This window comes from Kiritimatiellia bacterium, from assembly GCA_025054615.1.
GTDB lineage: Bacteria > Verrucomicrobiota > Kiritimatiellia > CAIVKH01 > CAIVKH01 > JANWZO01.
On sequence record JANWZO010000008.1, the window covers coordinates 1 to 102,744 of the forward strand.

The following is a 102,744-nucleotide window of genomic DNA, read 5'->3' on the forward strand; positions in this document are numbered from 1 at the left end:
ATTCAATTTCGATGCGCCGAATCGCTGCTGCCAACAATGTCGGGCCCGGCATTTCGCTGTCCGTATCGGCGCCCCTGATTGAGAATGCGGTCTTGTATGGCAACTACGGCGGCGCCCTTGTCGCGAATCAGGCTTCACCATCGATGTTCAATTCAATCGTGGACGGGTCGGTGTCGACCGCAGCGCTGTTTACGATCGGGATGTCTTCGATCAATACGGATTTCAATGTGTACACTTTGGCGACCAACGGCGTATTCGCAAGAGATACGCAATTTGGTTTTGTCCTGCCACGTTTGAGCGACTGGCAGAGATACAGCGGGAAGGACATCCATTCGGTGCGAATCGCCTCCGGAATGGCCAATCCCGCCGACGGCGATTTCACCTTGTTAAGCCAGGCAGGGCGGACCACGACAAATGGCGTGCTTGTTTTCGACACGAATACATCGTGGGCGATTGATGCCGGTCGCTACAGCGATCCGTTCGCGAATGAGCCCGTTCCGAATGGCGGCCGGATCAATGCGGGCGTATTTGGCAATACGCATCTGGCCAGCCGCAGTCCCACCTCAACCGCGCAGCGGGCCGTCCTGGCGGCCACTCTGCGCGAAGGTGGCACCACGTCGGGCAATGTGCCGCTGTACTGGTTAACGCGCGGGTTTGCGCCAACCAGCGGAGTCCGGGTTATGGTTTCGATGGACGGGGGCGCCACATGGCAGGTATTGGCGACGAATCTGCTCCACGTTTCCGCGCCGCTGACGTGGAATAGCGCTCTGTCAGGCTCCTCGCCGCTGGCATACTGGAGGATATGCAGCGAGGACAACACCAATCTGTGCGACACGGCGGGGCCCTTCACTGTTCGGAACGGACCTATTGCCTATTACGTAAACGATACAAACACGCTGGGCGACGTGTTCTGCACGGCGCCAGGCAGTCCCACCAACACGGCGCTGTCGCCGGCTACGCCGCACACGAGTTTGCGCCACGTTTTGGAGCGATTTGATCTCGACGGTGGCGATACAGTGTATGTGGACACGGGGGTCCACACGTTGGACGAATTCATATTGGTCTCAGCGCTGGACAGCGGATCTCCAACTGCTTTGGTTCGCGTCGTAGGAAGCGGCGCTGAAATTTTCGGAGGGTCGCAATTTAGACCGTCGCCGGGAATGACGAACGCCGCGTTTCGTTTTTCCGGTGCCCAATATGTCGCTTTGGACAATTTGGTTTTGCACGGATTCGAGCTCGGACTGTCCTTCGAACAGCAGAGCGCCAACAATTCGGCAAGCAACCTTCTGATCCGGAACGGAATGCGAGGGGTGAATTTCCAATTGAGCTCTGGAAATCGCGTCAGTCGGTCGATTGTGACTCGGATGAGCGCGTCTGCCGTCGGCAGTAGCCTATCCTCGCTGAACACGCTTGAAGGATGTATCCTTTGGGAGTCAGGTTCGAATACCGTCGAGTTGGCAAATGGCTCGATGCTGATTTCTAACACCGTCTTGCACGCGAAATCGGATGGTGTGGTCTACAGGTTGGGAACGAATGGAATTCCGATTGGCGATTATAATGCGTATGTCATTCCGCATGACGCTTTCCTGATGATCGGTAATGGTCTGGCTTATGACCGCATCCCGGAATGGTCGAAGGCGTCGATGCAAGACTTCTACAGCCTTCATGTCGATGACCCCGGCTTCTTCAATCCGTCCAATGATCTTTTCTACCTCCGAAGTGCTAGTGGCCGATTTGATCCTTGGACGGGCCTGTTCGTCACCACGGACACGAACTTCTCGCCGCTGATTGACGCGGGGCCAGTTACGTGGGATTTCGGCAACGAACCGACTCCAAATGGCGTGCGAATTAATATAGGCCCGCATGGCAATACGGCCCGCGCGAGCAAAAGCCGAACGAACGGCTGGTTATATGCCATCACAGCGTCTGGTGGCGGCCGACTCGAAGGTTTGGCCCTTATAACCTGGAATTACGGGAACATCCCTCCGACCGATCTCGTGCGCTTGGATTACTCATACAACAATGGGCTGACGTGGACGAATATTGGCACGGCGACAGTGGGTCAGATGTCGTTCCTTTGGCAGACCGACGAGAAATACCCGGGTGGCGTCGAGAAATTCCCATCCAGTCCGATTGGCCGGTGGCGACTCACGTTGCTTTCGAATACAAACATATGGGATATGACGGACCACTATTTCTCGCTCCGGAACAAAGAATTCATCTTCTACGTGAATGACACCAGTACGGTCGGCGATGTCTACACCTGCGGGCCGGGGAGCGATGCCTATCTCGGCATCTTCCCGTGCGAGCCGAAGGCAACGTTGTCCTCGTTGCTCGCCGACCTCGATGTTGAGGGCGATGACATTATCCTGATCGACACGGGTGGCTATTTGTTCGGATCCAACGAGGTGTGGTCGCTGTCGATTGGTGATGAAGGTCGGCCCGGCCGGCCGGTCCTGATTCGAGGGAGCACTAATGGGGCTGCGGGGGGAACCGTGTTTGACCGGCCGCTTGCCGGCGCCGCGAATTTGCTGCAAATCGAGGGTCGCCATGTCGAGCTGGAACACATTCGATTCAACCGAGGGAATCTCGTTCTTAGCAGTGATACAATCGCCCGCCACCTCATATTCACGAACGGTTCGCTGATCATTGCGGGCGATAATGTGTTGGCTGAAAAAATCAATGTCGCAAACGGTATCGTTTCGATCGCAGGACGCAATGGTACGGTACGCGAAAGTGTCGTGCAGCACGGGTCCATCCACACGCTCGGAACTAACATCTTCATTCTGAACAACATCGTATACGGGACAAACGTATCGCCAGGCTTGCTGATCGACGGCAATCTCGTATTTGTCCGGCACAACACGGTGGCAACTAAGGGAACTGCTGTGCGAAAGATTGGATTCGGCAGCGCCTCACTCCTCAATAACATCTTGAAGGCCGATGGGCCGGATCGGTTCTGCATCGATGCCCAGACGGGTGCACTTGATTCGGACTATAACAATCTATGGGCCGTGAACGGGGCCTGGATCGGCGGGTACCGAAACGGTAACTGGGAGCGGCTTCTCTACTGGCAGCGGGAAGCCCTTCTTGACCTCAACAGCATTTCGGCGGATCCGTATTTCGCAAATGAGGCTGGCGGTGACTTCCGTCTGCGCTCAGTGGCCGGACGGTGGAACGGAACGTCCTGGGTAACGGATACAAATCATTCACCGAGCATTGATGCGGGTTCACCCCTCAGCGTTTACACCAATGAACCCTTGCCCAACGGCGAACTTGCCAATCAAGGCTTCGATGGCAATACCCCGTTCGCCAGCAAGAGCCGAACTCTGCCCTGGTTATTGGCGATAACGGCAAACGACGGCGGCGTTCTTCGCGGGACGAACACGTTGCGCTGGCGTTACGGCAACCTCAGCACGTCTGAACAGGTGGTGGTCCAGTTCTCTGCCGATAACGGCCTTTCATGGACGAACCTTTCCGGGCCTGTTGCAGTAGGGAACGGCGCCTTCGTTTGGAACAGCACACCTTTTGGCAACGCGTTGCAGGCGCGGTGGCGTGTCGTGCTGGTTTCGAACACCAACGTCTTCGATGCGACTGATACACCGTTCCAACTGCGCAATTTCGGCACTGTCTTTTATGTCAACGACACCAATACCGTTGGCGATGTCTACTGCACAGCCGCCGGCAATGATGCCAACAGTGGTTTGTCGCCGTCCGCGCCGAAACAGAGTCTCCAGGCGATTCTCGATGCCTATGATACAGAGGGCGATGACGTTATCTACGTGGATACCGGTATTTACCCGATTTCCGGTTTGAGCCGTATCATTTGGTCTAGGGGCGGCGACCCGACGACCGGCCGCCTCTTGATCCGGGGCAGTACCAATCTGGCCGCAGGGGGTACAATCTTTACTCGCGACCATCCATCGCAGCATACTCTTGAGATTTCAGCATCGTTCGTGGAAGTTCGCGACATTACGGTCCAGAATGGCTTCTACGGGATTTATTCCTCCTCTAACCGCCATGTCGTTCTGCGTGGAATTTTCGGCCGCTCGAATGAAATCGCCATCGCCTTCAATCGCACGTTCAATGCTACGGTTCAAAATGCCCGGATTTGGGCGAATCGGCTCGGTGGTATCGACAATCTGAATGGGCGAACGACGCTCGTCGAAAATGTAACATTCGTCGGCAATTCGAACTTTGCGTATCGCATGGTTGGCACCGTGGCCGATGTCGTGCAAAACAACATCTTCTATCTCTCGGAGACGAATTCAACCGCTCTTGCTGGGGTCTTGACGTCAATCGACAACGCGTTCATCGATTACAATGTTTACTTCTTTGGGGCGCCCACCACTGCCATCTTCGGATCCTATACCGACCTCTTGCAGTGGCAGTTGGACAAGCAGAAGGATTATCGCAGCGCCATCACGAATCCGTTGTTGAACAATGTCGCGGCAGGCGATTTCACGCTCCGGAGCCAGTATGGACGCTGGCAAAACGGCGTGTTTGTGAATGACGCTGAGACGTCGTGGGCCATCGATCGCGGCAATCCGAATTCGGTCTTCACGAATGAGACGTTCTTCAACGGCGGGCGCGTTGACATCGGGGCTTTTGGCAATACGCCTTACGCCAGCCGCAGCCCAACCAACCGAATTCTCGAACTTCGCACGCTGAACGGAAATATTTCGATCGACGACAATTCGCCAACGAACGTCTTCCCGCTCATCTGGGGAGCGATTAACCTCCCGACGAATTTGATCGTGAATGTTCAGTTCTCCGGCGACGGAGGTCTGAGCTGGTTCAATCTAGCGACCAATGTCAGCGCCTTCCGAGAATACATTGTCTGGCAGGCCACGCCATTCTTCAATACGCATCGAGGGCGCTGGCGAGTGGTCGGCGTCAATGACACGAACTATGTTGCGGTAAGCACGGGGAATATGGATATCTTCTTCGGCCAGTTCCGCATCACCTCGATTACGGCGGAGGGCACGACAAATCGCATCGTGTGGCGTGGCGCGTGGAATGAACACTATCAGGTGCAGTGGGCGACCAATCGGATCGGGAATGAATTCTTCTGGCGCAACGCGGCCAGCGGATCGGGACCCCATGAACAGGCGGCATTCCTATCGACCAACGGCGGCGATTTTGTGTTCCGCGATATCCAGAGTCCGACCAATCAACATCGGCTCTATCGTGTCCTTCGGCTCGATATGGAACCCTGACTTGGTGCTGCAAATGAGACGGATCGCCCAAAGAAAGGCGTGCCGCCAGGCTCAGGGGACCTCGATTCCGTGTTGGCAGTTCAGACGGAGCAGTAATAATCGAAATCGTTGAGATGCCACTATGGCGAATATCTGCAAACGTTTAACCGCCTTCCTGGGCCTAACTGCTCTTTTCCTGGTGGTCTCGTCTTCTCAAGCCAATTTGATAATTAACGAAGTATTTTACAACATCAGCCCACAGGGGGGAAACCAGTTTATCGAACTGTATAACTCCGGAACGAATGTCCAGTATTTGGACGGCAAAATTCTCACAGATGAAGCGGGGGATGGATCGGAGGGTGTTTTCAAGTTTCCGGGTGCCCCTGGTGGGACGTCTTTGCCTGTCAGCCCTGGACAGTATGTCGTTGTTGCCGTGGATGCAACCAATGCCACAGCCACAGCCGGGTGGGAATGTTTTGCCGGTCTTACGGATTCGGATAATCCTGCGGTGCCGAACCTGACCCTCGTGGCCGGGTACGCCGATTTGGGCCTGTTCTCGGGTGGGGACAACATTATTCTCGCGGACGGAACCGACACTGTGCCCCCAATTGATCCCGCCACGGTCATCGATGGGCTGAATTTCGCAGGCGGGGGTGGAGAACTCGCGCCTCTTGGCCCTCTCCTGCCCGATCCGAATCCGAATGCGTCTTCACCCTACGGCTATTCCTTGGGCAGATGCCCTGATGGAACGGATAACAACATCTCCTCCTTGGCGGATCTGTACCCCATGAATCCAACACCGGGCACTCCTAACACCTGTACGGTCGCCTCGTTGAGCATTCAATCCATTTCCCTTCCGGAAGGAAATTCGGGGGTGACAACGGCACAGGTGCCGGTTTTGTTGTCGCTGCCCCAGCCGTCCACCGTCACCGTCCAGTTTTTTACCTCGAATGACACCGCTCTGGCGGGATCGGATTATTTCGCGACCAACGGCACTCTGGCCTTCGCGCCAGGCGTCCAAACGCAGGCCATTCAGGTTCTGATTGTTGCGGACACAGTGAACGAGCCCGATGAGTCTTTCACTGTCCGCCTACAAAATCCCACAAATGCATCTCTCGCTGTGGCAATCGGGACGGTCATGATTTTGAATGATGACACTCCGCTGACGATCGTCACCAGCGCGTTCGTCTCCATCTTCGCTTCGGCGACGTCGGTTTCTACACGATGGGAATCCGTCTCGGGCGGCGTTTATCGCCTTCAGGCTTCTCCTTCGCTGACCGCGCCGGCCTGGGTCGACGTGGGTCCGCCAGTCACTGCGACCGCATCTTTCGCTTCGATGCTGGATACAAACACAACCGCAACCTCGCGCGTCTATCGCGTCATCCAAATTTTGCCCTAGGGGAGTTCCCTCTAAAGAGCGGGGCGATCGACAACCGGCTGACTTCGAAAAGCTTTAGGAAATTTCAGACCTTGCAGCCAGCAGCGAGGATACAACGCGACGCTGTTCCTCGGCGGTGAGATACGGCGACATCGGCAGACTGAGGCAGGTAGATGCGATTCGCTCGGCAACCGGAAAATCGCCCGGCCTGTAACCTAGATTTGAAAACGCGCCCTGCAGGTGTAATGGCGTTTTGTAATACGATACGGTTGGGATTCCCTGGCTCTGGAGCCGCGTGGAAATCAAATCGGGATTGTCCAGCCGGATTGTGTATTGCGCATACACGGATGTGTTTTCCGGTCGGATGATCGGCGTGACGATACCCGAAGCATCTTTGAGCATTTCATCGTAACGCCGCGCAACTTCGCGCCGAAGAACGCACTCCTTATCGAACACCGAAAGTTTTTCGAGAACGATCGCTGCCTGCAGCGTATCCATCCGACCATTCAGGCCGACCACGGGATGCTGATGCTTGACCTTTTGTCCATGGACGCGAATCTGGCGCATTTTTTCGGCGAGGCCGTCATCATTCGTGAAAATGGCGCCGCCATCTCCGTAGCAGCCCAGGGGCTTGCTGGGGAAAAAAGACGTGCATCCGATCAGACTCAGGCCGCACGACCTTCTGCCGTGATGCGTCGCTCCAAAGCATTGGGCGGCATCTTCAATGACCGGGATGCCCCATTCGGACGCAATCGACGTAATTCGGGTCATATCGGCGCATTGGCCATAGATCCCCACCGGAATGATCGCGCGCGTGCGCGAAGTGATGGCTGCCCGCATCCGTTCCGCGTCCATGTTCATGGTGTCCCATTCGACGTCGACAAAAACGGGCCGTGCCCTCAGGAGAGCGATGACCTCGGCCGTCGATATCCAGGTGTAGGGGACTGTGATGACCTCATCGCCCGGGCCGATCTCCAGCGCCATCAGCGCGATGAGAAGGGCGTCGGTTCCGCTTGCGACGGTGATGGCATGCTTTACGCCGACATAATCGGCCAGTCGCGCCTCCAGGGTTTCAATTTCCGGGCCTAGTATGTATTGCCCGTGGTGCAGTACGCGGTGGATCGACCGCTCCAGTCCGGCGCGGATCGCCTTCTGTTGCCGTTCAAGATCAATAAACGGCATGGGAGCGGAAGCCGCTTTCATGGCCAGATAAGATTCCGGAGTGAGGTCGGCAGGATCTACCGATGGGGCAAAAGTGATGCGCTTTGGTTTGCCTGGCAGACGGCTCAGGGCAATACGGGCTTGCGCAATGTCCGGCTCCGAACTCCAAAGGGCATCCAGCTCATCCGCCAACGAGGGAAGGATGCCGCATTTCCGAACTGCGTCCGACATGCGGCGCCGGAGTTCATCGTTTGTTGCCGCCGGTTGCGAAAAATTCGATCGTTCCGACAGTTGTTTTTTGGCCTCCTCAAGCGCGTTTCGGATCGAGGCCATGTGAAGCCAAAGTGTGTCGCCGCGGCCGCTTGCCGCGTCGCAGACTCGGCGAAAGGCCGATTCCTCCTCGTTTAAGGCCAGAAGATGCTGAACCAGAACATCACGTGAGATCAGCAAGTGCATGGGGGCTGTCCTGACTTCAATTCGTCGTATCGCCGACGGCCCACGGCCAGTTCGGCTGGCAATGGAGCGTCCTCGTCCAGATCCAGGCACTTCAGGGAGCCATTGACCAGTTGATATCGAAAGCCGGATTCCGGACACCGCCACAGTCCATCCTCCGAGGGCCGGGTCATAGGATGGCCGTGGCGGCTGATCCAGCCCTTGGGGCGCGCAGGGTTGCCGGCCACGAGCGTGTAATCGGGGACATCGCGTGTGACCACCGCGCCGGCTGCGACGAATGCGTAGCGTCCGATGGTGACGCCGCAGACAATCGTGGCGTTCGCGCCAATCGTGCAACCGCGCCGCAGGATCGTGGTTTCATAGAGGTCATGACGGTTGATTTGCGCGCGAGGGTTTTTCACGTTCGTCAGAACGCAGGAAGGCCCCAGAAAGACATCATCTTCGATTACGGTCCCCGTGTAGACGGAAACGTTGTTCTGAATTTTTACGCGGTTCCCGATTCGTGTACCTCCCGCGATGTTCACATTTTGGCCGATGACGCAGCCTTCCCCAATCACCGCTCCAGACATAATGTGGCTGAAATGCCAGATTTTTGTCCCCGCGCCGATCTCGGCGCCCTCATCCACAACCGCCGACGGGTGAACAAAATAGGGCTTTGATGCCGTCTGCGACGACTCAAAGGCCCGAGTCTGCGCCAACGTCTTGAGCGACTGCTGGCACGCCTCGAGGACGCGCAGAACCCGTAAACCTTCACGGCCGTCCGTGGGCGGGGGAACGCGGGTCGCGACACTATCGAGAAACTGCCTGCATTCGATCAGCAAAGGTTCCTCATCCGAGGTCGGAACAACTTCCGCCGCTGCGCGGATGGCGGTCGGGACGCGGTTGATCCATTCCACCCGGTGCGGGTAAAGGGCGAGTTTATTTTCCGACGTGTCGTCAAATACCGCCATTTTCTCGGAGCCGACCACCACAAGGCGGTGCTCTTTGAACGGGTGCAGCCAGCTTACGAAAATATGGGCTTGGACTCCGCTGGGAAATTGCAGGAGCGTCATTGTGACATCGTGCACATCCGGATTGAGCCACGCGCCGCCGGACGAAAACACGTGCCGCGGTTCCTCGCCCAGCAGATTGAGAAGCAGCGAAATGTCGTGAGGTGCAAAACTCCAGAGAATGTTTTCCTCGGTGCGAATTTTTCCGATGTTCAGACGATTCGAGTAGACGTATCGCACCTGCCCAAGGTCGCCGCGATTGATCAGCGTTCGCAAGGCCGCGATGGCCGGATGGTAGTTCATGACATGCCCAACCATCAGAATCCGACCGGCTTTCTCCGCCCGCTCGACCAGATCTTTTCCTTCGTTGGCAGTTAGGGCCATGGGTTTTTCCACGAAAACATCTTTGCCCGCTGCCAGCGCGTCACGAACCAGATGGTAATGAGTGGCCGCCGGGGTGGAGATCACAACCGCACGGATGCGAGGGTCATCCAAAAGCATTTTGGGATCGGAGGTGGCTGTGACGCCGGCATACCGGGGAGCTGCCTCTTGCAAGCGTTCTGGATTCGTGTCGGAGATGGCCACTAATGCGCCCAAGCGGTGGAAGACCCTCGCCAAGTTCTGGCCCCAGGTCCCGATGCCGATCACGGCGACCGAAGCGATGTCGAGTTGGTGTTTGTTGGCTGATGAATCCGACATGCGGTTTGGACAGCAAAGGAACAATCTGATGGTTTGAATCCCGGTCGTCAATCCCCACTCGGTTACCGAAAAAAAAGAGCGGGCTTCTGAGAGCCCGCTCTTTTTACATCTCCGGATACTTCGACGTTACTTGTATTTTACGCTGCACCCGTAAGGTTGGGTTTGCGGTGTGCCCACCGGCCGTCCGGCCGCGAGGTCAGCGAGAGCTTCTCGGACGTAATTTTTTGCCTTTGGCACGTCGTCCGGGTCAGTCGACCGAATGCTGTCAATCGCCCCTTGGTAAACTAAAACGCCCTCGGCGTTGACGATATACATGTGCGGCGTCGTCTTCGCGCCGTAAAGACGGCCCACCGTGCCCTCCTCATCAAGAAGGATGGCCGTTGCGGCACCCTGCTTCTCCTCGTTAATTTTCTGCCATTCCTCCAGCGAGTAATGACCCTGTTTGCCGGGCGCGGAGGAACAAATGGATAGCCAAATGACTCCATTTGCCGTGGCTTCCCGTTGCAGCGCCTGCATATGCCCTTTGTCGTAGTGTTTTTGAACAAAGGGGCAGCCATGGTTGATCCACTCCAATACGACCGTTTTGCCCCGATAGTCGGACAATGCGTGCTCATTGCCGAAGATGTCCCTCAATCGGAAGTCGGGCGCCGGATCACCATTCCTAACCTGCGCGCCTGCGATCGTTATCGATAGAGCCAGAACGAGCGCGGACACGATCATCGATTTCATTTGCGATCAACCTCCGTGGATAGTAATTGTATCATTTGACCAAGAACATATCGCATCGTTCAACGATTTCCAGCTATCGCATCCAGAACGACTCGAGGCGTGAGAATTTCTGGAAGAATGATGGGTTTCGAGTCGGCGCCCAGCGGGTAATAGACATACAAGGGCACCCCGCTTCGGCCAAACTCTTCAAGGGCCCTAGTAATCACATCGTTTCGATCCGTCCAGTCGGCCACCAGCAGGGCAACGTCCATTTCGCGGAAGCGCGCAAGCACCTCGGGCCGCCTCAATGCTACCTGTTTGTTCACTTGGCAGGTGAGGCACCATGCCGCTGTGAAATCAATAAAGACTGGGCGTCCCTCGCGCCTCAACTGCGCGAGTCGTTCGGGGGAGAACGGTTCCCACTCGGACGCTCTGTGTGCCGGTTTCTCAGGAGCGACCTCATATCCTATAGATTGGAATGCATGAATAAGTGCGCTTGCGGCCAGAAGCATCGCAACAGCCCGCGCCCCAAGTCGAGTCCATCGTTGTCGATGGAGCGCGCCCCATCGACCCGCGATCCACATTGAGAGGGCTAGTATCAGAAAGAGGCTCGCCGCCCGTATAACCGCCGCTGCGCCGGCCTGAAGGCTCAGGACCCACACGAGCCACACGACGGTGGCCATCATCAGGAACCCCATTGCCTGTTTGAGCGACTCCATCCACGGCCCGGGCTTCGGAATTCGGCGGACGATGCCCGGCGAGGCGGATAGCGCAACATAAGGTGCGGCCATACCAAGTCCCAGCGCCGTAAAAATGGCAAGAGCGGATGCGGGAGGCTGAGTCAGCGCGTAGCCGAGCGCAGCCCCCATGAAGGGGGCCGTGCAGGGTGTCGCGACAATCGTGGCGAGCAGCCCGCTGAAAAACGACCCTGCATATCCGCTCTTGGACTGCAGTTCCTGGCCCACGGTGGTCAATGAGAGACCGAATTCGAACACGCCAAACAAACTGAGCCCGAGACAAAAGAAAAGCGCAGCAAGCCCCAGCACGATTCTCGGCGACTGCAACTGGAATCCCCAGCCGATCTCCTCACCGCCCGCTCGAAGTGCGATCAGCAGCCCGGCAAGAATCCAAAAGCAGACGAGCACTCCCGCTGCGAAAACCAATCCGTGCAAGACCATCCGTCGACGTGACCACCCTGACTGCGAGACGAAGCCGAGCAGTTTGAGCGAGATCACCGGAAATACGCAGGGCATAAGATTTAGGATCAGTCCGCCGACGAATGCCGCCATCATCGATGCACCAAGCGTGGATGGGAACTTCAGCCCGTCCGCGCTTGGAGGTATTTGCCCGATTCTCGCCTCCCGCTTGAGGTCGGTCTTAACCGGGATGGCGCGATGAGTGGGATCTGCCGTCCATGCGCTTTCCGCGACCAAAATGCCTTCCAGCTCAGCGGGAGGGCGTTCTGACTGAGTTTGAATCGGAATTCGCAGGATGTGTTTTGTCCCATCCCGGATAAAGATCTGGTCGGCGGCATGCACGATCAGATCGTCTCGGAAAGGAAAGAATTGGGCGCCGGAAACAGTCCGAGTCGGGTGTTCAAAGACAAGTTCGATCGAGTCATTGAGCAGTCGGGCCTCGACGCGCCAATCGGGTGCTTCGCGGGGAAGCGCCTCTCGGGCGGCCCTGAACAGCCGCTCGTGGCGGGGGTTGGGCGACGGATCTTCGCCCACTTCGACGGTCAGCGAAAGGTCAGCCCTGCCGGGAAGGCAGATTTCCTTGCACATCAACCATTCCGCGCGAGCCCGAAAGATATAGGAGGTGGATTCCAAGTTCGGGGGCGTTCGAATTTCCACGAGGAGGAGGACCTCTCGCTCATATCCATAACTGGCGAGGGGAGGCGTAAGGATTCGCGATGGAAGCGGCCACTGGATTTCGCCGGCAGCAAAACCTGGCGGCAGACTCCATTTGATCTTGGTGGCTAGCCCCGAATCACCTGGGTTTCGCCAGTACGAATGCCATCCTTCATCGTGTCGGAGGAGCAGGCCGACCCAAAAGGGCTTTCCAGGTTGGATAGAGACCGGTTCGGCAATCAATTCGGCTTCTACGTGCCTGTCTCGGATGGGCTCGCTCCATCCTAGGACTGCAAAGCTCATCCATATCGCGAAAAGCTTTAGTGGGATCGATTGCATGTGCGAACATTTAGACGAAGGCCGACTCGAAGGCGCTCAAATATCCTCATCTTCAAGATTTGCGCGACACTGCGAAGTCTGCGAGCGCCTCTAGGGAGTAGACCGGTCCGGGCAATTCGGATAATTGCGCCTTCGCCTCCTCGACATAGTGCAGGGCCATCGAGCGTGCTTTTTCAATCCCGTAAACCGACACATAGGTCAGTTTGCCCCGTGCGGCGTCAGTGCCCGTCTTTTTGCCCAACGCCGACTCATCGGATGTCGCGTTCAGGATGTCGTCGGTAATTTGAAAGGCCAGACCCAGCCGCTCTCCAAACAGGCCGAGCGAATCGACCCATTCTGTCGATGCTCCGGCGGTGATCGCGCCGATTCGGCATGACGCCTTAATGAGGTCGGCCGTTTTGTGCATGTGGATAAATTCCAACTTCAGTGGATCGGGTGGCGAGCCTTCTGCCTCGATATCCTCCACTTGGCCGCCGATCACGCCCTGGCTGCCCGCAGCGCGAGCCAGTTCTCGAACTAGGGCGAGTGGATCGTGAGGCGCGGGCGCGGGACAGTCTGCAAGCCATTCAAAGGCCATCGTCAAAAGGGCATCGCCAGCGAGAATAGCCACCGCTTCGCCGAATTGGATATGGCAAGTAGGACGCCCCCGACGGAGGTCGTCGTCGTCCATTGCCGGCAGGTCGTCGTGGATCAGCGTATACGTGTGTAGCAGCTCGATCGCCGCCGCGGGCCGAAGCGCTGCCTCAGCATCGCCGCCGCAGGCTTCCGCCGCCGCCATGCACAGAATCGGGCGCAGTCGTTTCGCTCCGCCGAATACGCTGTATCGCATCGCTTCATGGATGCGCGTAGGACGCGTTTGCGGGGGAGGGAGAGCCCGGTCCAGATAGTCGTCAACGCGGGCCTTGAGGTTTGACAGATAAGTCGTCAGGTCAAACATGGATGTACGCTAGCTTTCAGAGTGGCTCCGCTCAACCATCTTCTCCCCGAATAAATAGAGAGCCATTGCAAGTGGTGAATTCGGCGGCCCCTTGGATCAATTTACGGGTTCAGCGGTTACGACTGGGGGATTTGCGTACGGCTGCGAGCCGAGCACACATCGCTTCGAACACGCGTAAGTCTTGCGAGCCGGATCCATGGTGCTGGCGGTGGCGGGCGAAGGCGGTCGAAACGCCCTATGTCTAGCCAGGCTTGGGATCGCGGTGACGATCGTCGAACTTATTGAGGCGGACTCGGCGCACCGGATCTTGGAGGATCGGTTCGCTGTCTTAAACCTGGGCATCCATGCAGATTCACAGAAATGGGAAGTAGGCGATCGTTTTCACGGGGCCGCCGCCCGTTGAAGTTTAGGAGACCCACCGAGTCGTACCCTGCCTACTTCATGACCTGTCGGTGGCGGGAAAGTCAGCGTTTCGGAAAGATCAATTCGAGTTCATACAGGACTGACCAGCGTTTTCCCGTGACAAACAGGCGGCGGGTTGCCTCGTTGTATGCAATTCCATTCAGAACATTTTCGCGTGATAAACGCGATTCTTCAGGCAGCAACGGAGAAAAATCTAGCCAGCCCAGAACCTGCCCTGTCGCGGGGTCGATCCTCGCGACACGAGATTCTCCCCAGACATTAGCGAAGATCTCAGGTCCGACGGCTTCTAATTCGTTCAATCTTCGCAAGGGCGAATCGCCATCACGGACGATGACGGACCCGAGAGACTTCATCGTCTGGGGGTCGTAGAACCTCAGCACTTCAGAGCCGTCGCTAGCCACCAGGCGGTTGCTCCAGACCGTCAGGCCCCATCCCTCACCGTCCCATGGATACGAGCCCAAAGTTTCGAAGGTCTCTGCATTGTAGACAAACATCATCTTTTCGCGCCACGTCAGTTGGAAAATGCGGTTGGACCAGAGCGCGATGCCCTCGCCAAAAAATACCGATGGGAGGTTGCGCCGACGAATGACGGCGCCGGTGTCCAAATCGACTTCTCTGAGGGAAGATTCCCCATACAGTCCAGTGCTTTCGATCAAACGTCCGTTCCAGAACAACAATCCTTGGGTAAAGGCCGTCGGGTCATGGGGCAGTGTCCGCAGAATTCGAAACTCGAGCGCAGCGGTTTTCTCACGCTGCTCGGCGAATGCGCCGGACAGAGCCAAACTGGCAACTGCGATTACCGTCAGCCTTAGAAGACACCAAGGGAGGCTGCGACGCCGATAATGGACTCTAGATTGGTGCATGTGAAGTTCAGGGCGTGACCGCAACGCTGACGGGAAATTCGATTTGGCGTTCGGGCAGGCATTCCGTCGAATTGCAGGGCCGGAAGTACAGCCGGATAACGCCATGAACCTCGAGACCCGCTGGATCCTGTGGCATTCGCAATCGAACCGTGGACGAATCCATGCTCACCAAATCGAAGGGAGGCCCGGTCTCCACTCGGAACGGGGCGCCGCCTTCATACGGTTGCAAGGTCCAACCGGCTGGCACGTCCGCCTCGACCGCCAGCGCCACCACGCCTCCGGGCGCCGCCGACCGCGCCAGCGGTCGCACCTTCCAGCTCACGGCTTCGTTCGCTGCGTTGCGATAGAGAAACAGCGCCGCGTGGAGGACCGAGGCGCTCGCGGACGGGGCTCGGGCTGCGAGCGGATGCGCGGCAGCGAGCGCACGTTCTGCCGCGCGCCGAAACTCAGCGCCGCCTCCGCGCTCTGCGAGAATGGCCCAGACGCGAATGGCCAATCCCACGGGAGAGGGCTGAGATTGATCCATGACGTCTGGAATTTTGACAGGCAGGGTTTCATGCCGCGGTCCCACCGACCACGGCATTCCGGTCAACGGGTCTGCGAAATGGTCGATCATATGCCGTCCAAGCCGCTCGGCGGCCTCAAGCCATGAAGCGTCTCGCGTCGCCTCATTCAGGCAGAGAAGCGACCATGTTAGGGCCGCATAGTCCTCAAGAAATGCCGGGACATGGCTGCGGTTACCCTGACGGATTCTCATGAGTTCGCCGTCAACGACGCTGCGCTGAAGAAGGGATCGTGCGGCAGCCTCTGCAGCCGCGAGATAGCGCCGGTCTGCGAAAACCTGCGCCGCGGAAGCTAACGCGGCAATCGCGAGCCCGTTCCAAGAGGTGATGATTTTATCGTCGCATGCGGGGCGCACTCGCGCCTTTCGCGCCTCTTTCAAAACCGCACGGCACCTGGTCATTCGGCTGCGTTCAGGTTCATCGACGAAGGAGGTTAGATGCAGAATATTTAGTCCGGTCGGGTGTCCCGTGGCCTCCTCGAAGTAATTTCCACCGATCCGAACATTATAGAGCCGGCAAAAGTCGGCCGCATCCGTCCCTAAAAGGCGGACGATTTCCTCATGGGACCAGACGTAATACTTGCCTTCTTCGCCATCGCTGTCCGCGTCCAACGATGAGTAAAAGCCGCCCTCGCGATCCGTCATTTCCTCGAGCAGCCAGTCCAGCGTCTCGCGGGCTGCGGCTTCGTACTCCGCCCGGCGCCTGGGATCGGATGAGCGGGCCGCCGCGAGCGAATACGCGCGAGCGAGTTGCGCGTTGTCGTACAGCATTTTTTCGAAATGCGGCAAAAGCCAGCGCTCATCGGTCGAATAGCGGTGAAAACCGCCGCCGATGTGGTCGCGGATCCCGCCGAGCGCCATCGCATCCAGAGTGCGAAAGGCATAGGCGTCCAGATCGGATTCGGACCGCGCAGTAGGACTGTCGAGAATCAGCCCTAGCGCCGTGTGGGGCGGGAATTTCGGCGCGCCCGCGGGGCCGCCGTGCTCGCGGTCTTCATGGTCGAGCCAATCCTGGCGAGCGCGGCGGAACAAGCTGTCCCACATGTGTGGCGCGTACACCTCCGGTGCAGGGCGCGATGCGGCAGCCTTCATAGCCGAAATGATCTGCCGCGCCTGCTCCTCGATATCCGCGCGGCGGGTTCGCCAGATTTCGGCGAGCCGCAACAGGAGCGTTTTGAAACCGATCCGGCCCCATCGGTCCTCCGGCGGGAAATAGGTGCCGGCATACCAGGGTCGACCGTCCGGCAGCAGCCAGACTGAGTTGGGCCAACCTCCACGGCCCGTCATGATTTGAGTCACCAGCATATAAAATTCATCGAGGTCCGGCCGCTCCTCGCGATCGACTTTCACCGAAACAAAATGCCGGTTGAGGATTTCCGCAATTTCGGGATTCTCGAAGGACTCACGCTCCATGACGTGACACCAATGGCACGCCGAGTAGCCGATGGACAGAAAGATGGGTTTATCCTCAAGCTTCGCGCGATTTAGGGCTTCCTCGCCCCAGGGGTACCAATCCACCGGATTTGTCGCATGCTGCCGAAGGTAAGGGCTCGTTTCGTGAATCAAGCGGTTGGAATGAGGGCGGTGCTCGTCGGCCATCGTGTGGGTCTCCCGCGCTTTACTTATCGGTTCAGCATAAACGAAGGACAGCAGTCCTGCAAACCGCCCGCTTGACGATACTTGTTGGTTCGCGAGACCCTTGCTAGCCTTGCGTGCCCATGAAAACCGTCTCCGTCGTTGTCCCATTTCTGAATGAGGAGGAGAATCTTCCCGTTCTCTACGAGCGCGTGAAATCCGCGCTATCGAACGTGCCGGAGAAATGGGAGCTCGTCTTGGTCGACGACGGCAGCACCGACGGCTCCGCGGCGTGGGCTACGCAGAAGGCGGCCGAGGACCCGCGGGTGAAGCTGGTCCAGCTTTCGAGGAATTTCGGCCACCAAATCGCGATCACGGCGGGGATGGATTATGCGACCGGCGACGCGGTTGTGATCATCGATGCGGATCTCCAAGATCCGCCTGAAGTGATTCCGGAGCTTCTGGCGCGGTGGCGGGAGGGGTTCGAAGTAGTCTATGCGGTGCGCAAGAGCCGCGAGGGCGAGACGTGGCTGAAGAAATTTCTGGCCGCTGCATTTTACCGGATTTTCTACCGAATGTCCCGGGTCAAGGTACCCATGGATGCCGGCGATTTTCGTCTTGTTGACCGGAAGGTGGTGGACGCCCTGAGAAATGTTCGCGAGCTACATCGCTTCATGCGCGGGCTGACCTGCTGGGTTGGTTTCCGACAATGTGCGGTGTACTACGAGCGAGCAGCCCGTCACGCGGGAGTGACGAAATACCCTATATGGAAATCGTTGAATCTTGCGTGGGACGGCTTCACGTCGTTCTCCGGCGCCCCTTTGCGCTGGATGACGGGGATCGGCCTGTTTTTTAGCCTGGCCGGTTTGCTGTTCGCGTTGCGGGTGGTGCTTGGAAAAATCTTCGGTTGGATCGATACCGTTCGTGGCTGGACATCTCTGATGGCCGTGGTTCTAGTGCTCGGCGGCATTCAGTTGATGTGCATGGGCCTCCTTGGCCAGTATGTCAGCCGAATTTTCGAGGAAACGAAGAAGAGGCCCCTGTATTTCGTCCGGTCCACCGTGGGTTTTGGAGACAGCGGAAACGCCCGGTAGTGTATGTCGGACGATTTGATTCTCGTCACGGGTGGGGCAGGGTTCATCGGTTCTCATTTGGCAGAGGCTCTCGTGGGCGCCGGTTATCGCGTACGAGTGGCCGACGACCTGTCCAGCGGCCGGCTCGAGAATCTTGCCGCAGTGATGAACCGCATCGAGTTTCTTCGCACCGACATCTCGAGCTTTGCCAACGCGGCCGCGGCTTGCCTGGGTTGCCGGGTCGTTTTCCATCTGGCGTCTCTCGTCTCCGTCGCTCAATCGGTGAGCAATCCTTTGGAGAGCCATCGGCGCACCGCCGAAACCACTCTCAACGTGTTAGAGGCCGCACGGCATCGCGGGGTACAGCGCGTCATTGTGGCGAGCACGGCCGCGGTCTACGGCAACACGCCGGACCTCCCCAAGCGAGAGGACATGAAACCAAACCCTGCGTCACCCTATGCGGCGGCCAAACTTACGGCCGAAGCCTACGCGCAGGTCTACGCGCACCTATATGGGCTTCAAACGCTTTCCCTGCGGTTCTTCAACGTTTATGGCCCGAGGCAGGATCCGAACTCGCCATACAGCGGCGTCATCTCACGGTTTGTCCGCGCGTACCGACAGGGCGCATCCCTCACCGTTTTCGGCGATGGGCGTCAGACGCGCGATTTTGTTAGCGTCCGGGATGTGGTGGCGGGCCTGGTGGCCGCCATGCAAACCCCGGTGGCGGATGGCTCGGTGATTAATCTCGCCACAGGCCAAGAAACCGACTTGTTGACGCTAATCGACCTTCTGGCCAGAATCGCTGGGAAACGGATGCCGACCGAGTTTCAGCCGGCTCGCCCGGGCGATGTTCGGCGATCGGTTGCGGATGTTTCCCGGGCCAAAGAAATATTGGGATTTGAAGCAAAAGTGAACTTGGAGGTCGGTCTCCGCCAGCTTTGGGAGTCGGATGAATGAAACCTGCGCTTGTTGTCATGGCTGCCGGAATGGGGAGCCGCTATGGCGGGCTAAAACAAATCGATCCCGTGGGTCCCCATGGTGAAATCGTCATTGAATACAGCGTGTATGATGCGCTGCGGGCCGGATTCGGCCGTGTGGTCTTCATCATCCGTCGGGATATAGAGGCCCCTTTTCGGGCGGTGATTGACCGCGCAATCTCCCGCAACGCCCGCGTCGATTATGCTTTCCAGGAACTGGGCGATTTACCGGCCGGTTTCAGGCCGCCGCCGGAACGGACGAAACCCTGGGGCACCGGACACGCCATTTTATCAGTCAGACAGATTGTCCATGAGCCGTTCGCCGTCATCAACGCGGACGACTTCTATGGGCGCGAGGCCTTCCACGCGATGGCGCAGCCCCTCACGCAAGCTTCAGCCGATTCCACGGAGTTTTACCTCGCGGGATATCGCTTGTCGGAGACGCTGTCGGAGCACGGTGCGGTTTCTCGCGGCATTTGCGAGGTCGATGACCACGGATTCCTTCGGCGAGTGGTCGAGCGGACGCATATTGAAAAGCGGAATGGCAAGATCGTCGCGCAAACGGAAAAGGGACTGGAACCCATTTCGCCCGATACAACCGTATCGATGAACTTTTGGGGATTTACCCCGGCTCTGTTTCCTCACCTTGAGCGGGTTTTCGTGGATTTTTTGCGCGCGAATAGCCAAAGCCCGAAGGCAGAGCTGGCGATTCCGACGATCATCGACGGCCTCGTCGCTGAGGGCGTCGTCCGCGTGCGGGTTGTTCCTACGACGGCGCGCTGGCTCGGAATGACCTATCCGGAAGACAAACCGGTGGTCCGGGACGGGATTGCTGCGAGGATCCGATCCGGCGAGTATCCCTCGCCGCTATGGGGTGGATGATATCGGTTCGCCCTTGAGGGCTCGGACCAATGCGGCGGCAAATACGGGCAGGTCGACCGGCGTTCGCGAGCTGATCAGGTTTTCATCGACCACTAGCGGAGCGTCGATCCAGATGGCGCCCGCGTTCTGCATGTCGTCGCGGATGCCGACCGTGCTGGTGGCGCGCCGGCCCCGCAAGATATCCGCGGAAATCAGGATCCACCCCGCGTGGCAGATAAACGCGATGGGCCGCTTCGCCCGGTGCAAGACGCGCACCACATTCAGCACTGTGGGATCGCGCCGCAACTTGTCCGGGGCAAAGCCGCCCGGGACCAGCAGGGCGTCATAAATCAAGGGTTCCTCCACGTCTCCGATATCGATATCCGCCCGGCACGGATACCCGTGCTTTCCCTTATACACGGTGCCGGCCTTGGGTCCCGCCACGATGACTTTCCAACCCTCTTCCTCGAGCCGAAGTTTGGGATACCAGAGCTCGAGGTCTTCGTACAAATCGTCAACAAAAGAGAGAATCGTTTTCATCGACAGATCTTGGTTCAGCAAAAATTACCCTCACAAACGCTTCTTGGCGAATAGATTTCTCGCCTCAGGTCCCACTGAATCGAGGGTGATCGAAAAACTTCGCTCGTTCCGAAGACGGTATGATAGGAAACCGCCAGCTCACCCTGAAACGCGTGATACTCCCATGTTGATGAAATTTTTGTTTGCCGGCCTTGCCTCGGCCCTTACGGCCCGGGCAGCCTACCCGGCGTGGACGCGAATGCGCGCTGCGCAGCGCGAACGCGCCACGGCCTGGCGTCCCGACGGTGTGCGTGTCGGTGCGGCGCCATTTGAGCTGGGTGAGGGGCGGGTCGCGATCCTTTGCATCCACGGTTTCGCCTCGAGTCCCTCCGTTTTCTCCCACATGGCCACAGAACTCGCACAGCGGGGCTATGCCGTTCGCGCCATGCGGCTGCCTGGATTTGGCGAACGGCTGGAGCGGATGCTTCGAGTCGATGAATCGGATTGGCAGCGTACACTTGCCGACGAAGTCCGAGACCTTCGCCGGACGCATGACACGGTCTGGCTGATGGGACACTCGATGGGCGCCACCCTGGCCTTGGACCTAGCACAAACGGACCGGCAAGCGGTGGACGGGCTGGCGCTTATCGCGCCGTTGATTCAAGTCTCGACGCGCCGAAGCCTCGGACTTCCGCCCGAGACCCTGTTTGCCGTCGCCGAAAAGATTCTGACACCGGATACGATACTCGGAACTGCATTCCCTGTGGATCTTCATGCGAAAAAAGAAGGCGTGGCGGAAGACCGCGACCGTTTCCTGCCGATGTCTATGTATTCGGCCATGTTCCGGTTGACGCGGCGTGTCCGGTCGCGTCCGACCGAATTGAATATACCGACATTAATTGTCGTCCCCGGATCTGACAAGGTCGTCAGTCGTCGTGCTTGCCTGAAATTTTATGAAGATCTGCGAGCGCCTCGCAAGAAACTGGTGCATGCACCGAACGCGGGGCACGTTATACCCTTGGACTACGGATGGCAGGAGATTGTGCGCTCCGTGGTAGAATTTGTGGAAGCAGCGGAAGCCCCAACCACAGGAGGACCGCCCAAATGATCCGTCGGTTTGGCAAATCGTTCGCCTGGCTGAATGCGACCCAGTTTCTCGGCGCGATGAACGACAACATATTCAAATTGCTGTCGTTCTTTTACGTAATTCGACTGCTCGGGGAAGAACGGGCCAGCGAATGGGTCGCGCTTGGAGGAGCCATTTTCGTCATTCCCTTCCTGCTGTTCACGCCCGCCGCCGGTGCCCTCGCCGATCGATTCAGCAAACGATCGATCACCGTATTCGTCAAAGTGTTGGAAATTGCCGTGATGGCGCTTGCGGTTGCGGCCTTCCATGCGAAATGGGCACCTGGCGCCTACATCGTGCTGTTCTTGATGTCGACCCAGAGCGCGCTGTTCGGGCCGAGCAAATACGGCATCATTCCCGAACTGGTTCCCCGCGATCAGCTCTCCGCCGCGAACGGCACGATCATCATGTTCACATATGTCGCGATCATTTGCGGCACTGCCTTGGGCCCTTGGCTGGGCGAGATCTTCCGCGACCGCCTCGTGTACGCGGCCCTCGTCTGTGTAGGGATCGCTATAGCCGGCACGATCGCCTCCCTTGGGATCGAAAAAACACCACCCGCGGGCAGGAAATCCGCGCCCTCCTTGTTTGTTGTGGACGATGTCTGGCGCACGATGGCCTCCATACGGCGCGACACCGAACTCGTGATGGCGATTCTTGCCTCGGCCTACTTTTCGCTGATTGGTTCATACACGCAACTGAACCTGATCCCGTTCGGCATGACTCACTTGAAGCTCACGGAAGCGCAGTCGGGGTATCTCTTCTTCTTCGCGGCTGTCGGGATCGGAGCGGGAGCCTGGCTGGCCGGAAGATTGTCGGGTCGCCGTGTGGAATTTGGTATTGTTCCGGCGGGGGCACTGCTCTTGGCGGGCACGACCCTTGTGATTGGCCTGGATACTCTTCCGCTCGACGGCATCCGGGCCATGATTTTCCTCGCCGGCGTCGGCGCCGGCTTGTTTCTGATTCCGCTTGAAGCGTTTGTGCAATTCCGTGCCCCGCGGGCACAACTCGGTTCCATACTGGCGGCGAACAGCTTCTTGAGCTGGATCGGCGTGCTCCTCGGTTCCGCACTCGTCTACATCTTCAACGTGGCGCTCGGCCTGCCGCCGGCTCGGGGGTTTGCGATTATGGGTGCTGCCACGATCGTTCTCGGCCTGTTGTCGGTCGCCATCCTGCCGGAATTTGGCGTGCGTTTTGCGACACTGCTGTTCACGCGGCTTCGTTACCGCGTACGCGCGGTTGGCGCAGATTCCATTCCGCCGCATGGGGGGGCGATCCTCATCTCAAACCATGCGTCCCGCCTAGATCCGTTCCTGATTCTTACCTCGCAGTCCCGCCGTATCCTCTTCGTTCTCCCCCGGTCCGCGTACGAGGCCAGTCCGTTCCGGTCCTGGTTGCGTGCTCTGCGAGCGGTTCCGCTCGGGTCGGGCGACCCTCCCGAAACTTTTGCGGCCGTGGAGAAAAAGGCGCTCCGCACACTCGAGTCTGGCGGCTTGGTCTGTCTGTTCGCGGACGACTCCACTCTCGGGAAAGGCCCATCCTGGAACGGCCGCCCATTCGTAGAACAACTAGCGGTCCGCTCGCGCGTTCCAATCATCCCGGTTTACATCAGCGGGATGTGGAATACTCCGCACAGTTACTTTCGCGATTCCCGCCTGCTCGAATGGCCGGATCGCGGCTGGCGGCGTCATGTCGCGGTGGCCTTCGGTCGAGCGATGACTCCTCCCTGCACGGCGCCGCAAATCCGGAATGCCCTGATGGAGACATCCTGCGAGGCGGCGGCAACCCGGAAGCCGCTGCATCGCTCCCTTGCCGAGCTGTTCATCCGCATGGCGCGGCGAAACCGATCCAAACGCGCGCTCGACGATACTGCGGGACGCTCGATCACGCTAGGGGAGGCGCTGATCGGCGCCATCGCTCTCGCTCGTGTGCTGCGCCGGCCCCTCGCTTCCCAGCAAAATGTCGGGGTTCTGCTGCCGCCCAGCGTCGGCGGCTTTCTCGTGAATGTTGCGCTGGCGCTGTTGCGGAAAACCTCTGTCAACCTCAACTTCACGGCCTCTGCGGAGGCGTTCAATTCGGCAATCGAACAGGCGGGGCTTCGAACCATCATCACGGCGCGGGCCTTCGTGGAGAAATTTCCGCAATTTGCGAATTTGCCCGGCCTCGTCTTCGCCGAGGATTTGCGCGCACAAATCGGAACCGCTCAGAAAATCCGAGCCGCCCTTGTCGCGCTTGCCGCGCCGGTCTGCGCGATCACCCCCCTGCGCCGCGCCTCGCCGGACGATGTAGCGACCATCATTTTCTCCTCCGGCACAACCGGCGCGCCAAAAGGGATCATGCTGACCCATCATAACATAGCCGCGAATATCGAGTCCTTTTCCCTCGTGCTGCGACCGACTTGCGAAGACCGCCTCTGCGCGTCGCTCCCGCTGTTCCATTCCTTCGGCTTTACCTGCGGACTCTGGTTCCCCGCCGTATCCGGAATCTCGACCAGCTATCACGTGAGCCCATTGGACGCCGCGAAAATCGTCGAGGTCGTCCGCGAGCGGAAATGCACCGCCCTCTTTGCCACACCGACATTCCTCGCCTCCTACATGAAAAAAGCCAACCCGGAGGACTTCCGGACCCTCCGAGTCGTTATCACCGGTGCGGAAAAACTTAAGGCCCGGCTCGCCGATGAATTCGAGGCGAAATTCGGACTCCGGCCCATCGAAGGCTACGGTACAACGGAACTTGCGCCCGTCGCCACGTTGAGCCTGCCAGATGTCGACATTGACGGGGTCTACCGGGGCACCCGAAAGGACGGCTCCGTCGGGCAGCCGGTTCCGGGCGTAGTCGCCCGCGTTGTGGACCCCGACACGGGGCATCCGCTCGGGTTCGGCGAGCCCGGCCTTCTCCTCATCAAGGGTCCGAACGTGATGAAGGGCTACCTCGATCGGCCTGAACTAACGGCCCAGGCTATCGTCGAGGGTTGGTACAAAACCGGCGATATGGCGCGCATCGACGAAGAGGGCTACGTGTTCATCACTGATCGCCTCGCGCGCTTCAGCAAGATCGGCGGCGAAATGGTGCCGCATCTCGCGATTGAAGAGGTCTATCTGCGCGCGCTCAACGCCACCGACGCCGTTCTCGCTGTCGCGTCGATCCCGTGCGAACGAAAGGGCGAACGGCTTGTGGTGCTCTATTTGGACGCGGCGGGGGATGCGGAAACGCTGCACCGGATCATGATGTCCAGCAACCTACCGAACCTGTGGCGCCCTTCGCGCGATTCGTATTTCCGCATCGACGCGCTTCCAATGACGGGCAGCGGGAAGCTCGACGTAAAAGAGCTACGCCGCATGGCGGCACGGCTGGCCGCAGGGTCTTGACCGCAAGCCGCGCCGGCGAAGGGTCTGCCCGCGCGGCGGAGCGGCAACGAGGAGAGCCGCTGCAGATTTTCCATTCCATGGAAAAATTAGAGGCCCGGCCTTCCATGCGATGGAATTTACATAGCATGGAAATTTGGGGTCCAATGATTCAGTTGTGCAGAGCAGCGCGGCAAAGGGGAGCCGATACAGAGGCGAAATGGAAATGAGGGTTCGCGTTGATGCAGTCAGCCGCTCGACGTTTCGGCGGCCGGTGAGGCGGGTGAGGCAGGGGCTTGCGGCAGAGGGATTTCTCTAAAGCGGCGCCGTTCGTAGATGCGTGAGGTGGTGAAGCCGGCCGTCCGCGCGAGGGAGACGGCGGCAAGAAAGCCTTCGCCCACTCGGATAGGCAGGTGGGCGTCGGATCCGAACGTAAGCCCGATGCCTCGCTCCCGCGCCCAGGAGAGCAGGGCGAGCGAAGGGTACATCTCGCCGGCGAGATGGCGGGCACCAGAGGTATTGATTTCGATGGCCATGCCGGCGGCGGCGATCCGGTCAAGGGCGGGCAGGGCAAATTGTTTCAGCTTTTCGATGGGCAGTGTTGGCAGGAACCGTTTCGGAAGGTCCAGGTGCGCGACGACGTCATACAATCGCGTGTCGGCCAGCTCACCAATCCTTTGAAAATATAGGCGCCAGGTCTCCAAAGGGTCGAAGCCATCGGCAAGCCCGCGCGGTTCTGTCGGGTGCCCCCAATAATTGAGGAAATGGACTGAGCCGAGAACGATGTCGAACGGGTGTCGCTCGAGGAAGGGGGCAAGGAATCGAACGCACCCGCGGTAGTAGTCCGCTTCGATGCCGAGCAGGACCGGCACCGGCGAATCGCGCTTGGCCCGACCGACCATGTCCAGGTAGTCGCCGAACTGGGCGAGCTCCATCCGGTGGTCGATGCCGAAACCGTCGTCGGTCGGCCCGTGGTCGGTGATGGCGATTTGCGGCACGCCCGCGGCAGCGGCGGCGCGGGCGTACTCAAGGGGATCCCCCTCGGCGTGTTTGCAGAGAGGGGTATGCATGTGATAGTCGGGCGGCAGCGTACGGAGCGCGTCAATGGACATGACCCGACGATGATAAGGGACGAGGGATGGCCGCGCAATCGATCAGGCGGAGGGTGCCGGCGCTTGTGCTCGAAGGAATCGCGAGCGGTGCCGCACAATGTCGCCCTCGATCATGTAGATCACGTCCTTTGAAATGTTGGTTGCGTGGTCGGCGATGCGTTCGAGGGTTCGCGAGATCGACGTCAGGGCGAGAAGACTGCGGAGCTCGTTTGGGCGGGCGGCCAGATCCTCCTCGACCTCGTCGAGCAGCTTGCGGTTGAGATTGTCGACGGTGTCGTCGGAAAGCCAGATTTCCCGGGCGAGCTGGGCATCCTGGTTGATCAGGGCGTCGAGGCTGCGGCTGACCATGTGGAGGGCGGCATCGGCGAGCGTTTTCAAGTCGTAGTCCCGGGTAAGCGGGGGCCGCTGGGCGAGCACGATGGCCCGCTCGGCGATATTGACGGCGAGGTCGCCGATTCGCTCGAGGTCATGGTTGATTTTGATCATAGCCACGACGAAGCGGAGGTCGTTGGCGACCGGCTGATAAAGCGCGAGAATCTTGAGGCATTCCTCCTCGACGGCGACCTCCTGGCGATCAATCTCGTGGTCAGCCTCGATAACCTTCCGGGCGAGAGGTTCGTTGCGCTCCCGGGCCGATTTGACCGCCAGACGCAGGTTCTCCTCCACCATGGCGGCCATGGTCAGGCTCAGCTTCTTGAGGTTTTGCAACTCGCGCATCAAATGAATAGCCATGGTATTTCTCCCGAGGCGGCGGACGGCTTTTGAGCGAGTCGCGCTCTCATCCGAACCTGCCGGTGATGTAATCCTGGGTCTGCGGATTGGCGGGTTTTCGGAAAAGCTGGTCCGTCGGCCCGTACTCCACCAACTTTCCCTCATAAAAGAACGCCGTCCAGTCGGAAACGCGCGCCGCCTGCTGCATGTTGTGGGTGACGATGATGATCGTATAGTCTTGGCGGAGCTCGGCAATCAGGTCCTCGATTCGGGACGTTGACCGAGGGTCAAGCGCCGAACACGGCTCGTCCATTAGGATGACGTCGGGATTGACCGCAATGCAGCGCGCAATGCAGAGCCGCTGCATCTGGCCGCCAGAAAGCTGGAGCGCCGAGGTGTGGAGGCGATCCTTGACCTCGTCCCACAGCGCGGCCTTGCGAAGACACCGCTCGACGACCTCGTCCAGGATGGAGCGGCTGTTAACGCCGGCGATGCGGAGCCCGTAGACGACATTTTCGTAAATCGATTTGGGGAAGGGATTCGATTTTTGGAACACCATGCCGACACGGCGGCGCAGGGCGATGACATCGAGGTGGGGCGAATTGATCTCCATGCCGTCCAGGCGGATCGAGCCCTCCATCCGGATGCCGTCGATTAGGTCGTTCATGCGATTGAAGCAGCGCAGCAGGGTGGATTTGCCGCAGCCGGAGGGTCCAATGAATGCGGTGCACTGCCGCCGCGGGATCGGGAGGTTGATTTGGAAGAGGGCCTGATGGCTTCCGTAGAAAAAATTGAGGTCCCGCACGTCGAGCACAATGTCGGAAGGAGGCGGTTGTTCCATGGCTCAAAAGGCTCCCGTGGCGTATTTCCGGCGCAGTCGCTCACGAATGATGATAGCGCCTAGGTTCAGGATAATCACAAGGGCGATCAGGAAAAGGGTTGTGCCGAACACCATCGGGCGTGCGGCATCCGAATCCGGGGATTGGAAGCCGAGGTCATAGATATGGAAGCCAAGGTGCATGAATTTGCGGTCGAGGTGAATGAACGGGAAGATGCCGTCGATCGGTAGGGTGGGGGCTAACTTGACCACGCCGACGAGCATCAGCGGCGCGACCTCCCCTGCGCCGCGCGCCATCGCCAGCACGAGGCCGGTCATGATACCCGGCGCGGCGGCGGGCAGGACGACGCGATAGATGGTCTGCCATTTGGACGCGCCCAGCGCTAGCGAGCCTTCCCGCGTTCCGCGGGGTACAGCGGCTAGCGCCTCCTCCGTGGCGACAATGACCACCGGAACGGTCATCAGCGCAAGCGTGAGAGATGCCCACAAAATGCCCCCGGTTCCGAACGTAGGGGTCGGCAGTGCGGAAGAATAAAACAGCCGGTCGATCGTTCCACCCGCCAGATACACGAAAAATCCAAGGCCGAAGACGCCAAAGACAATGGACGGCACGCCGGCGAGGTTGTTCACAGAGATGCGCACAGCGCGGGTGAGCAGGGTTTGCCGGGCATATTCCCGCAGGTAGATCGCAGCGAGGACGCCAAACGGCATGACTGCGATGCTCATCAGCACGGTCATCACAAACGTGCCGAAAATGGCCGGGAAGATACCCCCCTCGGTATTCGCCTCACGCGGCTCATCCGTCAGGAAATCGAAGAGATTCTGCGCGAATAACCAGGTCTTTTGCGCGAAGCTCATCCGGTTGGGGAAATGGACCTTGACGAGCTGACCGAGCGAAATGGACCGCTCCTCGCCGGTGAAGAGGCGATAGACCAACTCGCCGCGATCCAACTGGGCGCGAAGCTCGAGGGCACGGGCGGCCAGTTCCCGATGTCGTTCGCGAAGATCGGCTTCGCGGCGGCGGAGCTCTTCGTCGGAGAGGTCCGAATCCCGCGCCAGCCGCTTGAGCTCGTGGTTGATTCGGCCGATCTGGATTTTTTCGACGGTTCGCAATGTTTTGCGAAGAGCCTTCACGCGTTCCAGTTCGAGGCTGAGCGTATCGTCGAAAGCCGGATCTTCGGCTCCGATGCGCTGCCCACCAGGCCGTACGATCGCGAGAGGTATTCCGATGGCATTTCCGTATTCCATCCGTTCGATCACCATCGCCTCGAGCGGAAAGCGCTTGGCGAGGATGTCGCGAATGGGCACGTATCGGAATCCCATGCCATACACGTCCTTGTTGCCGATCTGGAGGTGCCATTCGCGTTCGGCTTCTCGGCCGTCTGGCTGAGGGATCATGCGATCCCTCGTGCGAACAACGATGCCGCCAAGCTGGGTCTGGCCGCGGACTGCCGCCGGACTCGATGGGGAAATCTCGATTTCGACAACCGGTTTCGGCCAGAAACTTCGGATCCCGTTATACGAGATGAGCAGCAGCAGGCCGAGGACCATCATCAATCCGAGCGCGAGCCCCATAGAGGTCAGCCAGACGCCGGTTTCGCCGGCGACGCGGAATTGTCTGTTGGCGGGATGGGGCTTCACGGGGCTAGATCGCCTTAAACTTTTCCCGAAGGTGATGCCGCAACAATTCGGCCAGTGTGTTGAGCAGGAAGGTCATCAGAAAGAGGAGCATCGCGCCGAGAAAGAGCGCCCGATACAGCGTGCTGTTGTGCGGTGCTTCCGGCAGTTCGACCGCGATGTTGGCGGACAGGGTGCGCATGCCGGAAAAGATGTTGAAATCCATGATCGGCGTGTTGCCTGTTGCCATCAGCACGATCATGGTTTCGCCAACCGCACGGCCGAAGCCGATCATCAGGGCCGAAAAGATTCCCGCGGAGGCCGTGGGCAGCACGACTTTCACCGCCGTTTGCCAACGGCTGGCGCCCAAGGCGAGGGAGGCGGAGCGGAAGGCCGGAGGTACATTGGAGAGGGAATCTTCGGCGATCGTAAAAATTATCGGGATCACCGCGAATCCCATCATGAATCCGACGACCAGTGAGTTTCGCTGTTCAAAGGGCAATCCGACGGTCTGGATCCACCAGAGGCGGAAATCGGCAATCGACACACCCGTGGAGGGGTCGCGCGCCACAAAGAGGATCGATTCGAGAAACGGCCCCGCCTGCCATGCCACATACCCGACGGCGGCGAGAAGGGGTGCGATGTAGAGGAATTCATAACCAGTGCGGACAAAACGCCGCGCGCGGGCTGGGAGACGGTTCCACAGCGCGCCAACCGCGCAGGCCGTGAGGGGTAGGGCGATGAGCATCAACAGGACTGATGGCACCCGCTGTTCGAGCAGCGGCGCCAGCCAAAGGGCAGCGAGAAAGCCGAGAATGACCGATGGCAGCGAGGCCATGATCTCCATCGTCGGTTTGATGAGGCGTCGAATGTCGGGGTGAGCGAACTGGGACGTGTAAAGGGCCGCGAGCAACGCGAGGGGAGTCGAAAACAGCATCGCATAGACGGTGCCCTTGATGGTGCCCAGAAGCAGAGGCACCATCGACAATTTAGGCTCGAAATCGTCAGTAGCTCCTGTGCTCTGCCAGGCAAAGGCCGGCTCCGGAGCGCCCTCATACCAAATTTTGCCAAAAAAAGCCCGCAATCCCGCCTCGGGGTGGGGGTCATCGAGGGTGAACCGGTGCAGCCGAGCAGAAGCGTCTAGCAGCCATATGGAATCATATTTGGAGCCGAGAAAGGCGAGTCTCACCTCAAAGGGGAGATCGGCCTCCCATCGGATTCGCTCCGTGGTTGCAAAACGTAGCGATGCCCGGTTTTCCCCTGACAGCAGGAAGGCCTTGTTGCGCAGGCTCTTTGCATAGGCCGAAGGTTGAGCGCCGAGCGAGGGGAATTGTTTGGTCAGGCCGAACCGGCGCCCTGCAGAGCCTTGTTCGTACAGGCTGTAAATTTTGTTTTCACCGTGCGTATCGGCCACGACCACCGAATCGTCGCCAAACAAGAATTCGACCACAGCGATGGATCCCGTTCCGCTGTCGCCGGCAAATGGCGTAAACGTCTGGCGGAGCGCAAGGTCATGTACCTCTCGGGCGAAATATTTGATGGTGCCGTCAGATAGCGCGAGGATAAGGCCGTCTGCGCGTTCGTTGACCATTAACCGCAGAGGTTCACTGGAGAGCTCCCGGGTCAGATCCCAAGTGCGAGTGAGAGTCCAGTTTCCGGCGCCGACGAGCGTTCGACGCTGCGTCAACAGTGCGGCGGTCAGCCGGTATTCTCCATCAATCCGTTGCAGGGCAGCAGCCAGACGATGGCCGCCCAAACCGTCAAGATCGCCAAGTAGGATGGGGTGGCTAGGGACGCCGAGGGGTACGGAGAGGGTGATCCGCGGCTCGGCGAGCACGGTACGTCTGTCGCCCTCGAAACGAGTGGAATAACCAATCTCGATCACATGAAGGGTCCCGCGATCCGTTCCGAGGACCAATTCCTGCCGTTTCGGATGGTAAAAGACAGACGAGATTTTTTCACCGGCCGGCAAGGGCAGAGGTCGCTCCTCGATCGCGCCGTTCTCTACTGTTCGAATGAATAGCAAGCGGCCGTCGCGGGTGAGCGCAAAAGGATACTCCGACCATTCGTCCGCGCCCATGGCGATGTAGTCGCCGGGCGGCAGCGCCCATGAGGCGTCCGGAACTACTTTGGCGGGTTGAAAGAGAGGCCAGATCTGCCAAAAGATGAACAGGAAGATTGCCAGAACAGCAGTGATGATGCTCAAGCCGCCGATTTTGATCACATAATACATGACCCGATCCGTCCAGAGTACGGAAGGGGCGATTTCATAGCCTCGGGCCGGCTTGTCGGGCATCGTTAGAGCGTCCGGGACGCCTCGATCGCTCCGTGGGTTATCGCGATTATTCAAGCTTGCGGAGCTCTTCTTGAACGATTTCGGCCGGCAGCGGATAGTATCCGTCCTTGACAACCACTTCCTGGCCAGCCCGCGAAAGGACATATCGTAGAAATTCACCGGTCAACTTATCAATCGGCTGGCCCGGCTTCTTGTTCACGTAAATGACCAAGAACCGCGCGAGGGGATAATCGCCGCTCAAACAATTTTCGGGGGTTGCTTCAAACAGAGCATCCTCCGAAAGACCGATAGGCAGCGCTCGAACGCCGGCGCTTGCATAGCCGATACCTGAGTAGCCGAGCGCGTAAAGATCGCCAGCGACGCCGAGGATCACGGAAGATGAACCGGGCTGCTCCTTCACCGTGGGCCGGAAATCGCCTTTCGCCAGCGCATGCTCCTTGAAAAATCCGTACGTGCCGGAGGCGCTGTTTCGGCCGTACAATGAGATGGGACGGTTGGCCCAGTCGCCGGATAGCCCGAGCTGACCCCAGGTTGTGATGTCGGGACCGCCCAATTTTCGCGTGGTGGAAAAGATGCTGTCGATCTGCTGCATCGTGAGGCCCTTGATGGGGTTGTCCTTGTGCGCGAAGACGGCCAGCGCGTCGATCGCAACGCGTATTTCGGTTGGTTTATAACCATAACGGGCCTCGAACGCATCGATCTCAGAGGACTTCATCGGGCGGCTCATCGGGCCCAGTTGCGCCGTTCCTTCAATCAGGGCGGGCGGGGCAGTGGAAGATCCCTTGCCCTCGATTTGAATCACCACGTTCGGATACTGGGCGCGAAACCCTTCCGCCCACAGAGTCATTAGATTGTTGAGCGTGTCCGAACCGATGCTGTTGAGGTTCCCAGCCACGCCTTCCACGCGCTCATATAGCGGCAGGCGTTCATCGACTGTGGGCGGGACTGCCGCGTAGGAGGCGGCGAGAAGAGAGGCGATCCCCAGAATTCGACAAACGAGGATTTGGACTCTTTTCACGATTGGTTTCTCCTTCCGGTCCATGACAGCGGCGTCGGCACCGTCGGGTTACTCGCGAAACCGATAGCCGACGCCGCGAACGGTCTCGATGTATTCTCCGGCGGGACCGAGTTTTCGTCGGAGGCCGACGATCTGCACGTCAACCGAGCGGTCCGTTACGGCGTAATCCTCGCCGCGAACCGCATCGACGATCTGCTGCCGTGTATACACCCAGCCGGGCCTGCGGGCGAGAAATTGAAGCACCCGAAATTCAGTGAAGGTCAGGTCAATTCGCTTGCCCTTGAGCAGCACTTCATGCCGCCCAGGGTGAATGACGAGATCGTGCACGTGGATCGGAGATTGATCGTCGGGGACATCTCGGGATTTTCGCCGAAGAACATTCCGGATCCGAGCCACGAGCACCCGGGGGCTGAAAGGTTTCGTGATGTAATCGTCCGCGCCGACCTCGAGGCCTGTGACGATGTCCGTTTCCTCGCCCTTGGCCGTCAGCATGACGATCGGAATGTGGCGCGTCTTTGGCTCCCCGCGCAGGTTTCGACAGACCTGCAGCCCGTCGATGCCGGGCAACATCAGATCGAGAAGAATCAGGTCGGGGGTTGACTTCCGGGCCGCCTCCAGCGCCGCCTCACCCGAAGCGATCACTTGAACGGTGTATCCCTCCTTCCCCAAATGGAAGGATACGAGTTCCTGGATGTCCTCGTCGTCCTCGATCAACAGGATGCGCTTTTTGGCCATGCACAGGACTCCCGATTGCCATCTAAGGTCGAAAAGATGTGTTAGCAAATTGTGAGAAGCCGGTGAGCGTTTTACTGAGCGCGTCGAATGGCGTCAAATGCGGCCAGCGCGACGTCGCGGGCGCTGGCATGGTCGACGAGGGGCCGGGGATAATCGCGGCCGAGCTCAATACCAAATTGACGCAGTGTGGCGTCGGGTAGCTCGGGCACTCGGTGGATCATAGGGGAGGGTAGCGATGCCAATTCTGGAACCCACCGACGGACGTACTCGCCGTCAGGATCGAATTTCTCCCCCTGCAGGATGGGGTTGAAAATCCGAAAGTAGGGCGCAGCATCCGCGCCGCAGCCCGCCGTCCATTGCCATCCCAATGTGTTGTTCGCCAAATCCGCATCGACCAAAGTGTCCCAGAACCATTCCGCTCCGCGCTGCCAGGGAACAAGAAGGTCTTTGACGAGGAAAGAGGCGACAATCATGCGCACCCGATTGTGCATCCAGCCGGTGTGCCAGAGTTCTCTCATTCCTGCGTCGACGATTGGGTAGCCCGTTCGCCCCTTTTGCCACGCCTTCAGAGCGGCGGGATTTTCGCGCCAGGGAAAGGACCTGAATTCAGGCCGGAGCGGCTCTGTGGCAGTGTATGGGAAATGGAAAAGCAGATGATGAGCAAATTCCCGCCAGATCAGTTGCCTCAAATAGGATTCGGCAGAGCCGCCGGGATGGGCTTTGCGGATGGCCCACCACATCATGCGCGGGCTAATCTCACCGAAGTGAAGGTGGGGCGACAAACGCGACGTGCTTTCAAGGTCGGGGCGGTCGCGGTCGACCTTGTAAGCCGGCGCCTTGGGTGAAAATGACTCGAGCCGTCGAAGGGCGCCGGTCTCGCCCGGCTGCCAAGACTGGGCCATGCCGTGATACCAAGGAATTCGAGGCAAAAGACCGAGATCCGCGATGGTCAGAGAATCGACGGGCGGACAGGAAGGGAGTTCGCGGGGTGCCGGCAACGGGGTGGAGGGGTCGCCGATTTCCTGGCAGGCCCGATAAAAGGGCGTAAACACCTGATAGGGTTTGCCGGAGGACGTTTGGATGGTCCACGGTTCGTGCAAAAGGGAAGCATTGAAGGATCGGGCGTCGATGCCACGGGCGCGAAGATGGCTTTTGATCTGCTTGTCCCGCTCAATCACAGCGGGCTCATAGAGACGACTCCAATAAATCGCTGACGCGCCCGTCTCACGGATCAACTTGTCCAGAGCCTCGAGGGAAGGACCTCGGCGAATGACCAGTCGGCTGCCGAGCTCGCGCAAGGAAGCGTCGAAGGCAGTAAGGCTCTCGTGGAGCCACCATTTGGAGGCGCTGCCGGGCGGCCAGGGAGATTCCTCGTCCGGCGCCCAGATGAAGACCGGTACAATAGAACCGCCGCGCTTCAGCGCGGCACTAAGGGCCTCATGATCATGGAGCCGCAGATCGCGTCGAAACCAAACAATGGTTGCGGCAGTGGCCATTGTGGCTCAACGGCCGCGTAGCGAGGCCAGCCCTCCGTCCACACCGAGGACCTGACCGGTAACCCAGCTCTGATTCGGATCCATGAGCCAGGCAATCGCGGAGGCCACATCCCGCGGCGTGCCGATGCGGCCCAGCGGGTGCATGGCGAGGGAAGCCTTCAAAGCCATTTCATTGCCGGTGATTCGGGCGGCGAGTGGCGTGTCCACGAGACCTGGCGCCACCACATTAAATCGAATTTTTCGCGTGGCATAGGTTGCGGCCGCCGACCGCGCGAGACCTTCAACGCCGGCTTTCGCAGCAGCGATTGCCTCATGGTTCGGAAGTCCGACCCTCGCCGCGCATGTGGACACCAACACAACTGAGCCACCCGACGCGCTCATCGCCTTGGCGGACGCGCGCGTAACATAGAACGCACTGCTCAGATTTACCGCCAGGGTCGACTGCCACTCCTCATCGGTTGTCAGGTGGGCCGGTTTCAGGAGGATGCTGCCGACGCATAAGGCAACGGCATCCAATCCACCCATCGACTGATTGGCTGTATCCACGACGCGGTCCACATCGCGCGGATTCGTCACATCGCCGGCCATGACGTTGCATCCCAGCGAGGCGGCCAGTGATTGGAGACGGTCCTCATTCCGCGCCGAACCAAAAATGCGATGGCCTTGGGCAACCAAGAGACGGGCCAACTCATGTCCGATGCCGCCGGTGATTCCAAAGATCAGCGCATTCATCGCAATTTACAAAACAGAGATCACAGCAATACTTCACGGCATGCCTGAATTCCTTACACCGGCAGTGGGCATTTTTCTGCTGACTTACCTGGGCGTTGCGCTGGGCGAGATCCCCGGCCTGGCGATCGACCGGACGGGAATCGCCCTGCTAGGTGGCGTTGCCATGATCGCATTTGGCGTGTTGAACACGGAGGAGGCGGTGGGGGCAGTGGATATGCCGACGATTTTGCTGTTGTTCGGCCTGATGGTCTTGTCCTCCCAGTTCCGCCTTGGTGGTTTCTACACGCATGTCGCGCTGCAATTGACTCGTTTCATGGATCGTCCAGCCCTCTTTTTATGGGGACTGATGGTGGTTTCCGCTTTGCTTTCCGCCGTTCTCGCGAACGACATCGTTTGTCTCGCCTTTACGCCGGTACTTTGTTGGTCTCTTTCCCGGCGCGGTTTGAATCCCCTGCCGTACCTTCTGGGGCTTGCCATCTCGAGCAACATTGGCTCCGCGGCGACGATTATCGGGAATCCGCAAAATATGTTGATCGGCCAGGTGGCAAATCTCTCCTTCCTCCATTTTACGCTGTGGTGCTCGATTCCGAGTGTCTTCGCCCTTGCTGCCGCCTTCGCCATTCTGGTCGGGCTTTTCCGCGGAGCCTGGATGGCTAAAGGGCCCGCGATTCCGAAGGGTGACTGGCCGGATTACGATCGCCGCCAGAGCGCGAAGGGTCTGGTGGTGACCGCCCTGTTGATCGCCTCGTTTTTCACGTCTGTTCCTCGCGAATTATCGGCCTTGGTCGCCGCAGGTGTTCTTCTCTGCAGCCGCCGGATGGCGACCCGTTCCATCATGGGGCTTGTCGACTGGCATCTGATTACATTGTTCATCGGCCTGTTCGTTGTCGTGCGAGGTTTTGAGAACACGGGCTGGCCGGCCTATATCGTCGAGACCCTCCGTGCGCACGGGATCCACCTCGATGCGCCGATGGTGCTGGCGGGACTCTCCGCCGTCCTCAGCAATCTGGTCAGTAATGTTCCGGCGGTGATGCTGTTGACCAAATTCATTCCGACATCTCCGCCGGAGCCCTGGTATGTTCTCGCGCTGGCCAGCACGTTCGCTGGGAATCTGATCACGATTGGCAGCATCGCAAACCTGATTGTGATTGAGCAGGCCAAGCAGTCGGGAATCGAAATTTCTTTCGCCGATCATGCGCGGGCTGGGATCCCCGTCACATTGGCCTCGTTTGCGATCCTCTACGCATGGATCGCACTGGCGGCATAGGCCGCATTTTCAGCGATAGGCGAGTCGAAGCGAAGGATTGCAGGCGCGAGTGAGCACAATCTGCAGGTCATCGAGGGCGCGGGTCGCAAATGCTGCTTCGCAGTAGCCGAGATAATACCGCCACTTGCGTAGGAACGCGTCGTCAAATCCAAGCGCCTGGATTTCATCCCGATGGGCCTCGAAATTTTCAGCCCAGCGGCGGAGGGTGGGTGCGTAGTGCGGGCCGATGTTTTCGACCGATTCAATGTGAAGGGAGGAATGCCTCGCCATGGCGTTCAGCAGGGCGCTCAATGCGGGAAGATGGCCTCCCGGAAAAATTCGTTGCTGAATCCAGTCCGTGCTGCGGCAGTAATCGCGATATCGCTGGTCCGGAATCGTGATGACCTGTAAAGCAATGACGCCATTCGGTTGAAGGGCCCGATCCAGGGTTTCGAAGAAGGCGCCGAAATATTCACGACCGACTGCCTCGAGCATTTCAATCGAAACGATGCGGTCGAATCGGCCTTCGATCCTCCGGTAATCGCATAATCGAAATTCGATGCGGTCGTCGAGACCCGCCGCTCGTGCGCGGTTGCGGGCCTCCTCGAGCTGGCGTTCTGAGATGGTTATGGATGTGACCCTGCAGCCAGTCAACCTGACAGCTTCAATGGCGAATCCCCCCCATCCCGATCCAATTTCGAGCACATGGTGATTCGGTCCGATCCTCGCGGCCTGGATCAATTTTCGAATTTTGGCCCGCTGCGCTTCCTCCAGCGATTGATCCGGCCGTTCGAAATACGCGGCCGAATACATCATCGTGGGGTCCAGCCAGAGCTTGAAAAAATCGTTGCTCAGGTCGTAATGCGCGGAAATGTTTTTGCGGCTGCCGATGAGCGAGTTTTTCCGGAGTACATGGCGCAGTCGGTTAAGCCAGGTTGCAAGACGCGCCGTGCGAAGATTTCCGTGTTGAAGTTGTTCGCGATTTTCGATGAATAAACCGATGACAGAAGCAATATCCTCCGTATTCCACTCCCCAAGCACGTAGGAGTCGCCAAGCCCGATTTCCCCCTCGAGCACGACCCGCGAAAAAAAGGAGGGCTGGTTGATCAGCATGTCGGCGTTGAACCCCGGTCGGGCGCCGCCAAAGACTCGCAAGGAACCATCCGGGAAACGGACGGACAATTTGCCCGCCTCGAGTCGTTCGAATAGACCTGTAACGATCCGCGCGCAGGCCCGTTCAAATGCTGTCGCCGGCGCGGTGCGAATGGTGAGCGGGCTGGAGGGCGCCGGTTTGGTGAAGACCGGGAGTCGCTTCCGCACATAAAGATGAGCGGCTTGCGTCATAATTCGAGGCATTGTCATGGCAGCGACAATCGGGTGCCGCGCCAAGGTACCGATCAAATGATTCGTATCTAGCGGGAAAGCCTTACCAGCAATTTGCGATCGAAACACGACACGCCCGTCTCGAACAAGATCCACGCGGATATCGATGATCGGTTCGGGCGGCGAAAATTGAAATTCGTATTCCCCGCGCATGTCGTGGAAAGGCGACACGTGGAAACACTTTTTCGCGCGGAACCGAGTGCCTCCATTTCGATACTCTGGCTTATCGAGCAGATAAAGATGGCGCTCTTGGAACGTGTTGTTGACCTCCGCGATGGCGCAGCGCAGAAGGCCGTCGGGACCCAAGCAATAGTAAAAGCTGACCGGATTGAAGACGTAGCCGAAGTAGCGCGCGCACGTGACGAGAAACACCCGGGCGATGTCCCTGCTGCCGGGCACCATCGCCAGGAATTTTTCGAGCTTCTCGCGAATCGTGCCCGCTGCGTGGTCCAGATAGTCTTTGTCGTGAATGGAGACAAGGGCACGGCTGTTATACCCGAAGCCGCGCACTGTGTCCGAAAGCGTGGGAAGCTCGCTCAGATCGAAACCATAAAAGTAGACGGGATAGCTGAAGGAGTGGGGGACCGGCTCGAGCCGCGCATGCAGAACGCGCCCTCTGTAAATGCGGGAATTCACAGATCGATGCCGAATTGGCGCGCCACCGCTACTGCAGAGCGGACGGCGTCCTCGTGGAATCCGTATCCGAAATAACTTCCGCAGAAAAACGTGCGATTCGGACCGTTCAGGGAAGGAAGCTCGGCCTGGCTCCTCAGGGCGTCGAACGAATACAGCGGATGGGTGTATGTCATCTCGCGAATGACAGATTCATCGCGGGGTGGGCGAGGGACATTCAGGGAGACGAAATATTGTCGGCGTGTGGAAAGACCCTGAAGACGGTTCATGTGATAGGTGACCGCCACAGGACGGTCTTCTCCGCTGCCACGGTGGCGACGATAATTCCAGGAGGCCCATGCTCGGCGATTCGGCGGCATTAGAGACTCATCCGTATGAAGTACGGCGCGATTCTCCTGGTAACGCCAGGCCCCGAGAAGCCGGCGTTCTTCGGGGGAAGGATCCGCCAGCATATGAAGGGCTTCATCGGCATGGGTCGCGATGACAGCTACATCGAATTCACGTGACATACCGCCCGGCAGGCACACTCTCACGCCCCGGCCGGGCAGCCGTTCAATTCGCTCGACTCGAGCGCGAATGCTGCAGTCGATTCGGGAACTTCCGAGCAGCTTCTTTACGTAGGTTCGGCTTCCGCCCACCACGGTCTGCCAGCGCGGGCGGTCTTCCAGAGATAGTAACCCGTGATTTTCCCAAAACCGTATCATCATTTCGGCTGGGAATCGCGAAATATCCCGCAGCGAAGACGACCAGATCGCCGAGGCCATCGGGTAGATGTAGGCGTCGCGGGCGAGATCGCTAATGCGCAAATCACGCAAGTAGTCGCTGACAGTCATATTGGCAAGCTTGCCTGCGGCGAGGTCGGCGCGCGCCCGTCGGCAGAAGCGGGCAATTTCCATCAGAAAGCGCCAATGAGCCGGGCGCAGGAGATCCCTTCGATTGGCAAACAGCCCGGAAAGTCCAGTGCCCGCATACTGGAGTCCGCTTCCCTCATCGTAATATCCGAAGGACATATCGCTGTAACGCACGGCGCAATCCAACTGCGAGAGCAGCTTCGTGAACAGGGGATAGGTTTTGTCGTTTAGGACGATGAATCCCGTGTCCACGGGGGTGCCAGCGTCCGGCCCCGAGGGGATTTCAATCGTGTTCGTGTGGCCCCCGACATAATCATTTCGCTCAAAGAGAGAGACGCGGTGGCGTCTCTGCAGCAGATAGGCGGCGACAAGTCCGGCAACGCCGCCGCCGATCACGGCGATGTTTAGTTGAGAGCTCTGGTCGTATTTCATCCGAATTTCCCGCTGCGGCGCAGCCAGTCCCGGAGCATCGGAAATTCGTAGGCGAATTGAAGAGTAGCCAAGCCCGAAACCAAAAGCTCCTCAATTTCCTGCATCGTCCAAAAACGCCCATCCTCCAACTCCGAGGCCTGCAGCCTGAATGGACCCGGATGAACCATCACAAATGTCCGCACCAGTTCCGTTTCTTGCGGAGACTGCCAGAGATAGCTGTAGGCCGGATCGCCAAGCACGGCCCGGACGCCCAATTCCTCCTCCAATTCGCGTTGGGCCCCCTCTCGGGGCGACTCGCCCGGGCGTAGGTGGCCGCCTACGGAAGAATCCCATTTCCCCGGTTCAATATCTTTCGAAGAGGCCCTTTTTTGCAGAAATAGTCGACCCTCTTGGTCGAACACCTGAACATGGACCGCTTGGTGAATCAGCGCAGGATTCCCATGGCACTCGGATCGGAGGGCGCGCCCTACGATGCGGCCCTCGCGATCGACGATATCAAAATACTCATCCACGTTATTTTCTCGATTACGAACAGGCCAGCTTACATCGGATGCAAAGGGCGGGAAAGATGTCACCGTGTGCCATCGTGTAGATCTTCAAAAATCGAGGCGCTTGGCCAAGCTCCAGCTTGGCGGGTTCGCGCGGTTAGGCCCGCTTCACCGAGCGCGCAAGAAATACGCCAGGTGAGGCGTGTAAAGGTTGGGCTCCAGCAGGAAGGAATCGTGCCCCTTATCCGAGTGGACCGTGATATGCTCGTGAGGCACGCGCGCCTTTCGAAGAACGGCGCACTGCTGAGCCTGTTGGGCAGGCTCGAAGCAGGCATCGCCCTCAATGGTAAACACCAGGTGCCGCTGGTTCCGGCAAACGGAGAAAACTTCCTCAAATGATGATTTCCCGGTGTCCTTTAGCAGGTCAAACCGCTGCCAGGCATCGATGATTCGCAGGTAGGTGTTCGCGTCAAATCGCTTTACGAACTTGAGTCCCTGGTTGCGGAGATAGGATTCGACCGGGTGGCTCATCCAATACCATTTATCGCGGTCTTCTTCGGGGCGGACCACTTCGGTCCTCGCCCGATCCGCCATCATTTCGAGCGAAACAAATGTCTTGTGGCTGATCATACGGGCGAGCGCGAGGCCGCGATCCGGCCGTTTTCGCCCGTAGTAATGACCGCCATTAAAGTACTTGTCCTCCTCGATGGCGCAAATCTGCTCGTAATTATAAATCCGCTGCAGAATGGACACCTCGATTCCCGAGCCGATGGTGATCACGATCCGAACCCGGTCCGGGTACCGCACCGCGAAATTGTTTGCACACAAACCGCCCAACGAGGCGCCGACGACCGCATGAAGCTGGGCGATCCCGAGGTGGTCGAGCAGGCGAACCTGGGAATCGACGATGTCGCCGATCATGACCGTTGGGAACGCGCGTCCGTACGGCTTACCCGTGGCCGGATTGCGGCTAGGCGGTCCGGAAGATCCATAACAACCGCCGATGTAATTCGCGCAGACGATGAAATATCGTTCCGTGTCCAGCGCCTTGCCTGGCCCGATGAAATCGTCCCACCAGCCGACATGCATTTCATCCGTCCACAGGCGACCCACCCCCTTGACGCGACGGTTGATGCCCGCGGCATGCTGGCTGCCGCTCAGCGCATGGAACAGCAGAATGGCGTTGCTTTTGGTGGAATTGAGCGACCCGTAGGTTTCGTACGCAAGGGTGACGGGGGCGAGGGTTTCGCCCGTGCGGAATACAAAGGGGTTTTTCCGGTCGGCGAATGTGAAGAAACGGGTGTTCACTTCGCCGAGGTCGGATTTCCGCTTTCCGGGCCGGACCAAATCGGAATCTCCCCGACGGGCCGCGTTCTCGGTGCGCTTGTCGTCCGCTCCGATGAATGCGTCCGTGCGGATTCCGAGCTGCGGATCCTGTGTCATTTTTGAGACGCGGCGAGCGCCTGGTCGAGGTCGGCGAGAATGTCGTCGATGTGCTCGATCCCGATAGAGAGGCGCACGAGCTCCGGCGTAATTCCTGCTCCCCGCTGCTGTTCCTCGTTGAGTTGGGAATGCGTCGTGGTTGCTGGATGGATGGCCAGACTCTTGGCATCGCCCACATTTGCGAGGTGGGAGAACAGCTTCAGGCTGTCGATAAATTTGGCGCCGGCGGCGGCACCGCCCTTGATGCCGAAAACAACCATCGACCCGCCTTTGCCCTTCAGATACTTGAGGTTTTTGGCGTATTCGGGGTCGTCCTTGAGACCGGGGAAACGGACCCACTCCACCAGTTTGTGACCTTTGAGAAATTCGGCAACAGCAAAGGCATTCTGGCAGTGCCGCTCCATCCGCAGCGGCAGCGTTTCGATCCCCTGAAGGAACATCCACGAGTTATCGGGGGAAATGCACGCTCCAAGATTGCGGAGTGGCACGGTTCTCATACGCAGGATAAACGCGAGGGGCGCCAGGGGCGGCGGCAAATCATGTCCCCAGCGCAGGCCGTGGTAAGAGGTGTCCGGCACGTCGTACAATGGGTGCTTGCCGGCGCCCCATGGGAATTTACCCGAATCAACCACGATGCCGCCGATCCCGGTTCCGTGACCGCCGAACCACTTCGTCAGGGAGTGGACTACGATGTCGGCCCCGAACTCGATCGGTCGGGTCAGGTAGGGGGTCGAGAAGGTGGAGTCGACGATCAACGGAATACCGGCGGCATGTGCGATGTTGGCGATCGCCTCAATGTCGGTCACCTCCAAGGCCGGGTTGGAGACGCTTTCGACGAAAACCGCTCGCGTCTTCTCGTCGATGGCCCGCGCGACATTTTCCGGATTTTGCGTGTCGACGAATTTGACCCGGATGCCGAGGGTCGGGAGGATGTCATTGAACTGGGTGTACGTGCCCCCGTACAGGTTGCGCGCGGAGACTATGTTGTCCCCGACCTGCGCCAAATTGATGATTGAGTAGAAAACGGCTGAGGTTCCAGAGGCAATCCCCAGCCCGCCCAGTTCGGGCGCGCCTTCGAGCAGGGCAACCCGTTTTTCGAGAACATCCGTCGTCGGGTTCATCAACCGTGTATAGATGTTCCCCAGCTCCTTGAGCGCGAAAAGATTCGCCGCGTGCTCCGTATTGCGGAACACATATGAGGATGTCCTGTACACGGGCACTGCCCGTGCCAACGTGGTCGGATCAGGCTGCGTCCCGCCGTGCAAGCAAAGTGTCTCAAGCTTCATCCTAAAACTCCCTTTCAAACGCAGAAGTTATAAACATCCGTGGGAAGGGAACCGGGGACGGCCGACCAGCGAGAAGCCAATACACACCAACGCAATGCGCGTCCGCATCGAACAGCCCATCGTCCCCGCTGGTGTGGGGCTGGCTTTGGCACCTTATCCCGCTAGAGGGGTCGGGACAGGTTGCTGGGCGGTCATCGGGCCAGATCCCTCGCGCCACTCTCGATGCGCCGCCCGATCGACGGGACGGCAACGAGTTGATGGGACAGTACTACAGCGGGCGCACACGTCAATCGCAAAAAGGGTCGTTCGGAGACCACAACGTCTCGCAGAAATCTCTAAAGCAATTGGCGAATCGTAACTGGCCGCGTATCGTTGAGTGGCATGTCCTACACCGTGTGGAGACTCCGCTTTGGCTTGCCCCGGGCAACATTTGCCGTGTTGGTTGCCCTCATCGGGGTCTATGTGCTGCAAATAATGTCGTCAGCGTTACTGGGTATTGCGATAGAGCAGGCGCTCGGTTTGAGCGTGGCCGGAATACTGGAAGGGCATATCTGGACCTTTCTTACCTACCAGTTCCTCCATGGAGGCCCTTTTCATCTTCTCCTCAACATTCTCATGTTTGTATTTCTAGGGGCTGAAACGGAAAGGGCGATCGGAACCCGGCACTTTCTCGTCCTTTACTTTCTATCCGGCATACTTGGCGGGGTGGGATGGCTGTATCTCACCTACCCGTATGAAGGGGTATGTGTGGGAGCCTCTGCCGCCATTTTCGGACTGTTGTCCGCCTTCGCAGTCCTCTTCCCGCATCGCGAGGTGAGCCTTCTGATTTTCTTTATCTTCCCGGTTACGCTCAAAGCCTGGGTGCTCGCGATCGCCCTGGGGACTGTTCAGTTGCTGTTTTCGATCTCGCCGAATGTTGGCGGCGTCGCCTATTCCGCTCATCTCGCCGGTGCGGTGGCCGGATTCATTTATACCGCGGTCGTCTTCCGCCCCGATTGGCTGGATGCCCTGAAGGCCGCCTGGCGGACGCGGCGGCGCGAGGCCGAACGACGTGCGGCGGAGCGGGAAGATCGACGCGTCGACGCGCTGCTCGACAAAATCTCGCGGGAGGGAATCCAATCGTTGACGCCGGAGGAGCGGAGATTTCTTGAGGAGGTCAGCCGGCGCAGAACGTCGCGTTGAGACACTCGAGGTTGCGAATCGCTACCGTCAGGTCTTCGCTCCGTCGAAAGGCCAGGCCGCTGCGTCACACCATACCTCGACGCCGCGATGCCCCCTCAACGCCAAGCCGGCCGTCGTGGCATCAGGATCGCGCAGGAGGCGGTCGACCACGGCCCGTTTTTCGGCGCCGCTTACAACAATGACAATCCGCTGAATACGCTGAAAAACAGTCGGCGTTGCGCTGATGCCGTCCAAACCGTCGGGACGGCGGACCGCAACGGCCCATCGGCCTCGGCTCCGCTCCACGTCATCGGGAGTGAACAGAGAAGCCGTGTGGCCATCGGTGCCCAACCCGAGAATGCCCAGGGAAGCGCCAGGCCACGCCGCGAACAATGATTCTAGAGCTTTTGAGTACGACTGTTCGGCTTCCGGCAACGGCCTCTCTCCGGCGACGCGGATCATTTGATGATCGGACAGACCGGCCGCCGCGAAATGTGGCCACGAATTGCCGAAATTACTGCGGGGATCGCCAAGCGGCACGTGCCGGTCGTCAGAAAAAAACACGATCGAATTCGGATGAATCGGAGGGCGCAATTCGGCCAGTAGCCGGTAGGCGGCGAGTGGGGTGGTGCCGCCAGCGATCATCACCGGGCCGGGGCGGGACAGGGCTTCGGCGAGGGCCTTGCAAAGGGCGCCGGCGAGTGATGCAGCTTCGCCATGATTTAGGACGCGTATCATCGCGCCGCAGCGGGGTGGCTGGCGAAATTCCATGAATCTCAAGCGCTTTTGAATTCTGCGGCGATGGCAGCAACACTCGCCTTCGCGTCGCCGAACAGCATGCGGGCGTTATCTCGAAAGAAGAGTGGGTTGTCGATGCCCGCAAATCCGGAGGCGAGGCTCCGTTTAAGGATGATGACCGTCTTGGCGCGGTCGACCTCGATGATCGGCATACCGTAGATAGGGCTGGCCCTGTCTTCGCGAGCCGCTGGATTGACCACGTCGTTTGCACCGATCACCATCGCGACATCGACGGTTTCCATAATCGGGTTGACATCCTGAGGCTCGACGAGCTGTTCGTAGGGTACATTCGCCTCCGCAAGCAGCACATTCATGTGGCCGGGCATCCGGCCCGCGACAGGGTGGATCGCGTATTTCACATCGCATCCATTTGCCGCCAGCAGCTCGCCGAGTTCACGGACGGCGTGTTGCGCCTGCGCGACGGCCATTCCATACCCGGGAACGATCACGACCGACCGCGCCGCCTCAAGCAGCAGATAGGCATCCTCTGGAGTGATTGGTTTGGCTTCGCCTTTGTAGCCCTCGGTACGGCGGCCTGCCGCCGAGCCAAACCCGCTGAAGAGGACGTTGGCAAGGGACCGGTTCATGGCCTTGCACATGATGTTGGTTAGGATGATTCCGCTCGCTCCCACCAGACACCCGGCGACGATCAATACATTATTGAGAATCACGAAACCCGCAGCGCACGCCGCCAGCCCCGAATAACTATTGAGCAGCGAGATGACCACCGGCATGTCGGCCCCGCCAATCGGGATTACAGCGAGGATCCCCAAAATCAGTGACAGCGCAACCATTGCGACAAAAACGCTGTAGACCCGCTGAGGGTCCTCCACACACACGAGAACGGCGCATGCCGCAGCCGCCAGCAGCAACAGCGCGTTTGCGATCTGCTGGCCCTTGAACAGAATCGGTTTGCCGCTGATTTTTTCGGCCAGCTTGGCATAGGCCACCATGCTGCCTGAGAACGTCACCCCGCCGATTAGGACCGCGAGCGACGTGGCAATCAGGGTGAAAAGGCCGCTTTCCGGATGGCGATGGTATTCGGACCAGCCGACAAGCAGGCTGGCCAGACCGCCAAAGCCATTGAAAAGGGCGACCATCTCCGGCATCGCCGTCATTTTCACGCGCTGCGCCGCTATTGCGCCGATCGCGGATCCCAACACGCCGCCGATCAGAATCCAGTGGTAGGTTTGAATCTGGCGGTCCAGCAGCGTCACCAAAACGGCAATCAGCATCCCCAGGGCGGAAATCCAATTTCCCCGGCGCGCCGTCTCCGGCCGACTCAGCATTTTCAGGCCGAAGATGAACAGGATGCAGGCGAAGATGTAGCCGAGGTTCTGAATCAGATCGTTCATTGCGGCGACCCCGGGCCCTCCTTTTTCTTAAACATAGCGAGCATCCGATTGGTCACCAGATATCCGCCTACCACGTTGATAGCCGCCAGCGCCATAGCAAGAGTTCCGAGCGCCGTCGTTTCCCAGTGCCCGTCATCGACCCCCGCCGCGATGATCGCCGCAACAATCGTGATGCCGGAAATCGCGTTGGAGCCGGACATCAGCGGCGTGTGAAGTTGGGAAGGGACTTTCGAAATCAGTTCAAAGCCGAGAAAGATCGAAAGGACGAACACAAACAGTAATAGAATCATTTCCGTCATGCCTTCTTCTCCACAATCGGTTGGATGGCCGGGTGCACGACCGCCCCATTGTGCGTGACGAGGCAGCCCTTGATGATGTCATCCTCCGAATTCAGCACAAAGGACTTCGTTTCCCGATTCCAGAAGTGTTCAATGAAATTCGCGAGGTTGCTCGAGAACATCTGGCTGGCATGCGCCGGAACCCGACCCGGCATGTTGCCGTATCCCAGAACCCGCACACCGTGGATGATCACTTCCTCGTCGAGCCGAGAGCCCTCCACATTTCCGCCCGTTTCCACGGCGAGGTCCACAATCACGCTGCCGGGCTTCATGCCGCGGATCATTTCATCCGTGATAATCAGCGGCGCGCGCTTGCCGAAAACCTGCGCCGTAGTGATGACGACATCGGCGTTCGCGCAGCTCCTCGCCATCGCCTCGCGCTGCTTACGCAACTGTTCCTCCGTCAGCGCCTTCGCGTATCCGTCCTTCGTCTGCCCTGTTTCGCCGAGGTCGATTTTGAGAAATTTCGCGCCGAGCGATTTGACCTGTTCTTCCACGACCGGCCGCGTGTCAAACGCCTCCACGACCGCGCCGAGCCTTTTGGCCGTCGCGATGGCCTGCAGACCCGCCACGCCCGCGCCCACGACGAAAACGCGCGCCGGCGCGATGGTTCCGGCTGGCGTCGACATCATTGGAAAGATTTTGTCCAGCCGATTCGCCGCCATCAGTACGGCGACGTATCCGGCGAGATTGGCCTGTGAGCTCAACACGTCCATTTTCTGCGCAATGGTTGTTCGCGGAATCAGTTCCAAGCTGAATGCCGTCACCCCTGCATCGGCCAGCGCGCGGATGAGCTCCGGCGTCTGAAACGGATCGAGAAGACTGACGTGCAGGCATCCGGCCCGCAGTAGCCGGATATCCTCGAGCGGCGGCTTCCGCAACCGAAGGACCAGGTCCGCCGATTTCAGAGCGGTCATGCGGTCGGATTCGACCGTGGCCCCCGCTCGTTCGTAAGCCTCATCCGGGATACCGATGGATTCTCCGATTCCGCATTCGACAGAAACGGAGGCGCCCAACCTGACAAGTTTTTCCGCCGAAGGGGGGATCAGCGGGACCCGCCGTTCGCCTTGCGCGCGTTCGCGCAACACAACAATCTTCATAACAGGCGAAGAGAAAAGCAGTCCCTTGCACCCGCATCAAGCTTTTGATCAGAGCTGCGCATTATGATACAAACTTTGCCATGAACATATTAAGCCTCGCGTGCGTCGGAGCAGGGCTGCTGTTCATCCTTGCCGCCCAGTCGCCGGCCGCTGACATCGATGATCCGCTAGCGGCGGCAAACGCGATCTATGCGGAACTCCTCGCTAACCACGTGAAGGACGGCCGGGTCGACTACCGCGGCCTGCGGGCCCGGCGCGACCAAATTCAGGAATGCCTGAAAATGTACGGTTCCATCCGATTGAGTCGGTTCGATCGATGGACGATCCCGGAGCGGCTCGCCTTTCTTTCGAACCTTTACAACCTGTATGTTTTGAAAATCATCCTTGACGATTATCCACTATCCAGCATCCGGAAAGCCGGCGGGTGGTTCAGCGGCGACCCGTTTGAGTGGAAAGTCGTCTCTATCTTCGGTCACCGGACATCACTTTTGATCATTCACAAGAACTATCTTCGTCGCGACTACGCCGAGCCGGGGATCCATTTCGCCGTCTGCCAGGGCGCCCGATCCAGCCCCCCGCTTCGCCATGAACCGTACAACGGGGAACATTATTATGACCAGATTGCCGACCAGGCCCGGGTCTTTCTTTCGAGGGCTCCCGACAATCAGATTGATGTCAAGCGCCGACGAATGGTGCTCTCGCCGATCTTCAAATGGTATGAAGAGGACTTCGCGCGATACGCCGGCGGAGTCGAGGGCTACATTCGGATCATCGCCCCGCCAGAGTGGGGCGTCCGCGATGCGCCGGGTCGTTTTTCCGTATCTTATTCCCGCTTCGACTGGAAGCTGAACGACGCCAACCCCGGGCGCAAGTGAACATGCACGCGATCGGCGCGCCGTTCGTCACCTCGGCCAATTTGTCCGTCCGGGTAACCGATCCGGCCACGATCGTCATCTTTGGCGCATCCGGTGACCTTGCACGCCGGAAGTTGCTGCCCGCCCTCTATGCGATGCACGTCCAGCGCCTGCTGCCCGATAATTTCGCCATCTTCGCCGTCGCCCGCCGCGAATACACCGACGAGTCCTATCGCGGATTCGTCGCCGAGTCGCTGCACGAGTTTTCGCGTATCCGCCCCGATCCCGAATCGCTGCAGGACTTTTGCCGACGCGTTTTCTACCACCCGGCCGACATCAGCCTTTACCAAGCCTATCGAACCTTGCGCACCCGCCTGTTTGACCGGCGCATCTTCCCGCCCAACCACGTGTTCTACCTGTCCGTCAAGCCGGAGCTGTTCCACATTGCGCTCGAAAACCTTCGCGCGGCGGGCCTCGTGCAGCCGCCGGACGGTGACCACTGGAGTCGTGCCGTCATTGAAAAGCCCTTTGGTCGCGATCTGGATAGCGCACGATTGCTCAACCGGGTCGTGCTGCAGCACCTCGACGAATCTCAGGTCTACCGGATCGACCATTATCTCGGCAAGGAGACGGTCCAGAACATCCTCTCCTTCCGTTTCGCCAACGCCATCTTCGAACCGCTCTTCAACAGTCACCTGGTCGACCACATCCAGATTACCGTGGCCGAAACCGTCGGCATGGAGAGCGGGCGGGGCGCCTACTACGATGCGAGCGGCGCGCTCCGCGACATGCTGCAAAACCACATGTTGCAACTGCTTTGCCTCGTTGCGATGGAGCCGCCCTCAGGACTCACCGCTCATGCGCTTCGAAATGAAAAGGTCAAGGTCCTCCAATCGATCCGCCCCTTTTCACGCGAAGAGCTCACGCGATCGGTCGTTCGCGCGCAATACACCGCAGGGGCCGATCCCTCTGTCCCGGGATATCTCGCGGAAGAGCGAATTCCTTCCAATTCAACGACGGAAACCTACGTCGCTCTTCGCCTTCATATCGACAACTGGCGCTGGGCGGGCACGCCGATCTTTCTGCGGACGGGCAAGCGGATGGCAAGGCGGCTCACCGAAATCGCGATTCAATTCAAAAAGCCACCCCTCCAGTGGTTTCAGCTCGTCGAATGCGTCGGCGACGTGTGTGACCTCTCCCGTGCGAGCCCCAACCTGCTTGTCTTCCGAATCCAGCCGGACGAGGGCATTTCCCTTCGGTTTGCCGCCAAGCGGCCGGTACCGCAAATCCTCGTGGAAAATGTGACGATGGAATTTTCTTATTCCTCCACCTGGCAGCGGCAACTGCCGGAAGCCTATGAGCGCCTGCTCCTCGACGTGCTGCGCGGCGACTCCACCCTCTTCATGCGGTCGGACGAGGTCGAGTCCGCGTGGGCGGTGGTCGATCCGATCCTCCGCGCCTGGCAAGAGGACCCCTCCTTCCCGCTGGCCACCTATCCGGCCGGTTCGTGGGGCCCGCCCGAGGCCGATGCCCTATTTCTGCATCCGGACCAGTCGTGGCGCAACCCCGCCGGGACCTGACGGGTACTTTCCGAGGATTTCACTCATGGGACGCGCCGCTGTTGCCAGACCGGCAGTAGGTTTGCGGCCGATGCCGTAAAATTTCCATGGTGTGGAATTTCCATGCGATGGAAATTTCAAAAAAATTTTTTCCATAGCATGGAAATCGCAGCGGAAAACGCAGCGGGGCGGTTTGGCTGTCACCGGTCACGAGACCGGAGCCAATTCCGTTTAGAGCGGCTCAAAGGCCTTTTTGAGAGCAAGGCACATGGGGCAGACCCAGCTCTCTGGAAGGGCTTCGAAGGGCGTCCCCGGTGCGATGCCATGCTCGGGATCGCCGACCACCGGATCATAGATGTAACCGCAGCAGGTACAGACCCACCGCTCCGCGACTGGGTGGTTGGCAGTTGTCATCGCGAAAAATTAGTACTAGATAAGGTTGACGGGTCAAGCGAGCCGTCGATGAGCGCGGGCGCTGGCGGCCGGCCCCCGCCGGTCTGTCCGGGCTCGAGTGCGCGAGGTCGCGCGTGTGAACCGGCTGGCGAACAAAGATCCGAAGAACCATGAAGAAAAACGCGCAAATCATCACGGGATTGGGTGAAGGGGATGTTGCCCAGTACGCCTTTTTGCCCGGCGATCCCGGGCGGGTCCCGAAAATCACCGAGGGGTGGGAGGATCTCCGCGAAGTCTGCCGCGTGCGCGAGTATGTGGTGCAGACGGGAATCGTCCAGGGCGTTCGAATGACGGCGGCCTCAACCGGCATCGGAGGTCCCTCTCTAGCCATCCTCGTGGAAGAGCTCGCAAAGCTCGGCACGCATACCTTTATTCGTGTGGGGAACAGCGGCGCGATCGCTGACGAGGTCCAACTGGGTGATTACGTCATTTCAACGGGTGCCATCCGCGATGACGGGACCTCGCGCACGTATGTGGGGATCGAGTATCCCGCGGTCGCCGACTTCCGCGTGGTCTCCGCGCTCGTGGAGGCGGCCCGGCGCAGCGGTGCGCGCTTCCACACGGGAATCACGGTCTCCACCGATGGATTTTACTCGCGGAACAAGGTTCTCGACGCGGAAGGGCGAATGCGGCCGATGTCTTTCCGGGGCTATGAACAGAGCTGGATGAATGATGTATGCGCCGATTGGAAGCGCGCCCGAGCGCTGAACGTCGAGATGGAATCAGCGACGTTGTTCACGATCTGCAACCTGTTTGGCCTTCGGGCCGGGACCATCTGCACCGTGTCCGACCGCACGCCTTGGAGCGCCCCGGGGCAGGACGCCCTTTCGCTGGATATGAACATCCGCGGCGCGATTCGGATCGCCATCGAGGCAGTTCTGGATCTGAGCCGCGCCGACCAACGGCCGTGAGACAATACCACGAATTGCTGCGCAAGGTCCGTTTCGAGGGCGTTCGGAAAAGTGACCGAACAGGGACCGGCACGCTCAGCATCTTTGGCCACCAGATGCGCTTTGACCTGTCGGAAGGATTTCCGCTGGTCACGACCAAAAAACTGCACGTCCGATCGATCATTCATGAGTTGTTGTGGTTCCTCCGTGGCGACACGAATATTCGATATTTGCATGAGCACGGCGTAACCATCTGGGACGAATGGGCGGATGAAAACGGCGATCTCGGGCCGATTTACGGCGCCCAGTGGCGTTCGTGGCGGAGCGCCGACGGGCGAGTGATTGACCAGATCGCATGGGTCGTCGAAGAAATCCGACGAAATCCCGACTCCCGACGGTTGGTGGTCACGGCGTGGAATCCTGGCGAGCTGGATCAGATGGCCTTGGCGCCGTGTCACTGTCTCTTCCAGTTTTACGTCGCGGAGGGTCGCCTCTCGTGCCAGCTTTACCAGCGAAGCGGAGATGTCTTTCTCGGCGTCCCCTTCAACATTGCATCGTACGCCCTGTTGACGCTGATGATGGCGCAGGTCACGGGATATCAGCCCGGTGAGTTCATCCATACGCTCGGCGACGCGCACCTCTATCTCAATCACCTGGAACAGGCGGACCTGCAGTTGAGTCGGACGCCTTTCCCCCTCCCGACGATGCGGCTGAATCCGGAAGTTCGATCCATTTTTGAGTTCCGCTACGAGGATTTTACGCTCGAGAATTACCAGTGCCATCCGGCGATTCCGGCGCCGGTCGCCGTCTGATGCCGCGCGTGTCTATCGTTGCCGCCGTCGCCGAAAACGGCGTCATCGGGCGCGAGGGCCGGCTTCCCTGGCGGTTGCCTGCCGAGCTGCGGCGCTTCCGAGCGCTGACGATGGGCCACCCGGTCATCATGGGGCGCCGGACGTGGGAATCCCTGGGCCGGCCCCTCGCCGGTCGCCGGAATATCGTCATCAGCCGCACACCCGGCTTCCAAGTTTCTGGCGCGGAGATTGTACCTTCGCTGGAGGCGGCACTAAACCTCGCCCGGGATGCGGACGAGGTGTTCGTGATCGGCGGGGCGCGGCTGTTTGCGGAGGCGTTGCCACGGGCGGACCGGCTGTATCTGACGGTCGTGCACACCCGGCCGGATGGGGATGTGTTCTTCCCATCGTGGGACCCCGCGGAATGGATCGAGATTTCGCGGGAAACGTACCCGGCCGATCGCGAAAATCCCATCGGATTTACGGCATGTGTTTATGAGCCTCGCGCGGCGCATGCGGGCAAGGGCCGCAGCGATAATTCTCGGGCATAGTTTGTATCACCGACCGCGCTGAGCATTCGGTGAGCAGCGATTGAGGCACCAAATCTGCTCTGTTGCGGTATCAGAATGCAAATCCGCGCCCGTCGTGGACGATGCTATCTATGGAGAACGGAAGCTACACCGCCAATCATGTCGAATAATGGGCAAGGTTTCGGATGGGCGGCTCTTGTGCATCACCGCTGCGGCGAAGGTGCAAACTACGCTTTTTGCTAGAGAACATCTTGCGTATCGGCGGGCGCAACAAACGTATGATCCGGTGAACGGAATGGACGCTTGGCATCCCCTAAAGGCGAGCTAGGATGATTTGCGCATACGTTTTCGATTATCGGAAGGAGAGAATCCATGCAAGCAACGTCGATTGCAGTGAGCGATGCGCCGGCCGGCAGCCGGTCCCGTTCCATGGGAATTGGAGTTGCGGCCTATGGCTGGCTGATTGCATCGGCCGCGCTGCTTGCTCTGGTCTTCGGCTTGGCCATCCGAATTGAATGGCTTACTCCTGCACTGGACGCGATGCAGGCGCGCACCTTCGGCGCCGCTCTCACTCTCCACGGGGCGCTCTCCTTTTATTTCGTTCTTTTGCCACTCGGTTTCACTGTTCCCGCTCTGGTAACGCTTCGGTATTTATCGTCGGCCGGTGCCTTACCTTTTCCACGGCTCACCGCGTGGGGCTATGGTTTTTATGCCGCGGGGTTGGGGACTCTGGTCGTCTACGCTCTTGCCGGCGGCAGTGAGGCAGGCTGGAGCGGGGCAAATGTTTTTGGCGGAATTTTTGAGGGCGCCCGGCCCATCGGTCTGGCGGGTTTGTGTGCCGCGCTGTCTCTTGTGGCGCATGGAATTCAGGCGGCGTCTTCCGGCGGCATCCGAACTCTGCAACTTGCCGGAATGCTTTCGATATTCCTGCCTGCGGCCGGCGTGATGGCGCTTTTGACGGGCGCAGCACTGGCGCTTTGCATGACCGCGGTCTTATTGGACGGCCTGGGAGGCGTTCATTTGTTTGACCCGGTTGCGGGCGGCGATCCTAGAATGTATTTCTATGCCTTTTCCATGTTTCGATCCTCCGCGCTGTCGCTTGTAGTGCTCGCACCGCTCCTGCTGAGCGCGGGTTGGCTGGAACCACGAGCAGAAATTCGCGTGAGGCCGAGAAGCGTTTGGACCGTCGCAGCCTTGGCCGTGTTTTCCGCTTTGCCGTTGGGAGGAACGGGCCTTGCGCTGAAATTCGCGGCGTGTTCCGCGGCCTGCCTTGCCATCGGCTTGCTGGCTGCTCGCATGGCCCAGCGCGCCCCGATGTCCGCCTCAGAGCGGCTCCTGCCGGCCGCCTTGTTCATTGGCGGCTTGCAGGCGTTGTTGGGCCAGTTCCTCCTAGCCACGCCGGTAGGCGCCCAGATCTCCGGCCAAACGACTTTGGAATCGGCGTGCCTTCATCTCGCGGCGATGACATCTGTGGGTTTTGCCTGGCCCGCCGTCGCGTTGCTTGCCCGTTCGAATTCGGGGCCGCAGTCGGCTGGCCTCGATGCGTTTATCGTGGCCGCTGCCTTGGTTCTGTTCGCCGGCATTCAGGTCACTGTTATGCCCGACGCTCTTACCGGTCTCCACGGCCTGTCGTTCCGGGCGAATGCCTATCCCGCCGATTTTCAGGTATTGAAGGTGCTCGGCGCTGCCGGCTCGACAATCTTTGTGGTCGGGTTTGCGCTGCTATACATCGCCCTTTGGCGAGTCGTCCGCAACTCGTTTCCCGCAAAGGCGGATGCATCGGCCTGAGGGGCCGTTTGTAGGGAAGGAGTCGTTCACCGCGAGGCTGATAAAGCGCGGGGAGGGTCCTTTTCCACCGAACGCTCGTGAATTTCTGACGCGCCCATATTGGTGTATAATATGCGTATGAAGTGGTTGGCCTGGGCGGGAGCCTTTTGCGCGATTGTGGGCGCGGCAATCGCTGGCGGTGGACCTCTGAACACCATCGTTGTGGTGAATGGTGCCGACACGCAATCACTCGAAATCGGGCGGCGTTATGCGTGGGAGCGTGGGATTCCGGAATCGCATATTCTGCAGCTCTACGCACCGACTTCGGGAACGGTAGGCATCGGCATCTGGAGCAACCAGATTCGAAATCCGGTGCTGTCATTCATCAACGCGCAAGGCCTGTCAAACCAGATCGATTACGTTGTATTTGCGCATGCGTTCCCCTACCGGATCTGGAACACGAATATCATCGCCTCGCCGACGAATTGGCTGGTCGCCTCGCTCACCTCGTCGATGTATTACGATTTTTTCGCCTCCAGCAATGCCTTTGCCTACGGCTGCCATTTGAATTCGGCCGCTAGCAACGCCTATTACAAGGCGGAGCGCGCGTTCCGCCGAAGTTCCACCCCGAACGGACGGTATTTGATCAGCGCCCTGCTCACGGCGTATACCCCGGATGAGACGCGTCTGGCGCTGCGGCGGTCGGCGGCGAGCGACTTCACTCAACCGTCGGGCAGGATCGATCTGGTTCGGACGAGCGATGGCCTGAGGAGCGCCCGTTGGCCGCAACATGAAGAGGCTGACTATCGCGCGCGCCTGCATGGCAGGAAAAATGAGTGGTTCATCCGCGTGTTTGACCCGATTCCTTCGGCCACGAATCTGATGGGGTACCAAACCGGCCGAGATGTCGTCTACGATCTGTTTTCCCATCAATACCTCTCGGGATCGTATGCCGACCACCTGACGTCTTATGGCGGAATATTAGACGAGCCGCATCCCCACACCCGGATTCTGGAGTGGATCCGCGCCGGCGCCGCCGGCTCATACGGGACCGTCGTGGAGCCTTGCGCCTACACCGAAAAATTCCCCGACGCCCTGATTTACCACTGGTATGAGCGCGGATTTTCCCTGGGGGAATCTCTCTACATGTCGGTCAGTCATCCTTACCAGGGATTATTTGTCGGCGATCCCCTGACGGCGCCATACGCAAAACCCTCGACCGTGACTGTGCTGAGCCCGACAAACGGTACGATTGTTTCCGGCGTTGTCACAGTTGTCGTGGAGGCCGTGTCCGCCGATGCATCGCGACCGATTTCTCAAATCGACCTTTTCATCGAGGGTCGCCGCCATGCGACGATCTTCGACATGCAGCCGACGCCTCTCAACATGCTGAACCTTCAGCTCCCGGATGGTCTCGCGACAAAGCCAGTTTTGCCGGGCGAGGATCTTTTTCAGTGTGCGCAAGGCCTCGCCGTGGCGGCGAATTTGGTTTCAACCAAGGTCAACGCAAGGACCCTCGGCGACACAGTTGAACTGTCGTGGGCCGCGCTTGGCGAGTCGGCGACAAACGAAGCGATCAGCGCGTGGACTACTCAGGGATTGGCGACTGCGCTCACCATTTCCGCTTGGGCGGTACAGACGAATTTCATGGATCCCCCGTATTCGGCGCACGAAGTCCTTGTGTTGAGAGGAAACGCTGTCAGCGGGGACGTTGTGCGGGCCGTCATCACATTGACCAATGGCGTGGTCGCGACGAATGTTGCCGTCGCGAGCGCCCCGATGGGCGCTCTTTTCCTTCTCTTTCAATTGCAAGGGGTGATTAATTCGAACGCGCTGCTCCAGGGGCCGGATGGCGTCGCCGCTGTTTATCTGGTGAATGGCAATCCGACCTATGCCGAGTTGGTGCTCGCCGCGAGGACGCCGGGAGTAGGGGGCACAGGGATTCATGTAGATTACAGCATTCAAAAGAAATCTGGCTCGACCCTGGTTCTGAGCGACGCGTTCCAGGATTATTTCAATGACAACGCGGACACGATGCGACCCCGCGCACTCGTGCGGCTGGCGGTGGGCGTAACCAGCCGCGTGGAGTCGGCGCTGCTCGACACCACCCCGTTTCCCAACGGTCCGCTGCGCTTGGATTTCGTCGCCTACGAAGGCACGGCCACTCGCGTGCAGGGCCGGGCGACGCTCGCCCTCATGGTCAGCAATTCACCCTACATGTGCGCGGTGCAATCGCCGCCAGCATATCGCCATGTGCTTCGAGGGTCGGTCGTGACCTGCGAGGCCGTTGCGGTGAATGGCGCGGGCACGACAACGCAGGTCGCATTTTTCGTCGCTGGAAAGTTGGCGGCCGTTGATACGACACCGCCCTTTGTTTTCGAATGGAATACCGCAACCGCGTTGGTCGGGCTTGTCCACATTCAGGCCCTCGCCCGGACCGATGCCGGAGAAGCGGCCCGTTCTGAATTGCTCCCAGTTATGGTCTATATCGACGAGGATGGAGATGAACTTTCCGATCTCTGGGAAATCGACCATTTCGGAAGCGCCACAAATGCGAACGCCCTTGGCGACCCCGACGGCGACGGCTCTTCGAATCTGGATGAATTCATCGCTGGAACGATTCCGACCAACGGGCTGTCCCGATTTGCTCTAATTAGCATTCAGCCCCCTATGGTCGGATTTTCCGCAGGCACCAACCGTGTTTATCGGGTCGAATACACGGATGGGATGACACTGGAGCCGTGGGAAGGGGCCTTTCTTGAAATAGTCGGCACCTCTGAGACGCTCTTCTGGCATGATGATCCCACCAACGCGCCGCCGGCGTCCGGTCCAATGCGCGCCTACCGCGTCCGCGCTCGCCTGCCCTGATGCCCGCGCTGCACCGGCTAGAGCCCGACGGCGCCGACCGCTGAGGCCGACTAAATGACCCAGTCGTCCGCTGAAGGGGTGGCGGAACTTTTGATTCGCAGCTCTGGATGGTTCGCTGAAACGACCGTGTTGGAGGGGACGCTTTCCGTCAGGAAAACATTGCCTCCGATGGTGGATCCGCGTCCGATGACCGTGTTGCCGCCGAGGATCGTGGCGTTGGCGTAGATCACCACGCCGTCTTCCACCGTGGGATGTCTTTTGATGTGCTTAATCGGAAACCCGCGTTCATCGAGCGGGAACGAACGGGCGCCGAGGGTGACCCCCTGATAAATTTTTACGTTATTGCCGATCACGCAGGTCTCGCCGATCACCACGCCCGTTGCGTGGTCGATGAAAAAGCCGTGTCCGATCTGCGCGCCCGGGTGTATATCAACCCCCGTCACCGAGTGCGTCCACTCGCTCATGACCCTTGGAACAATCGGCACGTCCAGCTTGTAGAGTTCGTGGGCGATCCGATGCGAGGCGATGGCGAGAACGCCGGGATAGGCGAGCTGGACCTCCGCGTAGGTCAGGGCGGCAGGATCGCCCTCGTACGCCGCGCGCACGTCCTCGATCAAATAGGTCCGGATTTCGGGGAGCCGCTCGGCAAAGCGCGCCAGCACGCGGCGGGCCTCCGCCTTTACCGGAACGGGCTTTGGCGCTCCCTCATGTTTGGCCGCCTCACCCTTCCAGCGGAAAGGGATGGCCCGTTCGATTTCCGGCCGCAGGAGCCGCAACGCCCGTACCGCGCGGGCCCTCAAAAAGGCGGGCAGATTGCGATGGTGAACGGGCTTGTGGGAGAGCTTCCCGGGAAAGAGCATATCGATCAGCGTCTTCAGCGCCTCGATGATGTTCTGGCTGTTGGGATAGCAGGCGATAATGCTGTCGGGCCGGTCCTCGTCGCAATCGGAATACGACGCTGCGAGGCGGTCCACAATGTCGTCCAGAGAATCGCCTTTCGATCGGCTGTTCCGTCGTGCTCGCATGATCTCAAAGGTAATCGACCCGATGGGCAGCGGCAAGCGGCGGAATCCGCGGAATTCAGTGCAACAGCAGGCTGAGCCACGATTCCCCGTTGGGTCCCAACACCCAGCCGTCCCCGCGGCGGATCACAATACGCCGCCCATTCCGCCCCAGAACTTTTTCGTTAACCCGCAGGACCCTTGCGCCGGCCTTTCGGAGAAGAGCGGACTCCTCGGGCGTAGCGGGACGGCCCGATAGAACGACGCCTCCCTCCTGCGCGGCAATCACCACCGGTCCCTCATGGTCTGGAGGTCCGGCCCAGAGTGCGGGATAGCGCCGGAAATAATCAGGGAGCGTCGGAGCATAAGCGATGATCTCAAACGCGACGGGGACCCGGCGGATATGGTCGCGCAGCGACATTTCACCCCCGGTTTCGAGTGCGTCTCGGAAAATGGGAATTGGATCCAGGCCATACAAGTTCAGGCCGTTATAGAGGCCGCCGGGCATATTTTTCTTCGGAAGCCCCGGCCAGGAGAGAAACCGCGAGTTGGCGATGAGCCCGATCTCGAAATGCAGGTGTGCGCGAGAAATCGGAATGGGGGAGAGGGCGGTGTTTCCCATGATGCCAAGCCTCGTCCCTGCCGCGACGATCTCGCCTTCTCGGAGGCCGCTATCCACCGAAGCTAAATGGGCATAGAGTGTGTAGAAAGTCCCGATGGGGTCGTGATGCTCCAGCACGACGTAGATCCCATAATCGGAATTCCCCGCCGTGCGGTGGATCATCGCGACACGACCATTCGCCGCGGCGAATACCTCGTCGAGCGGCCGGCCGTTTCGGTCCCGCATCAGCGGCGCGATGTCGATGCCCTCATGAAAGCGTGGCATCACCTTGTTCCCAAGCAGGCCCGAGCGGACGGAACCGTACAAGCCGGACTCGGGATTTCCCGACGCTGTGGGCATGAAGACCGCCGCGAGGTTCGTCCCTAGGAGGTTAGTCTGAGCGGTGGGAAACCTCAGCGTCGAAATGTCGGATGGCAGTTCCGCAATCAGCCCGGCGGGCTCCGGCGGAGGAAGCTTTTCGTTAGGGGCAGAGGGTTCGCCGCGCCTCTTGCAACCGGCAGAAAGGATGAGCGCAGAGGCAATCAGGACCCGGAGGGTCCACAGGGAGAACTCACGCATCGCGGGGAGGGATGGGAGGCCGGTCAAAACGCGAGGCCGCCGAGAATCTGGAAGCCCTTGAACGTCAGGTCGGCCTCCAAGGGAATGGAGGTTTCATCTCCATCGATTGAGATCTGGCGATAACCCGCGCCGACAAAAAAGGGCCGAAGCAAAATCAGCGCATTCGCCTCGGCGTCCCAGAATGTCACATTGATTTCACCAAAATCCCAGGCGCCGCCCGCGATCCCGGCGTCGAGACGGAAGAAGGGAGCCGGCTCAAACTGCAGCAGCGCGCCGATGACCGGCAACGCCGCGTTTGCATCTTCGCTGGCCGACCCATACCCTCGTGCCGAGAGCGCTGCCTCCAGTTCCACGTACTGGGCACCCGCCTGCAAGCCGCCCCGAAAGCCATAGCCGCCGGTGGTAAACCGGAAGGCCAAGCGCCAGAGGGCCGCCTCCAGCGAGGATTCCACATCCGCGCTCGCGCGATAGGTCCGGTCCGAAAATCGGATTTGCCGCTCGATTCGGTTCCTGGCTTTCAGGTCCAAAGCGAGGTGGGAGACGGCCAGCTCGACTCCCGAACCCACCTTGGCATCAAACCCGATAACCTTCTCCTCCTGCCCATAGCCAAGATCGTCTTGGATGTCGATTTCCGTCCCTTCGAGGCCGTCGACACCAACGGCTGCGCTGCCTGAAGGTTTCATCTGCCAGTAGCGCGCGCCGAGTTCTAACACCTGCGCCTGCGCAGAAAATTCCACTGTGCTGAGCGCCAGAGCGAACACAAAAAGTTTTGTTTTCATCGGCGCCATGTATACGGTTCTGCTTGCTTGTTCACAACAGGAATTGACCGGACATGCTTGCCAAACGGATCATTCCGTGCCTCGACATCGCGGGCGGCCGCGTGGTGAAAGGCGTTCGATTCGTGAATCTCCGCGACGCGGGAGATCCCGTCGAGGCCGCTCGCGCGTATGAGGCTCAGGGTGCGGATGAACTGGCCTTTCTCGACATCACGGCCTCGCACGAAGCGCGCGACACCATCGTGCACGTCGTCCGCGCGGTTGCCGCTCAGGTATTTATGCCGCTCACTGTGGGCGGCGGCATTCGAACTGTTGCCGACATTCGGCGGATGCTTCTCGCGGGAGCTGACAAGGTGTCCGTCAACACGGCAGCCGTTGCCAACCCCGATTTGATCAGCGAAGGCGCCGCCCAGTTTGGAAGCCAGTGTATCGTGCTGGCGATCGATGCCCGGCGGCGGGCTGATGGCCGGGGCTGGGAGGTTTTCACGCACGGCGGGAGGCGACCGACCGGGCTCGACGCAGTTGCCTGGGCTGTGGAGGGCGTGCGCCGCGGCGCAGGTGAAATCCTGCTGACCAGCATGGATGCCGACGGCACGAAGGCGGGCTATGACCTCGAGCTGACGCGCGCCATCGCCGATGCCGTGCCCGTCCCGGTGATTGCGTCGGGTGGAGCCGGAACCTTGCAGCACCTGGCCGAAGCGTTGACGGAGGGCCGAGCCGATGCCGTGCTCGCGGCCTCGATTTTTCATTTCGGCCTGTATACCATCAGAGAGGCAAAAGACTATCTCCGCCGTCTCGGCATAACCGTTCGCCTTTGATTACCCCAGAACTCGGAGCGTAGCAGATCATGAGCCGCGACCTCGAAGAAACAGAAGAATTGAAACTGGATTTTGGCAAACTGGAAAAAGCGGTCGCTCAGTCCAAGGGGATTCTTCCCGTCGCCGTCCAGCACGCAGATACGCGAGAAGTCATCCTTGTCGCCTACACGAATGAGCTGGCGTTTCGAAAGGCGGTTGAAACGCGGACCCTCGTGCTATGGAGCACCTCACGAAACGAGCTGTGGGAAAAAGGGAAAACCTCCGGAGAGACCTTCGACTTGGTTGAAGTTCGCGTTAATTGCGAGCAAAATTCGTTGCTTTACGTGGTTCGCCCTCGGCGAGGAAACATCTGCCACACGAAAAACCGATTCGGCCAGCCTCGGAACTGCTACTATCGGCGGCTCAATTTCGAGACAGGCCGGCTTGAAAATCTGGACCCCTGACCGGCGGCCTGGCTAAAAGCTCCATGACGGAGAAATGACATAACATGGAAACGCCCGCCGAAGTTTTTACAGACGATGGAAGCCCTTCGCCTCGTGCGGATCGCATCGGGTCCTCATGAGGTGCTTTCCGGACAGAACGGACTTCCTGCAGAAGGCAACGCGAGGAAATCTCGTCCCCGTCTGGAGGGAGGTTCTGGCGGACCAGGAAACGCCCGTCTCCGCGTATGAAAAACTGCGTCGGCTCGTTCGATCGCGCGGAGGGTCGGGCCAGACTTTCTTGCTGGAGAGCGTGGAGGGCGGAGAGCATATCGCGCGATATTCCTTTCTGGGAGGAGCGCCGCACGCGATCTTCGAGGCCCGCGGCGACCGATGCGTGACGCGGTTTGCGGACGGCCGCGTCGAGTCGGTCTTCGCGCCTGACCCGTTGACGGCCTTGCGCGAGTTGATGAGCCGGTATCGTCCGGTTCCGGATCCGGCGCTTCCTCGTTTTTTCGGGGGAGCGGTGGGATATATCGGATATGATGCCATATCGCGGTTTGAACCGCGCGTGAAGCTGGCGCCGCGCGTTGCGTTGGACTGGCCGGATGTGATGATGGCCTTGACGGACCTTCTGGTCGTCTTCGACCACTGCCGGCACACGATCCAATTGGTGGCCAACGCCCACATCGAGGGCGATGCGGGCGCGGCGTATGAGGCTGCCGTGCGGCGCCTCGACGATCTCGCGGCAGCGTTGGCGGAGCCGTTGCCGCATCAGTTGCTCGACGTGCGGGAGCGGCCGCCGCCGCTACCTGCGTCGTCCAACATGACCGCCGATGAGTTCCGAGCGGCCGTCCTAAAAGCCAAGGACTATATTCGGGCCGGAGATATCATTCAGGTGGTGCTATCCCAGCGCTTCGAGGTGGACTACAGCGGGGATCCTCTCGACGTCTATCGGGCGATCCGCTGCATCAACCCATCGCCGTACCTGTACTGCCTCGAATTCGGAGATCGAGCGGTCGTCGGCTCCTCGCCGGAGATTCATGTGCGCAACGAGGGCGGGCGCGTGGAGGTTCGGCCGATCGCCGGCACGCGGCCGCGCGGCGCCGATGCGGCCGAGGACGAACGGCTGGCTCGTGAGTTGCTGGCCGACCCCAAGGAGAGGGCGGAACATATCATGCTCGTGGACCTGGGGAGGAATGACCTCGGGCGCGTCTGCCGATTTGGAACGGTTCGCGTGCCGGAACTGATGGTGATCGAAAAGTACAGCCATGTGATGCACATCGTTTCGGATGTCGTAGGGGATCTGGATCCGTCCCGCGACTCGTTTGACCTGATGCGCGCAACCTTTCCCGCGGGTACGGTGAGCGGAGCGCCCAAGATTCGCGCCATGGAAATTATCGGGGAACTCGAGCCGGACCGCCGCGGCCCCTATGCGGGGGCGATCGGCTATTTCGGTTACTCGGGAAACCTCGATTCGTGCATCACGATCCGGACAGCCCTTCTTGATGGGCGCCGTGCGCATGTCCAGGCGGGGGCCGGCATCGTCGCCGATTCGGACCCGGACCGCGAATATGAGGAAACCTGCAACAAGGCGCGCGGCATGCTCGCTGCGCTCGCGCTGTCACGGCGGTTTGAGTCGGCCCGCGCGCGGAGGAATTCGGGATGATCCTCGTCATCGACAACTACGATTCGTTCACCTTCAACCTCGTCCAGTATTTCGGCGAACTCGGGGCGGAGATGCGGATCGTGCGGAATGATCAAATCACGATCCCCGAAATTGAGGCCTTGAAGCCCGAGCGTATCGTCATCAGCCCCGGCCCCTGCTCACCGACAGAGGCCGGGGTTTCCTGCGATGTGATCGCTCACTTCGGGCCGCGGCTACCTATCCTCGGCGTCTGCCTCGGCCATCAGTGCATGGGGCAGGTGTTCGGAGGCCGGGTTGTGCGAGCTGATCGGCTGATGCACGGAAAAACCTCGCCGATTTTGCATCGCGGCGAGTCGGTATTGAGAGGCATGCCTTCCCCGTTCGATGCCATTCGGTACCATTCGCTGCTGGTGGAGCGGGCCACGCTGCCGCCATGCCTCAAAATTACGGCGGAAACGGCTGAGGGCGAAATCATGGGTTTGCAGCACTCCGAATGGCCGGTTCACGGCGTGCAATTTCATCCGGAGTCCATTCTTACGCAGGATGGAAAGCGCATTTTGAAGAATTTCCTCGAAATGTGAAAACGGTCGGGCTTGGTGACCGGCATTGGCTGGGGTATTTTGGATTCCGCGCTGCGCATGGATGAGTATCGCGATTTTTACGCCAAGCCACCGGCGAAGCCCAACGAACCGCCGGCGACCCTGCCCGCTCCTGAAATCCTTCCGGGCGAGGCGCGGGCGATCACGCGTCGCCGCATCGTGTATTCGATCGCCCTGATGGTTCTGCTGCTGGCTGCGGCCTCGCTTCTCTTCCTCCCCGGGGAAAAAGACGGAGAAGGGGAGGACACTGATGTCGACCCGACCGATTTGGACTTTCGGCCGCCTCGGCCGCAGCTCGCTTCGATTCCCGCTGCGCCGGCCACGGATTCCGGCTTTCAGCTTGATCGACCGCCGACGAATGCTCCGCCGGACCTGCCGCCCCAGCGCATGGCCGAAATTATGGGGCTTCTTCGGGAAGCAAACCGGTTGATGGTCAACAAAGAATGGGACGCTGCCGAGGCGAGAATCCGGTCCGCCCTTGCGCAATGGCCTGAGATGAATACGGCACTGCGAATGCTCGGTGCGCTTTATCTCCAGCGCGGCCAGTTCGATCAGGCGATCCTCATCCTCGAACGCGCGATGCGGGCCGATCCATTCAACGTGGATGCTTTTGTCAACCTGGCGATCGCCCATATGCAGAAGGGCGAGCTGGATCGCGCGGAGGACCTGCTGCTGAGCGCCATTGAGCTCCGTCCGGAAATATCTGTAACCCACATTAACCTCGGCCTCCTGTATATCCTCCGCGGCGAGTATGACCAGGCCGCCGAGCACCTCGCGATCGCAGTGGAACGCATGCCGGACAACCCCAGCGCGAGAAACAACCTCGGTGTCGCTCTGTTTCGCTTGGGCCGCGTCGAGGAGGCGCGTCGTCATTTCCTGCATCTCATCGCACGGAATCCTGAACGGGCGGAACCGTATTTCAGCGTGGCCAGCACCCATGTGGTGGACGGAAACTACGCGGAGGCCTTTGAAATGATCCGCCGCGGCATCCTGAGATGTTCGCCGGTCGAGGCAAGGCGGTATCTGATGGATCATGACTTTGACACCATCCGCGATTTGCCCGAATTTCAGGCCATCTGGCGCGAGCTGTCCGAGCCCCGGCCCATTGAGATGGGGGCCGCTCAGTGAGCAAAGGCCGCCTCGGCGCGGGATGGAGCGAATTCACATGTTGCAAGAAGAAATTCTCGAGATCCTCCGGCAGGTTGCCGACGGTCGCGCCTCTCCGGATCAGGCGGCTCAGTGGCTGACCGCTCCGGCGGAACAAAACCGGGAATACGCCCGCGTTGACCTTGATCGGGTGCGGCGTACCGATATGCCCGAGGTGGTCTTTTGCCCCGGCAAGACGCCAGAACAGATTGTGGAGATCATGTCTAGCCTCGCGGCGGCAGGCCAACGCGTGTTGGCGACGCGAGCTACCCCGGAGGTGGCGGCGGCTGTGCGGGAGAGGCTGCCGGAGGTCGTTTACCACACCGTCGCGCGCGCGCTGACGTTTGAACGAGAGCCGAGGCCCCAGGGGGTCGGTGCCGTGGGTGTAGTCAGCGCGGGGACGGCGGACCTGCCGGTGGCGGAGGAGGCGGCGCTGACCGCCGAATGGCTGGGCGCCCGCGTCACGAGAATATTTGATGTCGGAGTGGCCGGCCTGCACCGGCTCGTGAATCGGCTCCCGCTGCTGCGCGCGCAGCGCGCCCTTGTCGTCGTGGCGGGCATGGAGGGCGCTCTGCCCTCCGTGGTAGGCGGGTTGGTTGCCTGCCCGATCATCGCCGTGCCGACAAGTGTTGGATATGGCGCAAACTTCGGTGGGTTAGCCGCCCTCCTGGCCATGCTGAACTCGTGCGCACCGGGAGTGACCGTGGTGAACGTGGATAACGGATTTGGCGCGGGCGTCGCAGCGGCGCGCATCAACCGACTTGGAGAGCCTCGGTGAAAGTTATCGTATTCGACAGCGTCGGCGGCGCCAGCGGAGACATGATTCTGGCCGCTCTGATGGACCTCGGCGTGTCAGGGGACGAATTGTCGCGCCGTCTATCGACACTTGGACTGGGGCCGGTGGATGTGCATGTCGAGTCGGGAATTTCCGCAGGTATCGCTGGCAAGCGGCTCCACATCCACGTCGGTGAGGAGGCAAAGCACCACGCTCATGATGAGGCGTCCCCCCATGATCACGAACATCCGCCGCACCGAGGAATTGCCGAGATTGAGGCGTTGATTGTCTCCGCAGACCTGCCAAAAGCCGTAAAGGAGCGCGCCTGCCGCGTGTTTCGGCGGCTCGGCGAGGTCGAGGCGCGCATCCATGGCACCACGATCGACCGCATTCATTTTCATGAAATCGGCGCGGTGGATTCCATCGTCGACATCGTCGGAAGCTGCCTCGCTCTTCACATGCTTTCGGTTGAGAGTGTCGTGGTGGGCCCCCTTCCGCTGGGAACGGGCACGGTTCAATGCGCGCACGGCGTCTTGCCCAACCCTGCCCCCGCCACGATGGAGCTGCTGCGCGGATTTCGGGTCGAATACGTCGATCTGCCGTGGGAATTGGTGACGCCAACGGGCGCCGCGCTGTTAGCGGAGTGGCGTTCGGAAAGCGAGTCGCCGGCCGGGTTTCAAGTGATTGGGGTTGGCTACGGGTTAGGCCACCGCGACCTCGTCGGGCGGCCCAACCTGCTGCGCGCGACCCTTCTCGAGACAGACAGTTCGACCGATGAACGCGCGACAACCGGTAACGCGGGGTCGGACCTGATTCTGGAGCTTCGGACTAATGTCGACGATTCAACGCCCGAGCTCCTGGGGGCCTTTGTGCAGCGAGCGCTCGCGGAGGGGGCGCTCGACGCGTACATCGCGCCCATCTTCATGAAGAAACAGCGGCCTGCCGTCGAGTTGACAATCCTGTGCCGACCGGAAAACCGCGAAAAGATGTTGGACCTGCTTTTCCGAGAAACAACCACTTTCGGAGTCCGTGAAGCCTGGATGCGGCGCACGGTGTTGGATAGACGCGTGGAGGTCGTGCGGACCGAGTTCGGTGACGTCCGAATCAAGGTGGGCACGTGGCGGGGCCGCGATGTCGTCAAATCGCCGGAAATGGACGACTGCATTCGGCTGGCCGAAAGTGGCGGTGTGTCCGTACGCCAGGTTTATGAACAGGCCAAAGAGCGGGCCGCCAATCTTGACGGCTAGACGCTCGAACCGCGCCAGTGCAGTTTTTGGCGAAGCACCCCGAAGTAGCTGGTTTCGGGCAGCCGAATAAAGCGAACATTCCGTTCACTACGTCGGATGGTGATCCGGTCGCCTTCTCGAATGCTCATCTCCTCCTGACCGTCCACCGACAATAACAACGGCCGCGCCGCGGAGCGTACAATCAGGGTGATCTGCGCCGTGTCCGGCAGCACAATCGGGCGAGCACTCAAGGTATGGGGGCAGATCACATTCAACAGCAAAACCTTGGCGTCCGGGTGGACGATCGGTCCGCCGGCCGATAGCGAATGGCCGGTGGAACCCGTGGGCGTCGACACGATTAAGCCGTCGCATCGGTAGGAGGCGATGTGGTCGCCACCCATGTCGGCATCAATAGTGATGATACGGGAGGAGCGGCCCCAACCGAGGACGAGGTCGTTGAGGGCGGTAAAGCGTCGGGCGCGGCCTGCGGCACGCGAGACGGCGCAATCGAGCAGGGACCGCGTGGAGATATCGAACGATTCCTGCGCCAGGTGTTCTAGCGCTCGTTCGATTTCCGCGGCGTTGACACTCGTCAGAAAGCCGAGCGCACCCAGATTCACACCGAGGATCGGCACGTCATGGTCGCCAATCGCGCGGGCCGCGCGAAGCATGGTTCCGTCGCCCCCGAGCGCGATCAGGGCGTCGATGCGTTTGGGAAACTCTCGCTGATTCGCCTGTCGGCAACCGGGCAGCAGGCGCGCCGATTCTCGCAGCGCGACGACCTCGAGTCCCAGGGAGGCCGCCTTGCCGGCGAGGCGTTCGAGCGCCGAAGCCGCTTCGGGTTTTGCGTTATTGGCGATGACGCCGATCCGTTTCATGGCACGGTCCAGTAGGCAAGGAACTCCTTATTACCAGCCGGCCCGAGCAAAGGCGACTCGATAACGCCCTCCCAGCGGAGGCCGGCCTGTTCGCCTGCCGCTCGGACCCGCTCGATGGCCCGCTGTCGCGCTGACGGGCTTCGAACAACCCCGCCGCGGCCAACCTCGGCGCGCCCGACTTCAAACTGCGGCTTGATCAACGTCACCATTCGCGCGCCGGACCCCAGCAGACGGCGGACAGGCGGCAACAGAATTGTCAGCGAGATGAAGGACGCATCGATGGCAACGAAGGCGGGCGACTCGGGAATCATGTCCGGCGTCAAATATCGGGCATTGACTTCATCCATCACAACGACGCGAGGATCGGCCGCAAGGCGGGGGTGGAGCAGGGCGCGGCCTACGTCCACTGCATAGACTCGAATGGCGCCGTGTTGCAGCATGCAATCGGTGAAGCCTCCAGTGGAGGCGCCGATGTCAACGCAAATCGCTCCCCGAAGGTCGATCTTCCAATAGTTCAGCGCAGCCTCCAGCTTTTCGCCCCCGCGGCTGACATATCGCTCGGGTTCAAGCAGTCGCAGATCTGCACTGTCATCGATTGACTGTCCAGGCTTTGTCAGGGGACGGCCATTTGAGAGGATCTTGCCGCCGAGGATGAGGCGTTGCGCCTTTTCACGGCTTTCCGCCAAACCGCGCGCCAACACGAGCTGGTCGAGGCGGATGCGCGCCATCGCAATTATTCTTCGGAAAAGAGGAAAGGAGGCGCCGGCATCGATTCGGTGGTGACCTCCACCTCGAATGTCTTTTTATCCCGCCGAATTCGCAACTTAACAGCATCCCCGGCCTTTCGGTTCAGGATGGCGCGTTGTACGTCGCGGGCTTCGCGAGCCTCGAGGTTGTCGACTCCGAGGATGATGTCGCCCTCCCGAAGCCCGGCTCGCGCTGCCGGACTCTGAGGCAGGACGCGGCTGATCAGGACGGATCCTTCGGATTCATCCATGAAAATGCCGATCCATGGGCGGCTCCAGCGACCTTCCTTGATGATGGCGTTCGCGACGTTCATCGCAAGCTTCGAGGGAATGGCGAAACTGATCCCGATATTGCCTTCTGAAAAGCCGGCGGTCTGGATCATCGTGTTGATGCCGACCCATTTGCCGTCAAAATCGACGAGCGGCCCACCGCTATTGCCGCGATTGACGGCAGCGTCCGTCTGGATGAAATCCTCATAGGGCAGCGCGCCGATGGAGCGCCCTTTCTGGCTGACGATGCCGATGGTCACGCTGCTGCGAAGGCTGAATGGCGAGCCGATCGCCAGCACGAACTCACCGACGCGCAGGGCGTCCGAATCGCCCGCTTCGAGATAAGGAAATTCTTTGCGCTTTTCATCCTCGATATGGAGCACGGCGAGGTCCGTCTGGGGATCTTCGCCGATCAGGCGCGCGGGATATTTGCTGCCATCGTGCAGGACCACTTCGATCTGAGAGGCCCCGTCGATCACATGCCGGTTAGTCAGGATGTAGCCGTCCTTTGTGATGATGACGCCGGATCCCAGACCGGCGAGCCGTTCCGGAATCCGATAAAGGCGGCCAAAAAACCAATCCTGGGCGATTCGGTATCGGGTGGCCTCTGTACGCACAACAACCACGGCGGGCATGACCCGCTCCACAATGTCGGCCACGGCCGTGCTCAGCGCCTTGGCGGCGCCCGGCGATACGGCCGGGTATGAAGTCGGCGCCAACAGCGCTACGTTCAGCAGGATCCCTAGGATGGGTGATCGAAGTGTCTTCATAAATCCTTCCGTGACGGTAGACACTGTTGTGCTCGGAATGTTCAGCTCCCCGTACCGTTTGCGTCCGGCCGGATGTCAAACGGCTCGGTCCGGAGGGTCCCGGCTTCCTTCACGAGGATTTCGATCTTCTTTTCAACCTCATTCAGTTTTTTGTCGCACCAGGCGGCCAGGCGCATGCCTTCCTCAAAACAGGCCATCATTCGGTCCAGGCTCAGCGAGCCGCTTTCCATTTCCCGGACGATGGCTTCCAGCCGCGCCAGCGCGGTTTCGAAATCCGGGGGCTCCGCAAATGGCTTTCCGTTGGAATCAATCATTTTTGCTCCGAAAAGATAGATGAAACGTTGGACCAAATTTCTCCGTGAGAAAGTTTCGAGCGGATTCGTTCCCCGGGCGCAACTGTCGAGGCGTCGAGTAGGGGTTTGCCATCGGGCCCGAAGGTGATGCTATAACCGCGCGTGAGGACCGCATGGGGATCTAGAGCGCTAAGTTTTTCTGACGCGCGGTCGTGTCGGCGGCGAAGGCGCTGGAGCGCGACTTCAACGGCGCGGAGCGACCGCATGTTCATCTCGTCGACGCGCTGACGGCGGCTGATGCCGGCGGCCTCGAGCAGGCGGCCCAGTCGGTCGCGCGAGCGGGCAATCCTCTCCCGGTGCCGGGCCAGCAGGTTGGCCGGTTCCCGAAAGACGTAACTGCGAGACGCCCGCAGAAATCGGTTGCGCAGAAGGAGGGCCTGGCGCTGAAGCGCGTGGGTCAGTCGCCTCCTCCGGGTCCGCAACTCCTGCTGAAAGTCGGCTTTTGGCCGGACGACAAGTTCCGCCGCCGCAGAAGGAGTCGGTGCCCGAAGATCCGCGCAGAAATCACAGATGGTGAAGTCGGTTTCGTGACCGACGGCGGAGATGACCGGTATTCTCGAACGGGCCACCGCGCGAGCGACGACCTCCTCGTTGAAGGCCCACAAATCCTCCATGCTGCCACCGCCGCGGGCGACGATGATGACATCCGCCTCTCCGTGCTCGTTAAGAAGATCGAGGGCGGCCGCGATCTCCGAGGCTGCGCCGGCGCCCTGGACGCGCGTCGGCGCGATCAAGATTCGGCGATCGGGATATCGACGATTGAGGATATTCAGAATGTCGCGAATCACCGCGCCCGAGGTCGATGTGACGATGCCGATTGTTCGGGGCAGCAGCGGGAGACTACGCTTGCGGGATGCGTCGAAGAGGCCCTCGGCCTCCAGTTTCTTTTTTAGTTCCTCGAAGCGGCGCATCAAGTCGCCCTCGCCCGCATCCTCAACGCGCCGGGCGATCATCTGATACTGTCCGCGCTGCTCGTACACGGAGATTTCGCCATAAATGCGGACGCGGGCTCCGTCATTGATCAACGCGCGATATTCGGCGGGAGCGCGAAAGAGGACCACCTTGAGAACGGCGTGCTCATCCTTGAGGTCGAAATACACGTGGCCTGAAGGGTAGGCGCGGGCGCCAGACACTTCGCCCTCCACCCAGACAGAGCCGATCGTCTCTTCCAGAATCGCCCGGATGAGGCGGGTCAGTTCGACGACGCGGTAGATTTTCCGAGCAGTGCCGGGCAGTTGGGTCGTCATGGAGGCAGAGAATACGTCGAGTTTTGGGATCCGAAAACGGAAAATTCCCTCTCGGTCTGATCTGTCCACGGGTTGATGAACATTGCCGCCGTTTGATAGCTTCCACGCATGCCAAACAAGACCTCATTCACGATTCCGCTGAACCGCGAGCAGCAGGATCGGCTGATCAAGCTGTTGGAGTCCGGCCCGTACCGCCTGCGGGAAACCCCGCACACACGGATTTCGGTGGAAGGTCGGGATTGCAACATTTCGCTGTACACCAGCGGAAAATGCGTCGTGCAGGGGAAGGGTGCTGAGGACTGGGTTCTCTTCACGCTTGAGCCGGAGGTCTTGAAAGAGGCTCGCCTGGGCTACGAACACGTCTATGCGCCGGAAATGTTCGAGCAGCACCTCGGCGTTGACGAAAGCGGAAAAGGCGATTTTTTCGGGCCGCTGGTGATCGCCGCTGCCTATGTTGACGGCAAGCTGGCGAAGGCCTTCCAGAAGCTGAATGTAAGGGACAGCAAGCAAATCAAGAGCGACCGAGTGGCTGAGGATTTGGCCAAATCCATTCGCGACCTGCTCGACGGCCGCTATGCCGTGGTCACCATCGGACCACGCGCTTACAATCGCCTGTACCAGAAGATGCGGAGCGTCAACCGAATCCTGGCTTGGGGGCATGCCCGCTCGATAGAGAATGCTCTGGAGAAGGTGCCGACAGTCCGGCGGGCGGTTTCCGACCAGTTTGGGCCGAAGGAGCAGATCGAGCGGGCGCTGCTGCAGAAGGGGCGGGAGATCCGGCTGGAGCAGCGCCATCGCGCGGAGAGCGATCCGGCCGTAGCGGCTGCATCCATTCTAGCGCGGGCAGAATTTATTCGGACCTTGCGGAAACTGTCCGAGACCTACGGCGTCGCGATGCCGAAGGGCGCCTCCGCCAAGGTTCGCGAAGCCGCCGAGACTCTTGTGCGCAAACATGGGCCCCAAATCCTACTGGATGTCGCGAAATGCCATTTCAAGACGGCGGATGAAGTCCTCGCTGCCGCGGGGTTCGATCGGTCCGCGCTCGGGCCCGAAGGAGCAGCCACATCCCAACCGCCGGCGGACGTAGCCGCTTATCGGAAACAAGGCGAAAGGAAGGTTGAACCATGAAATTGGTGCGCTTCGGCCCGCCAGGGGAGGAGAGGCCAGGCATTTGGGTTGAGGATCGCGGAGAGCCGGAAATTGTGGATGTGCGCGGGATGGCGTTCGATATCTCCGACTACGACGCTCACTTTTTTTCGTGCTGGGGTCTCGATCGGCTTCGCGGCTTGCTCGCTGAAAAACAGCAGAAAAGAATACCCGCGGTGGGAGTTCGCCTCGGGCCGCCAATCGCGCGGCCCGCGAATCTCATTTGCGTGGGCAAAAACTACGCCGATCACGCCCTGGAGTTCGATGGAACGCCCCCCACGGAGCCGGTCCTGTTTTCCAAGGCCCCTACCTCGATGATCGGCCCGGCGGATCCGATCCGTATCCCTGCCGGCTGGAACGAAGTGGATGCGGAGGCCGAGCTTGGCGTCGTGATTGGCAAAACGGCGCGAGCGGTGAGGTGTTCTGAGGCGATGGCGGTTGTGGCAGGTTACCTGGTGGTCAATGATGTCACCGAGCGGCGTGCCCAGCGCGAAGGAGGACAGTGGTTTCGCGGCAAGAGTTTCGACACGTTCTGTCCGATCGGTCCATGGCTGGTTACGGCGGACGAGGTGCCCGACCCGCAGAATCTGTCCATTTCATCGCGACTCAACGGGGAACCGCTCCAGTCGGGCACAACGCGGTCGATGATCTTTAGCGTGGCCGACCTGATCGAATTCATCACGAGTACAATGACGCTGCACCCCGGTGACGTGATCGCGACGGGCACTCCATCGGGTGTCGGATTTGCAAGAAAACCGCCGAAATTGCTTCGCCCTGGCGACATTATTGAGATCGAGATCGAGCGGGTTGGGCGTTTGTGCAATCCGGTGGTCAGCGAGGCGAGCTTGGGCGCGGACGCGCAATGACGCGAAATCCTACATCAGCGTTGCGATAGGTTTTGAGGATTTGCGTGCGGCGCCAAACCCGCAACATCGCTTCCGAACGTTCGCTCCAGCTTCCGCCACAGATAGTCGCTTCGTCGCTGTCCGACGGCGATAGGCACCATTCAGCCACATTACCTGCCATGTCATAGAGTCGAAATGGGTTGGGCGGATAGCAAGCGATTGGTCGCATGCGGTTGAGATTGAATGCCGCCCGATTTTCCGGCGGAGTCCAGCCCCATGGGTACGGTGCAGCATGAAGCCCTCCGCGCGCGGCGTATTCCCACTCATCGGGTGTGGGCAGGCGAACATCCGCGTCAAGCTTCTGCGAAAGCCATTCGCAGTAGGCGACTGCGTCGTCATAGGAGACATGGGCCACCGGCTCGCGAGCCGCCAATGGCGCAAGACGGCCGGGCCGACCCGCAAATTGGGGCGAAAGGAAGGCGCGTCCAGTGTCGTTGAGGAAAGAGGCGAATTGAGCCGTCGTGATCTCCGTTCGGCTCATCCAGAAAGAAGGGATGAGCACCTCGCGTGGTTCCGGCGCCCCTGATTCCCGGCTGCCGAGGACCGCCCTGCCGCCGGGAATCGTGGTCCATGAGGGCAGGTCTCTGACTGCCCGAGTCTTGGGAGGTTTGCCCAAACGTTCGGTCTCGGGCAGACGGGTCTGCGATGCGGGCAGGCACGAGGTGCAGATCGCCACACATGCGATCGCAAAATAAGGAATCCATTTTGACATGAATGCCAATCATCTACTACATTTCGGACATCATTTCGAGGGCCGACCGCGAAACATACGAATGTGAGGTGACCCATGGATCTATCCCTTGTGTCAGCAATCGCTTCGGTGGCCAGCGCCATTTTCCTTCTTCTCCTTCTAATTCGACTTGGATCGCAAGCTGGGAGAGGTGCTTCGGGCGTGTCTGCCAAAGAACTCGGCGCTGAACTAGCGGGCGCGATCGATTCGGCGTTCAAGGCTCACGTACCGAACCCGGAAAAATTTGCGGCAGCCCAGGCGGCCGCGATTGAACAATCTCTCAAGAAGGCGGGTGAGGCGCTAGAAGGCTTGCATAAGAACTTTCTCGCCTCACAGCAACAGGCGGTGGAGAAGTGGACGGCCGCCGAGAAATCGGCGGTTCAACATCTGGAACAGGCGGCGAAATCCATCGAACAGGCCGCTGCCAAGATTCACGAGGCGTTGTCCGCCCACATTCAGCAGATGGAGAAAACGGAATCATCGGCCCGTGATCAGCTAAAAACGGCCCTGACTCAACATGTGGAGGGCCTCAGCAAGGCTTCATCGGCCATTGCGGCCCAGCTTGACAAAATCATGCAGCTTGAAAAAGACATCCAACAGGTCCTTCACATTCAACAAGTTGTCGACGGATCGATCAAGGCCGTCTCGTCGGCGGAAGAATTCAAAGCGACCTTGGCGGCGTTGCGGAAGCACCTCGAGCAATCGGACGCTCTCATTCGCGAAGCGACGAAGCCTCGAACCATTCGCCTGATCGAGCAGGAGGCGTGACCCGAAACTGTTCTGCTCTGGATGAAGGAAGGCATTTGCGGGGCGCCGACCTTTCACTTTTTCAGATAACTAGTTTTTGGTTCTCGCGAATGCGGATAGGGGAGGGCGAGTTGCTCGGCTGAGCCGTTATGAGCCCCGAGTTCAGGGAAACTGGGGGGCTCCCTTCGCGATGCCAACCCTGAGCGGATAGCGGATTTTCAGGTCGCCATCCAGCAGGATTTCCACCCAGTGAACCCCTTCCTGCTGGAACTCGACATTGAGGAAAATTTCGACGTTGGTCGCGGTAGCCTCCGAATTGGGAAGATTGACGGGGATGTTCTGGCCCTCGACTAACACGCTGACTTCATCCGGTTTGAGAATTCGGGTACGTTGTTGAAAGGTCCCCATCCCGCTGCACCACCGAGTGACCATGAAGAGGCGGGGATAGCGGGTCGGAAGGCTGGAGACCATGATGGCGTCGAAGAGGCCTATGAGAATAAATTTTCCGTTCCTCTCCTGGCGCACGTCGTCGCAAAGGATGGCGGCCTGAAGATCTGGCTGTATCGCAGTCATGAAACCTTTATCAACCATTGAATATCGGGTTCGCAAGCATCGTCCGACAAGTGATAAGGAGGCTCAACCATGAAAAAAATGCAGTTGGTATTGCTTCTGGGGGCCTGCCTGTCGATTCAGGCCCACTCCCAGGAAATCTGGTTTGTGGGCACGGGCAGGGACGCGCGGATCGGTTCGACCTGCAGATACCAGGCGCGATATGGAGCGGTTCCGGCGCGGGTGTATGTTCCAGGGCATTGGACGATCGTCGAGCGCCCCAACGGATCCTGCTATCGGAAATGGCAGCCGGGCCGGTGGGTTGATGTCGAGCGAAGGCCATGGGTTTGCCGTTGTCAGCCGGTGTGCGTCTCGCTTATAGATGAGCCCCGTTTTTCGAGGCGTTCCTGCCGGTAGGTCTATATCTCGGGCCCGTAGCTCAACTGGTCAGAGCAGGGGACTCATAATCCCTTGGTTACAGGTTCAAGTCCTGTCGGGCCCACCATTCGGCACGGCAAGGACTTGACGACAATAATCTCAACGGATCATGGCTTTCCGTTTTGAGAATTGATTCCGCCGAAAGCAGTCATCGTCTAGAGCAGCGGGAGCTCGGCGGGTCAAGAAGGTTGCTCCCTTTCGAGCGCTAGGCCTTTTCGTAGGAATTCAAGGGGGTCGTAGGCACGCCCTGTTTCGGACAGGACTTCAAAGTGGAGGTGGGGCGAGACGGCCATCCAGCGTCGGGCGTCTTCACTCCTGCTCGTCTGCCCCATGGGTCCTAGCAGCGTACCAGTGCGGAGCCTTTGGCCCGCCGTGACTGTCAAATCCGCGAGATGCGCATATAGCGTGTAGAACAAACAGTCGCCAACCCGGTGGCGGATCGCGACATACACACCGAGGTCCGACGCTTCAGGATTGGGGTTGGCTTCGACAACCTCACCCTCCACAACGGCATACACCTCGTCGACCGGAATCCAACCGTCTTCCTCAAAGGGATACTCCCGGCCGGTATGGCAGTCGGAGTACATCACCGTGACATTTTCACCGGAGGGTTCCATCCGAACCGGCGCAATATCCACTCCGCGATGGAACCGGCGCCCGCAGTCGCGTGTCCACCCAGGCATTCCATAGAGAGGGTTGGCACGAGTGCGGGCCACGTAGCGTTCAGGATGGCTGAACAGGCATCGGGAGCGGGTCGGCCAGGCCAGCGGCGGGACTAAAAACGGTATCGGGTCGAACGTTGTCACGTCGCCGGCGCGAAAAGACAACCGGTCGTTTTCAGAAGGATTCTGTCTCATACCGCCAAAAGCGGAGCGACGAGTCCCAGAAATCAAGGGGCAGTCCCGCTTTTCGTTTGAGGTGGCGCACAAACTCCGCGGGGTCGGGCAGATCTTGCCAAACAGAGGGCAGAAACGTCGCGCGGCGCCCGCTTCGCTCCAAAATCAGGCCATCGCGTCCAGGCCGCAACGCTGCAAGGAGCTCGGGTTCGGTTCGGCAGGCCAACGGCTCCCGCGCTCCGAGGACCGATATGGACAACTGGATCTGGTCGAACTCCAAGGGTTGAAGCGGTCGGAATCGCGGGTCCTCAAAGGCGGCTGCGTAGGCGTTTCGGCTGACGTCCTCGGCAAGCGGGCGGGTCGGTTCCAGCGAGCCGATGCAGCCGCGGAGCGCGGAATTCAACTTCAACGTAACGAACGAAGCCCCAGGCATCTGCAGAGCGTCCGGCTCCATCCGGATGTCGAGAACCAATGGGTGACGCGTCGAAAATCCTTCGCGAATGGAAGCAGCGGCGATTTCTCGGAGCCGATGCTTCGATGCCTCATCCAACGGCATAGGCCCCGTAGCCCACAACGCGGCCGCGGTCGCCTGCCGTATCGCCGGAATTTCGGAGGTCCAGCGTACGGATCTTTACTTTTCGCCTAGCCGCGACGTGTAGCAGCCCGAGGATCGGGAGCCAACCGCAGGCCCGGTCGGGTCCAATCCCATGAACATCACAGTTTTCAATCGCCCGGCTGGTTTCTGCGTCGACCCGACGCGCCTCGGCATACGGTAGGTAATGGCTGAGGTCTGAGCTGATGGAAAAAAATGTGCCCGGCATATCCCACAGCGATTCAATTAGTTCCGCAATATCCAGCGCCGAGGCATCGCCCACCACCACCGGCACGATGGGCACATCTCCCACGGTTTCCTGAAGGAAAGGCAGGTGCGTCTCGAGCGAATGTTCATATCGATGAGCGCCGTCGTGCACGGATACGTAGGGCTTTTGCTGAATCATTTCGCAAACGGCCGAATCCACCGGTAGGAGGCCGAGGGGCGTGGCAAAAAAATGCGCCGAGGGGAGGGCAACACCATCAAAAGCGACGCGGTGGGACGGTCCGATCAGAACCACGCGCTCAGCGTGTCCTTTCAGCTCGCTCCACGCACGGAAGGCGGAGCCTGCGACTGGACCCGAATACATGTATCCCGCATGCGGCGCGATGACGGCCTTCGGCGGATGGTCGGATCCGAAACCGTGGTCGAGGTATCGCCGAACTGCGTAGTGTAATTCGGCGCCATCTTCCGGGTAGAAGGTTCCTGCAACAGCCGCCTTCCGAATGGTGCTGTGCTGGATCATATCAAAAGGGTCTATACCTACTCTGTTGCCTGTTTACAAAATTGTCAAACCTGACAGCGAGGTTGACTTGATGTAAGCTAATGATTGGTGAAGATGCACGTTCCGAAGGTTTGGCCGACGCGCTACTGGGAGGTCTTACCCAACGGCCGCGTTCAATGCAATGTCTGCCCCAACCATTGCCGGTTGGCGGAAGGCCAAAGAGGCGCTTGTTTTGTCAGAATGAACGTCGGGGGCGAGGTCGTGCTGACCACCTATGGCCGGTCCAGCGGTTTTTGCGTGGACCCGATTGAGAAGAAACCGCTGAACCACTTTTTGCCGGGCACCTCTGTTCTTTCGTTCGGAACGGCCGGCTGCAACCTCGCCTGCCGGTTTTGCCAGAATTGGGACATCAGCAAATCGCGAGAGATGGACACCTTGGCCGACGAGGCGACTCCCGATCAGATCGCTGAGGCGGCCGTCCGGCTCGGATGCCCGAGCGTCGCCTTCACCTACAATGATCCCGTCATTTTTTTGGAGTATGCGATCGATGTAGCCAAGGCTTGCCACGCCAGGGGAGTGAAAACGGTTGCCGTGACGGCAGGCTACATGTGCGACGCCCCGCGACGCGAATTTTACGCCCATATGGACGCCGCCAACGTTGATTTGAAGGGGTTCACCGATGAGTTCTATCAAAAGATTTGCGGTGCCCGTCTCGACAATATTCTCGAAACGCTCATTTACCTGAAACGCGAGACCTCGGTTTGGTTCGAAATTACGACTTTGTTGATCCCCGGGGCGAATGATTCCGATGAAGAAATCGACGAGATGACGAAGTGGGTCTATCGCGAACTGGGACCCGATGTTCCGCATCATTTCACGGCGTTTCATCCCGATTACAAGATGCTCGATGTTCCGCCAACCCCGCCTGAGACCTTGAGCCGCGCCCGACGCATCGCGATAAACAACGGACTGCGCTATGTGTACACGGGAAATGTGCACGACGAAGCCGGGGGGAGCACATACTGTCCCGATTGCGGCTCCGTCGTGATCGGCAGAGATTGGTATCGAATCACACGCTGGTCCTTGTCGGAGCAGGGCACGTGCCGCCAGTGCGGGGCGCGGATTCCGGGCGTTTTTGAGGCGGCCCCCGGCACGTGGGGGCCGCGTCGCCGTCCCGTACGATTAGCTCACTGACCTTTGGACAGCCGAAAGCTCCGGCTCGCAGTAGCGGGATTGAGCCGATATCGATCTACTCCTCCCAGCCAGATTGTTCTAAGGGCAACGGTTGCCAGACCCTATCGCCGATTTTCAAGAACAACCGCACCCGACGGGCATGAGGACCGATCGGTTACGACCTCACCGACAGAGATTTATCGCCCGGCCGACGCGCCTTGCACTCCGGCGCTGGTGAACGCTCTCGTGTCGTTCAAATTCCGTAGCGCGCCGACTTGCCGAGCATCTCCTCGATGCGGAGAAGCTGATTGTACTTGCAAATGCGGTCCGTGCGGCTCAAAGAGCCTGTCTTGATCTGGCCGGCATTGGTTGCCACGGCAATATCGGCGATGGTCGCATCTTCCGTTTCGCCGGAGCGGTGACTGATCACGGCTGTGTACTTCGCCCGCTTGGCCATCTCCACGGCTTCCAGCGTTTCCGTCAGGCTGCCGATCTGGTTGACCTTAACGAGGATCGAGTTGGCCACACCGAGCTCGATGCCCTTTTTCAGGAACTTCGTGTTCGTCACGAACAGGTCATCACCGACGAGCTGGCAAGTCGCGCCCAGTTTGTCGGTGAGCAGTTTCCACCCTTCCCAATCGCCCTCTGCGCAACCGTCTTCGATGCTAATGATCGGGTATTTCTTCACCCAGGCGGCCCAGTATTCGACAAGTTCCTCCGCCGAGCGGGATGAATTGTCGGACTTCTTGAAGACGTATTTTTTCTTGGCCTTGTCGTAAAACTCGCTGGAGGCGACGTCGAGGGCGAGGAAGATTTCCTTGCCCGCCTTATAGCCGGCATTTTCGATTGCCTGCAGAATCACCTCGATGGCGTGCTCATTCCCCTTTAGTGCGGGAGCAAATCCGCCTTCGTCGCCAACCGCGGTGCTGAGCCCGAGTTTTTTGAGAACCGATTTCAACGAGTGGAAAACCTCCGCGCCCATTCGAAGCCCTTCCGAAAAGGACTTGGCGCCTTTAGGAACGATCATGAACTCCTGAATGTCGATCGGCGCGTCGGAGTGGGCGCCACCGTTCAGAATATTCATCATCGGAACTGGAAGGACGCACGCGTTCGTGCCGCCGATGTAACGGTAGAGCGGCATGTCGAGTTCATTCGCGGCAGCATGGGCTGCGGCGAGAGAGACCCCCAAGATCGCATTCGCCCCCAATTTCGATTTGTTCTCCGTTCCATCCAGTTCGATCATGGTGCGGTCGATGCCGATCTGATCGGTGACTTCGTGGCCGACGAGGGCCTTGCGGATGGGTCCGTTTACATTGGCAACGGCCTTCTGTACTCCCTTGCCGAGATAACGCTTCTTGTCGCCGTCACGCAGCTCGATGGCCTCGTGTTCGCCGGTTGAAGCGCCTGAGGGAACGGCTGCACGACCTTTGACGCCCGAGGCGAGGTGGACGTCCACTTCAATCGTCGGATTGCCGCGTGAGTCGAGAATTTCCCGCCCAACAATGTGAATAATTTCAGACATAGTAGCTCCTGTGGTTTGGGAATAACTGCTCCGGCAACGTAGGGAAGCGCCTAGAAGAATGCAAGAGCAGCCGCACTCGCGCGCCATCGGGGGAAACCTGATCCGCCTGTGCGCCGGTGGATTCCAATTGACCGCCGTGGAATCGAGTTCTATGAAGTAATGAACCGAGCAAACGGAGGACACTTACATGCCACTCGTTCCGATGCGCGTCCTGCTGGACCATGCGGCTGAAAACGGCTACGGGCTCGCCGCGTTCAACGTCAATAATATGGAGCAGATCCAGGCGATCATGGAGGCAGCCCGCGAAACGAATTCGCCGGTCATCATCCAGGCTTCTCGCGGCGCCCGCTCCTATTCTCAGGATAATTACCTGCGCCACCTGATGCTCGCGGCCGCGGAGTTGTATCCGAATATTCCGATCGCCATGCATCTTGACCATGGCAACAGTCCTGCGACCTGTCAGAGCGCGATCATGAACGGGTTCACGTCGGTCATGATGGACGGCTCCCTGTTGGAAGACGGCAAAACGCCCGCTCCCTATGAATACAACGTGGCCGTGACGAAGAAGGTCGTTGAAATGGCGCACATGGTTGGGGTTTCGGTCGAGGGCGAGATCGGCGTGCTGGGCTCGTTGGAGTCCGGCATGGGCGAGAAAGAGGATGGCCACGGCGCCGAGGGCAAGCTCGATCACTCCCAACTGCTGACCGATCCCGACCAGGCGGCGCAATTCGTCGCCGAAACGGGTGTTGACGCGCTCGCGGTCGCGATCGGCACGAGCCACGGGGCCTACAAGTTTTCACGGAAACCGGACGGCGCGGTCCTCTCGATGGAGACCATCAAGAAAATCCATGCGAAACTGCCGAATACACACTTGGTGATGCACGGAAGCTCGTCGGTCGAGCAGTACCTGCAGGACATCATCAACAAATATGGCGGCAAATTGAAGCCGACATGGGGCGTGCCCATCGAGGAAATCCAGCTCGGCATCAAGCACGGGGTTCGCAAGATCAACGTCGACACGGACAACCGCCTTGCGATTACGGGCGCCATCCGGAAGGTGCTCGCGGAATCACCGGAAAAATTTGATCCGCGGGATTATCTGAAACCGGCTCGCGAGGCCATGAAAAAGGTCTGCATGGACCGGATGATCGCGTTCGGTCAGGCTGGCCATGCGGACAAAATCAAGCATGTAACGCTGGTCGACATGGCCCGTCGTTACGGATACAAATAATTTTCGATACGAGCTATTCTGCGACACGCAAACGCCCGCCGGACTTCCGGCGGGCGTCTTTTTTGGATCGGCTAGAGACTGGCGGGCGTGTGTCTGGCGCCTCACCGGTTGAGAATGGATCTTTGCCACTCCACCTGCGCCCGGATTCCCTCGTCGAATGGCGTGGCGGGATTGTATCCGAGCAGGCGGCGCGCCTTTTCGATATTAGCAGCGGTGTGCTTCTGATCGCCGGGTCGAGGCGGTTTACGTTCGATGTTCACTTTTTTGCCGACAATGGCTGCGACTTTTTGGATCACCTGATTGAGGGAAACAATTTCACCGCCCCCGACGTTGAACACCTCGCCGACCGACACGTCTCGCTTCTCTGCAGCGAGGATCGTCGCCGTTACGCAATCCGACACGAACGTGTTGCTTCGGGTCTGTTCGCCATCCCCATACAGCGTGAAGGTTCCGCCTTCCAGCAAGGTCCGGATGAGGATGTGATAGGCCATGTCGGGCCGTTGGCGGGGTCCGTAGACGGAAAAGTAGCGCAGAATCGTAACCGGGAGATTGAAGTTGGCTTCGAAGGCCCGGCATAGGTGCTCGGCGGCGAGTTTCGTGATTCCGTAGGGCGAAAAGGGACGCAGCGGGGCGTCTTCGCCCTGAGTCGCCTCCCTGCCGTAAACGCTGGAGGTCGACACATGAATGAAATGCGGCAGCTTTACCGCGCGGGCGGCTTCGAGGAGCCGGAGCGTGGCATCGCAATTGCACGTGTTGTAGAGCGCAAAATCGCTCCAGCTTTTCATGAGGCCCGGCATCGCGGCGAGATGGAACACAACGTCGCAGCCATCCATCAGGGAAGTGAGGTCGGCCGATCTTAGGTCGAGTTCATGAAACGAAAATCGGGACCTGCCGCGGAGAGTTTCGAGATTCGCTTCCTTCCGTTCGCGAGGGTAGTAGGGGATGAAAGCATCGACACCGATAACGCTGCACCCTCTGGCCAATAGGGCCTCACACAGATGGGAACCGATGAAGCCGGCAGCGCCCGTGACCAAACATCGTGTAAACATGCGGGCACCGTAGCAAACGCGCGTCTCCGCGTCAAAATGCGCCCGTTGCAGGCGCCGAAAATTCGCGAGACAAGCCAGTGGCGGTGTGTAACTGGCGCCGTGGAGTTTCAGGGCAAAACGCGGAATCGATTGTCAATCTCAGACATCCAGCGATAGATTCGAGGTCATGACGTCATTTTCGATTCGCTCCGTTGAATATCCGGCCCGGTTGTCTGTGGATGCCGCCACTGGCCGAAACCCCCCGTTTTCCGTGACCATGGTTACGGATGCGCCAGTTCCGTTCCCTCAAATCATCATCTGGGAAGGTTCGAGGCAGCATCTTTTTCGAGATAAAGCGATCCGTCGGGAGGCTAAACATCGCTATATTGCAGACATACCGGCCGGTTTGCTGGGACCTGGCCGTTATACAATTCAAGCCGAGGGGTGTCGCAAGTCGGACCCCTCGACCGCCGGCGCGTCCGACTGGGTCAAAACCTATCTCGAGCTGGTCATCGAGCTGCCGAAGCCGCAGGTGGAGATATCGGCGGCCCGTGCCTCGGCGGATGGCGTAAAGATTTACTTCGCCATTCACAAGCACATGCATCAACCCTACTACCGCGCCGCCGACCCCCAGTATTGGGACGCGGAGAAGACCAGTATTTTTGATCAGCGAACGGGACCTTATACGACCTTTATACCCGCTGCGGTGCGCCAGTATCACGAAGCGGGGTTACCCCACGCGGGGTTGAGCACGAGCTGGAGCGGCAGCCTGATCGAGCAGCTAGACCGCTGCGAGCGCGAGGGGCTCTGCTACGGCCACTTCTCGGGTTGGAAAAATGAGTTGCGCCACTGGGCCGCCGCGAAAACGAGCCTGGGAAACCCGCGAATCGATTTCACCTCGTTTGGATTTTTCCACCCCCTCATGCCGCTGATTCCCCCGCGGGATATCGTTCGGCAAATTCGAGAGCACCGCCGCATCATCGAGGAAACGTTCGGTGTGCCGGCGTCTACGATCCTCTTTCCCCCCGAGACGGCGTTTCATGTCCGGATGATTCCGGCCCTGCGCGATGCGGGGGTTGAGGCCGTGATCTATGACAGCATTCACCGGGCGCGCAGCTGCCGCAACTATCCCTATCCGGGCCCACAAGAGGGCATGTTGCCGCCGAGTCCTGCCGATCAGGAAAATCCGCCGGCCCCCGATTGGATCCAGCTTCACGGCGTGTGGGCCGCCTCGAAAATCAGCCCGTCGCTATTGAAGCCGGAATACATCCGCTATGAAGACCCGGATGGCAAGATCCACACGATCCTCGGAATTCCGGCGGAGCGTTATCTGGGAAATGAGGATGCCCGCGGTGGATTCGGCGCGCTGAACTACCCCTCCGTCTTCGCCCAGCTTCATGATGCCATCGTCCAGCACAACGTTTACGATCCAAAGCATCCGCCGTTCTTTGTGCTCCACTCCGACGGCGATAATTACGGGGGCGGAGCCGACAGCTATTACCGCCACAACACGGGACAGCTCGTCAAATGGCTGCAGACCGATCCACGCTTCGAACTGACCACGATCCGGGATTATCTTCAACGGTTCCCACCCGATCCCTCCGTGACGGTTCACGTGGAACCCGGCGCGTGGAGCGGCGCGGACAACGGCGATCCGCAATTTTCCAAGTGGTTCAGCCGCTACCGCGATCCCTATTCGCCGGACCTGAATTCATGGGCCGTGTTGACCGCGCTCCAAAACGCCGTGCACACCCTTGAAGACGCTAGCCCAACAGCCGCCTCGTTGCCGGAGGCGCAACGGTTGATGCTCACGGCGGAAACAAGCTGCTACTGGTATTGGACGGGGCAGGACATCTGGGACCACCAGGTTACGGAGGCCGCAAACCGCGCGCACGCACTGATCAAAGCCGATCTTGGCGCCGTTCTTCAAACGGGCAGGGATTCGACGGGCCCAACCATTTTTCCGCCGTGGATTCTGCCCGAAATTCCCGGCGGGAAAACATGGGGATCGGGGGGTCTTTGGGATGCCGACCGCCGCGGAACCGTCTTTACATTCATCAGCGATGTCTCTGGCGTTCGATCGGCAAATCTCGTCTTGAGGGCCGGTTCGAAGGAACAGGTTTTGCCGATGCGGGATTGCGGTCCATATCCGAGCCGTACAAATCCCACGGCCATTGCCCGGTTGTTTACTTGCGAAATGCCGGTGGGCGCCGGCATTGTGAAATACTACATCGAAGCCGTAGACGAGCGCGGAAACCGTTCGCACTCCGCACTAGAACGCGCGGCGCTTCTTTGAGTTTGAGCATCTGCTGGTTGTTATGAAGCGCAAACGGCTTTCGACAGTTTGAGGTGTTATGCATGGACGTGATGGTTGATCTCGGGCCCCGCAGCTATCCAATTCGGATTGGCCGGAACGCCCTGGAGGACCTGCCGGCGCTCTGCCGGGAGCGTATTCGGGCCGATCGCATGCTGTTGGTATCCGATGATACGGTCGATGCGCTTTATGGAGACCGAGTAGTTTCGCTTCTGGAATCTGCAGGCTTCAGGGTTGCGCGCGTTCGGGTGCCGCCTGGAGAGGAAACGAAGTCCATCCACTGGTTCGGGCGTTTGTGCGAAGCAGCGGCCGAAGCGCGGTTGGACCGGCATTCCGCTGTGGTGGCCTTGGGTGGGGGAGTCATCGGCGATCTGGCGGGCTTTGTTGCGGCATCCTATGCCCGCGGCGTGAAGCTGGTACAGGTCCCGACGACCCTGCTGGCGATGGTTGACAGCGCCGTGGGGGGCAAGACGGGAGTCAACCTGCCACAGGGAAAAAACCTGGTTGGGGCCTTTCACCAACCCTCTCTGGTCGTGGCGGACCTTGAGCTGCTGCGAACGCTGCCGGCTCGCGAACTGACGGCCGGCCTTGCGGAGGTGGTCAAATACGGCGTCATTCGGGACGCCGATTTCTTCGCGTATCTCGAGCAACATATGGAATCGATTCGGGCTGGAGACCTTGAAATCCTCGAGCGGGTCGTTGCCCGAAGTTGTGAAATCAAGGCGGCCGTGGTGGGCGCAGATGAACGCGAGTCGGGCGAACGCGCGATCTTGAATTTCGGCCATACGGTCGGCCACGCGCTGGAGCAGGCCACCGGATACAGCGCGTTGCTACACGGCGAGGCGGTCGCCATCGGCATGGATTTCGCGGCCCGGCTCTCGGTCCGACTTACGCATCTGCCCGCTGCCGATGCCGGCCGAATTCGGGCGCTTCTGCGGCGCGCCGGGTTGCCGACGGAGCCGCCCGATATTCCGTGGGTAGACATCCGCCGAGCCATTTCGGTCGACAAAAAAGGGGCGGGCGGCGTGCCGAAATTTGTTCTCGCGGAGGCGATTGGGCGCGTTCGACATGGAGTCGCCGTTTCCGACGAATTGCTCGAGGAGATTTGGAATGCCCGGGGTGAATGAGGCCATCGCGCGCGAATTTTTCGAGGCGCAGGGTTTTTTGATTCGACAGCCGATCAAATATCTTGTCACCGCGCGGCCCAAGCAGCCGAACGAGGAGATCGATTTTCTGGCGATTCGTCCCGGCTCCGGGATTGAGGCCCCGCCGACCGGCGCCAAGGTCATGGCTGTATCTGACCTTACGTCTGTGACCCGTGCGGTTGTCAGCGTTCGGGGTTGGCATACCGAGCGCTTGGACCCATCGAAACTCAGTTTGGCGCCGGAACTCGTCAACTTCACACAGGAGCCCGCCATGCGGAGGGCCCGTCAGTGGCTTGGAGAAGGGCCGATCACCAGAATTTTGTGCATCTCCGGTTTACCGTCGAGCCCGCACCTCCGGCAGAAAACCCTTCAGTTTCTTGCGGAAAAAGGGGTGGATGGGATCCTTCTGTTTCCGCTGATGCTTCGGACGTTGATTCATCTCGTCGAACGGAACAAAAACTACGAGAAATCGGATCTCTTTCAGACCCTGCGAATCCTAAAAATCTACAAGCTGCTGGCGGACGAGCAGATGGAACTTTTCCCTCCGCGCCGCGTTCGCCGCCGGCCAGTGAATTCGGGGGACAGTCCATGACCCGACGCGAGGCGTTCATCGCGCTCAACATGATCGATGATCTGGGTCCCGTGCGCGTACGTCGCCTCCTGGAAGCGCTAAAATCGCCCGAGGCGGTCTGGCAGGCGGACGAGGAGACGTTGTGTGAAGTAGAGGGCATCGGGCCGGAGCTTGCTCGGAGAATCCTCACTCAGCGGAATGAGGTGGATCCCCTCGAGGAAGAAAGCCGAGCACGGCGCATCGGCGCGCGGATCATTACCCAGGAGGAACCCGAATATCCGGAACAATTAAAAACCATTTATGATCCGCCGCTGGTTCTGTACGTTCGCGGTTCGCTTGAAAAGCGGGACCGCCAGGCGCTCGCGATCGTGGGAACTCGCAGCCCGACGCACTACGGCGTTTCGATGGCGGATCGCCTCGCGTATCAGGCAGCGAAAGCCGGCTTCACGATCGTTAGCGGTCTCGCCCGCGGGATTGATACCGTCGCGCACAAAAGCGCGTTGAAGGCGGGTGGCCGAACCCTTGCGGTTCTCGGCAGCGCCCTCGATAGGCTCTATCCGTCGGAAAATGCAGAGCTCGCCGACCGCATCGCCGAAAATGGCGCGGTCATCAGCGAATACACGCTTGGGCGGGAACCGGATCGATCCACTTTCCCCTACCGAAATCGGATCGTGAGCGGTCTCAGCATGGGTCTCGTCGTGGTTGAAGCCGATTTGAAGAGCGGGGCTCTCATCACGGCGAACGATGCGGTGGAGCAGGGGCGCAGCGTCTTTGCCGTGCCGGGTCGTGCCGATACGCCGCACGCGCGGGGGTGCCACAAGCTCATCAAGCAGGGCGCCGTGTTGTGCGAAGGCATCGATGATATTTTGGATGAGTTCGATTTACTTCTGCCGGAAGCCCGAGCACGGGTCGACCGCACCATGCCGACCCGACCTCCTGTGAACCTGTCACCCGACGAGCAGGCAGTCGTTCGAGCGCTCTGGCAAGGCCCGCTCGACGTGGACTCGCTTGCCAGGGCCTCCGGCGTTCCGATCGCCGGCCTCAACGGATTATTGCTCGGGCTTGAGATGAAGAAGGTGGTTCGCGTTCTACCCGGACGCCTTGTTGATTTGTGGGAGGGACTGCGCGCAGAAGCGCCCGTTGTCCGGGGAGATTGACATTCGAAGCAGTTTGGGGTTCCAACTACACGCGCATGAAAAATCTGGTCATCGTCGAGTCGCCGGCCAAGGCCAAGACCATCAACAAAATTCTCGGCAAAGAGTATGTCGTCAAAGCTTCCCTGGGCCATGTCCGGGACCTGCCGGAGAAGGAGCTCGGCGTGGACCTCGAAAAAGATTTCAGGCCGAAATACGTCACGATCAAAAGTCGTGAGAAAGTGATCAAGGAGCTCAAAGAGCTTGCCAAGGGGGCGGAAAAAGTCTGGCTTGCTCCCGACCCGGACCGCGAAGGAGAGGCGATCGCCTGGCACTTGCAGGAGGTCCTACAAGACAGGAAACGGAAAATTCCGTTCCTCCGTGTGACCTACAATGAAATTACCGCGCCGGCGATTCGAAAAGCCTTCGAAGAACCGCGCCCGATTGACCAAAACAAGGTCGATTCTCAGCAGGCCCGTCGGGTTCTTGACCGGATTGTCGGCTACAAAGTCAGCCCGCTTTTGTGGCGCCAGGTACGCGGCGGCCAGAGCGCCGGCCGCGTCCAGTCGGTGGCCCTACGCCTGGTGTGTGAGCGCGAGCGAGAAATCCTCAATTTCAAGCCGGAGGAATACTGGATTCTCGGCGCGAAAGTTCGGAAATTCGTCGAGCCCCGGGATGCCTTTCAGATCATGTTGGCAAAGATCAACGGTGAGAAACCGTCGATCAAATCGTCCGAACAGGCTCGGGCCATTCAAGCCGATCTCGAGGGCCGCGAACTGCGCGTGTCGGCCATCATTCGCCGCGAGATCACCCGGCGCGCTCCCCCTGCATTCATCACCAGTACGCTGCAGCAGGCGGCGTCCAGCCGGCTTGGTTTCACGCCCAAGCGAACGATGCAGATCGCCCAGCGACTTTACGAGGGTATCGATTTCGGGAGCGGTCCCGTCGGCCTGATCACCTACATGCGCACCGATTCCGTCGCCTTGTCGCCGGTTGCGGTGGAGGCTGCCCGCGATTTCATCCGCCAGACCTTCGGTCCGGAATTCGTACCGGAACAACCCAATGTGTACCGCGTCAAGGCGGATGCGCAGGCCGCGCACGAGGCGATTCGCCCGACAGATGTCTTCAAAACACCAGACGCCCTAGCGTCGCGCCTCGATCCCGACGATTTGAAGTTGTACACGCTCATCTGGGAGCGATTTGTGGCTTGCCAGATGGCCCCCGCGCGTATCGCTCAACGCACGGCGGAAATTGAGGCTGTTCGACCGCCGGGATCCGAGCAACACTACCTTTTCCGCGCCTCCACCTCAGAGGTTCTATTCCCTGGCTACATGCGGCTGGCCGGTATCGAGGAGGAGCGAAAGGCGGAGAGCAAGAAAAACGAGGCGGACGAAGAGGGCGATGAAACCGAGGTCCGATTGCCGCCGCTCGAAGAGGGGGAACGGCTCGAGAAGATCGAATGGACCGGTGAACGCAAAGAAACGCAGCCTCCTCCGCGATACACCGAAGCGTCCCTGATCAAGGCCCTCGAGGAGAACGGCGTTGGCCGGCCTAGCACCTACGCGACGATCATTTCAACGATTCTCGAGCGCAAGTATGTCGAGAAGGACAAGCGCGTGCTCAAGCCGACCCTGACGGGATTCAAGGTGAACGATTTTCTCGTGCAGCATCTTCCCGACTTGTTTGATGTGCAGTTCACGGCGCGAATGGAGGAGGAACTCGACCGCATTGAAGAGGGCAAGCTTTCATGGGTGGAGATGCTTGGCCGGTTCTATCACTCATTTCAGGATTGGGTGGAGAAGGCCCGCGCTCCCGCCGCCGATGCGGACAAGGTCAGAGGGTTGCTCGAGATGCTCAAGGATGTACGGGAGTGGGCTCCTCCGACCCGTCGCGGCAAACGGAATTACAGCGATTATGATTACGTCCGATCTGTTCGCGAGCAGTTTGAAGAGGGCAAAAATCCGCTTTCGCAGCGTCAGCTCTCGGCGTTGATCGGCCTCGTTGCCCGCTATCGCGATCAGATTCCTGATTTCGAAAAACGAGCGGAGGCCTTGGGCGTGTTGTCTGCCGTGGCCGATCGTGCCCGCGCTTCCGATCCGCCGGATGAGGTGATGCGGGAAAAAATCGCTGCGCTGTCGGAGGTCCCCTTTGAGCCTCCGCGGGAGGTTAAAAAGCGCATCTTCGACGACCGCGTTTTCTATCTATCGCTGCGCGAACAGGTCGAATCTGGCAGGCGGCTGACCGAAAACCAGCTTCGCCACTTGGACCAGCTTCTTCAAAAATATGCAGCGCATATTCCGGATTTTGAGGAGAAGGCGCAACGATGGGGCATCACTGACAAGCAAGAGGATTCCCAGGTGGCCGCGCTGGTGGACATGGCAAAAGCCGTGACGGAATGGAGGCCGCCGGCGGAGCGGAATGGCCGCGTCTGGGATGATAAACAATTTGTCGAATCTCTGCTTCGCCAGTACGAGACCAAAAAGAGTCTTTCACCCCGGCAGGTTTCGGCCCTGAAAAAGCTGCTGAGCCGATATGCCGACAAGATACCGGACTTTCCAAACCGAGCCGCGGCGGCTGGCATGCGCAGGCCGGTCCAAGCCAAGGATACCGTCGACGAACCATGATGCGGTCGGCGCAGGGGCCGATCGACGACCCGGCCCTGGTCCAGTTTGTACGATTTCTGGAAGGCGAAAAAAACGCTTCGCAACATACGGTTGAAAACTACCTGATGGACCTGCGGCAATTTGTAGAGGTCACGTGGGGAAGGGACGCGCGTCCGCCGTTTCCGTGGAATCAGGTCGATCGCATCGCGGTCAGGCGTTTTTTGGCCGTTGTTCAGAAGAGGGGCGCCTCGCCGGCCACCGCCCGTCGCAAGGTTTCCTCCCTTCGCTCTTTTTTCCGATATCTGCTTCGCGAGGAGATGGTATCGGCCAACCCTGTGAGCGGCATTCTCTTACCGAAGCGGGAAAGGAGGTTGCCGTCCGTTTTTTCGGTGGAAGAAGTGGGCCGACTGCTCGCCGCGCCGATGCTTGAGACACCCGGCGCGAGTTCACGGCAAGACCCCTTCGCTGAATGCGCGAGGCGGCGCGATGCGGCGATATTGGAGATCATCTACAGCGCAGGCCTGCGGTTGAGCGAGTTGACAGGGCTGCGCGTTGAGGAGTTGGACCTCCTGTCCGGAGTGTTGCGCGTGCGCGGCAAGGGGAAGAAGGAGCGTTTATGTCCCCTCGGCCGTCCCGCCCTACGAGCTTTGCAAGCCTATCTAGAGGCGCGGGACCGATGGCTGTCCGCTCGCGGGTTACCGTTGCGGGGCGCGCCCCTTTTCCTCAACAAAAATGGGGGTGCGCTGACACCGCGATCGGTCGAACGCATGATGAAAAAATATCTGCTGGCCGCAGGACTGGACCCCAGCAAATCTCCACACGCGTTGCGACACAGCTTCGCAACCCACCTGCTGGACGCCGGCGCGGATCTGCGTAGCGTTCAGGAGTTGCTCGGCCACGCAAGCCTCTCCACAACGCAGATTTACACGCACGTTTCAATCGATCGGCTACGAGAGGTCTACGAAAAGGCCCACCCGCGCGCGCGGCTGTAAATTCCGCAGTCCGAATCCCGAGCTGGGTAGGCAGAATTCCAGCACGGATGCATCGCGAACAAGAGCGCGTCAAGGCGTAGGGAGGGGTTATTCCACGGGATCCGCAGCCGGCGCCGGTTCGCTCGCCTGGCTGATAATGCCGGCGGCCTTCTTCAAGCGCGCCAGAGCCACATTGTAGGAAAACAGGGCCTGGACCTCGTTGTCGCGGGCCTGCGTCAGGGCCTGTTGGGACTGTAAGACGTCGAGTTGGGTTGCCGCACCGACGTCAAATCTGGACCGGGCAAGCCGCAGACTTTCTTCCGCCTGCTCAACCACTTTTCGCGTCGCTGTGACCAGCTCCTGGGCCTCGACGAACGATGAGTATGCCCGACGGACTTCAACATCAATGTCGAGGCGCGCCTTTTCCTCGGCGAGGCGGGTCTGTTCGAGTGCCGAGGCTGCCTGAAGAATCCGTCCGCGGGTTTGTTGTCCGTCAAACAAATTCCAGTTCAACATCAAACCTGCCCGCCAGCCATCGACGTTTTCCCAGCGGTCTTCGGACATCGGGTCGCTCTGGTACTGGTAGCCGGCGAATGCATTCAACTGCGGCTGGTACGACCCCTTAGCCGCGCGAAGGTCCCGCGCGCGCGCCTCGCGTAGGAGCGCCAGCCTTTTGAGTTCCGGCCGGTTCGCAAAGGCCAGGGCACGCGCCTCGGCCAAACTGGTTTGGAAACTGTCAAAACTCAATTCGCCCACGACGTCGAGTGTGGCTTCTTGGCCGGCGGCGGGGGGCGGAAATCCGAGGACACGCGCGAGTTCCTCCAGCGCGAGACGATAATCGTTGCGCGCCCGGATGAGAGGCGGATAACCGTTGGCTAGCGCGACTTCCGCGCGAAGAACATTGAACGGCGAAACGGCGCCGGCCTCCAATTTATTCTTCGCGGATTGAAGCTCCTCTTGCAGCAACTCGACGTTCTGCTCCTGGACCCGTACTTGCGAGCGGGCGAGAAGCACAGCATAGAACCGTTCGCGAACTTCCAGCAGGACGTTGTTAATGACGCTTTGAAGTTCCAGGCGCGCGGCCTCTTCCTCGAGCTTTCGCGCCTGGCTAGATGCCGCGAGGCTTCCGCCCGCGTACAAAGATTGAACGGCTTCGAGGCCAAGGTTCCATGTGGCGTCGTTCTTTTTGCCTGGCATCCCGAGATCTTCCGCCTCCTCTTGGTACATGCCGGAGATTCGGATGTTCGGAATTCGGCGGCCTTCGGCCTCGATGACTGAGCCGCTTTGCTGGCGCAATCGTTCGCGGGCGGACAGGATTTCGTAATTTTGCGCGACCGCCGTGTCCAGACAGCGCGCCAGATCGAAGGCTCCGCGCGGCTGCTTGGAGGCGTCAGCAGGAGTCTGGGCTACCGCGGGGAACGCCACCCCAAGAGCAAAAGCTGCAATGAGGGCGGCGGCGGTCAAACCGTTCCGGCGTGGTGAGCGGAATCGGGCCACCCATTCGGCGAATACTGTGTAGACCACCGGAATGACCACCAAAGTCAGGATCGTGCTCGTGAGGAGGCCGCCGAGCGCCACGATGCCCATGGGCCTCCGGCTTTCACCGCCGGCGCCCCAGCCGAATGCGATGGGCAGAATTCCGAGGATGGTTGAGAAGCTCGTCATCAGGATTGGTCGAAAGCGGAGTTTCCCTGCTTCGCGCATGGCCTCAATGGGAGAAAGGCCCTGAGCGACACGCTGGTTGGCAAATTCGACGAGCAGAATAGATGTCTTAGTCGCCATACCGATCAGGAGCACTAACCCGATTTGACTGATCAGATTCATGTTCATACCGCTAATCCTCGGAAACACGGCAGACAAAATGTGGGCGATCTTCGGCGGATCCGGCGCGTAGTTGGCCCAGCCATAAAAGGCTCGGCCCATGACCGACAGGCCATCGAGCGTCCACAGCAAACCGAAAGCGCCAAAAAAAGCGAGGGGTATCGTGAGCATAATTGTGAAGGGATGCAAGAGGCTTTCAAATTGCGAGGCCAGAGACATGTAAACCACGATCAGCGCGAGAGCCGCGATGAAATAGAACCCGCGTCCGGACTCCCGTAAATCTGACGATTCACCCGCCCATGCGAAGCGGGCGTCGGGCTCCAATTCGGCAAGGATTCGTTCCGCGCGCGCCATGGCCTCGCCAAGCGTGATTCCCGCGGGAGTCCCCTCAATGGTCGCTGAGCGGAAACGGTTGTAGTGGTAGATAGCGTTCGGGCCGCCGCCCTCTTTCAGAGTTACGTAATTCGACAATTGAACCAAATGGCCTCGGCCGTCCCTCAAATAAATTCTCTGGAGGATTTCGGGGGAAAGTCGCTCTTGCCGATCGATTTGGGCGATCACCTGGTATTCCTTTCCACCTTCCTTGAAGCGGCTCAAGTCAAGACCGCCCAACAAGATCTGGAGGGCTCGAGCGATGTCGGTGACTGCGATCCCGGCCTCGGCCGCGCGGTCTCGATCGATATCGAGTCGAAATTCCGGCTTGTTGAATTCAAAGTTGCTCCGGGCCTGGAAGAGAAACCCTTCGGCTCGAAAGGCTTCGAGGAGGCGCTGGGTGCGAGAGGCGAGGCGATCCAGGTCGGTATCTTGCAGCACCAATTGGAACGGTTGCCCGAATCCTCGGGTAACCGCCTTGGGGACGATCGGGATCGCAAAGGCTCCGCGCGTTTCGGAAATCATCCGGGACATCAGTCCGCGCGGCCCGTCCAACAGGTCGCTAACGTGCTTTCGTTCTCCCTCGGTCAGGCGAATAAACATGAAGGTCTCATTTGGGCGGCCTGGTCCGGAGCGTCCGAGGGCGACTGCTGCGAAATACATGTCGATCTCCGGCGTTTCGCCCGCAATCGACTCCATCGTTCTCAGCATTCGGTCCGTGTATTCCACGGTGGATCCTTCCGGCGCGACTCCAATCGCGATCAGTCGGCCCTTGTCTTCGGGCGGCAGAAATTCACTGTCGAGTCGCGTGTAGAGCCAGGCCGTAGCGGCAAACACCGCTGCGGCGACGGCGATCACCGTCTTGCGTCGACGGAGAGACGACTCCAGTGCCCGTTGATAGCGGACCTGGAGTCGATGGAAAGCCCGTTCAAAGAAGTTGTAAATTCGACCGTGTTCCTGCGCCGCCCGATACCGGAGGATTCGAGGGGTCAGCGCGGCGGTGAGCGTCAGCGCAACGAATGACGAAATCGCGACAGACCCGCAAACGGCTAGCGCGAATTCGACGAAGAGTCTTCCTACGAAAGTGGTTTGGAAGGCGAGGGGAATGAAGACGGCGATCAGCGACACCGTCGTTGCAATTACTGCCATGCCAATTTCGCGCATGCCGCGAATGGCGGCCTCCATAGGCGGCATCCCCTCTTCGATATGTCGATAAATGTTTTCGAGAACGATGATGGAGTCGTCGACGACGATGCCGATCGCCAAAACAAGCGCCAGCATCGTGAGGATGTTGATCGAAAATCCCAGCGCATACATGATAATGAAGGTGCCCGCTATCGAGACGGGAATCGTTAGCGCCGGGATGAGTGTCGATCGGATATTGCGGAGGAAAATGAAAATCGTGACAAGGACCAGACCGAAGGCGATGAACAGGGTGGTCCAGACTTCGCGAATCGCGCGCTCAACGAAGATGGCCTCATCATACGGGAAGTCGAGCTGCACATCGACGGGCAGGGAAGGGCGGATCCGTTCAATCTCCGCTTTCACGCGCTTTACGACCTCGATGACGTTTGCCTTGGATTGCCGCACGATACCGATGCCGACAGCCGGCTTACCCTGAAATCGCGCCAGAGAACGTTCGTCTTCAGCTGCGATTTCGGCGCGGCCAAGGTCTCCGAGGCGTATCAGCGCCCCGCTGTCGCTTCGGATGACCAAATCCTCAAATTCTTTCGGAGTGTTGAGGCCGCCGAAGGTAATAATTGAATATTCGCGTTCCCGATCTTCGATTCGACCGCTTGGCAATTCGACATTGTCGGCCTGAAGCCGGCGCTCGACATCGGCGATGGTTACTCCGTGTGCCGCCAACCGGTCAGGGTCGAGGCGCAGGCGCATCGCCATCTTCTTTCTGCCGCCGATGATGACGGAACTCACGCCGGGTATCGTTTGTAGGCGATCTTTGATCTGGGTTTCGGCGATTTGGGTCAGTTCCAGCGTAGAGTAATGGTCGCTGTACAGCGAGACCCACATGACCGGGAAAGCATCCGAGTCCTGCTTAGCAACCACCGGTTCAATGATGTCTTCTGGCAGCTCGCCACGCACGCGGGCGACTCGATCGCGTACGTCCTGGGCCGCGACATCAATGTCGCGTCCTAGATCGAACTCAACGGTTATTGAGCTGACCTGTTCGCGACTTTCGCTGGTCAGCGTCTTGATGCCCTCGATGCTGTTGATCGCTTCCTCAAGTTTTTCAGTCACCTCCGTCTCGACGACCCGGGCATTGGCGCCAGGATATACGGTGAGTACGTTGACAATGGGCGGATCAATGTCCGGAAGCTCACGGACAGACATTCGCTGCAGTGACACCAGGCCAAATAACACGATGGCCAGGCTCATCATGGAGGCGAAAATGGGCCTCTTGATGGAAACTTCGGAAATTTTCATGTTGATAACGGAATGCGGTGGGACAGCGGTCGTTCGTCTATGTAGATTTGGTTCGGGCGCCAGGCCTCAATTTTTGATGCCCCTCAGTCACGACGACATCCCCGGGGGCAAGCCCCGAGATCACTCGGGCACGTCCCGGTACGCGACTCCCGATTTCCACCGGCCGAAGCTGGACACGCGTATCTTCTCCAACGACGTACACAAACGATTGGTCTCCCCGTTGCATAATGGCGATGTCCGGCACAAGAAGGGCATCCTCATCTTCGCGCAGGACAACGGAGGCACGTGCGAACATGCCGGCGCGCAGCGCTCCATCCGTATTTCCCACTTCAGCTCGCACGAGCACAGTCCGAGTCGCCGAATCGACATCTGGCGAAATAAATCGAATCGATCCCTCGAATACCCGATCCGGCCATGCAGGAACCCTAATCTCAACGATCTGCCCAATCCGGATCGATGAAATGAATCGTTCTGGCAAACGCAAGTCCACCTTTATCACAGACTGATCAACAAGGGTTGCCAGATGGGCATATCGCGCAACCACCTGGCCCGGACTGACGAGGCGGACACCCATGATGCCATCGAACGGAGCACGAATGATGGTCTCCTCTAACTGCTCGCGAAGGCGTCGGACCGCGGCTTCACGGGCGTTGAATGCACTGCGGGCTGCATCGTATTCGGCTCTGGCGATGGTGCGAGAATTGAACATGCCTTCCGCGCGAATGAGTTCAGACTGAGCTAGTTCCAACGCGGCCTCGGCCTCGGCAAGGGCCGCACGCAATTTGCCGTCGTCAATTCGGAATAGGATCCGACCCTTCTCCACTGGGGCTCCTTCTTCGAAGTTGATTTCAACGATCCTTCCCTCGGCCTCGGATTTGATTTCTACCATCTCATTGGGCAGAAGGACGGCCGCTGCGGAAAACGTCTCGCGGAACTTTTGAGGGAGAATCGATTCAGATCGGATGAGGATTTCGGCATCTGGCGGCGGCCCACCTCCTTTCTCAAATCGGCTGGCGCAACCGGCTACAATCAGAGCCGCGGCCGCGATGGCCGCTACGAGAAGATGTCTGGGGTGTCGTTGCATGATTCACCTACGGGGAAAATTGGACGGTCAACGCCTCGAGCATCGCGAGATACGAGGCGCGATCTTTCTCTGGAAGGGGCTCGAAAAGAAGGCGCAGCGCCGAGCGGCGATGGCGCCGGGCTTGTTCGATTGCCCGACGGCCACGGGCCGTAAGCGAGATATCCACGTTTCGGCGATTGCCTTTGGGATGGAAGCGCCGAATAAGGCCCGATGACTCCAATCGACGTAGAAAGACCGAACCGGTCGACGGCTTCAATCGAAGCTGCTTGAGAAGAAGGGCTCTGGGGCAGGGCTCCTGGTAGCCAATGATCTCCAGTGCCCAGATTTCCTGGATCGTCACCCGATCGCATGACAAGCAGTCCTGCTCCCGCGCCAGAATGGCACGGCATAAGCGGGGAGTGAGCTCGGTGATCGCATCGATAAAGGCATCAAGTTGCATGTTGCATATTTCATAAAATGAATAATTCAAATTTCAAGAATTCTATCCTCTGCTGTAAAGATTTCGCGCGCGGGGCCGATCCCTTACCAATAGAAGTAGGCCTCTGTGAAAATGGATCCGGGCGGAACGCCGCGACGGAGGAGAATTTCACGAGCAGCCCGGATCATCGGGTGGCCTCCGCAGATGTAGATGTGGGCACCCAATGGGATTGAAATCTGTTCGAGCGCATCGGTTACTCGCATCGGTCGATCCGGCCAGCGGCTGATGCAGGGCATGTATACTGCACACCGAGGTTCGAATTCGCTGCGCCAGTAGAGCTCGACGGGAGTACGGACCCCATGCAGCACTATCGGTCGCAATTCGGGATATGTTCTGAGGAAGGATCGGAAGGGGGCGATCCCCGTACCGGTGGCGATGAGCAGACATGAAGCTTGGGGGTCGCGGAGCGTGAAGCTGCCCGTCGGCCCGCTGAAGGAAACGATGTCGCCCGGTTGCAACGCCGCGAGGCGTGGGGACACCAGCCCGTCGGGAATAACGCGTATGAGCAGACACAAATTTTCGTCTCGTTCGCCGGAGGCAATCGAGTAGGATCGATCTTCGGGCGGGTCACCAACATGAATTACGATTTCCTGGCCCGCGAAAAACTCCAAACCTGCACGTTCAATCTCCAGGCTTATCGTTCCCGGCGCCATCGTTGAAATATTTAGGACCCGTGCCTGAAGGCGGTTCATCGGTCAGGCTCCCATTCGTAAACGCGAAGCGTGTAGGTCCGTTTTCGCAGGCTGAACGAACGGTTGCTCCGATGCTGGACCCTCTCGGACGAGTCCAAACGAACGGGACCTTCGAGAAGCCGGGCGTTTTGGAACTGCGCCGGCCACGCCTCTAGACCATTTCGTGTGGAGGTGAGGAGAAGAATTCTCCGGCCCGTATTGACGAGTGCGCGCGCTGCCAGTTCTGGCGATCCCTCGCCGGCCAGAAGAGGTTCGCCGCTAACAACGTTAAGGCCATAGGCTAATGCAAGGGGGGTGCCGAACCTGAAATGATCGCTCACGATTAGGTCATCCGGTGATGCAAGCCTTGCGATGCGCTCGACAGCATCCATCGTGCCAAGGTGTTCCGCCGACCGCCACGCCTGTGCGGATTTCGGCACGACGGCGACGAAAGCTACAAGAATGAGAAGGAGGGCAACCCGCAGAACGACCTTTGGAAGTCGGCTCTTGGCGACCTTTTCCCAGAGCAGGCTGGCTCCGAACGCGAGAAGAGGAGGGGACCATGCCAGCCAGCGTTTGCACGCCCATGGGTGCAAATCGGCGGCGTGCTTGCGGAGGAGGGCCGCGAGTAGGGCGCTCGCCAGCCAGATCAGCCAGGGCGTGGCAGGCATGCGGGATCCGCGAAGAACAAGGCCGAGGGCGCCCACGAAGGCGAGCACTGCTGGGGCATAGGCCAGCCAAGCTTTCGCGTTTCCAGGGAATTCACGCCAACCTTCGATGAGAAACGATTCACGAACTAGCATCGCGATCAGTGGCGCCAGCGCCAGGAAACGGAACCATTTCAGTATGTGGACAAGACGTGAATTCGGGCAGCGACTAGCTATGAAACCGAGCGCCTCAATAAATATCGCTCCCACAACCGCCGCTGTTGCCGCCGAGCGAATTGCAGGCATCCAATGACGGATTTTGACAAGCGATTCTGGAACCACCCACTCGTACCATGCGAAACCGCCCGCAATGGCTGCAACGATCGCCGCATGCCGCGCCATGAACACGTTTCGATCCGGGTTTGAAGCATGCCAGGCCGATGAGATCCACAGCCACATCGATGCGTGAAAGACGAAACTCGGCCGATTGAGGATCCCGCAGAGCACGCACAGGAAAAGGACGAAGGCAGTCGACCGCGGACCGCGTGAGACGGTGATCAGGCCGATCGCGCAGACCATCGCCAGCTCAAGCATTTCCGACGCGGGGTCACCGAAGTGGGCGACGACGATCGGCTGAACGAGAAGCAGGCCTGCGCACCCGGCGCAGGCCGGCCCCGAAAGTCGAGTGGTCGCAGATCCCAAGCAGCCCAAGAGAAGGGCGGCGACTGCGGCAAGAAGGAAGTTTGACCGGAAGACAGCGTCACGCCCGCAGGCGGTTTCAAGAACAGCGATCCATGCCGGCGTTCCCCGGTAAAAATACGGTTGAATGGTACCTGTGTTTGGATCTGCGGGAATGCCGGGAAAAACCTCCAAAAATTCGTAATGGTACCGGGCGAACGCCTTTGGCGCTTCTTTGAGGATCCCGGCGAGAAGAGGATTCGGCGGCTGCTCGACTCGACCGGTTCTCGCGACCAGCAGGCCCTGGTTCAAATTGACGCCCGGATCCCACCCTCCGATGATCCATTCGCCGCGGTGCGGCAAGACCATTACGAAGAACCACATCGCGGCGCATAGGAGGATGATCCTGAAGGCATCCCGGCGACAAACACAGTGACCCGATGAAAAAAGGCCAGCCGCGGACCCGAGAATAACGGCAGCTCCGATCGTGGTCGGGCCAAACAATCCCGATTCAGCCAAGATGGTCGCTGCCACCACGAGATAGGACAACCCCAATGCCAGCGCAAAACCCAGGCGTTCCGGTCCGGTGATCGGACCCCAGACCGGCAACCACGTTAGACCGGGCGGAAGAACAAGCGCGCAGAGTATCGCGGCATCAAGCACCGCGTCGGCGATCGTTTGGAAGGACTCTGGCATCCATGAAATCGTTGACGTATAACCGTCTTCATGGCGAATCAATTCCAGCCTTGTCTTTCTCCCCGTATCCCTCCGATGAAGACCGCTGGCGATCTCGCCAACGAGGATCTAGAAACTCTGCAGATCAAGGCCGTTCTCGACGTAGTGGGTTCGCTGGACCTTCCGATTGTCGGGACGAGCATGGGGAAGCGTTGGAACGCGTACGAACGGGCAAGGCTATCGTCGCCTTCGGAGAGGCGGCCCGAAATTGGAGACGTCATCATCTTCTCGAGAGGCAGGCGTCTGGTGGCCCATCGCGTCATCGCGCGATTGTGGGGGCGTTACATTACCAAGGGAGACGCCCGTTGGACATTCGACCGACCTTTTCCGACGGATGAAAACGTGATCGGTGTGGTGACGGCTCTTTTCCCCGGCGGCGCATGCCCACGGAGCAAGAGCCGAGCGTTTTTTGAGGGATTCAAGGCGATTGCGGCGTCTCCCATTTGGCTGTTTTTTCAGCGACAGATCGGCAGAGGTCGACCGCCCGCGTAGAGGGTTCGAATTCGAGACGATAGCTTGGCACGCGTGTTGCAACCGACTCGGCCCATGCCAGCGCGCGCTCGACGGCATCGGCCCTGTAGAAAGGAGCGATCGTATTTCCAAGAAGCCGAGTTACCGATTCAATAGGGTCGAGCTGCGTCGCTCGGTTAAACGGCGCGTGTTCAAGATGGAAAATTGCGACGATGGGGCCCCGGCGAACGTTTATTTCTGGTTCGGAACCATGCCACGGAGTAGGCATGGCTTCGACCCTGCTATCAACAGTCCAGACAAATTGTCTGTCATCGTTCAAGAGGAGTGCTCCGGATGCGCGAAACAGTCGACTCAACGTTGTTTTGCCCGCTCCGGAGCGCCCGCAGAAGAGGAGAATTCCGCAGGCGTCCCAAACCGCGCTCGCGTGAATGACCCCGACGCCCTGCTCATTGAGAACATTAACCACGGCGATCTGATCGCACGGGTAGTTGAATGCATAAGGCGTGGCGCTCCCGTTGCGCCCCGCGCGACGTAAGAGATCTCCGCTTCGAAAGTCAGGACTGAATCGGGCGACGGGAAGGGGAGACTCGTTCGGTAAGATATGGATTGAGAAGATCCAATCGCCGTTGGGTGATTGCTCCAGCCGCCATGTTTCGGTTGTCCAAACGGGGCGGCGCGGCCAATCCTCGACTCCCAGCGTGCTATCCGGGTGGACAATCCGGTAGCTGGCGGCGAGCGGCAGAGCGGTCGGAGCGTCTAGAAACGGCGAAAAAGCCGAGTGGAATCGAAGAGGTGAATCGTCGACGTCCTTAAATTCGAAACGCCATCCCGCAAGCGCAAGATTCGCGCAAGACCCGGACATTTAGGATGGCGACATGTCGAATCCAGGCAATCTTTTGACGACATTCCCCGTATCGTCACGGATCAGCTCAGCACAGGCATCGTTGTCGACGGTATCCTTGCATGCCGTCTGGGCGATTACCGGTTTATCCTCGAGGATCACGCGCGTAATGCGCGGCTTTTCGTAAGGTTTTTTCACGTGGACGTCCATGGCCTCACTCTCCTTTGAAGTAACCAGCAGTTTCCAATTCGATCGAATTGCCTTTCCTCGATTCCATTGATTTTAGACCGAAGATCCGTTCCCGTACCTCGTTGATCCTGCAATAGTACATAACGGGTCGTCCGGGCACACCACGATTTTCAAGCGCCGATGTCGCCGCGCAGTTGTTGCAACCGAAGCGGTAACTACAGGTGCGGCATGGAGACCCCTCCGGAACCGCTTGTTCTCGAAGCTTTGAAATGTGTTTTCTCCATCCCTC

84 protein-coding genes, 1 tRNA gene, 1 pseudogene and 1 riboswitch are annotated in these 102,744 nt (G+C 59.5%); of the genes and pseudogenes, 37 read left to right on the forward strand and 49 right to left on the reverse strand.

Annotation, left to right across the window (positions count from 1 at the left end; translation table 11 throughout):
• The first annotated feature begins 11 nt into the window (after nt 1-11).
• Nucleotides 12-5,219: a hypothetical protein gene (locus NZ740_05135; GenBank protein ID MCS6771393.1), complete on the forward strand. Its 5,208-nt coding sequence runs from the start codon at nt 12-14 to the stop codon at nt 5,217-5,219.
• Nucleotides 5,220-5,397: 178 nt separating this feature from the next.
• Nucleotides 5,398-6,597 carry a lamin tail domain-containing protein gene (locus NZ740_05140; protein MCS6771394.1) on the forward strand — a complete coding sequence of 400 codons (1,200 nt, stop codon included), beginning with the start codon at nt 5,398-5,400 and terminating at the stop codon, nt 6,595-6,597.
• A 54-nt stretch (nt 6,598-6,651) separates the two neighbouring features.
• On the opposite strand, the gene NZ740_05145 is transcribed toward NZ740_05140, so the two are convergent.
• The 8 genes and pseudogenes from NZ740_05145 to NZ740_05180 all read right to left on the reverse strand — a co-directional run bounded on the left by NZ740_05145 (nt 6,652) and on the right by NZ740_05180 (nt 17,159).
• Nucleotides 6,652-7,758, reverse strand: a complete 1,107-nt coding sequence (locus NZ740_05145; GenBank protein ID MCS6771395.1) for a DegT/DnrJ/EryC1/StrS family aminotransferase — start codon at nt 7,756-7,758, stop codon at nt 6,652-6,654.
• Between the two features lie 422 nt (nt 7,759-8,180).
• Nucleotides 8,181-8,888 carry an N-acetyltransferase gene (locus NZ740_05150; protein MCS6771396.1) on the reverse strand — a complete coding sequence of 236 codons (708 nt, stop codon included), beginning with the start codon at nt 8,886-8,888 and terminating at the stop codon, nt 8,181-8,183.
• Nucleotides 8,889-8,903: 15 nt separating this feature from the next.
• Nucleotides 8,904-9,878, reverse strand: a pseudogene (locus NZ740_05155) (Gfo/Idh/MocA family oxidoreductase).
• Nucleotides 9,879-10,004: 126 nt separating this feature from the next.
• Nucleotides 10,005-10,607 (reverse strand): thioredoxin family protein, encoded by a 603-nt coding sequence (locus NZ740_05160; GenBank protein MCS6771397.1) that lies wholly within the window; start codon nt 10,605-10,607, stop codon nt 10,005-10,007.
• Nucleotides 10,608-10,666: 59 nt separating this feature from the next.
• Nucleotides 10,667-12,739 (reverse strand): protein-disulfide reductase DsbD family protein, encoded by a 2,073-nt coding sequence (locus NZ740_05165; protein ID MCS6771398.1) that lies wholly within the window; start codon nt 12,737-12,739, stop codon nt 10,667-10,669.
• An 88-nt stretch (nt 12,740-12,827) separates the two neighbouring features.
• Nucleotides 12,828-13,712, reverse strand: a complete 885-nt coding sequence (locus tag NZ740_05170; GenBank protein MCS6771399.1) for a polyprenyl synthetase family protein — start codon at nt 13,710-13,712, stop codon at nt 12,828-12,830.
• A gap of 464 nt (nt 13,713-14,176) precedes the next feature.
• The gene (locus tag NZ740_05175; protein ID MCS6771400.1) at nt 14,177-14,998 is read right to left on the reverse strand and encodes a glutaminyl-peptide cyclotransferase; all 822 of its coding nucleotides are present in this window, start codon (nt 14,996-14,998) and stop codon (nt 14,177-14,179) included.
• Between the two features lie 7 nt (nt 14,999-15,005).
• Complete coding sequence (locus tag NZ740_05180) at nt 15,006-17,159, reverse strand: thioredoxin domain-containing protein (GenBank protein ID MCS6771401.1); 2,154 nt, start codon at nt 17,157-17,159, stop codon at nt 15,006-15,008.
• 119 nt (nt 17,160-17,278) lie between these two features.
• On the opposite strand from NZ740_05180, the gene NZ740_05185 reads away from it, so the two are divergent.
• From NZ740_05185 to NZ740_05195, 3 genes are read left to right on the forward strand one after another with little or no spacing between them, the layout of a single operon-like run.
• Nucleotides 17,279-18,229 carry a glycosyltransferase family 2 protein gene (locus tag NZ740_05185; protein ID MCS6771402.1) on the forward strand — a complete coding sequence of 317 codons (951 nt, stop codon included), beginning with the start codon at nt 17,279-17,281 and terminating at the stop codon, nt 18,227-18,229.
• Between the two features lie 3 nt (nt 18,230-18,232).
• Complete coding sequence (locus NZ740_05190; GenBank protein MCS6771403.1) at nt 18,233-19,165, forward strand: GDP-mannose 4,6-dehydratase; 933 nt, start codon at nt 18,233-18,235, stop codon at nt 19,163-19,165.
• Nucleotides 19,162-20,067 (forward strand): nucleotidyltransferase, encoded by a 906-nt coding sequence (locus NZ740_05195; protein ID MCS6771404.1) that lies wholly within the window; start codon nt 19,162-19,164, stop codon nt 20,065-20,067. The genes NZ740_05190 and NZ740_05195 overlap by 4 nt, the downstream gene beginning before the upstream one ends.
• Here NZ740_05195 and NZ740_05200 read toward each other — a convergent pair.
• Nucleotides 20,053-20,586 (reverse strand): type 1 glutamine amidotransferase, encoded by a 534-nt coding sequence (locus tag NZ740_05200; GenBank protein ID MCS6771405.1) that lies wholly within the window; start codon nt 20,584-20,586, stop codon nt 20,053-20,055. The genes NZ740_05195 and NZ740_05200 overlap by 15 nt on opposite strands.
• A 163-nt stretch (nt 20,587-20,749) precedes the next feature.
• On the opposite strand from NZ740_05200, the gene NZ740_05205 reads away from it, so the two are divergent.
• Nucleotides 20,750-21,673 carry an alpha/beta fold hydrolase gene (locus tag NZ740_05205; GenBank protein MCS6771406.1) on the forward strand — a complete coding sequence of 308 codons (924 nt, stop codon included), beginning with the start codon at nt 20,750-20,752 and terminating at the stop codon, nt 21,671-21,673.
• A complete protein-coding gene (locus NZ740_05210; GenBank protein ID MCS6771407.1) occupies nt 21,670-25,059 on the forward strand; it encodes an MFS transporter in 3,390 nt (1,129 codons plus the stop codon). The genes NZ740_05205 and NZ740_05210 overlap by 4 nt, the downstream gene beginning before the upstream one ends.
• 224 nt (nt 25,060-25,283) lie before the next feature.
• Here the strand turns inward: NZ740_05210 and NZ740_05215 are convergent, their stop codons facing one another.
• From NZ740_05215 to NZ740_05255, 9 genes are all read right to left on the reverse strand, one after another.
• Nucleotides 25,284-26,147, reverse strand: coding sequence for a histidinol-phosphatase HisJ family protein (locus NZ740_05215; protein ID MCS6771408.1), 864 nt, complete (start codon nt 26,145-26,147; stop codon nt 25,284-25,286).
• A 42-nt stretch (nt 26,148-26,189) separates the two neighbouring features.
• The gene (phoU, locus tag NZ740_05220; GenBank protein MCS6771409.1) at nt 26,190-26,879 is read right to left on the reverse strand and encodes a phosphate signaling complex protein PhoU; all 690 of its coding nucleotides are present in this window, start codon (nt 26,877-26,879) and stop codon (nt 26,190-26,192) included.
• 46 nt (nt 26,880-26,925) lie between these two features.
• Nucleotides 26,926-27,699, reverse strand: a complete 774-nt coding sequence (gene pstB / locus NZ740_05225) for a phosphate ABC transporter ATP-binding protein PstB (protein ID MCS6771410.1) — start codon at nt 27,697-27,699, stop codon at nt 26,926-26,928.
• A 3-nt stretch (nt 27,700-27,702) separates the two neighbouring features.
• A complete protein-coding gene (gene pstA, locus NZ740_05230; GenBank protein ID MCS6771411.1) occupies nt 27,703-29,271 on the reverse strand; it encodes a phosphate ABC transporter permease PstA in 1,569 nt (522 codons plus the stop codon).
• Between the two features lie 70 nt (nt 29,272-29,341).
• A complete protein-coding gene (locus tag NZ740_05235) occupies nt 29,342-31,609 on the reverse strand; it encodes an ABC transporter permease subunit (GenBank protein MCS6771412.1) in 2,268 nt (755 codons plus the stop codon).
• 46 nt (nt 31,610-31,655) lie between these two features.
• A complete protein-coding gene (locus NZ740_05240) occupies nt 31,656-32,627 on the reverse strand; it encodes a phosphate ABC transporter substrate-binding protein (GenBank protein MCS6771413.1) in 972 nt (323 codons plus the stop codon).
• Nucleotides 32,628-32,675: 48 nt separating this feature from the next.
• Nucleotides 32,676-33,362 (reverse strand): response regulator transcription factor, encoded by a 687-nt coding sequence (locus NZ740_05245; protein ID MCS6771414.1) that lies wholly within the window; start codon nt 33,360-33,362, stop codon nt 32,676-32,678.
• 71 nt (nt 33,363-33,433) lie between these two features.
• Nucleotides 33,434-34,858, reverse strand: a complete 1,425-nt coding sequence (locus tag NZ740_05250) for a DNA photolyase family protein (protein MCS6771415.1) — start codon at nt 34,856-34,858, stop codon at nt 33,434-33,436.
• Nucleotides 34,859-34,864: 6 nt separating this feature from the next.
• Entirely contained in the window at nt 34,865-35,590 is a 726-nt protein-coding gene (locus tag NZ740_05255) for an SDR family oxidoreductase (GenBank protein MCS6771416.1), read from the reverse strand.
• 40 nt (nt 35,591-35,630) lie between these two features.
• Here NZ740_05255 and NZ740_05260 point away from each other — a divergent pair, with 40 nt between their 5' ends.
• On the forward strand, nt 35,631-36,857 hold the full coding sequence (locus NZ740_05260; GenBank protein ID MCS6771417.1) for an anion transporter: 1,227 nt from the start codon (nt 35,631-35,633) through the stop codon (nt 36,855-36,857).
• A gap of 9 nt (nt 36,858-36,866) precedes the next feature.
• Here the strand turns inward: NZ740_05260 and NZ740_05265 are convergent, their stop codons facing one another.
• The 5 genes from NZ740_05265 to NZ740_05285 all read right to left on the reverse strand — a co-directional run bounded on the left by NZ740_05265 (nt 36,867) and on the right by NZ740_05285 (nt 43,352).
• Nucleotides 36,867-38,855 (reverse strand): DUF1365 family protein, encoded by a 1,989-nt coding sequence (locus tag NZ740_05265; GenBank protein ID MCS6771418.1) that lies wholly within the window; start codon nt 38,853-38,855, stop codon nt 36,867-36,869.
• A complete protein-coding gene (locus tag NZ740_05270; GenBank protein ID MCS6771419.1) occupies nt 38,852-40,135 on the reverse strand; it encodes an FAD-dependent oxidoreductase in 1,284 nt (427 codons plus the stop codon). Before NZ740_05270 ends, NZ740_05265 begins: the two co-directional genes overlap by 4 nt.
• Nucleotides 40,132-40,647: an NUDIX domain-containing protein gene (locus NZ740_05275; GenBank protein ID MCS6771420.1), complete on the reverse strand. Its 516-nt coding sequence runs from the start codon at nt 40,645-40,647 to the stop codon at nt 40,132-40,134. Before NZ740_05275 ends, NZ740_05270 begins: the two co-directional genes overlap by 4 nt.
• 144 nt (nt 40,648-40,791) lie before the next feature.
• The gene (locus NZ740_05280) at nt 40,792-42,066 is read right to left on the reverse strand and encodes a homoserine O-acetyltransferase (GenBank protein MCS6771421.1); all 1,275 of its coding nucleotides are present in this window, start codon (nt 42,064-42,066) and stop codon (nt 40,792-40,794) included.
• Nucleotides 42,063-43,352, reverse strand: a complete 1,290-nt coding sequence (locus NZ740_05285; GenBank protein MCS6771422.1) for an O-acetylhomoserine aminocarboxypropyltransferase/cysteine synthase — start codon at nt 43,350-43,352, stop codon at nt 42,063-42,065. The genes NZ740_05280 and NZ740_05285 overlap by 4 nt, the downstream gene beginning before the upstream one ends.
• Nucleotides 43,353-43,465: 113 nt before the next feature.
• Nucleotides 43,466-43,581, reverse strand: a riboswitch (SAM riboswitch).
• A 152-nt stretch (nt 43,582-43,733) separates the two neighbouring features.
• Here NZ740_05285 and NZ740_05290 point away from each other — a divergent pair.
• Entirely contained in the window at nt 43,734-44,534 is an 801-nt protein-coding gene (locus NZ740_05290; protein ID MCS6771423.1) for a rhomboid family intramembrane serine protease, read from the forward strand.
• A gap of 27 nt (nt 44,535-44,561) precedes the next feature.
• Here NZ740_05290 and NZ740_05295 read toward each other — a convergent pair whose 3' ends face one another.
• The 4 genes from NZ740_05295 to NZ740_05310 are packed head-to-tail and all read right to left on the reverse strand — an operon-like array spanning nt 44,562 to nt 48,104.
• Nucleotides 44,562-45,251, reverse strand: a complete 690-nt coding sequence (locus tag NZ740_05295; GenBank protein ID MCS6771424.1) for a 6-phosphogluconolactonase — start codon at nt 45,249-45,251, stop codon at nt 44,562-44,564.
• A 38-nt stretch (nt 45,252-45,289) separates the two neighbouring features.
• A complete protein-coding gene (locus NZ740_05300; GenBank protein MCS6771425.1) occupies nt 45,290-46,666 on the reverse strand; it encodes an NAD(P)(+) transhydrogenase (Re/Si-specific) subunit beta in 1,377 nt (458 codons plus the stop codon).
• Nucleotides 46,663-46,965, reverse strand: coding sequence for an NAD(P) transhydrogenase subunit alpha (locus NZ740_05305; protein MCS6771426.1), 303 nt, complete (start codon nt 46,963-46,965; stop codon nt 46,663-46,665). The genes NZ740_05300 and NZ740_05305 overlap by 4 nt, the downstream gene beginning before the upstream one ends.
• Nucleotides 46,962-48,104 (reverse strand): Re/Si-specific NAD(P)(+) transhydrogenase subunit alpha, encoded by a 1,143-nt coding sequence (locus NZ740_05310; protein ID MCS6771427.1) that lies wholly within the window; start codon nt 48,102-48,104, stop codon nt 46,962-46,964. Before NZ740_05310 ends, NZ740_05305 begins: the two co-directional genes overlap by 4 nt.
• 80 nt (nt 48,105-48,184) lie before the next feature.
• Here NZ740_05310 and NZ740_05315 point away from each other — a divergent pair, with 80 nt between their 5' ends.
• Entirely contained in the window at nt 48,185-48,979 is a 795-nt protein-coding gene (locus NZ740_05315; protein MCS6771428.1) for a DUF547 domain-containing protein, read from the forward strand.
• 2 nt (nt 48,980-48,981) lie between these two features.
• Nucleotides 48,982-50,538, forward strand: coding sequence for a glucose-6-phosphate dehydrogenase (gene zwf / locus NZ740_05320; GenBank protein MCS6771429.1), 1,557 nt, complete (start codon nt 48,982-48,984; stop codon nt 50,536-50,538).
• 210 nt (nt 50,539-50,748) lie between these two features.
• On the opposite strand, the gene NZ740_05325 is transcribed toward zwf, so the two are convergent.
• Complete coding sequence (locus NZ740_05325; protein MCS6771430.1) at nt 50,749-50,931, reverse strand: rubredoxin; 183 nt, start codon at nt 50,929-50,931, stop codon at nt 50,749-50,751.
• A gap of 149 nt (nt 50,932-51,080) precedes the next feature.
• Here NZ740_05325 and NZ740_05330 point away from each other — a divergent pair, with 149 nt between their 5' ends.
• From NZ740_05330 to NZ740_05350, 5 genes are all read left to right on the forward strand, one after another.
• A complete protein-coding gene (locus NZ740_05330; GenBank protein ID MCS6771431.1) occupies nt 51,081-51,881 on the forward strand; it encodes a nucleoside phosphorylase in 801 nt (266 codons plus the stop codon).
• Nucleotides 51,878-52,672, forward strand: a complete 795-nt coding sequence (locus tag NZ740_05335) for a thymidylate synthase (protein ID MCS6771432.1) — start codon at nt 51,878-51,880, stop codon at nt 52,670-52,672. Before NZ740_05330 ends, NZ740_05335 begins: the two co-directional genes overlap by 4 nt.
• A complete protein-coding gene (locus NZ740_05340) occupies nt 52,672-53,202 on the forward strand; it encodes a dihydrofolate reductase (protein ID MCS6771433.1) in 531 nt (176 codons plus the stop codon). The genes NZ740_05335 and NZ740_05340 overlap by 1 nt, the downstream gene beginning before the upstream one ends.
• Before the next feature lie 351 nt (nt 53,203-53,553).
• Nucleotides 53,554-54,969: a hypothetical protein gene (locus NZ740_05345; protein MCS6771434.1), complete on the forward strand. Its 1,416-nt coding sequence runs from the start codon at nt 53,554-53,556 to the stop codon at nt 54,967-54,969.
• Nucleotides 54,970-55,086: 117 nt separating this feature from the next.
• On the forward strand, nt 55,087-57,816 hold the full coding sequence (locus NZ740_05350) for a TIGR03790 family protein (protein MCS6771435.1): 2,730 nt from the start codon (nt 55,087-55,089) through the stop codon (nt 57,814-57,816).
• Nucleotides 57,817-57,866: 50 nt separating this feature from the next.
• Here NZ740_05350 and NZ740_05355 read toward each other — a convergent pair whose 3' ends face one another.
• From NZ740_05355 to NZ740_05365, 3 genes are read right to left on the reverse strand one after another with little or no spacing between them, the layout of a single operon-like run.
• Nucleotides 57,867-58,877, reverse strand: a complete 1,011-nt coding sequence (locus tag NZ740_05355) for a serine O-acetyltransferase (GenBank protein ID MCS6771436.1) — start codon at nt 58,875-58,877, stop codon at nt 57,867-57,869.
• Nucleotides 58,878-58,896: 19 nt separating this feature from the next.
• A complete protein-coding gene (locus NZ740_05360; protein MCS6771437.1) occupies nt 58,897-59,997 on the reverse strand; it encodes a M23 family metallopeptidase in 1,101 nt (366 codons plus the stop codon).
• Between the two features lie 23 nt (nt 59,998-60,020).
• Nucleotides 60,021-60,776 (reverse strand): hypothetical protein, encoded by a 756-nt coding sequence (locus tag NZ740_05365; protein ID MCS6771438.1) that lies wholly within the window; start codon nt 60,774-60,776, stop codon nt 60,021-60,023.
• A gap of 53 nt (nt 60,777-60,829) precedes the next feature.
• Here NZ740_05365 and hisF point away from each other — a divergent pair, with 53 nt between their 5' ends.
• The 7 genes from hisF to larC all read left to right on the forward strand — a co-directional run bounded on the left by hisF (nt 60,830) and on the right by larC (nt 67,425).
• Nucleotides 60,830-61,591, forward strand: coding sequence for an imidazole glycerol phosphate synthase subunit HisF (gene hisF / locus NZ740_05370; protein ID MCS6771439.1), 762 nt, complete (start codon nt 60,830-60,832; stop codon nt 61,589-61,591).
• Nucleotides 61,592-61,620: 29 nt separating this feature from the next.
• Nucleotides 61,621-62,034, forward strand: coding sequence for a phosphoribosyl-AMP cyclohydrolase (locus tag NZ740_05375; GenBank protein MCS6771440.1), 414 nt, complete (start codon nt 61,621-61,623; stop codon nt 62,032-62,034).
• Between the two features lie 115 nt (nt 62,035-62,149).
• On the forward strand, nt 62,150-63,679 hold the full coding sequence (trpE, locus tag NZ740_05380; protein MCS6771441.1) for an anthranilate synthase component I: 1,530 nt from the start codon (nt 62,150-62,152) through the stop codon (nt 63,677-63,679).
• Nucleotides 63,676-64,239 (forward strand): aminodeoxychorismate/anthranilate synthase component II, encoded by a 564-nt coding sequence (locus tag NZ740_05385; protein ID MCS6771442.1) that lies wholly within the window; start codon nt 63,676-63,678, stop codon nt 64,237-64,239. The genes trpE and NZ740_05385 overlap by 4 nt, the downstream gene beginning before the upstream one ends.
• Before the next feature lie 57 nt (nt 64,240-64,296).
• The gene (locus tag NZ740_05390; GenBank protein ID MCS6771443.1) at nt 64,297-65,385 is read left to right on the forward strand and encodes a tetratricopeptide repeat protein; all 1,089 of its coding nucleotides are present in this window, start codon (nt 64,297-64,299) and stop codon (nt 65,383-65,385) included.
• Between the two features lie 37 nt (nt 65,386-65,422).
• On the forward strand, nt 65,423-66,181 hold the full coding sequence (larB, locus tag NZ740_05395) for a nickel pincer cofactor biosynthesis protein LarB (GenBank protein MCS6771444.1): 759 nt from the start codon (nt 65,423-65,425) through the stop codon (nt 66,179-66,181).
• Nucleotides 66,178-67,425, forward strand: a complete 1,248-nt coding sequence (gene larC / locus NZ740_05400) for a nickel pincer cofactor biosynthesis protein LarC (protein MCS6771445.1) — start codon at nt 66,178-66,180, stop codon at nt 67,423-67,425. Before larB ends, larC begins: the two co-directional genes overlap by 4 nt.
• On the opposite strand, the gene NZ740_05405 is transcribed toward larC, so the two are convergent.
• Genes NZ740_05405 through xseA form a run of 5 tightly spaced genes read right to left on the reverse strand, consistent with a single transcriptional unit; the run spans nt 67,422 to nt 71,668 of the window.
• Nucleotides 67,422-68,282, reverse strand: a complete 861-nt coding sequence (locus tag NZ740_05405) for an NAD(+)/NADH kinase (protein MCS6771446.1) — start codon at nt 68,280-68,282, stop codon at nt 67,422-67,424. The two genes, larC and NZ740_05405, sit on opposite strands and share 4 nt — an antisense overlap.
• Nucleotides 68,279-69,016: a TlyA family RNA methyltransferase gene (locus tag NZ740_05410; protein ID MCS6771447.1), complete on the reverse strand. Its 738-nt coding sequence runs from the start codon at nt 69,014-69,016 to the stop codon at nt 68,279-68,281. The genes NZ740_05405 and NZ740_05410 overlap by 4 nt, the downstream gene beginning before the upstream one ends.
• Nucleotides 69,016-70,068: a trypsin-like peptidase domain-containing protein gene (locus NZ740_05415; GenBank protein MCS6771448.1), complete on the reverse strand. Its 1,053-nt coding sequence runs from the start codon at nt 70,066-70,068 to the stop codon at nt 69,016-69,018. The genes NZ740_05410 and NZ740_05415 overlap by 1 nt, the downstream gene beginning before the upstream one ends.
• A gap of 41 nt (nt 70,069-70,109) precedes the next feature.
• Entirely contained in the window at nt 70,110-70,382 is a 273-nt protein-coding gene (gene xseB, locus NZ740_05420; protein MCS6771449.1) for an exodeoxyribonuclease VII small subunit, read from the reverse strand.
• Nucleotides 70,379-71,668 carry an exodeoxyribonuclease VII large subunit gene (gene xseA / locus NZ740_05425; GenBank protein ID MCS6771450.1) on the reverse strand — a complete coding sequence of 430 codons (1,290 nt, stop codon included), beginning with the start codon at nt 71,666-71,668 and terminating at the stop codon, nt 70,379-70,381. The genes xseB and xseA overlap by 4 nt, the downstream gene beginning before the upstream one ends.
• Before the next feature lie 108 nt (nt 71,669-71,776).
• On the opposite strand from xseA, the gene rnhC reads away from it, so the two are divergent.
• On the forward strand, nt 71,777-72,796 hold the full coding sequence (gene rnhC / locus NZ740_05430; GenBank protein MCS6771451.1) for a ribonuclease HIII: 1,020 nt from the start codon (nt 71,777-71,779) through the stop codon (nt 72,794-72,796).
• The gene (locus NZ740_05435) at nt 72,793-73,680 is read left to right on the forward strand and encodes a fumarylacetoacetate hydrolase family protein (protein ID MCS6771452.1); all 888 of its coding nucleotides are present in this window, start codon (nt 72,793-72,795) and stop codon (nt 73,678-73,680) included. The genes rnhC and NZ740_05435 overlap by 4 nt, the downstream gene beginning before the upstream one ends.
• On the opposite strand, the gene NZ740_05440 is transcribed toward NZ740_05435, so the two are convergent.
• Nucleotides 73,646-74,431: a formylglycine-generating enzyme family protein gene (locus NZ740_05440; protein ID MCS6771453.1), complete on the reverse strand. Its 786-nt coding sequence runs from the start codon at nt 74,429-74,431 to the stop codon at nt 73,646-73,648. The two genes, NZ740_05435 and NZ740_05440, sit on opposite strands and share 35 nt — an antisense overlap.
• A 180-nt stretch (nt 74,432-74,611) precedes the next feature.
• On the opposite strand from NZ740_05440, the gene NZ740_05445 reads away from it, so the two are divergent.
• Nucleotides 74,612-75,217, forward strand: a complete 606-nt coding sequence (locus tag NZ740_05445) for a hypothetical protein (GenBank protein MCS6771454.1) — start codon at nt 74,612-74,614, stop codon at nt 75,215-75,217.
• A 141-nt stretch (nt 75,218-75,358) separates the two neighbouring features.
• Here the strand turns inward: NZ740_05445 and NZ740_05450 are convergent, their stop codons facing one another.
• Nucleotides 75,359-75,769 carry a hypothetical protein gene (locus NZ740_05450; GenBank protein ID MCS6771455.1) on the reverse strand — a complete coding sequence of 137 codons (411 nt, stop codon included), beginning with the start codon at nt 75,767-75,769 and terminating at the stop codon, nt 75,359-75,361.
• 69 nt (nt 75,770-75,838) lie between these two features.
• Here NZ740_05450 and NZ740_05455 point away from each other — a divergent pair, with 69 nt between their 5' ends.
• Entirely contained in the window at nt 75,839-76,162 is a 324-nt protein-coding gene (locus tag NZ740_05455; protein ID MCS6771456.1) for a hypothetical protein, read from the forward strand.
• Nucleotides 76,163-76,173: 11 nt separating this feature from the next.
• Nucleotides 76,174-76,250, forward strand: a tRNA-Ile gene (locus tag NZ740_05460).
• Between the two features lie 112 nt (nt 76,251-76,362).
• Here NZ740_05460 and NZ740_05465 read toward each other — a convergent pair.
• From NZ740_05465 to amrB, 3 genes are read right to left on the reverse strand one after another with little or no spacing between them, the layout of a single operon-like run.
• Nucleotides 76,363-76,989: a M23 family metallopeptidase gene (locus tag NZ740_05465; protein MCS6771457.1), complete on the reverse strand. Its 627-nt coding sequence runs from the start codon at nt 76,987-76,989 to the stop codon at nt 76,363-76,365.
• A 31-nt stretch (nt 76,990-77,020) separates the two neighbouring features.
• Nucleotides 77,021-77,575 carry an AmmeMemoRadiSam system protein A gene (amrA, locus tag NZ740_05470; GenBank protein ID MCS6771458.1) on the reverse strand — a complete coding sequence of 185 codons (555 nt, stop codon included), beginning with the start codon at nt 77,573-77,575 and terminating at the stop codon, nt 77,021-77,023.
• Complete coding sequence (amrB, locus tag NZ740_05475; protein ID MCS6771459.1) at nt 77,562-78,356, reverse strand: AmmeMemoRadiSam system protein B; 795 nt, start codon at nt 78,354-78,356, stop codon at nt 77,562-77,564. Before amrB ends, amrA begins: the two co-directional genes overlap by 14 nt.
• Before the next feature lie 93 nt (nt 78,357-78,449).
• Between amrB and amrS the strand changes: the two genes are divergently transcribed.
• Nucleotides 78,450-79,529: an AmmeMemoRadiSam system radical SAM enzyme gene (amrS, locus tag NZ740_05480; protein MCS6771460.1), complete on the forward strand. Its 1,080-nt coding sequence runs from the start codon at nt 78,450-78,452 to the stop codon at nt 79,527-79,529.
• A 232-nt stretch (nt 79,530-79,761) separates the two neighbouring features.
• Here amrS and eno read toward each other — a convergent pair whose 3' ends face one another.
• Nucleotides 79,762-81,030 carry a phosphopyruvate hydratase gene (eno, locus tag NZ740_05485; protein MCS6771461.1) on the reverse strand — a complete coding sequence of 423 codons (1,269 nt, stop codon included), beginning with the start codon at nt 81,028-81,030 and terminating at the stop codon, nt 79,762-79,764.
• Nucleotides 81,031-81,217: 187 nt separating this feature from the next.
• Between eno and fba the strand changes: the two genes are divergently transcribed.
• Nucleotides 81,218-82,261, forward strand: coding sequence for a fructose-bisphosphate aldolase class II (gene fba / locus NZ740_05490; protein ID MCS6771462.1), 1,044 nt, complete (start codon nt 81,218-81,220; stop codon nt 82,259-82,261).
• A gap of 101 nt (nt 82,262-82,362) precedes the next feature.
• On the opposite strand, the gene NZ740_05495 is transcribed toward fba, so the two are convergent.
• Nucleotides 82,363-83,310: a GDP-mannose 4,6-dehydratase gene (locus NZ740_05495; protein ID MCS6771463.1), complete on the reverse strand. Its 948-nt coding sequence runs from the start codon at nt 83,308-83,310 to the stop codon at nt 82,363-82,365.
• A 166-nt stretch (nt 83,311-83,476) separates the two neighbouring features.
• Here NZ740_05495 and NZ740_05500 point away from each other — a divergent pair, with 166 nt between their 5' ends.
• From NZ740_05500 to NZ740_05525, 6 genes are all read left to right on the forward strand, one after another.
• Nucleotides 83,477-85,585 carry a glycosyl hydrolase family 57 gene (locus NZ740_05500; GenBank protein ID MCS6771464.1) on the forward strand — a complete coding sequence of 703 codons (2,109 nt, stop codon included), beginning with the start codon at nt 83,477-83,479 and terminating at the stop codon, nt 85,583-85,585.
• Between the two features lie 62 nt (nt 85,586-85,647).
• Complete coding sequence (gene aroB, locus NZ740_05505; GenBank protein ID MCS6771465.1) at nt 85,648-86,730, forward strand: 3-dehydroquinate synthase; 1,083 nt, start codon at nt 85,648-85,650, stop codon at nt 86,728-86,730.
• A complete protein-coding gene (locus NZ740_05510; GenBank protein ID MCS6771466.1) occupies nt 86,714-87,340 on the forward strand; it encodes a hypothetical protein in 627 nt (208 codons plus the stop codon). Before aroB ends, NZ740_05510 begins: the two co-directional genes overlap by 17 nt.
• Nucleotides 87,337-88,476, forward strand: a complete 1,140-nt coding sequence (dprA, locus tag NZ740_05515; protein MCS6771467.1) for a DNA-processing protein DprA — start codon at nt 87,337-87,339, stop codon at nt 88,474-88,476. Before NZ740_05510 ends, dprA begins: the two co-directional genes overlap by 4 nt.
• A gap of 35 nt (nt 88,477-88,511) precedes the next feature.
• Nucleotides 88,512-91,076 (forward strand): type I DNA topoisomerase, encoded by a 2,565-nt coding sequence (topA, locus tag NZ740_05520; GenBank protein MCS6771468.1) that lies wholly within the window; start codon nt 88,512-88,514, stop codon nt 91,074-91,076.
• Nucleotides 91,073-92,047, forward strand: coding sequence for a tyrosine recombinase XerC (locus tag NZ740_05525; protein MCS6771469.1), 975 nt, complete (start codon nt 91,073-91,075; stop codon nt 92,045-92,047). The genes topA and NZ740_05525 overlap by 4 nt, the downstream gene beginning before the upstream one ends.
• Nucleotides 92,048-92,134: 87 nt before the next feature.
• Here NZ740_05525 and NZ740_05530 read toward each other — a convergent pair whose 3' ends face one another.
• The 5 genes from NZ740_05530 to NZ740_05550 form a co-directional block, all read right to left on the reverse strand.
• Nucleotides 92,135-96,661, reverse strand: a complete 4,527-nt coding sequence (locus NZ740_05530) for an efflux RND transporter permease subunit (protein ID MCS6771470.1) — start codon at nt 96,659-96,661, stop codon at nt 92,135-92,137.
• Nucleotides 96,662-96,698: 37 nt separating this feature from the next.
• Nucleotides 96,699-97,745: an efflux RND transporter periplasmic adaptor subunit gene (locus NZ740_05535; GenBank protein MCS6771471.1), complete on the reverse strand. Its 1,047-nt coding sequence runs from the start codon at nt 97,743-97,745 to the stop codon at nt 96,699-96,701.
• 7 nt (nt 97,746-97,752) lie between these two features.
• Nucleotides 97,753-98,184, reverse strand: coding sequence for a MarR family transcriptional regulator (locus tag NZ740_05540; protein MCS6771472.1), 432 nt, complete (start codon nt 98,182-98,184; stop codon nt 97,753-97,755).
• Nucleotides 98,185-98,267: 83 nt separating this feature from the next.
• Nucleotides 98,268-98,915 (reverse strand): FAD-binding oxidoreductase, encoded by a 648-nt coding sequence (locus tag NZ740_05545; protein MCS6771473.1) that lies wholly within the window; start codon nt 98,913-98,915, stop codon nt 98,268-98,270.
• Entirely contained in the window at nt 98,912-100,915 is a 2,004-nt protein-coding gene (locus NZ740_05550) for a hypothetical protein (protein MCS6771474.1), read from the reverse strand. Before NZ740_05550 ends, NZ740_05545 begins: the two co-directional genes overlap by 4 nt.
• Before the next feature lie 75 nt (nt 100,916-100,990).
• On the opposite strand from NZ740_05550, the gene NZ740_05555 reads away from it, so the two are divergent.
• Nucleotides 100,991-101,446 carry a S26 family signal peptidase gene (locus NZ740_05555; GenBank protein MCS6771475.1) on the forward strand — a complete coding sequence of 152 codons (456 nt, stop codon included), beginning with the start codon at nt 100,991-100,993 and terminating at the stop codon, nt 101,444-101,446.
• Nucleotides 101,447-102,287: 841 nt separating this feature from the next.
• Here the strand turns inward: NZ740_05555 and NZ740_05560 are convergent.
• A complete protein-coding gene (locus NZ740_05560) occupies nt 102,288-102,476 on the reverse strand; it encodes a hypothetical protein (GenBank protein MCS6771476.1) in 189 nt (62 codons plus the stop codon).
• Between the last annotated feature and the right edge of the window lie 268 nt (nt 102,477-102,744).

Bases quoted from the DNA above. Each gene is read 5' to 3' on its own strand.
- NZ740_05135 (MCS6771393.1), top strand. From the start codon at position 12: ATGCGCCGAATCGCTGCTGCCAACAATGTCGGGCCCGGCATTTCGCTG.
- NZ740_05145 (MCS6771395.1), bottom strand. From the start codon at position 7,758: ATGCCGTTTATTGATCTTGAACGGCAACAGAAGGCGATCCGCGCCGGA.
- NZ740_05160 (MCS6771397.1), bottom strand. From the start codon at position 10,607: ATGAAATCGATGATCGTGTCCGCGCTCGTTCTGGCTCTATCGATAACG.
- NZ740_05165 (MCS6771398.1), bottom strand. From the start codon at position 12,739: ATGAGCTTTGCAGTCCTAGGATGGAGCGAGCCCATCCGAGACAGGCAC.
- NZ740_05170 (MCS6771399.1), bottom strand. From the start codon at position 13,712: ATGTTTGACCTGACGACTTATCTGTCAAACCTCAAGGCCCGCGTTGAC.
- NZ740_05175 (MCS6771400.1), bottom strand. From the start codon at position 14,998: ATGCACCAATCTAGAGTCCATTATCGGCGTCGCAGCCTCCCTTGGTGT.
- NZ740_05180 (MCS6771401.1), bottom strand. From the start codon at position 17,159: ATGGCCGACGAGCACCGCCCTCATTCCAACCGCTTGATTCACGAAACG.
- NZ740_05185 (MCS6771402.1), top strand. From the start codon at position 17,279: ATGAAAACCGTCTCCGTCGTTGTCCCATTTCTGAATGAGGAGGAGAAT.
- NZ740_05190 (MCS6771403.1), top strand. From the start codon at position 18,233: ATGTCGGACGATTTGATTCTCGTCACGGGTGGGGCAGGGTTCATCGGT.
- NZ740_05195 (MCS6771404.1), top strand. From the start codon at position 19,162: ATGAAACCTGCGCTTGTTGTCATGGCTGCCGGAATGGGGAGCCGCTAT.
- NZ740_05200 (MCS6771405.1), bottom strand. From the start codon at position 20,586: ATGAAAACGATTCTCTCTTTTGTTGACGATTTGTACGAAGACCTCGAG.
- NZ740_05205 (MCS6771406.1), top strand. From the start codon at position 20,750: ATGTTGATGAAATTTTTGTTTGCCGGCCTTGCCTCGGCCCTTACGGCC.
- NZ740_05210 (MCS6771407.1), top strand. From the start codon at position 21,670: ATGATCCGTCGGTTTGGCAAATCGTTCGCCTGGCTGAATGCGACCCAG.
- NZ740_05215 (MCS6771408.1), bottom strand. From the start codon at position 26,147: ATGTCCATTGACGCGCTCCGTACGCTGCCGCCCGACTATCACATGCAT.
- phoU (MCS6771409.1), bottom strand. From the start codon at position 26,879: ATGGCTATTCATTTGATGCGCGAGTTGCAAAACCTCAAGAAGCTGAGC.
- pstB (MCS6771410.1), bottom strand. From the start codon at position 27,699: ATGGAACAACCGCCTCCTTCCGACATTGTGCTCGACGTGCGGGACCTC.
- pstA (MCS6771411.1), bottom strand. From the start codon at position 29,271: ATGGGGCTCGCGCTCGGATTGATGATGGTCCTCGGCCTGCTGCTGCTC.
- NZ740_05235 (MCS6771412.1), bottom strand. From the start codon at position 31,609: ATGCCCGACAAGCCGGCCCGAGGCTATGAAATCGCCCCTTCCGTACTC.
- NZ740_05245 (MCS6771414.1), bottom strand. From the start codon at position 33,362: ATGGCCAAAAAGCGCATCCTGTTGATCGAGGACGACGAGGACATCCAG.
- NZ740_05250 (MCS6771415.1), bottom strand. From the start codon at position 34,858: ATGGCCACTGCCGCAACCATTGTTTGGTTTCGACGCGATCTGCGGCTC.
- NZ740_05255 (MCS6771416.1), bottom strand. From the start codon at position 35,590: ATGAATGCGCTGATCTTTGGAATCACCGGCGGCATCGGACATGAGTTG.
- NZ740_05260 (MCS6771417.1), top strand. From the start codon at position 35,631: ATGCCTGAATTCCTTACACCGGCAGTGGGCATTTTTCTGCTGACTTAC.
- NZ740_05270 (MCS6771419.1), bottom strand. From the start codon at position 40,135: ATGAAATACGACCAGAGCTCTCAACTAAACATCGCCGTGATCGGCGGC.
- NZ740_05280 (MCS6771421.1), bottom strand. From the start codon at position 42,066: ATGACACAGGATCCGCAGCTCGGAATCCGCACGGACGCATTCATCGGA.
- NZ740_05285 (MCS6771422.1), bottom strand. From the start codon at position 43,352: ATGAAGCTTGAGACACTTTGCTTGCACGGCGGGACGCAGCCTGATCCG.
- NZ740_05290 (MCS6771423.1), top strand. From the start codon at position 43,734: ATGTCCTACACCGTGTGGAGACTCCGCTTTGGCTTGCCCCGGGCAACA.
- NZ740_05295 (MCS6771424.1), bottom strand. From the start codon at position 45,251: ATGATACGCGTCCTAAATCATGGCGAAGCTGCATCACTCGCCGGCGCC.
- NZ740_05300 (MCS6771425.1), bottom strand. From the start codon at position 46,666: ATGAACGATCTGATTCAGAACCTCGGCTACATCTTCGCCTGCATCCTG.
- NZ740_05305 (MCS6771426.1), bottom strand. From the start codon at position 46,965: ATGACGGAAATGATTCTATTACTGTTTGTGTTCGTCCTTTCGATCTTT.
- NZ740_05310 (MCS6771427.1), bottom strand. From the start codon at position 48,104: ATGAAGATTGTTGTGTTGCGCGAACGCGCGCAAGGCGAACGGCGGGTC.
- NZ740_05315 (MCS6771428.1), top strand. From the start codon at position 48,185: ATGAACATATTAAGCCTCGCGTGCGTCGGAGCAGGGCTGCTGTTCATC.
- zwf (MCS6771429.1), top strand. From the start codon at position 48,982: ATGCACGCGATCGGCGCGCCGTTCGTCACCTCGGCCAATTTGTCCGTC.
- NZ740_05325 (MCS6771430.1), bottom strand. From the start codon at position 50,931: ATGACAACTGCCAACCACCCAGTCGCGGAGCGGTGGGTCTGTACCTGC.
- NZ740_05330 (MCS6771431.1), top strand. From the start codon at position 51,081: ATGAAGAAAAACGCGCAAATCATCACGGGATTGGGTGAAGGGGATGTT.
- NZ740_05340 (MCS6771433.1), top strand. From the start codon at position 52,672: ATGCCGCGCGTGTCTATCGTTGCCGCCGTCGCCGAAAACGGCGTCATC.
- NZ740_05345 (MCS6771434.1), top strand. From the start codon at position 53,554: ATGCAAGCAACGTCGATTGCAGTGAGCGATGCGCCGGCCGGCAGCCGG.
- NZ740_05350 (MCS6771435.1), top strand. From the start codon at position 55,087: ATGAAGTGGTTGGCCTGGGCGGGAGCCTTTTGCGCGATTGTGGGCGCG.
- NZ740_05360 (MCS6771437.1), bottom strand. From the start codon at position 59,997: ATGCGTGAGTTCTCCCTGTGGACCCTCCGGGTCCTGATTGCCTCTGCG.
- NZ740_05365 (MCS6771438.1), bottom strand. From the start codon at position 60,776: ATGAAAACAAAACTTTTTGTGTTCGCTCTGGCGCTCAGCACAGTGGAA.
- hisF (MCS6771439.1), top strand. From the start codon at position 60,830: ATGCTTGCCAAACGGATCATTCCGTGCCTCGACATCGCGGGCGGCCGC.
- NZ740_05375 (MCS6771440.1), top strand. From the start codon at position 61,621: ATGAGCCGCGACCTCGAAGAAACAGAAGAATTGAAACTGGATTTTGGC.
- trpE (MCS6771441.1), top strand. From the start codon at position 62,150: ATGAGGTGCTTTCCGGACAGAACGGACTTCCTGCAGAAGGCAACGCGA.
- NZ740_05385 (MCS6771442.1), top strand. From the start codon at position 63,676: ATGATCCTCGTCATCGACAACTACGATTCGTTCACCTTCAACCTCGTC.
- NZ740_05390 (MCS6771443.1), top strand. From the start codon at position 64,297: ATGGATGAGTATCGCGATTTTTACGCCAAGCCACCGGCGAAGCCCAAC.
- larB (MCS6771444.1), top strand. From the start codon at position 65,423: ATGTTGCAAGAAGAAATTCTCGAGATCCTCCGGCAGGTTGCCGACGGT.
- NZ740_05405 (MCS6771446.1), bottom strand. From the start codon at position 68,282: ATGAAACGGATCGGCGTCATCGCCAATAACGCAAAACCCGAAGCGGCT.
- NZ740_05415 (MCS6771448.1), bottom strand. From the start codon at position 70,068: ATGAAGACACTTCGATCACCCATCCTAGGGATCCTGCTGAACGTAGCG.
- xseB (MCS6771449.1), bottom strand. From the start codon at position 70,382: ATGATTGATTCCAACGGAAAGCCATTTGCGGAGCCCCCGGATTTCGAA.
- xseA (MCS6771450.1), bottom strand. From the start codon at position 71,668: ATGACGACCCAACTGCCCGGCACTGCTCGGAAAATCTACCGCGTCGTC.
- rnhC (MCS6771451.1), top strand. From the start codon at position 71,777: ATGCCAAACAAGACCTCATTCACGATTCCGCTGAACCGCGAGCAGCAG.
- NZ740_05435 (MCS6771452.1), top strand. From the start codon at position 72,793: ATGAAATTGGTGCGCTTCGGCCCGCCAGGGGAGGAGAGGCCAGGCATT.
- NZ740_05440 (MCS6771453.1), bottom strand. From the start codon at position 74,431: ATGTCAAAATGGATTCCTTATTTTGCGATCGCATGTGTGGCGATCTGC.
- NZ740_05450 (MCS6771455.1), bottom strand. From the start codon at position 75,769: ATGACTGCGATACAGCCAGATCTTCAGGCCGCCATCCTTTGCGACGAC.
- NZ740_05455 (MCS6771456.1), top strand. From the start codon at position 75,839: ATGAAAAAAATGCAGTTGGTATTGCTTCTGGGGGCCTGCCTGTCGATT.
- amrA (MCS6771458.1), bottom strand. From the start codon at position 77,575: ATGCCGTTGGATGAGGCATCGAAGCATCGGCTCCGAGAAATCGCCGCT.
- amrB (MCS6771459.1), bottom strand. From the start codon at position 78,356: ATGATCCAGCACAGCACCATTCGGAAGGCGGCTGTTGCAGGAACCTTC.
- amrS (MCS6771460.1), top strand. From the start codon at position 78,450: ATGCACGTTCCGAAGGTTTGGCCGACGCGCTACTGGGAGGTCTTACCC.
- eno (MCS6771461.1), bottom strand. From the start codon at position 81,030: ATGTCTGAAATTATTCACATTGTTGGGCGGGAAATTCTCGACTCACGC.
- fba (MCS6771462.1), top strand. From the start codon at position 81,218: ATGCCACTCGTTCCGATGCGCGTCCTGCTGGACCATGCGGCTGAAAAC.
- NZ740_05495 (MCS6771463.1), bottom strand. From the start codon at position 83,310: ATGTTTACACGATGTTTGGTCACGGGCGCTGCCGGCTTCATCGGTTCC.
- NZ740_05500 (MCS6771464.1), top strand. From the start codon at position 83,477: ATGACGTCATTTTCGATTCGCTCCGTTGAATATCCGGCCCGGTTGTCT.
- aroB (MCS6771465.1), top strand. From the start codon at position 85,648: ATGGACGTGATGGTTGATCTCGGGCCCCGCAGCTATCCAATTCGGATT.
- NZ740_05510 (MCS6771466.1), top strand. From the start codon at position 86,714: ATGCCCGGGGTGAATGAGGCCATCGCGCGCGAATTTTTCGAGGCGCAG.
- dprA (MCS6771467.1), top strand. From the start codon at position 87,337: ATGACCCGACGCGAGGCGTTCATCGCGCTCAACATGATCGATGATCTG.
- topA (MCS6771468.1), top strand. From the start codon at position 88,512: ATGAAAAATCTGGTCATCGTCGAGTCGCCGGCCAAGGCCAAGACCATC.
- NZ740_05525 (MCS6771469.1), top strand. From the start codon at position 91,073: ATGATGCGGTCGGCGCAGGGGCCGATCGACGACCCGGCCCTGGTCCAG.
- NZ740_05530 (MCS6771470.1), bottom strand. From the start codon at position 96,661: ATGAAAATTTCCGAAGTTTCCATCAAGAGGCCCATTTTCGCCTCCATG.
- NZ740_05535 (MCS6771471.1), bottom strand. From the start codon at position 97,745: ATGCAACGACACCCCAGACATCTTCTCGTAGCGGCCATCGCGGCCGCG.
- NZ740_05540 (MCS6771472.1), bottom strand. From the start codon at position 98,184: ATGCAACTTGATGCCTTTATCGATGCGATCACCGAGCTCACTCCCCGC.
- NZ740_05545 (MCS6771473.1), bottom strand. From the start codon at position 98,915: ATGAACCGCCTTCAGGCACGGGTCCTAAATATTTCAACGATGGCGCCG.
- NZ740_05550 (MCS6771474.1), bottom strand. From the start codon at position 100,915: ATGCCAGAGTCCTTCCAAACGATCGCCGACGCGGTGCTTGATGCCGCG.
- NZ740_05555 (MCS6771475.1), top strand. From the start codon at position 100,991: ATGAAGACCGCTGGCGATCTCGCCAACGAGGATCTAGAAACTCTGCAG.
- NZ740_05560 (MCS6771476.1), bottom strand. From the start codon at position 102,476: ATGGACGTCCACGTGAAAAAACCTTACGAAAAGCCGCGCATTACGCGC.